Genomic DNA, 113955 nt, shown 5'->3' on the forward strand with positions numbered 1-113955 from the left:
TAGTCATCCTGCGTTAGCGGACAGGTTAGGTGAAGCGATAGCGCAGGCTCCTAAGGGAGAGGGAGCGGGGATGATTAATGAAGGGGCAGCAAAGGGTTATTTAGGGATACCAGGAGCTCCTCAGATTAATTTAATAGTTGGTTTTTTTTGGGCCATATGGGTAGGTTGGATATTTTCTACAGTAGGAGCATTTGGTGGGATAATGGCAGGAGTTGGTCATATTACGGTGTATGGTTTAGGCAACTATGCCTCTACCTTTAAGAAGACATCTCCAGTATTAAATAAGGTATTAACGGACTCAATTAGGGTATCTAACCAATGGTTGGTAGGTACGAGTGCAGCAATATCATCATTTAATTATTGGAAGATGGGCAGACTTGTATTGCCGTTGGGATTAGCGTTAGCCATTGGATCTATTAGTGGTAGTTATTTGGTACCAGTAATTACAGCTGGTAAGATTTCTTTAAAGCAATATATTGGATATTTTGGATTATTTGTGTTGTTTTTGGGGTGTTATTTATTTTACGAGACCACTCCAGCAGGTCAGGCTAAGAAGAAGAAGGCCAAAGAGGCAGCCAAAGCATTTCAGGAGAGTGTGAAGAAGCAAAAAGAAGGTGCTCAGATAGATGAGAGTGAGTTAGGAGTAAAGGTAAGGTCATTTAGTTTAACCAGAGTAGTATTTACATTTTATGGAGTAGAATTTTCTTTTAATCCATTGATTCCAGTAGTTGGTGGATTTTTTATTGCTGCAATAGCTTCCTTTTTGGGAGTAGGTGGTGGATTTTTATTAGTACCATTTTTGACTAGTGTTGCAGGTTTGCCCATGTATTTGGTTGCAGGAACTTCAGCATTAGCAGTATTGATAGGTATGATTACAAGTATATTTTCTTATATGTTTGTTAAAGGTACTCCTGTATTTTGGCCTTTAATAGGAGTGGAATTGTTAGGAATAATAGTAGGATCAGTGATTGGTCCAAGGACTTCCAAATATATTCCAGACATTTGGTTGAAGAGATTGTTTGTAGTGTTGGCTTTTTATGTAGGTATTCGCTACACAACCAAAGGATTCTTAGGATATAGCATACTGCCTCCCTTCTAAAAACCTCTACTTATCCACTTCTTTTACCTTTACACAGCGAGAGTTCTCTCTCGCTGTGTTTTTTCTTCTACTATTAAATGACTTAAACTTAATTTATTGGTAGTTCTTTCTTGATTTTTTGTTCAAGGCAAAATAACCAAAAGAGGTTTAGGTTATTTTTATGAGTTTAAAATACCAATTATTTATAGAAGGAGAGTAAGTAATGCCAGACAGAGAATTGCCCAAAGGTTATGAACCAAAGCAAGTAGAAGATAAGTGGATTTCTTTTTGGGAAGAAGAAAGAACATTTTCTCCAAAAGTAGAAGAAGTTAAAAAGCCCTATTCAATAGTTATTCCTCCTCCTAATGTTACAGGTACTTTGCATATGGGGCATGCTTTAAATATTACCTTACAAGATATTTTGTGTCGGTTTCATCGTCAAATAGGTTATGATGTGCTTTGGGTTCCAGGTACAGATCATGCAGGTATTGCTACTCAAAATGTGGTAGAAAAGGCTTTAGCCAAAGAAGGAAAAACTAGACAAGATTTGGGTAGAGATAAGTTTATAGATAGAGTGTGGGAGTGGAAAGAGGAATATGGGGGGAAAATTTTAAATCAGGTACGCAAATTGGGAGCATCTGTTGATTGGACGCGACTTAGGTTTACTATGGATGAAGGCTTGTCCAAAGCTGTGCGAGAGGTTTTTGTGCAGTTATATGAAGAAGGACTTATTTATAAGGGAGATTATATAATTAATTGGTGCCCAAGATGCCATACTGCTTTAGCTGATTTGGAGGTAGAGTATTCTGACGTAGATGGTGGGTTATATTATTTACGTTACCCTTTAAAAGATGACTCAGGAGAAGTTATTATTGCCACCACTAGACCTGAGACAATGCTTGGAGACACAGCTGTGGCTGTAAACCCTAAAGATGAGCGTTATAGTCATCTTATTGGTAAAAAAGTAGTTTTACCATTGGTAAATAGAGAGATTCCTATTATTGGTGATGCTTATGTGGATATGGAGTTCGGAACAGGTTGCCTTAAGGTAACTCCAGCTCATGATGTTAATGATTTTGAGTTGGGAAGAAAACATAAGTTAGAAAGTGTAAAGGTAATAGATGATTGGGGGAAAATGACAGAGGATGCTGGCGAATTTGCAGGTTTGGATAGATTTGAGTGTAGAAAGAAAATCGTAGACGTGTTAAAACAAAAAGGTTTTTTAGTAAAACAAGAGCCATATAAACACAGTGTGGGACATTGTTATAGATGTAATACAGTTATAGAGCCATATGTCTCTAAGCAATGGTTTGTTAAAGTAGGTCCTTTGGCTAAGAGAGCAAGAGATGCAGTAGCAGAAGGGAAAACTAAGATTTATCCAGAGCAGTGGACAAAAACATATTTTGAATGGTTAGATAATATAAGAGATTGGTGTATTTCTCGCCAAATTTGGTGGGGGCATAGAATACCTGCTTGGACTTGTGAAGAATGTGGAAAGTTAAGTGTATCAAGGCAAGATTTAACTAGCTGTCCTAATTGCGGAAGTGAAAAAATTTGGCAAGAAGAAGATGTATTAGACACATGGTTTTCTTCTGCTTTATGGCCATTTTCCACTTTAGGTTGGCCTGAGAAAACAAAAGAATTAGAGATCTTTTATCCCACTTCTGCTCTAGTTACTGGATTTGATATTTTGTTTTTTTGGGTAGCTAGAATGATGATGATGGGACTCCATTTTATGAAGGATGTTCCTTTTAAAGACGTTTATATTCACGCTTTAGTTCGAGATGCCAAAGGACAAAAGATGAGTAAATCTAAAGGGAATGTAATTGATCCTTTGGTAATAATAGAAAAATATGGAACAGATGCTTTGCGTTTTACCTTAACAGCATTTGCTGCCATGGGCAGAGATATTAAACTTAGTGAGGAACGGATTGAAGGTTATAGACATTTTATAAATAAAATATGGAATGCTGCAAGGTTTGCCTTAATGAATTTAGAAGATAATTGTGATTATGACTTAGAAATGGTGGTTGGATTACCTCATGAGTGGATATTACATCGTTTAGAAGAAGTGAAACAAAAGGTAAAAGACTCTATTTTAAGTTATAATTTTAATGAAGCAGCTCAAAGCTTATATCAGTTTGTTTGGCATGAATTCTGTGATTGGTACTTAGAATTAATTAAACCAGCTTTGTATGGAGAGCAAAAAGAGAAAAAGAATATCGCCCAAACTTGTTTAAGGCAGGTTTTGGGAGAGATTTTAATTTTATTACATCCGATTATTCCATTTGTAACCCAAGAGATATGGACTTATCTTCCTGGAGTTAAGCAAAAAAATTTGGCTAAACTAGGTTTTCCTCCCTTTAGGCCTGAATTTGTTAAACCAGAAGTCCAAACTCAAATGGAGTTTTTGCAAGGAGTTATTTCTGGGGTTAGAAATATAAAAGCAGAACTTGGTATTTCTTTGGGTACAAAACTTTCTTTATGGGGACGAGTAAAAGAGAAAAATGATTTAGACTTTTTGCTTAGTCATCAGCAATACATAGAAACTTTAGCTAGATTAAATGATGTCCATTTGGATACCGATTTAAAAGAACCTGAGGGAGCTGCTGTTTTTGTAGTTAAGGGGTATGAGTTTTTTGTGCCTGTAAAAGATGTGGTAGATATAGAAGCAGAGTTGAAGCGATTGGCAAAAGAATTAAATAAAATTCAAAAAGACCTTAATATTGTAGAAAAAAAACTAAGTAATGACTCTTTTTTGAATAAAGCTCCTAAAGCGGTTGTAGAAAAAGAAAAGGCAAAAAAAGCAGAGTTAGAAGATAAAAAAGTAAAGCTAGAATTTTTATATGACAAATTAAAGAGGTTAAAATAGTTAGAGTTTAGAAAAATTTTAAAAAGTGGGTTAAATTAAATGAAGGATAAAGATAAAAAAAGAGAAGGACAAAAAGGCAAAGTATATCTTATTGGAGCAGGACCTGGAGATCCAGGTTTGCTTACCTTACGGGCTAAAGAAGTTTTAGAGCAAGCAGATGTAGTAGTATACGATTATTTAGCTAGTGAAGAACTTTTAACTTATTGTCCTCAAGCTGAGATTATTTATGTAGGGAAAAAGGGCGGTGATCATACTTTACCTCAAGATAAAATAAATGAGCTTTTAATTCAAAAAGCCTTGGCAGGAAAAATTGTTGCCAGATTAAAAGGTGGAGATCCATATGTCTTTGGCAGAGGCGGAGAAGAAGCTGAAGAAATTGTAGAACACGGGCTTGATTTTGAGGTAATTCCTGGGGTTACTTCTGCTGTAGCTGCACCAGCGTATGCTGGTATCCCTCTTACCCATAGACGCTATACCTCCTCTGTATCTTTTATTACAGGACATGAAGATCCTAAAAAGAAAGAAAGTGCTATAGATTGGGAAGCTTTGGTTAGAAGTAGAAGTACCCTTGTTTTTTTTATGGGAGTTAAGAATTTGCCCAATATTGTTGAGAACTTACTTGCTGCAGGCATGGATAAAGACATGCCAGTTGCTTTGGTGCATTGGGGAACTACCTGTAGACAAAAGACTATGGTTTCTGCTCTAGGCTCAGTAGTAAAAGAAGCTAAAGAAAAAAATTTTCGTCCCCCATCCTTAATTATAGTTGGAAGAGTGGTTGAATTAAAACCTGTTTTGGATTGGTTTGAAAAAAGACCATTACTTGGGAAAAAAATAGTAATTACTCGCGCAAGAGAACAGGCTAGTGCTCTTAAAGCAAGGCTTCGAGAGTTGGGCGCATGTGTTTTAGAGTGTCCTACTATTAAAATTGTTCCTTTAAAAGATTATACAGAAGTACATGAAACTTTGGCTAATTTAGAGTTCTTTGATTGGTTGATATTTACTTCTGTAAATGGGGTTAAATTTTTTTGGAAAGTACTTAGAGAAGCTCATTTAGATGCCAGAGCTCTTGGGGGCTTGCAAGTAGCTGCCATTGGCCCAGCTACTAAAGAGGCTCTGATTCAGAAAGGAATCTATCCTGACTTTGTCCCAGATAAGTATGTAGCAGAAGAAGTAGTGGATGGTCTTTTAAAATTGGGCATAAAAAATAAACATATTCTTATCCCGCGAGCAAAAGAAGCAAGAGAAGTTTTGCCCAATGAACTTCAGAAAGCAGGTGCAAGGATAAAAGTGTTGCCTGTGTATGAAACAGTGTTGGCAGAAGATAAAAAACAAGAGCTCTTGGATTCTTTAAAAAGACAAGAAATAGATTTGGTTACCTTTACAAGTTCCTCAACAGTGAGGAATTTTTTTCATTTAATTGGTAAGGATAATAAAGAAGAAGATTTGCTTAGGCAAATAAAATTTGCTTCTATTGGTCCTATTACTTCTAAAACCCTACAAGAATATGGGTACAACCCATCTATTGAGGCTCAAGAGTATACTATAGATGGATTAGTTAAAGCCATTGTAAATAACTTTATATAGATTAAAAGGAGAATGTATGCTTCCTATTGCTGTTTTAATTTCTGGTAGTGGTTCAAATTTGCAATCTATTATTGATAAAATAGAAAGTGGTGCTTTGCAGGCTGAGATTAAGGTAGTTATTTCCAATAATCCAAAAGCCTATGGTCTTGAAAGAGCCAAAAAACATGGATTAAAGAGAACTGTAATAGAACACACTAAGTTTTCTTCTAGAGAAGATTTTGAAAAGAGATTGGTATCTGAAATAGAAGATGCAGGGGCTAAAGTAGTAATTTTAGCTGGTTTTATGCGAATTTTATCTCCTTATTTTGTAAGGAGCTTTGCTCAGCGTATTTTAAATATTCATCCAGCAATACTTCCAAGTTTCCCTGGATTACATGGTCAAAAGCAAGCAGCTCAGTATGGAGTAAAAGTCTCAGGATGTACTGTGCATTTTGTAGATGAAAAGATGGATCATGGTCCAATAATAATTCAGGCGGTTGTTCCAGCTCTGCCAGAAGATGATGGTAATACTTTAGGAGAACGAATTTTAAAATGGGAGCATAGAATATATCCTCAGGCAATTTCTTGGTTGGCTGAGAAGAGAATAGAGATTTGTGGCCGAAAAGTAAAAGTGAAAAATGCACAACCTTGTTTTTTAGGTCCTTTTAATGAACCAGGTTTGGTAAGTCCTGGCCTAGAAGATAAATTCTTTTAGTATATTGCCTTTGGTCTTTACAATTTATTTTAGCCCTCTGAAAATTCTGTAGAGTCTATTTTAACCTAAACAAGAGTCTTTTTAAGTTTATAAAAACAATAATTATTACTAAAATATATCTAGTTATTTCAGTAGGTTGAGTTTAAGTATCTTAAATAGTTAGTTTTATTTTACTTGCCCAAAAGGTATTTTTTTGGTTAATATAAAGTAAATTGATGTGAAGCTTATTTTTAAAATGAGAGGGTTTAAAGCGTGCATTATAGACCAGAGTTAAAAGGTTTTTTACCTTTTAGCTTAATTGATTGGCCTGGAAAGGTTTCCTCAGTATTATTTTTTTCGGGTTGTAATTTTGCCTGTCCTACTTGTCATAACTTTGAGCTTGCCAAGGGTGGTCAGAATTTACCTTCCTTATCTTGGAATGAGATTTATTCTAGTTTGAGAGCAAAGAAAAAGTGGTTAGATGGAGTGGTATTGACTGGTGGAGAGGTTACTTTACTTCCTTATTTAGGAGAGATGTGTTTTGAATTAAAAAAAATAGGCTATGGGGTAAAGGTTGATAGTAACGGTTTTAGACCTGAGATTATAGAAGAGCTTTTGACAAAAGAGCTTGTAGATTTATTTGCAGTAGATGTAAAAGGACCATGGGAAAAGTATTCTAAGCTTGTAGGAAAGAATATTGACCCTGCGGAAATTGCTTTTAAGATGAAAAAGATTTTTAGTTTAGCAAGCAAAAATCATGATAAATTTTTATTTCGTTTAACCAAAGTGCCTTTGCTTGAGGAAAAGGATATAGAAATAGTAAAGAAATATTTACCTAAAGGCTTTGAGTTGATTCTACAAGAATATAAAGAACCGTCTGAAAAAAATCTGATTTTTAAATAAAAATAGTGAGCAAAAATTTAGAGGAGGATTTAAAATGCCCAAGCAAATTAGGAAACGAGATGGAAGATTGGAAACATGGTCTGTAGATAAAATTGCAGGAGCTATTTTAAAGGCTCTTAAAGCAAGTCAAATAAAAGATCCGCTTTTAGCAAAAAGGTTAGCTTTAAAGGTCGAAGCTAAACTCACAAATATTGAAGTGCCAGATCAAGAGCAAGTTCAAGATATGGTAGAGCTTGTGCTGATGGAGAACCGACTTTATGATGTAGCTAGAAAGTATATTATTTATAGAGAAAAAAGACGAGAGATTCGGGAACAGAAAAAAAGTTTTTTAGATGTATGTAAGATTATTGATGAATATATGGATAAAACAGATTGGAGAGTTAATGAAAATGCTAATTTATCTCATTCCTTCCAGGGCTTGATGCTTCATCTGTCAGGGTCTGTTCAGGCTAGGTATGCATTAGAGAAATATCCTCAAGAAATTAGAGAAGCTCATAATTTAGGATACTTTCACATTCATGACCTTTCTTTTGGCTTAGCAGGTTATTGCGCTGGTTGGAGCTTAAAAGATCTTCTTTTAGAAGGCTTTAATTTAGAAGGAAGATGTTCTGCTGGACCTGCTAAACATTTTGATTCTGCTTTAGGCCAGATGGTAAATTTTTTGGGCACTCTTCAGAATGAGTGGGCAGGAGCTCAAGCGTTTAATAATGTAGATACATATTTAGCTCCTTTTATTGCTTATGATAAATTGACTTATGATGAGGTAAAGCAAGCGATTCAGAAATTTGTTTTTAATTTGAACACCACTTCTAGATGGGGTGGACAATCTCCATTCACTAATTTGACCTTTGATCTTGTCCCACCTCCCCATATTGCTAAAGAAGCAATTATTATTGGTGGAAAACCTCAAGATAGCACTTATGGTGAGTTTGTAAAAGAAATGGAATGGATAAATAAAGCCTTTTTAGAGGTAATGTTGGAAGGAGACTATCATGGTCGCATTTTTAGTTTTCCAATTCCTACCTATAACGTAACCAAGGATTTTCCTTGGGAAAGTGAGGTGGGGGAATTGATTTTAAAGCTTACTGGTAAATATGGTGCACCCTATTTTCAAAATTTTATTAATTCAGATTTGAAGCCAGAAGATGTTCGTTCCATGTGTTGTAGATTACAAATGGATTTAAGAGAATTAAGAAAAAGAACAGGAGGTCTTTTTGGAGCAGGCGATCTTACTGGTTCTATTGGAGTAGTTACTTTAAATTTACCTAAGTTAGCTTATTTATCCCAAAATGAGGAAGATTTCCTAAGTTTAATTACAGAGTATGCAGAATTAGCTAAAGAATCTTTAGAGTTTAAAAGAAAACTTATTGCAGACAATTTAGAAAAAAATATGTTTCCTTTTACTAAGAGATATTTAAAACTAGGATATAAAAATCATTTTAGTACAATCGGATTAGTAGGAGGACATGAGGCCTGTATGAACTTGCTGGGTAAAGGTATTGAGACAGAGGAAGGAACACGGTTAATGATAAGAGTGCTTGAACATTTAAGAGATCTGACTAGAAAATTTCAAGAAGAAACAGAAAATCTTTATAATTTAGAGGCAACTCCTGCTGAAGGTACTAGTTATCGTTTAGCTAAGATTGATAAATCTTTGTATGCTAATATCTTTACTTCTGGAAATGGAGTTCCTTATTATACTAATTCCACCAATTTACCTGTTGATTTTACGCAAGATATTTTTGAAGCTTTAGATCATCAAGATAAACTACAGCCTTTATATACAGGAGGAACAGTGTTTCATACCTACTTAGGTGAAGCAGTTTATGATAAAGATGCGTTGTGTAATTTTATTATAAAGGCTTTGTCTAATACTAAACTTCCTTATCTTTCTATTACTCCTACATTTTCTGTGTGCAAGAATGATGGTTATTTAGAGGGAGAGCATTTTGTTTGTCCTAAATGTGGAGAAGAGGCAGAAGTTTATACTAGAGTGGTTGGCTATTATCGCCCTGTTAAACAGTGGAATATGGGAAAACAAGCTGAATACAATTCTCGTAAGTTATTTGGAATTAGTTAGAGTAGCGTTAACTTTTGTAGAGTGAGCTAAAATAAGATTGACAATTGTATCTAAATGATTAATTTGGTTGAGCTATCGGGATGTGGCGCAGTCTGGGAGCGCACTTGAATGGGGTTCAAGGGGTCGGAGGTTCAAATCCTCTCATCCCGACCAGTGAAGTTAAAAGGGGATACACCTTCTTGGTGTATCCCCTTTTTGTTTGTCAAGGGTGTTAAAAAGTTAAAAACCTAGGTCTTATAAATATATTTTTTTGATTTTGGGAATATCAGAGATTGTGTTTTCTAAAATAACACTTTAGTTTAGGTCTTTCCATTTTTCCACTCTTTAAATTCGGGATATATTGGTGAAGCTTATCAGGGGAGATGGTAGCAACCCTGTTAATATGACCTGTTAATATGAAGTTAAAAGGTATTTCTGATGATATTATCTCTAATTTTAACCTAATCACTTGTCCTTTCCTTCAACCATACCACTTTTGAACGATTAAGATAGATTATATTTTCTTCTGTAAAAAGAGGAAAAAATTGTTTTGTCATGTTTAAATAATCTAAAACTCTAAGTGTATGTTCTAAGGATTCCAACATAATATATCCGCATAAAACATTACCTGAGTTTAAATAAACTTTGACTTGCCTTAATTTAGTTGTAGAAGAAGTTAAAATATAATCATCAAACTCTAAGGACAAGTCGTCTTTACTAAGTTTAACCTGTAATAAATGATTTTTATTTATTAAAAAAATATCATTATTTTTAGCTTTTACAGGCAAAAATAACGAATTTCCATTGAGGATATCTATTACTCTCTCTGATTTTTCATATAAAAAACTATATCTAGATACAAAAACATCAACAAACCAAACTTCTTTATTAGAAAAGACAAGACATACTCCTCTACGCAATTTATTTACTTTTAAACTATTCATAGTATGAACCTTATTTAAAATATTTTTTTGCTAATTTTTGAAAAGCATTGGTTAAATATATTAAAAATAAAACTTTTTTTCGATAAAAGGATCGTTTTTTTAGATGAAAGCACATTTTTTGTCTCGTGTTTCATATATCATAAAGTATGAGAAGTAAAATGTATGACTGACTATAGTTATTTTTTATTACTAAAATTATACTGATATATATTATATGTTAAAATATCAGTACTCACTAGTGTGGCAGTCTGGTAATATAAAGGATTTGTGTAATTTTTTTACAGTAGAAAATAAGGTATCCCGTTTTACGATAAGTACAGAAAAATATCGTGGAAGGATAAAAGGCTAGTTAATACAATTAATAAAGACTCTGGACTATATCCAGAGTCTTTTAATTTTTAAAGCCATTTTAAGACTTGTTCTGTAAAATAGCTTATAATAAGATTTGCTCCAGCTCTTTTAATTGAGATCAAACTTTCTAAAACCACATTTTTTTCATCTATCCAACCATTTAAGCTTGCAGCCTTAATTTGGGCATATTCTCCACTTACCTGATAGGCTGCTAGAGGACAAAATAAAGAATCTTTAAGTCTTTGCAAAATATCTAAGTAAGGTAGAGCTGGTTTGACCATGATAATATCAGCACCTTCTGTAAAATCTGCCTTAGCTTCTAATATGGCTTCATTACTATTAGCTGGATTCATTTGATATGATTTTCTATCTCCAAATTGGGGTGTACTTTCAGCTGCTTCTCTAAAAGGACCGTAAAAAGAAGATGCGTATTTTACAGCATAGGACATAATTGGAGTTTCAATAAATCCATGCTTGTCTAAAATTTCTCGAATGGCTTTGACTCTTCCATCCATCATATCAGATGGGGCTACAATATCTGCCCCAGCCTTTACGTGGGAGAGTGCTGTTTTAGCTAAAAGTTTCAAAGTAGGATCATTTTGGACATGCCTATCTTCAATAATACCACAATGTCCGTGAGAAGTGTATTCACATAGACATACATCTGTTATTACTACTAAATCAGGAAATTTTCTTTTTAATTTATGGACAGCTTGTTGAACAATTCCTTTGGGATTATAAGCCTCTGAAGCTATTTCATCTTTTTTTTCTGGAATACCAAATAAGATTACAGATTTTAAACCATTATCTACTGCTTTTGTCACTTTTTCTTCTAATTTAAACAAAGAAAGTTGAAATTGCCCAGGCATTGACGTAATTTCTTTGCTAAAATTTTTATCGCTTGTTTCTACTACAAAGTAAGGTTGAACTAAATCTTCTGGTCTGAGCCAAGTTTCTTGAACAATATCTCTTAGGGATTGCGTTTTTCTAAGTCTTCTCCCTCTAAAAAAAGTCATTTTTTCCTCCTTTTCACTAGTCCACTGATAAATATATCTTAGAGAATTACTACCACCGAAGATTTAAATATGGCTCCCACCCAGGATTTAAATATTTTTTAAAATCTAGTCCAATTTTTTTTAAAGGGAAAAAGTTGTTTTCTAAGTAAATGGCATAGGTATAAAATAAGTTTAATGGGAGAGATGTATTAGATAAAAATTGATTTTTTGGCTCTAAAATCAGTTGCGTTGTTTTTCTTTTATCTATTACTAAAACTTTTTTAGGAAAAAATTTTGTATTATCTAATTCTTTATTTAGTTCTTGAAACAATACTTTATTTATAGTAATAAAATCCTCTTTCCATAATCTTACTCCCATACCTGGTAGAGTCTCATTGCAGAGAAATGAAATCTTTTTGTTTTTAAATAATTGGTAAATATCTTTTTGTTTAGCGTCCTTATTTAAAAGATATACTTTGATATTTAAATGTTCTAAAAAATTTTTTGTTTTATTTAGAACATTTTTATTTCGTTCTATTCCATATAAATAAATTTGGTCAAATTTATTTCTTTTGGCTAAAATGTATTGTAACAATAATAGTATTCCTGAACCAGATCCAATATCAATACCTAAAAATTGAGAAGTATGTGTTAGTGAACAAAGAAGAATATCTTTTGCTATATGAGCTGTTTTGCAAATGTCAGCTATCATTGCAAGAGAGAAACTTAGAGAAAGTAATTTTTTTCTTAATTTTTGTTTATTTGATAAAACCTTACACCCTTGTCTTCTAAAAATAAATTGCTCAAATAATAGAGATATTTTTTCTAAAGTCAGTGTCTCTTTGATTTTGTATGGATATATATAAACATAAAATAATTTTATTATAAAATTTATAATATCAACTTCGTCAATATTTTTTTCATTACACAGTCGATGAAAAATATCTAAAAAAGATTCTCTTTGAAAATAATATTGTTTAATTATTTGGCCGTTGAGTTTTTTGTCTTCTAAAAGTAAAAGACATTTTTGCGAAAGAGAAAGGTCAAAGAAAGGTAGTTTTAGCATAATGATTATATATTCTTTCCTTTTAAATAAAATTATAAAATTATTTCGTCAAGTTTGTTTGCGTTTGTTTTGGAAAATTAAACATAGAAATATAATGCTATTTAACTACATGTTTAATTGAATATAAATGGAGATCAAGAAAAGGTAAGAGATTAAACAGTATCTTTGGTAGTTAGTGTGGTAGATAATTGACACATTATCTGAATTCATCTACATATTTTGTTAAGTTTAAAAGAGGAGGATAAGATATGGCAAAAAGGTGGGTGTTTTGGTTAGGTTTTTTCTTCATGCTGGGAATTTCTTTTAATTCTTTTGCCATGACGCATGAAGATTTGATCCCTTTTTTAGTAGATTTGCCAGGATATGTTGGAGATGAGCCAGATGGTTTTACAGGGGTGATGGGAACAACTACAGCTTCTAGGGAATATTTTAAAGGAGGAAATGAAAAAAAACGATTTGCAGTGGCGATTTTTTTAGGAGCTGTCCCAGCTTCTACTCATCAAATGTTTAACAATGCAAAAGGTTCTAATGGATATTTTTATCAAACAAAAGTAAAGGGATTTAAGGCCTCAGTATGTAGAGGAGTAGACTGTTCTCCTTGTGGAGGTATTTTAGTGCATCTTAGTAAGAATTGTGCTATTGTAGTGAATTATGAGTATATTCCTGAAAAAGAAGCTTTATCCTTAATTAAACATTTTGATTTAAAGGCTATTTATAAAGCTACTAAACATGCAAAAGTTCCTTCAGGCGGAATGATGATGCCCAAAGGAGGCGGTATGATGCCTGGAGGTGGTATGGAAGAAGATTCTGGAGATATAGGATATTAAAAAATTTTTAAGGAGGGGAAAGATGCTAAGACAAGTTAGGGGGATTGGAGCTATAATTTTTAGCTTGGTTATTGGATTGGTTTTAAGTGGTTGTATGGAGAAATTTGTAGAGCCTAAAGCCAAAACAGTAAATAAAATGGAAGAACTTTTGCCGCCTTATAATGGGCCAAAAGCAAAAGTAGCAGTTGCTAAGTTTGAGTGGAAAGTAGGAGAAGGAGGAACTAAGACTACTATTAGTAGCTCTATGTTTGGCAATATTTCTATTAAAGAGACTCCAGAGCAATCAGGCTATGCCAAGGCTTTAAGAGATATGTTAACTACAGCAATGGTACAGAGTAAGCGTTTTAAGGTGTTGGAGAGACAAAATTTAGATGTTTTGGCAAAGGAAATAAATCTTCAGAAAAAAGGTTGGACAGATAAAAGTGGAGTAAAAAAAGGTCATTTTAAAGGAGCTGATTTGCTTATAGTGGCTGCAGTAACAGGTTGGGATCCTGGAACTTCTGGTAGTAGTGGAGGTTTGTTTGGTGACTATGGAAAGATTTTTAGTTCTTTAAAAGGAAGTTTTAAGAAGTCTTCTTTAGCTATGGATATACGTATTATTGATACTAAAACTTCTGAAATTTTAGCTGCTACTACTGTACGGGGTGAGGCAAAAGATGTAAATGTTACAGGAGCATTAAGTGTGTTAACTGGTGGAGGTAGTTTGGGTGGAAATTTAGGTAGCTTTGCTAATACTCCAATGGAAAAGGCTATTCGTACTTGTATTTATGAAGCAGTTAAATTTTTATGTGAAAATACTCCTAAAAAATATTTTCGTTATAGATAACAAACAAAATAATAACTTTTATAAAAAGCCCTCTCTAAGAGAGGGCTTTTTTATTTTAAGGAGCAAAATAAAGATTGCTTGACATTTTACAACTGGGCATAGAAAAAATTTTTTTATTTTTCTAATGTTCAAAATACCAATCTACAGCATCTTTAAATCCACGAGCAAAACCAAGTTCCAGCTCTTTGTCTCCGAGTTTTTTATTCCATGACGCAGGATCAATTGCTAAATCTCTTATATCTCCACTTGTCCATCCGTCTTGAGCAAAAGATTTAGTTAATTCTTCTTTTGTGAAGTTTTGATATTTAAAATTAAGTTCCTTGTTGATTTTCCAAGAGTTATAAGCAAAGGATTTAATATCTGATGGATGTTGGTAGAGAACAGCAGCCATTTGTCTGGCAAAATTGTGAGCTTGGAGTTGAATCTCTTTGTAATCATCAAGCATGAGCGAAAATCCAGCATTTGACCAAACAGATACTTGTAACCCAACCCAAGCACCTACCATGTAATCTGTGATCATGGTTATATCTTGAGAAACTACGGTTTCTACAGCTCCTTTTTCTCCAGAGTCAAGATAGGACATAACTTTATAATTATATGGATCTATTTCAAACCATGCTGTTCTATATTTGTTATTTACTTGAAGAGGTATAGAGGGGAAAAGAATGTAATTTTGAGTGTTTTTAAAGTGATTTAAAATTTTATAAGGATATTTTTTTTGTTTTAGAATTTCTATAAATTCTGAGATACTATTTTGAGGAATCAAAATTAATTGACTTTGTTTTGGTAGGCAAGACAATAGATTTAATGCACTTAATCCTTTAGGAACTGCTTTTGCTTCTAAAGAGGTATAAAATAACCCAGCTAAAATATTAAATGTATGTATTTTATTTTCTTGGCCATATATCTTGGGATAGGGTTGGACTAAATCTAGAGACGTATTAACTTGTCCATTTTCATTTAGTTTGGCAGTAACCACAAGTATTCTAGGATGGTTTGCTCTCGACAAGTAAAGTCCAAGTTTATTTGTTAGATTAAGTTCATATTTAGTTTGAGCTCCTATAAAACGATAAATAATTCCTCGCCCTAGCCATTTAAGGCTAGAGATTATATTTGGCTTCTTAGTAGAACTATGTTTTTTATGCCAATATTTATTTAATTTTTGAATACTTTCTTGGGGTAGGTCTGGTGAATTTATTCCCAATACAAAAAATAAATGATTTAAAGATGTTTTGGGGTCAAGGTAACGAGTAGTTGTATAAGTAGAGTTTGGAAGGGAAATATTGATGGTTATGCTTACAGGTTGGTATTCTGATAAAATTAAACTTTGTTGGCCGATTTTTCTACCTAAAGGAGAATCTAAAATTGCTTTAATAACTTTTCCTTTGTTTGGTTCTATGGTTTCTATAAAGCCTAGATCAAGACAGTCTAAACTGGTATCTTTTAAATTAATATCTTGGTTTAACAGAATAAATTGCTGAAGATCATTTTGTTCTCCACTTCCTAAAGCGTCTGTAATATCTTTTAAAGATTGTTGTTCACTGCTCAAACATGACTTTGCTTCAACAAGTATTTCTATATTTACATTTGGTATATCAGATGAGATATCTTTTTTTGTATTTTTGATAAAGGAAGAAATCTTTTTCTCTTCTTTAAAAAATGGGAAGATTAGAGAGTGTTTACCATTTTTATCTATATATTCTACAATAGGAACACTGTATTCTTCTGATAAGGAGATATTAGTATTAGCTATTTTGCGTAGGCTCTGTTTTCCTTTATTGGAGAGCAATGCTTTTTTTCTAATTGTTTCTATACCTTTTTTATTTAAAATAAGCTCAGCCATATACGCTGCTTCATTTTCAGTATACCATTTTTGAGTAAAAACAGCCTCAGGAGAAAATACTATTTGCCACGGAGATTTCTGAGAAGGCACAAATTTTAATTCCCGTAGAGTGGATTTTAACTTATCTAAGGAGTCTATTTGTTTCCATGTTTCTCCGCCTGCTAATAGTTGCGAGGGAGGAGAGATGTTTGTCCCTTGGGGAGCTGTTCCATCTAAAGTTGTGGCTGAACAAGGAGCTTGTTTCCCTGGTTTTATAAAGTTTTGGGCATGACGTTTTTGGGTTATATTTTCTATAAGTTCAGATAATTTTGTATCAAAATCTTCATTGTCTTTAGAGTAATTGGTATAAGTGGTAAGAAGATTACGTTCTTTAAATTTAGACGGCTGTGTAATTTGTTGTTTAAGATTCCCAAATATGGGAGAAGTTATAACCCAATCTTTAGGGAATGTTTTTGGGGGTAAATCAAAGAAGATAAATCCACGTCTTTTTTGACTCCTAAATACCAAACTATTTGAGGTAAGTCCTAAAAGGTATTCTGGGAACTCTGAGGGGAAAATATCTCCAATTTTCGAGCCACTCATATTTTGTCCAAAGCTTGCTAACCCTTTGCTTTCAGTATGTTTTTGTTTTTTTATTTTTATACCAAGTTTACTTAACCGTTTTTTAGCACTAGGTGTTAATTTTAAACTTAACACATTTTCAAATGTAGTTGTGGCATTTAAATTATTTTTAAGACTTATATCCAAAAGTAATCCTGAAGAAAATTCTTTGAAACTGTTTAATAGATATATGTTATTGATAAATAAGGTAGCACTTTTGTTGTTTATTTTTAATTGATAAGATGGTTTAGTTGAAGAATGTTTGGGAGTTAAAGGTAGAATTACAGGCCCTCCTTTTAAATCTATAACTAAACTTGCAGGTAACTTAGCTAAACCTTTAGGGATTTCAAATAATAAACGCAAACGATTATAAGAACCAGGAGTAATAAGCCTGGAAGTATATAATCCGTAGGGAATAGTTTGCGTCAATGGATGTAGTTTAAAGAAAAAATCGCCATTGTTAGTAGAGATAGATAGGAATAGTCTTTTCTTGGGATTAATGGCTAGATGAGCTTGTATTTTAGAAGTTAACACACAATCTAATATGCGGAATACATTCCCCTTTGAGGCTGTAATATTTTGGATTTTTGTTTTGTCTATACTCCCCTTAATATGAATGGAAAAAGTTGTGGATAATTTTCCCTTAACTTTATGAGGAAGTTTTTTGATTTGTTCTTTGGTTTGTTTAATTATTCCACTTATGGGCAAATCTATGTGGCCATAGGCAGTATCGTAAAAGTGGAGAGAGCTTTGCTCCATAAAATTATCTGGAACTATAAAGATAAATGTACCTTTAATTAGCTTTTGTGGAGAGAGATAAATACTATTATCATCAGGTAAGATAAGAGGCGTATTAGCTAAATAGGTAGCTTTAGAAAGAGGAATATTTTGTTGATTATTCCAACGTAAGAAAAAGTGAAGTTTAGCATTTGGTATTAAGTAGTCTGGTTTTTTAAAAACAGTCTTTCCTGCTTGTCTATTATTCCCAGACATCCAAGATGCAGGATAAGAAGAACCATTAGGATATATTATTACTTTTTGAGCAGGTAAGATGTTTTTTAGGGTTGTTATAAAGGCCAAAAATCGTTTTCCTGGAGGTGGAGTAAGACCATTTAGCTTAGAGAAAAAAATAGCTTCTTTTAAAGTAATTTCAACTGCTTTGTTTTTAGAGGAGATGTTTAAAGGGATGCGTTTGCTTACAAGTGCTTCTTTTCCTATAAGAGCATTTCCTGTAATAAATTTAGCTACTTTGCCAGTGTAGGGGGCTAGTTGCTCTCCTTTTTCCCAGATAATTCCTTCAAGGGATCTTTGTTCGTTGTTGGTTTTAGTTTGGACGGTCTCTACTAAAGTCCCATCAGAAAGTAAATATACCTTTCCCAATTTTGTAGTATGTTTATAAGTAAGTCTTACAAACTGTTTATTATTTGGAGATAAAGAATTTATATTTTGGTTAAGTTTTTTTAAAGTTTTATCTAAGGAAGTGGTTGTAGGAGCAACAATTGATTCTCCTGCTGAAAGTTTTGCAGTTTTAGCAAACACATTATCTTTATCTTTGTCTAACATACCTATCCAAAGACTCTTAATGCGATCATCTTTAATTTTTTGTAGAATAAGATTTAGTTCTGCTTGTTTAGAAGTTTCTACTTTAAGTGCTGCATCAGTGATATAAATTAAGTATTTTTGATTAGAGGTAACAGAGTGTAAAAAAGTATAAGCTGCCCTAATAGATTCTAATATATTTGTGCCACCAAGTTCTTTCATTTCAGAAAGACCTCTTAAAAGAGCAGCTTTGTTATCTGTTAAGACTTGTTTTACTACTACATAATCACTAAAGATAAAAAGTTGCATTAAGGTTTTTGAAGGAATATTTTGGATAAAGTTTTTTAAAATTTGTTTGACTTTTTCTAAGCGATAATTACATCCATCGCACTCCTCTGGAGACATATTCATTGATCCACTATTATCTACTACCAAAGCAAATACAGGCTTTTCTGTAGAAACTTGAACAGGCCTTTTATATGTTAATCTCCATTGATGACCGAGATTTGCTTTAATTTTTCTAAAAACCTGAGATAGTGCTTTTTTATTTAGGGCCTTATAGTAGTTTCCTCCACTAAGAGATGCTAACCTAGATAAGGTTTCAACGTCAGGGTTTTTCCCAAATCCAATACAGAATAAGGGTAAATGGGCTGCTCTTACCATATCCCAGATTTCTGTTTTAGTGGTTTTACTACCAGGTCCACTGTCATTATAATTAGAATCTTTGCCATCTGTAAAAATAATAAGAGCTGGTCTGTTGGCTTTAGATAATTCTTTTAAACCTAAGCTAATAGCATCATATAAAGCAGTTGCTCCATTAGCTTTGACTTGTGATAAAGAATCTAAGATTTGTTTAGGTGTTCCTTTTTTTAATATTTTTGGGCTGTTATCAAAATCTATTAAAGTAATGTTGGCATTTGAAGGCAAAGAATGTAAGAAATCTGAGGTTGCTTTAAGGGCGTCTTTAATAGATTTTTTCATTGAACCAGAAGAATCTAATAAGATCACAATGTCTAAAGGAGTTTTTATCCTTTCTAAACTAAGAGCTTTTCCATAAGATGAACCTTCCTGAATCTGAAATTCTTTTAAGGTTGGCTTAATATTTTTTTCCTTTAAATTAAATAGGGCAAAGTCTAGATATGCTTTTTTCTTCCCAATAGAAGTTTTTAATATTTTTAATTTTTCTTGGTGGTTATTGAATGAAATTTCTCCAGTTGTAAGAGGCCATTTAACAATAGTTAAATGGCCAGGAAACACTGGAATTAAATGTGCTTCTAACGAATTTAAAGTACTTTGTTCTGTTTTAGAAAGAGGATGGCTCCTTAATGTCCATCGACCTGCAGGAAGCCAAAAGAGTGCATTTCCTTTTGAGGTAGTGTCTGCCTTTACTGGTATAGTGGATAAATAAGGATACTGGATATCTACATAATCTAAGCCTTCATCAGGGACAGCTGTTACTTTTTTATTAGTAATGTTTTTTATAAGAATACCTCCTACTTTGTCACCTAAAGCAATAGGTGTTAACTTTGCTTCTTGTTGAGAAATAATTCTTAATTTAGCTTTATCTGTTTGGGCATCTTCTAACTCAACTTTCCACAAATAAAGTCCTGGATCTTGGGGAATGTTATATAAAATATATTTTTTAGATCTTTCAGAATCGCATTGTTTAGAATAAAAAATATGTTTTTTAAATTTTCCTTTATAAATTTTTAATTCACAAGAAATATTAACAACAGTTTTTGCAGGTAGATCTAAAGTTAAACTTAAGAAGCTATCTTTGTTATGTTTTATATAGAAATATTGTGTTTTATTTTCTTTTATTTCTATTTCTAATGGAGTATTAGGAATTAAGATATATTGAGATAAAACAGTTATGTTAGAATTTTGTTTGTCAAATCTTAGCCAAAGAGTAGATTTTTTATTTATATCTTTATATGCATTAATTTCTTCAGGGGATTCTTGAATTTTGAAATTTAGGTTTTTTAGGTTGTCTAAGATTTTTGATGCAGATATATGCGTAGTACATTTTTTTATTTGTCCATATATTTCTTTATTAAAAAATATGTCAGAATCTGTTATAGATTTTGTGTTTTGGGGACAGAACTGATTTAGTTCTGGAAAGTAAAAGTATGAATTTGCTTGAGATAATGAGATCATGGATATAAAGAATAATAAAATAAAAATTAGAGTTTTCATGATAATGTTCCTTGTTTTTAAAAAGTCTTCTAATTATAAGCCTTAATCTAAGCATCAGAAAAGTCAAAAAATAATTTTATTTTTTGAAAGAACATTTTATTTAAATTGCAAATAGGATATTTTATTTATACTAAATTTATTAGATAATTTTCCCTTAGTCTTGACTTGGATTAAATTAGATTTAAGGAATTTAGATAAATTTTATTAATTAGAGGTGTGGAGAATGAGAGGGTTTTTGTTTGGCCTAATTTTAGGGGTAGCATTATTTTGTGGTCAGGTTAGTTTTGCCAAAACTGTGGTGGTAGTAAGTATTGAACCGCAAGTTTATTTTGTACAAAAGATAGGAGGATCTGGTTTTCAGGTAGAGGTTATGGTTCCTCCTGGAGCAGAGCCCCATGCGTATGAGCCACGTCCAAGACAGATGCAGATGATAACAAAAGCTAAGGCTTACTTGGCCATAGGAGTCCCTTTTGAAAAAGTATGGTTAAAACGGTTTAAACAACAAAATCCTCAGTTAAGAATTTTTTATTTAGATAAAGGTATAAAAAAATATCCACTTGAGGAACAAGTTGTGTTTGTACAAAAGAGAGATTCTTCTATAAAGGGAGAGCTAGATCCACATATTTGGTTAGGCTTAGATGAGGCAAAGCAAATAGCTAAAAATACCTTTAATGCTTTGGCTAAAATTTTTCCTGATCAAAAGGCAGTTTTTAAAAAAAATTTAGAACAGTTTTTGGTTCATTTAGATCAGTTAAAAAAGGATTTTAATCAAAAGTTACGATTATTAAAAGGTAAGACTTTTTTGGTATTTCACCCTTCGTGGGGGTATTTTGCAAGATGTTTTGGCTTAAAACAAATGGCAATTGAAGTAAAAGGTAGAGAACCTAGTGCAAGAGAAATGGCTGAAATTATTAAATTGGCGCGAGAAAAAAAGATTGCTGTTATTTTCATCCAGCCTCAATTTGCCAGAAAAAAAGCAGAAGTCATTGCCAAACAATTAGGAGCAAGAGTTGTGAGTTTAGATCCCTTAGCTAGAAATTGGGAAAAAAATCTTTTAAAAGTTGTAGATTCTCTTTTATTAAAATAGTTACTGTCTGTAAAAGACAGATTTTGGGGAGAGTCAATTGTGAAAAAAATAGTGATAGAATTAAAAAATGTAAGTTTTGCTTATAGGGAACAAATAGTTTTAGAAAATGTGAACTTAAGAGTAAGACAAAAAGAATTTTGGGCAATACTTGGTCCTAATGGTGGAGGTAAAACAACTTTGCTTAAAATCATTTTAGGTTTATTAAAACCTTTACAAGGGGAAGTAAAAGTATTTGGCAAACCTCCTGCTAAGGTACGAGAGTTTATAGGTTATGTCCCTCAACATGGGGTGCGCAACACTTTGCTTCCTCTAAGTGTCTTTGAGTTGGTTGCCATGGGTTATCAAAAGAATAAAAGTATTGGCTTTTTTTATAATCATAAGTGTAAACATAAAGTTTATAATGCCTTGGATAGAGTTGGATTAGTTTCTTTAGCCCATAGAAATGTTTTAGAACTATCTGGGGGAGAACTGCAACGTGCCTTAGTGGCAAGAGCTTTAGTAAATAGTCCTAAATTGCTTATTTTTGATGAACCTACTGCAAATGTAGATCCTCAAGGAAAGGTTTGTTTATATGAGCTTTTGGGGCAATTAAAACAGGATATGACTATTTTAGTAGTTACTCATGATTTGGTTGTATCTTCATCCTCTGTGGATTGCTTAGCAGCAGTGAATAAAAAAATTGTGGTGAGCAAAACAGGAGAATTAGATAAGACAATGTTAGATTTGATATATGGAATACATGGTGAACTGTGCCCTTTAAACAAGGCTGTTTCAAATCCTCCTGGGACTTTTTTAAAACCCTAAAAGAGGTGGATATGGTAGAAATGCTTGGTTTTGAATTTATGCGGAATGCTTTTTTAGCCGCTTTTTTGGCAAGTCTAGCCTGTGGTCTTATTGGCCCACTGGTTGTGGCTAATAGACAAGTGTTTTTAGCAGGGGGAATGGCTCATGCCGCTTATGGAGGCGTAGGGTTGGCCCTTTTTTTGAGTTTGCCTGTTCTCCCTGTGGTCTGGCTTTTTACTCTTGTTATGAGTGTGTTTTTTGCTTTAATTAACTTAAAACAAAAAGAAATGACCGAAGCTCTTGTTGGATTAATTTGGTCTGGAGGTATGGCTTTTGGTATATTATTATTAGATTTTAGTTCAGGATATAATGTTGATCTTATGAGCTATCTTTTTGGAAGCATTTTGACTGTAAGTAAAGTTGATATTACTTTAATGTCCATTTTGAATTTAATTATTGGATTTATAATTTGGGTAAAATATAAAGACTTTTTAGTTTTAATTTTTGATTTTGAATATGCAAAATCTTTAGGGTTGAAAGTTAACTATCTTTATATTCTTTTAGTAGTGTTAATATCCTTTGTTGTTGTTTTACTTATACAAGTTGTTGGTTTAATTTTGGTTGTTGCATTGCTTACAATCCCTGCGTATTTAGCTAGGAGATGGAGCTCAAATTTAGCAATGATGATGTTTTTTTCATTTTTATGTGCCTTGTTTTTTTCACTAATAGGTATAGTTTTGAGTTATTATTTAAATTTAACTTCTGGTGCTAGTATCATTGCAGTAGCTGTAATATGCTTTTCTTTTTTCACTTTAAAAGATCTTTTTAGTGGTGTTTTAAGAAATAAAAAAGTTTAGAATATACTTTAAAGAAATAAATACTACACAAAAGCATAAAATAGACTTAATTATTTTGGTAGGAACATATTTTTGTGTTTTTGCCCCAAGATACATTCCAAGAATACCACCTACTCCAAAAAGAAATCCCAACGACCAATCAGGGGAGACGCTTAAATGAGGGTAATATTGTCCTAGTATTTGATAGATTATAACACCAGCTAGAGAGCTTATAAAGGTAGAAAGTAAAGTTGCGCCAGCAATGGCATAAATGGGTAATTTAAAGTAAGCTACTAGAAAAGGTACTAAAAGGGCGCCACCACCAATACCATATATCCCTCCAATGATTCCGATACAGAGGCTTAAAAAGAATATTGGTAGAGTAGGAAAAGTAAATAGTTTATCGTTAAATATAAAAGTTGAACGGAATAGGGAAAAAGTTGTTTTTTTTAAGACAAAGCTGTTTGTTTTAGGAGGAGATTTAGTTACATACAAAATATCTTTTAAAAGTTTTATTCCTATATAAAGCAAAACTAAGCCTGCAAAGAATTTAAATTTTTTAGGATCTGGAAAGTATTTTAATCTCATCCAACTACCCACTAATATGCCAGGGACACTTCCTGCTGTAATTATAGCTGCAAGGGAGTAGAGCATTCTTTTTTCTTTTATATAGCGTAGGACTCCACTTGGTATAGCGATAAGATTAAAAAGTTGATTAGTAGCGCTTACTGAAGGAGAAGTATAGTGAAGGATGCTTATTTGAAAAGGAAGGAGAATAAAAGCTCCTGAAACTCCGCTCATAGAAGTAAAAAACGACACAATAAAAGAAATTAGAGGTGGTAGAAATATATTGGTACTTACTCCTGAGACTTGGAAAGTAATTTCAAAAAATTCTAACATTGGTTAAAATGAGTTTAAATAATGTTGTAATCGCTTTAGTCCTTGTTTTAAATTGTCAAGAGAATTGGCATAGGAGAATCTTAGATATCCTTCTCCCCTAGGCCCAAAATCTATTCCAGGTGTTATTCCTACATGGGCTTTTTTCAATATATCTTGAGCTAATTTAAGAGAGCTACCAGCAAATTTTTTTGTAAGATGCGAAGCATTTACAAAGACATAAAAGGCTCCTTGTGGTTCTACTGGCAAGTTGAATCCTAATTTCTTAAGCTCTTTTAAAATAAATTTGCGTCGTTTAGAAAATGTTTTAACCATATTTTGAACATATTCTTCACTAGAAGTTAAGGCAGCTATACCTGCAAGTTGAGCCAAAGAATTGGCACAGATAAAGAAATTTTGGGCCATTTTGCGTAAAAAGGGGATAAAAGGTCGTGGAGCTATAATATAGCCTAGCCTTAGTCCAGTCATAGCAAATAATTTAGAAAATCCATTTAAGACAAAGGCATTGTTCGTAAATTCAAGAATGGAGTGTTCTTTAGTATCATATACAAGACCGTGGTATATCTCGTCTGAAATAATAAAAAAATTTTTTTCTTCAGCAAGATCTGCTAATTGTTTGAGATTAGAAGAAGAGAGGAGTATTCCTGTAGGGTTGGCAGGAGAATTTATTAACATAACTTTAGTTCTAGAAGTAAGGTGTTTTTTGACTAGTTCTATTTCAATTTTATATCCAGATTGTTCAAAAATAGGTATACGTATAGGTTTGGCGTTTAGAGCTTGGATAAAGTTTGGATAACAGGCATAACAAGGATCTGTAATTATAACTTCATCACCTGGATTCAGAAGTAAATTTAAGGTCATTAAGAGTGCAGGAGATGTCCCTTGAGTTATAAAAAATTGGTCAGGATGAATGTTTAATTTATATTTTTTAAGGTAATATTCAGATAAAGCTTCGCGTAAAGGTAGCATCCCTTGACTGTGAGTATAATGGGTAAAATCTTGGTTGACACCTCTTAAGATTGCTTGTTTTACTTCTGGAGAAGGAGGAAAATCTGGTTCTCCTATTTCTAGGTGAATGACGGATGTTCCTTGTTGTTCCATTGTTTGAGCTGTTTCCAGAATATCCATGACAATAAAAGAAGTTAGTTTAGAAATATGTTTAGGTACAGGCATAATTTATTCCTTGGTATAGGGTTGTTTATTTTATTGATTTGATTTTTTAAATTGTTCTAGCAACCCTTACTAAAGGGGTTGGAGTATTTTTTTAAAAATATATGGTTATAAATGATTCCTATTAGGTAAAGTAGCTTATATTTTTTTATTTAGAAATTCAAATAAAAAGGGAAAAGGTATGCGGGTAATTGATTTAGGAATTATTTCTTATAAACAATGTTTAGAATTACAATTAAAAACTTTAGCAGAAGTTCAGGCAGGGCAAGAGGATACGTTATTTGTGTTAGAACATTTTCCAGTTATTACTTTTGGTAGAAATGGTGGGGAAGAAAATTTACTTTTTAATAAAAAAGAGCTTCGAAATAAAGGAGTTGAATTAGTAAAGTCTTCTAGGGGCGGGAATATTACATGCCATTTCCCTGGTCAAGTGGTGGTCTATCCTATTTTTAGACTTGGAAAGAGAAAAGGAGGTGTAAAAAAATTTTTTTTTGATTTAGAAGAAGTTGTGATTCAGGTTTTAAAGGGATATAGTATAGAGGCAAATAGGATAGAAGGTCTTAGTGGGGTTTTTGTTAAAGAGAAAAAGATATGTTCTATTGGTATTGGAGTAAAACGCTGGATTTCTTATCATGGATTAGCTTTGAATGTTTATTCAGATTTAAGTTTATTTAAATTTATAAACCCTTGTGGTTTAAATAGAGAAATGACTGCAATTCACTTAGAAAGTGAAAAAAAACCTACAATAAAAGAAGTAAAAAAGGATTTAGTTTATGTCTTCAACACGTTATTTACGTAAACCAGAATGGTTAAAAGTTAAGTTGCCTACTAGTAAATGTTTTTCTCAAACTAGGAAATTGCTTGCTGATCTAAATTTAAATACTGTGTGTCAAGGTGCACGTTGTCCGAATATTTTTGAATGTTTTTCTAAAAAAACAGCAACATTTTTAATTTTAGGAAAATTTTGTACTAGAAATTGTGCTTTTTGTAATATTGAACATAATAAACCAGAGCCTGTAGATTTAGAAGAACCTGTTAGAGTTGTAGAAGCAGTTAAAAGATTGCAATTAGAATATGTAGTAATTACGTCTGTAACCAGAGACGATTTGCCAGATGGAGGGGCAAGCCAATTCAAAAAAGTTATAGAACTTTTAAAACAGAATTTAAATGTTAGAGTAGAGGTGTTAATCCCTGATTTTAAAGGTAGTTATGAGGCATTAAAAATAGTTTTAGATGCAAAACCTAATGTCTTAAACCACAATGTAGAAACTGTTCCTAGTTTATATAGAAAAATTAGACCTCAAGCTGATTTTGAACAGAGCTTGTTATTGCTAAAAAGAACAAAAGATTATAACTCTCAAATAAAAACAAAAAGCGGTCTTATGTTAGGTTTAGGAGAAACAAAGACAGAAGTGATAGAAGTGCTAGAAAAGTTGGTGGAAGTTAGGTGTGATATGGTTACTTTAGGACAATATTTGCAGCCATCAAGGAATCATTATCCTGTAAAGCGTTATGTGCATCCAGATGAATTCTTTGAATTTAAAGAAAGAGGAGAACAGATGGGATTAAAAGTGTTCTCAGGGCCTTTTGTAAGAAGTAGTTATCATGCTGCTGACTGGGTTTAAAGATTTAATGTTTGGATTAATAAAAGTATTTTATAGTAGATAACTTGATGATGTTTAAAGCTGGATGAGTAAAAAAGAGGTTGAAAAAGTATGCAAAAGTTACCCATAGGTTTGCAGAGTTTTAAGGCTTTGCGTGAAGATAACTATCTTTATGTGGATAAGACGTTTTATATTAAAGAGTTAGTAGATAGGGGGAAGTATTATTTTTTGTCTCGTCCTCGTCGTTTTGGCAAGAGTTTGTTTTTAGATACGTTAAGGCAGGCATTTTTAGGACGTAAGAAATTATTTGAAGGTCTTTATTTATATGAGAGATGGGATTGGGAGAAAAAGTATCCTGTTATTCACATTAGTTTTGGCGCAGGAGTAATGAGGAATTTGGATGAGCTAAGAGATACTATGGAGTCTTTTTTAATAGATTGGAAAAATGCTTTTTCTATTATTTATGAAAAAAAGAGCATTAAAGAAAAATTTAAAGAGGCAATTCAAAAGGCAGCTGAGAAATATAACAACCAAGTAGTAGTGTTAATAGATGAATATGACAAGCCAATTTTAGACAATATAACAGAATTAAATAAGGCAAAAGAAATAAGAGAGGAATTAAAGAATTTTTATTCAGTGTTAAAAGACAGTGATGAGTATTTAAAGTTTGTTTTTATAACAGGGGTGACCAAGTTTTCAAAGGTATCTATTTTTAGTGGATTAAATAATTTAGATGATATTACGTTAGAAAGAAATTATGCGACTATTTGTGGTTATACGCAAAGTGAATTAGAGAAAAATTTTGCAGATAGATTAAAAGGAGTTGATTTATCTGAGGTAAGGAGATGGTATAATGGCTATAGTTGGGGAGGAGAAAAGGTTTATAATCCTTTTGATATATTGCTTTTTCTTAGTAAGAAACAATTTCAGAATTATTGGTTTGAGACAGGGACACCTACGTTTTTGATAAAGATGTTAGATGAGAATAAATATTATATTCCAAGGATAGAAGAGATAAAAGCAGGAGGAGAAATTATAAGCAGTTTTGAGTTAGAAGCGTTAAAAATAGAGACTTTGTTATATCAAACAGGTTATTTAACAATTGAAAAGATAGAAGAGATATTGCCTTATGAATATGAATATCATTTAACCTATCCTAATTTAGAAGTAAAAAAAGCATTTACTGACAGTTTGCTTACTTTTTTTAGCAATGATTTGGTTAAAAAATCAGAGAATAAGATTAGTTTAGTAAAGAAATTAAGGGCAAAAGATTTCGAGGGATTAAGAGAAGTTTTTTATTCTTTTTTTGCGTCTATTCCTAATGATTGGTATCGTAAGAATCAGTTATCAGGCTATGAAGGATTTTATGCATCTATATTTTATTGTTATTTTACTGCGTTAGGCTTGGAAGTAAAAGCCGAAGACGCAACTAATCAGGGTCGTTTAGACATGGCAGTATTTTTTGAGGGGAGTTGTTATATTTTTGAGTTTAAGGTAGTGGAGTTGATAAAAGACGAGAATTCAGCATTAACTCAAATAAAGACAAAAGGTTATGCAGATAAATACAAATCTCAATATGATGAAATTTATCTGATAGGTGTAGAATTTAGCAAAGAAGAAAAAAATATCGTGGGCTATGAAGTGGAAAAGTTTTAAATAAAAAAGATTTTGTTGAGAAAAGGAGAAAAGAAAGTGGATGTTTTAATAGATAGGGATTTATGTATTGGATGTGAAGCGTGTGTGGAGATATGTCCGAATGTTTTTGAAATAAATTATTCTGAGAAAAAAGCGTATGTTATAAATCCTGAAGGAGCATCTTTACAAGAACTTAAAGATGCAGTGGAATCGTGCCCTGTAAAATGTATTTTTCTAGAAGATTTGTAAGTTTTTTAATTTTATATTAATTTTAGCTTAACCTTATTTAGTTTGAGTCCTCTCTCAATTCTTTTTTATACACCAAGAGATTATTTTTAGTAATTTTCTCTTTAGAATTGACTTTTTGAGATATTTTCCTTTATCTCTCTAAAAAAAGCCTATGTTTAATTTTTTAATAGTTTTAAAGTTTATTTAGCCTGGAAAATTAGTTTTTTGATGCTTAAGTATGTATAGAAAGATATTGTTCAAGGAAAGATAACTGATACCTAGAGGGTAGAGGCATGAAAAAGATATATTTTATATTTTGTTTATTTTTTTGTGTGTTCTTTTGTCGTCCTGGTCTAGGTATAGAAGTAAAAGATATTATCCAAAGAGGAGAATTAAGACACCTTGCTGTTCCTTATGCGAATTTTAATTTAGGAGATAATACTGGTTTTTGCCTAGACTTAATTAGAGCTTTTGCCAAAGACCTAGGAGTGAAATATAAGTATGTTCCTTCTTCTTGGGAAACAATTTTGGATGATTTGGTAGGTAGAAAAATATTGTTTGCTAATAAACAGGTAATAATCGGAGATGTTGTTCAAATAAGAGGAGATATAATTGCCACAGGATTTACTATTTTAGATTGGAGAAAAGAGGTGGTTTTGTTTTCTGAACCAACTTTTCCCACTCAAGTATGGTTGGTAGGTAAATTTGATTCTGATTTAAAACCTATCAAGCCTTCAGGAAACGAAGAATATGATATCCAAAGAACCCTTACTTTGGTAAAAGGAAGAAGGGTTTTAGGTAAGAGAGGAACGTGTTTAGATCCTAGTCTTTATAAATTATCTCAAAAAGGTGCTATTTGTGAAGATTTTGCAGGAAATGTTAATGATATTGCAGGAGTAGTATTAAAAGGAGATGTAGAATTAGCTATTTTAGATGTTCCAGATGTTTTAGTAGCTTTAAGAAAGTGGCCTGGTCAGCTTAAAGTGTTAGGTCCTATTTCTAAACGTCAATATATGGGATGTGCTTTTAATAAGCATTCTATTGAACTCAGGAATAGATTTAATTCTTTTTTACATAGAATAAAAGAGAGGGGGTTATATTTAGAATTGGTAAAAAAATATTTTCCTGATGCTATTTATTACTTTGCTGATTTTTTTAAGTTTTAATTAATTGAAATAATGTTATGAATATAAAAAGTTTGTTTTTTTGGTATAAAGTAATATTTGCTGTTATATGTTTTATAACAGTCTATGTGATTTGGGTCATGCAAGATACTTTGCAAGTTCAAAAATTGCAAAGAGAGATGACAAAACGTTTATTTTTGGGTCAAATGGATAATAAGATAGAGACAATTTCTCTTTTTCTACAAGAAAGAAGAAGAGATTTAAAACGTCTTAGTAAGGATGAGAGAATAAAAGCATTTTTTATTAATAGAAATTTAGGTATGTCTATGCAATATGGACTAAGAGCTTCCTATTTACAAATGATTGATACATTAAAACAAATGACAAGTAGAGATACTTTATCTTTTAAAGCTTTAAGTATTCGAGACAAAGATGGAAGCTTATTGGCTAGTGCAGGATTTATTCCTGCAAGCCTGCTTAGAATAGATGCTCATGCGGTTTTTAAAGAAGGATACTCTTTTTCTAATATTTTAAGATTGCAAAATAAAGGTTATATTAGAATTGTAGAAAATATTAAAGTGGGAAATAATAATGTAGCTATTTTAATTGGATATCTTGACTTGAAGCAAATATTTGAAGGTCTGTTGGATTTTAAAAGAGAACAAGTTATAGATATAATTTCTTTGATACAAGGAAACAATGTCTTATATTCCCTTAATTTTTTTAATTTTAATGGTGAATTAGATATTGGTGGTCTTTTAAATACATATTTTATGCAAGGTAATGATATTTTTATTAATAAAAAGGGGGAATTTATTGCTGTTAAAAAAATAGTTGGAACACCATTTAAGCTTGCTTTTTTTTGTAAGTCTAAATGTTTAAAACCAGAGATAACATTTAAAGTTTTTATTGGAATTATAGCTTTATTGTCTTTATTTTTAATTATATGTGTATGGATTGTTTCTTTAGGGCGTTTAAAGAAATTTTCCATGGAAACTAATAGAATAAAGAATCTTTTAGATTCTATCTTAAATAGTATTCAAGATGGGATTTTTGCTATTGATAAAGATTATACTATTTTGTTTGCTAATAAAATAATAGAGGGTTGGATATCTTTAGATTCTTTAGTTGGTAGAAAATGTTATAAGGTATTTTTTAATTTTGACCAACCGTGTAGTTTTTGCCCATCTAGAAGGTGTATGTCTTATATGGAGCCAGTAATGGCTTCTATGCAGGGTTTTGCAAATAGTAATTCATGGATCGAAGTATATAATTTCCCTTTTTATGAAGATGGTAAAGAACTGTCAGGAGCGGTTGTTTATGTTAAAGATATTACTCAAAAGAAACTGACAGAAGCAGAGTTAAAAAGGTCGAAAGAGCACTTAGAGAGAGTTGTGCAAAAACTTAAAGAGGCAGTAAGAAAAACTCATGAATTAGCTAAAGAGGCTAAACAGGCTAATAAGGCTAAAAGTATATTTTTATCTAATGTTAGCCATGAAATTAGGACTCCTTTAAATGCAATTTTAGGTCTTACTCAACTTCTTTTAGAGTATGAAGATTTTTCCGCTGAACAGAAAGAACATTTGTTAACTATTAAAAAGAGTGGTGAGCTTTTGTTAAAAATAATTAATGATATTTTGGAAATATCTAAAATAGAGTCTGGGAAGCTTAATGTATGTGTAGAACGGTTTAACCTTAAAGAAGTTTTAAATAAAATCGAGAGTATTTTTAGAGTTCAAGCAGAGCAACGAGGCCTAAATTTTAATATAGTGATAGATGATTTTCTACTAAACATAGATTTAGAAGGAGATGAGCAGAAGTTTGTTCAAGTTTTGGTAAACTTAGTGAGTAATGCCATTAAATTTACTTCTTCTGGAGATGTAGAAATTAGAATTAGGATACAAGAAAAGCATGAAAAGAATTTAATTTTGCGAGTAGAGGTAAAAGATAGTGGTCCAGGTATAGCAGAAAAAGATCTAGAGTCTATTTTTAGGCCTTTTGAACAGACTAAAGTTGGTAAAAATATTGGGGGAGGGACTGGGTTAGGTTTAACTTTAAGTAAACATTATATAGAGCTATTAGGGGGACGTATTGGAGTAGAAAGCGAATTAGGGAAAGGTAGTATTTTTTGGTTTGAGTTGCCATTTAACTATTTTACTCAGCTTAATCTTAAACAAAAAGAAATTTCCTCTATCTCCAAGCAAAAATTAAATCTTAAGATTTTAGCTGTAGATGATGATGACATTAATCGTATGATTTTGAAAGAGATGTTAGAACGAGAAGGGGCTACGGTTTTAGAAGCAAGTAATGGAGAGCAAGCTATTGAGAAATGTTTTCAAGAAAAACCCGATATTGTATTAATGGATATTAGAATGCCTAAAATGGATGGTTTAGAGGCTACAAAAAAAATAAGAGAAGTGTTTTCTTCTAAAGAGGTAAAAGTAGTTGCTTTAACTGCTAGTGCTTTTGAAGAGGATAAAAAAAGGATTTTAGAAACAGGGGTAGATGAATATTTGCGCAAGCCATTTGAAAGAGAAGATTTACTAAGGGTTATTTATCGTCTTATATCTAACAAAGAATCTTAAAGATTCAAGTATTATTAAAAACAATAAAGAGTCTAGTTGCTTAGCAAAAGAGAAAAAGTTATTTTATTCTAGTTTGACTTTTACCCTTCCTATTTTTAATAATTTATCTAGGTGAATTTTTGTGAGAAAAATTTTAAAATGGGAGATGAGTTGTAGTTTAAGACATTGGAGGAAATTACAAATATAGAAACAATAGCTGTTGGGAAATTTATTCGCGAGTTAAAACGATTAGAAAAAAATTATGGAAAGGGACGATGGCGACAATTAAAAGGAATTGCTAAGATAAAATTAAGAGATGGACAAGTGTGTGTAGCTGAGCTTCATTGGTATGAAGCTCATGGTATAGGTAAAAAAGAATTTAAAATTAAATATATATTAAAGGTGTTGAAAAATGCTTAAATTTTTAATTTGTGTTAAGAATAAGAACTATGAAACGTCTTTAGAAAAATGGAAAATTTATCCAGTAGTAAAAGAAGAAGAAATGGAAGGATATGTGAGAATTATAGATGAAAGCGGGGAGGATTATTTGTATCCAAAAGAATATTTTTTGCCCACAGAATTGCCTGCGATTGTGTCGGAAAAAGTAAAAAAAGAATATTTAGACCAAGTATAAAACATTTATACTGGATAGGAGGGAGATTTGAGATTACGTGTTCTAATAATTTTATTTTTTATTTTTGTAAGTCAGGGAGTATTTGCCCAACCAGATATATTAGATAAGATGCAAGCAAAGTATGAACAAATAAATTCTTTTCAGGCTGAATTTTATCAAACGCTTACAAATGCTGCTACCAAAGAACAAGAAGTACGAAAAGGAATAATTTATTATCAAAAACCCGGTCTTATTTTGTGGGAGGTTTTAAGTCCTGATCCAGAAAAATTGGTGGTGGGAGAGAAATTTGTTTGGGACTATTTTCCTGAAGAAAATACAGTTTATAAGTATAGACGAGAGCAAATTTTAACCTCTAAAACAATGCTCAAATTTATCTCAGGAAAGGCAAATGTTAAAGAAGATTTTGTGCCAGAGTTTCAGGGAAAGCAAAAAGATGGTCTTAAGTTTAAACTTGTACCTAAAAAACCAGAGCCAAGTTTGGTTTTAGCTTATGTTTGGATTGATAAAGATAGTTATCTTTTAAATAGAGTTATGCTTATTGATTTTTTTGGAAATGGTAATGAACTTTCTATTGTTAATACCAAAATTAACCAGGAGTTTAATCCAAATCTATTTAGATTTAAAGTAAAAAAGGATATGGAGGTGATTGATAATACTAGTAACTCTTAAAGGGAGGAAAGAATGGTTATTGTTGTAAAAGATTGTAGAGAATGCCCTTTTTGTACTAAGTTAGATGATAATAAAAAGCTATGTAATATAACTTTTCCACCGTATAGGGAAATAAAAGGAAATAATCTTCCTTCTTGGTGTCCTTTAAAAAAGGAACAAGTAATTGTACGCAATTTTGAATAATTATCTTAGTTATTTTTATGGAGGATTTAATCCAACGTTACTGTAAAGAGTATTTATTTCTTTTTTATTCAAGAGTCGGTGTCTACCTGGCTTTAAATTTTTTAATTTTATAGGACCTACTTGAACTCTTTTTAATTGTAAAATTGTAAGGTCTAAGTCTCTGCACATTCTTCTAATTTGTCGATTTAATCCTTGTTTAATTATTATTTCAACTAAAGTAAAAGATTTATTTTCTTTTATGATTTTTGTTTTTGCAGGGAATACATATTCACCTTCCAACAGAGTCATGCCTTGTTCCATTTTTTTTAATTTTTCTTTTATACTTTTTCCTCTCAAACGAACTAAATATATTTTTTCAACTTTGTATTTAGGATGAGTAACACGATAACACAACTCTCCATCTGTGGTTAGTAATAATAGTCCTTCAGAAAAGTAATCTAAACGACCTATAGGAATGGGTCGTTGTTGTTTGATTTTTGGAGGAAGCAGATCATAGATAGTTGTTCTGTTTTGTGGGTCAAAAAGAGAAGTGATTACGTGAATTGGTTTGTTCAAAACTAAAGTAAAAGGCTTTGGGTTTATTTTTATGATATGATTTTGTATTTCTACAATATCTTGTTCTGGATTTACTTGAAAATATGGTTTTGTAATAATTTGTTTGTTTACCTTGACCTGGCCATTGAAGATTAGTTGGTCAGCCTTTCTTCGAGATGTGAATCCTGCTTGAGAGATATATTTATTTAATCGCACAATGGATTCCCTGATATGATTTAATTTGAATTTTTAGGATAGATTTTAAGATAAAGGTCTCCTTGCCATGGTCCAAATTTGCGTCCTAATTTTTTTAATCTAATAGGTTGTCCTATTTTATAATTTAGAGGAATAGTGATTTCTACTTGGGTTTTAGAGGAAAATTTTTGATTTATTGTAATTTTGATTTTTGTACCAGCTTTTATTTGCGAAGGTGCTAAATAAATAGTTTGTTCGTGGTTTAATTGGTTTATCCACCAAGACTTAATTATTTCTTTAAAATACGCTAAACTTTTTGTGGGAGAAGTTTTTTGAGTTTGGGCTTGAGCAAAAATATCCTCAAATACTTTCCGAGCAAAGGGATCTTCTAGTATTTCTTTTAAAATTTCTTCTTGCGATTTATTAAATGTTTGGCGTCCTGATGAGGCATTTTTAAATTCTGTTTTGTTTGCCGTTTGCTTTGGAGATTTTTTCGGAGAAGTAGATTGTTTTTGCTTATGAGGAGAAGAAGGTTTGTGTTTTAAATAGTTTTTTAGATATACATAGGCTTGGTTTATTTCTTGAAATTTCAAAGTGGCCTTTGGATTTGAAGGGTTTAAGTCAGGATGATACTTAAAAGCCAACCGCCTGTACGCAGCCTTTACGTCTTGAAGGGATGCGTCTGGTTTTAGTTGAAGAATTGTGAAATAATGAGCTATATCTTTCATTTTTTAAAGTAAATCTTTTATTTGAAGGGCGGTAGGGCCTTTTTTTTCTTCACAAATTAAGTTATTTTCTTTGAGATAAGAGATGCCATATTTTTTAAATTTTTCAAAAGAAACATTTTTGTTAATTCCAGGGCAATAAGTTTTGGCCATTTCAAAGGCATTTTCATCAACTAGGTTCCCTCTAAAAAAAGGCCAGGCAGCACATACTTTTGGTTTTACTGGATGAATACCACATCCTTTTTTAGGATCAAAGAAAATACAAACATTGTTTTTTGTTTTTATTACATCTTTGTCTTGGTTTTTTTCTAAATATTTTTTTTGAAATTGTTCTATGGAAAGATTTAAAAATGATGAAATTTTATTTTGTTCTTCTAAACTTACAACTATTCCTCCTTTTCCTTCACAACAATGTCCGCACTTTTGACAATAAAATATTTCTTTATCCATTTTTTACCTTTATTTATGTGTAGTTTTAAAAAAATAGCAATTTTTTAAATAAATTTTTTAGTTTAATTACTAAGATTACTACAAACAGAACATTTTTTATTATAGATATTCTTCCAATTTACTCCAATTTTGAACATCTTGTGTCTATATATACATCGTAATTACAATGTTAAAAATGTCAAATATATTCTTGGGTGAGGTATAATTATATTTTAGAGTAAAATTTATTAGTGTTTAATGTTCCTTTGGAGTCAAATTAGAGTTTAAATTTTTTTAACTATTAGCAAAAAATTTATTCATTTTTTAAAAATGAGCATCTTAACCAAAAATATAATTTTTCACTTTCAAAACTTGTCGCTTGTGTTAAAAAAAACTATGTTGAATTTAAATTTTTAGCAAGGAGCAGTCATGTCTCGGTTAACCCTTAAACAAGCTCTTGAGCTTTGGCAAGAACAAGACCTTTTTAATTTGGGGAAAATGGCTCATAAAAAAAGGTTTGAGCTTCATCCAGAACCAGTAGTTAGTTATATTGTAGATAGGAATATAAATTATACCAATATTTGTGTTTCTGGATGTAAATTCTGTGCTTTTTATGCCCCTCCTAATTCAAAGAAAGGATATGTTTTAAGTTTTGATGAATTAGCTAAGAAAGTAGAAGAAACTGTTTCCTTAGGTGGTTATCAGATTTTGTTGCAAGGTGGAATGAATCCTGATTTGGATTTAGATTTTTATAAGAATATGTTATTGTTTTTAAAAAAACGTTTCCCAAGTGTTTGGATTCATGGTTTTTCCCCTCCAGAGATAAGTTTTTTGGCTCAAAAAGAAAATATATCTATAAAAGAAGTGTTGCTTCATTTAAAAGAGGCTGGTTTGGATTCTATTCCTGGTGGAGGAGCAGAGATTTTAGTAGATAGAGTTCGGAAAAAAGTTTCTCCTCGTAAGTGCGATGCTAGCACGTGGCTAAAAGTTATGGAAGATGCTCATTCCCTTGGGTTTAAGACTACTGCCACTATGATGTTTGGTCATGTAGAGACTTTTGAAGAACGTTTAGAACATCTGCAAAGAATTCGGGAATTGCAAGACAAAACAGGCGGCTTTACTGCTTTCATTCCTTGGACCTTTCAGCCTAAAAATACTTTAATTGATGTCCCTGAAGTATCTTCAGTAGAATATCTAAGATTTTTAGCCCTTAGTCGATTATTTTTGGACAATGTTCCTAATATTCAAGCATCTTGGGTTACTCAGGGGCCAAAAGTTGGACAAATGGCTCTTTTTTGGGGAGCAAATGATTTTGGCTCTACCATGATTGAAGAAAATGTTGTCAAGGCTACAGGAGTTTGTTTTAGGCTGCCAGAGGAAAAATTGCGGGAAATTATTGCAGGAGCTGGATTTGTACCTAAAAAGAGAAGTATGGATTATACTCTTTTAGAATAAATAGAAAGGGAGTATTTTTTATGTTTAAAGAATTAACTAAAGAAGAAATTGCCTTTCGTCTTCAAAAGTTGCGGAATAAGTGGGAACAATTAAGTTTTCCAACAAAGGATATTTTTATTTTTTCTCGTACGCTTATTTATTATTTTACTGGAACATGGGCCAATGGTCTTTTGTATTTACCATTAGTTGGTGAACCCATTTTGTTTTGTAGAAAGGGACTTGGCAGGGCTAAAAAGGAAGCAAAAATTTCTTCTGTGGTATCTTTTCGTTCATATTCGCAAGTAGAGGGAATTCTAAAAGACTTTGGATATAAATTAAAGACACCGATTGGTGTAGAAAAAAGAGGTCTTACTTGGGAATTGGCTGAGCTTTGGCAGAATAAACTAAAAAATTTTGAAATGATTAACGCAGATTATCTTTTAGCCAAGACTAGAAGCGTTAAAACTCGTTATGAGCTAGAGCTATTAAGAGAAGCTGGGAATAGGCATTGGTTGGGATTAAGAGAACATCTTCCTTTAAAAATCAGACCTAAAATGACAGAATATGAAATAAGTGTGGAGTTGTGGAAGGTATTTTTCGAGTTAGAACATGCAGGACTTATGAGAATGCAGGCATGTGGAGAAGAAATTTTTTTAGGACATATTGCAGCAGGAGATAGTGGTATTTATGGAAGTGCCTTTAATGGTCCACTTTGTTTGAGAGGTGTCCATCCGTTAGTTCCACAAATGGGCTCTCCTAATAAAGTTTGGGAAGAAAATGAGCCTTTAACTATAGATGTTGGATTTTGTTATCAAGGTTATCATACAGATAAAACTCAAGTGTATTTTTCAAAAAATTATAAGCCTGCGCGGGAGGTCTTAGATGCTCAAAAGTGTTGTGAGGAAATTCAAGAACAGGCAAGGGAAATGTTAAAACCAGGGGTGTTGCCAGAAGAGATTTATGTAAAAGCAGTAGAATTTGCCAAGAAAAAAGGTTTTGAACAGGGCTTTATGGGGTTAAAGGAAGATAAGGTTAATTTTTTGGGACATGGAATAGGGCTTTTTATTGATGAGTATCCGCCTTTGGCCAAAAAAATTAAAGATCCACTTGAAGAAAACATGGTAATTGCCCTTGAGCCTAAAATAGGTTTACCTTCTATTGGTATGGTAGGGGTGGAAAATACTTTTTTAGTAACTTCTAACGGCGGAGAATGTATAACAGGTAAAGAGTTTTCGCCTATTTGGATTTGATACTAAAAAGAGAGGCTTATAAAATAAGCCTCTCTTTTATATACTTTATTTAACCAGCAAAGGCCTTTTCAAAGTTTGGTACTACTTGTTTTTTACGGCTCATTACTCCATCTAACCATACAGAACGACCTTCAACAGCTTTGCCAAAAGCTTTTTCTACTACAGATGCGTCATCAGAAACTACCAATAACTCAGTTCCTTCTTTCATAATATCTGTGAGCATGAGGAAAATAGAATGAGCACCCTTTTCTTCTTTGACTTTTTTCATCTCTTCATAAAGGTCATCTTTGACAGGATCCAAGATGGATAGATCAACTACTTCTAGTTGTCCAATACCAACCTTGTTCCCACTCATATCAAAATCTTTGTAGTCGCGGAATAGTAAATCTCTAATAGGTGTGCCTTCTACTGCAGATTTTACTTTAAACATTTCCATGCCAAGGGCTTGTAAATCGTCAACACCTGCAATTTTAGCTAAGGCTTCTGCAGCTTCTTTATCTTTATCTGTGCAAGTAGCGGATTTGAAGATAACAGTATCACTTAAGATAGCACAGAGCATAATCCCTGCAATATTTTTAGGAATTTCAACTCCAAAAAAGTCATACATAGATTTGATTACAGTACAGGTACATCCTACAGGCCAAATCCAACATTCTAAAGGATTGGGAGTAGTTACATCACCTAATTTGTGATGGTCTATAATGCCTAAAATTTCACCTTCTTTTAGGTCATCTAAACTCTGGGCTAAATCAGAATGGTCTACTAAAATGAGTTGTTTACCTTTGGCAGAATCAATAAATTCTGGGGCATCAACGCCAAATTTTTCTAAAACAAATTTACTTTCTGGATTTAATTCGCCTTGCATAGCTGGTTTGGCTTCTACACCAAGTTTGGATTTAAGATCAGCTACAGCAATGGCAGCACAGACAGAGTCTGTATCAGGGTTTTTGTGTCCATAAACATAAACAGCCATGAGAAACCTCCTCAATTTTTTTACTTTCTTTTTAAAGAGCTTGTTCAAAATAGCACAAAGTTTTTGCCTTGCCAAGAAAAAAGTCATCTTCTCTTATGATAAGAAAATATTGCCAGTAAGCTTTTATATAAGTAGATTGATATTGTTTGTTATTTAAACTGATTAGGGTCTAGATTATATTTTTTTATTCTATGCCAGAGACTTCGTTCTTTTATTCCCAAGATTTTAGCTGCTTTTCTTTGAATCCCTTTAGTTTGATATAGTGCATTTAAAATAAGATGTTTTTCTATTTCCTGTAGTTTTTGGTCAAGATTTAAAGGTGTAGTTAGGTTTATAGGAGTAGAAATAGTTTCTTTATTTATAAATGGTAGGCTCTCAGGAGAGATTATATTATTGGAAGAAGAAAGGGCAGCTCTTTCTAGGACATTGAATAGTTCTCTTATATTTCCTGGCCATGAATAATTTAATAGATGGGCAAGGGTTTCAGGAAGTAGTTTTTTTTCAGGAAAATGTTTTTTTAAAAAGAATTCAGCTAAAATAGGAATGTCTTCTTTACGTTTTCTTAATGGTGGAAGATGTATAGGAAAAACATTTAACCTGAAAAATAAATCTTCTCTAAAAGTTCCTTTTTTAATCATTTGTTCTAAAGATTTGTTCGTGGCTGCAATAATACGAATATCTATTTTTTTAGGATGTTTACCTCCAAGTCTTTCTACTCTTTTGTCTTCTAGTACTCGTAATAACTTGCCTTGAAGCTCTAAAGGTAAGTCTCCTATTTCATCTAAAAAAAGTGTTCCTTTATGAGCAAGCTCAAATTTACCTGGTTTACTTTTTATTGCTCCTGTAAAAGCACCTTTTTCATATCCAAACAGTTCACTCTCTATTAAATCTTTTGGCAGAGCAGCACAGTTTATTTTAATCAATGGCCCATTATGTCGAGCACTTAGTTTATGCAAATGTTCAGCAATTAACTCTTTGCCTGTACCACTTTCTCCTAAGATGAGAACTGTGGAATCTGTAGGAGCCACAGTTAATACTTGTTGAAGAACTTGGCGCATTACTTTGCTCTGACAGATAATATCTGGAAAGAATTTTTTAGTTTCTACTAAAGAAATAGCCTTTGTCACTACGCCATAGGCATGATTAAAAATTGGCTCATATTTTAAATCTTGCTTGATACGTTCTACCTCTTTTTTTTCTTTAGAGATAAAGGGAGAAACTTTTTCCACAAATTCATCTATTGGTTTTAATAATAGTTTTATAAGAGATAAGGTCAAAAAAAACATTACTAAAAACACAACAAAAGCAGCTGCAAGCTTAAAGGATACATGATATTTTTGAATATAGATGCTGATGATAAAAAATAAAAATCCTATTCCGCCAACAATAAAAGAAATTAAAATTTCAGGTGATATAAAGATTTTTTTTCTAAGGAATTTCTTCATAATTATCTAGCAGCCATTTTAGTGAGATCCCACATTGGCATAAATATAGCTAAGGCAAAAAATCCCACAACTGCAGCTAAACCTACTATTAAAATAGGTCCAATATTAGTTGACATCTTTTGAACAGCATATTCTACTTCTTCATCATAGTGTTTCGATATTTCACTTAGCATTTCATCAAGATTCCCTGTTTCCTCTCCAACAGCAATCATAGAAATCACCATTGGGGTAAAAAATTTAGCAGATTTTAAAGGTCCAGAAATGCCTCTTCCTTCTTTTAATTTTTCTCTTATATTCTCAAACTGTTGAGAAATAGCGGCATTTCCTATAGTATCTGATAATATATCAATAGATTTTAATACACCTATACCACTTGCTTGGAGAATTGCAAAAATACTAGAAAATCTAGACATAGCTGCTTTTTGAAATACAGGGCCAATGATTGGAGTTTTTAAGAGAATGGTATCCCGCACTATTTTGCCCTGTTTTGTTTTAAAATATAATGCTAAACTTACTATCGTACCAATAAGAAAAAGTAGGCATAAATACCAATAAGTAATTAAAAAATGATATAGATTCAGTGCCATAACTGTAGGAAGAGGAAGTTGAATACCTGCGTTTTTAAAGATAAGAACAAATTTTGGAATTACAAAGGTAAGTAAAAAGAAAAATGCTCCAGTTAAGGCTATTAACACAATCATAGGGTATTGTAATGCTGATTTAATATCTTGTTTTACTTTATATTCATGGTCTAAAAGATAGCATAATCTATTCATTACTTCTACTAAAGAACCGCTAGTTTCACCTGCTCGTATCATTGCACAGTATAAACGGGAGAAGGTCTTAGGATGTTTAGAGAAAGCTTGGTATAGGGTTTTTCCTTCTTGGATATCTTTTTTCATTTCTATAATAATTTCTTGGAGTTTTATATTTTCTACTTGATTTTCTAAAATGGATAAGATTTCTACTATAGACAACCCAGCCTTAAACATGGTTCTAAATTGTTTTGTAAATATGATTAGTTCTGGGGTTTTTAAGGGAAATAATTTGCTTTTTAAGCTTTTCCAGATAGAATTTTTGGATATAGAATCAAAATTTTCTTCTATTTTTTGAGGGTATAAGTCTTTTTCAAGCAAAATGCTTTCAGCATTTTCTTTAGAGTTTGCTTGGATTACTCCTTCTATTAATTCCCCGTCTTCTGTAATTGCCGTATATTTATATTCCATATGCTTATTATACCTATTTCTTAGCTCAATACAACTTTAATTGCTTCTTCTGGGATAGTAATTCCTTTCTTTATTTTTTCTAATACATCTTCTTTTAAGGTTCTTAATTTTTTATTGTTGATTAAAATTTGTCTTAAAGTTTTAGATGGAGTATTTTTTAGAATGAGTTCTTGTACTTCATCATCATTTATAAGAATTTCATAGACTCCAACTCTACCTGAAAATCCCGTGTAGTGACATTGGGGACACCCTTTCCCCCTTTTGTATTCTATGTCTACTTTATTTAATCCAAGGTAATGGATTATTTTTTTATCAGGAGTGTATTTTTCTTGACAGTAAGGACATACTTTTCTCACCAATCTTTGGGCAATTGAGAGCATTAAAGAAGAAGCAACCATAAAAGGCTCTATTCCCATATCTATAAATCTGGTGATAGAACTAGCAGCATCATTAGTGTGAAGAGTACTTAGTAACTTGTGCCCGGTTAGAGCTGCTTGAATTGCAATTCGGGCAGTTTCTAGGTCTCTAATTTCTCCAACCATAATTACATCAGGATCTTGGCGTAAAATAGAGCGTAATCCAGTGGCAAAAGTCATCCCTGCTTTTTTATTTAGCTGGACTTGTCTAATATTATTCATCCTGTATTCTACTGGATCTTCTAGAGTGATTATATTAATTTCTGGTTGGTTTATCATATTTAAAATAGCATATAAGGTAGTAGATTTTCCACTTCCTGTTGGTCCTGTTGCTAGAATCATTCCATAAGGATTTTGAATAATTTTTTCTATCTTAAGTCTGTCCTCTATATCCATTCCCATTTCTTCAAGGGAATATATTTTTCTGCCCATATCTAGAAGACGGAGGACAAGATTTTCTCCATAAATAGTTGGTAGAGATGAAACTCTTACATTTATTTCTTTATTTTCTATTTTTATAGTAAAACGTCCATCTTGGGGAATGCGGGTGTTTGCTATGTCCATGTTAGCAAGGATTTTTATTCTAGAGGCTATGGCTAGAAACATTTTTTTAGGTGGAGCTGGACGTTCATATAATGTACCATCTATACGGAAACGTAATTGTATTCGTTCTTTTTCAGGACTTAAATGTATATCACTTGCGTGTTCTCTTACTGCTTGAGTTAAAATAGAATTTACTAATCTTATAACAGGAGCTTCTTTAGCTAAACCTGTAAGATTAGATATTTCTAAATCATCTGAGGTATCTAGATCATCTGGAGAGCTTATTTCTAAATTATCTATTTCCTCAATCACCTCACTTAGGTTTTGTTTTCCACCATATAAGGTGCTTAGGAGTTGTTCAATTTGAGATGGAGTACAAACAACAGGGTCAATTTCTTTATTAGTGTATAATTCCACAGAATCAACTGCTTCTATATCAAGAGGGTCTTCCATCCCCAGAACTAAAATTCTTCCTTTATCCTCAAGAGGAACGACTCTATGTTCTGAGGCAATTTCAAAGGGTAGAGTTTTAGATAAATTAGGATCCAAAGGATATTTGTCAGGAGTGAAGATTGGTAAATTTAATTGTTTACTTAATACATTTGCTAAATCTGTTTCTTTTAAAAAACCTTCATTAATAAGATATTGTCCTAATTTTTGGGAGGGTGGTTTATTTTCAAGGGCAAGTTTTAATTGTTTAGGAGAGATTAAAGACTCGGCGAGTAACAATTCTCCCAATTTTTTTTTAGTTTTCATTTTCCAATCCTTTAAAGTTAGTAATTGGAATAGAAGGGCTGGCTTTTTGGGTAGGAATAATGTATTTATGAAAAATATTTTTGCCTATTTTAAAGTAGTTAATACTAGACGATTTCCACATAATTAGAATGCAAGCCAGAGTTATAAAGAGAGCTATAATTAAATATACAAAAAACTTATTTTTTCGATTCGGGGTAGCAATTTTTTCTCTTTTTAATACAGTTTTTACTTGTTTTCTTTTTACCTTAGGTTCAGAGGATATAGCGGCTTGTAATAAACTTTTATGAGCTATATGTACAAGTTTCCTAGGGAAACCTTTAGATGCTTTATAAAGAGTAAAAATAGCAGGCCAAGAAAATAGTTCTTTAGAGGTAAAAATATCTGCTCCAGCTGCTCTTAATCTAAAAATAAGAAAATTTTTTACTTCCCAAAGATATAATGGACGCAATTTTAAAATAATATGAATTCTATCAAAAAAATTAGGCATTCTTTTTATTGTCAAAAAAAACTCTTCTTGCGCAAATATAATGACTTGTAAAAGTTTGTTTTCATTTGTTTCAAAATTTAGAAATTCGCGTATGCACTCTAAAATACAAGGTCTTAGTTTTTGCCCTTCATCTATTAAGAGAATAGGAACTTGTTGTTTGTGTGCAAATTCTAATATAGAATTTTTAATATGTTCCTTTAATTCTTTATTTGAAAATGAATTGGGAGGAGTCTTAGAGTAAAATAATGTATATATATTTTTTAAAAAATCTCTTTCATTATCAAAATCTGGATCTAAAATAAGATAAAATATATAGTCTTTTTCTTCGTAAAATAAATTTAAAAGACGTCGACAAAGTGTCGTTTTTCCTGTTCCGACATGACCTAAAACTACACTTAGTCCTCTTTTTAAACGTATAGATAGTTCTAATTGTTGTAGGCAGTACTTATGGGTTTTTGATTCATATAAAAAATTTGGATCAGGAGTGTTAGTAAAAGGTTCTTTTTTTAGGTTAAAAACTGAATAATACATATTATTGTTCTAAATTGTAAAATAGTCTTTTATGATTTATGCATGCTTCTTTATTGTGTAAGGCACATCCTTTTTCAAAAAATTTTAAAGCTTTTCTCTTATATCCTAATTTTTCTAATATTTTTCCTTTTATATTATAGGAAGTAGCCATTTTAGGTTCTAACAGGATTGCTTTATTGCATAGTTTAATGGCTTTAGCCATTTTGTTTTTGTGAAAATAACAAATAGCCTGATATAAATAGGCTTTTGCTAATCCTGGGTCTAGACTACTGGCAATACTGGCGGTTCTTAAGGCTTCATCCCAGTTTTTTTCTTTTAAAAGTTGTGTACTTTTTTTAAGCCACTTTTTTGCTTCAGGGTTATTCGTTGATTTTAGATGCTCTAAAATATCTTCTGGAGTTAGACGGTCTTCAAATATATCTTTTGCTACTTTTTCTTTTTTTTGGAGAATAGTAGGTGTGATAAATATAAGAATTTCTTCAAATTTTTTGCTTTTATTATTACCTTTAAACAAATACCCTAGTCCAGGAATATCTTTAAGCCCTGGAATACCTGAAATAGCTTCTTGCACTGTCTGTTTGCTGAGCCCAGAAATTACTATTGTTTCTCCATTTCTTACTACTAGAGACGTTTGAGTTTCTTTCTTAGAAATAGTAGGGTTCCCATCTACGGTTTTAGAAAAATCAACCTCATCTTTCTTTACTTTTATTTCCATTTTTAAATATTCATCATTTATTACATGAGGAGTCATTTCTAATCTTAAAACAGCGTCTTCAAATTTAACCTCTTTTTCTCCGTCTGAGTAGGTTACATAAGGTATTTTTTCCCCGTTTTCTGTAAAAGCCATATGATTATCCATTGTGGTAAGAGATGGACTAGATAAAATATGTATTTGTCCTTCTTCTTCCAAAGCTGATAGTTGGATTTCAAGTAGGTTGGCAGAAGGATTTCCTACTAAAATATTTAGGCCTGCACCCAGTGTTTCCATAGAAGAACCGGTTACTCCTTTTGTAGGAAAGTTAAAACCAAAACCAGCACCACTTCTCCCTGTTCCAAAAGAATTTCCAGAGTTTCCTATAGGACCGGTGAGCTGGAGTTGGTCTTTATTGTTAAGGCTTGTATTCCATTTACCACCCCATTGAATGCCCAAATCCCTAGCTACATTTCTTGTAGCTTCTACAATATAGGCCTTTAAGTGAATTTGATCTGTAGGTTTGTCTAATGTATTGATTAATTTAACAATTTTCTCCAAATCTGTTGCTCCTGCTTGAATAATGAGAGAGTTGGTATGCTGGTCTACAACTATGTTTCCTCTAGGTTGTCCTTTTTTATCTTTGGTTAGAAGTTGAGATAGTATCTTTTGTAAACTGTTTGCATCTGCAAAATTTATTTTAATTACTTTAGTAAGCAAAGGAGCTAGTTGTCTTTTTGCTTCTAATTGCTCCTCTTGTTTAGTTTTTATTTCTTCTATTGCTAACTCATTGGCGAAGTCTTCTTTAGACATTACCCTAATGATACTGCCTTCCCATACATACGTTAATCCATTAGACTTTAACAACGCTTTAAAAGCTTTTGCCCACGGAACTCTATTAATATTCACATCTACTTTTCCGCTAATATTGGAATTTGTTATTATATTTTGGTTTGCTGCTTTGGCCAGAGCGTGGATGATGACCTTTATGTCAGTTGCCTTCATTTTTAAAGATACTGGCATAGTTGGCAGTTTATTTTTTGTAGTTGGTATTTTTTTCTGTCTAGGCTTTGTTAAGCCTTCATCTATATCCACTTCCTTTAAACTAGGGCTTGGAGAGTTACCAAGACTTTGCTTGGCTAGCTGTTTCCACTTTTCGAAAAAGGGATCTTTTTCTACTGTTTTTGAACTACAGGCACTGAGGCTGAAAATGGTTATTAAGCCAACAATAAAAATAAAGTATTTGTAGATGTTTTTTCTCATCATATTCATATCCATTTTATCTTACTGTTATTTCATCAATAAAAGGAATAGTTATTATATTATTTTTACCAGATCCTTTTAATATTACCTTTGTTTTTGATATTTTTAAAACTTTAAAATTACCAATATCTAAACGTTCTCCCTCTGTATATTCTTTACCATTTATAACAGCATACTTTTTGTCTCCTATAAATACATATCCACTATATTCAAATTTTATTTGTTGTTTAGTAAAAACCTTCATGTTTTTATTTAAAGATGTATAAAGAAATGGGTCTTTAACTTTAGATATAACAAGAAATAATATATCTTTCTCTAGAGGAGTTAAGTTAACACTCATATTAAGCTTTATTTGTCTTTTCAGATTTTCAATGTCTATTTTATTTTGAATAGATACTCTAGGAGTTGTGTTTTCATATAAAAAAACATATATTCCATAAATTATGGTTATAAATGCTAAAATTAAAATAATTTTTTCTCTTTTGCTCATAACTTACTTATCTTAAATTTATATCTAATTTTAATGATATTTGTAAAGTTTCATAGTTGTTATTTAATGATATTTGGTTAATTTTACTAACATATCCTTTTTTGAGAAGAAATAATAACCAGTCTAAAAATGTTTTAAACTTGCCCTGAAGTAAAATCTTAATGGATAAGTGGTTAGGTGAGTTGATGTTTTTAAACTCAGGCAAAAAAGAAATTAAGTTTAGATGATATTGAGTTAGGCTTTGCTCAACAATGATCTTAAAGTGCGGCAGAGTTGTAGAATGGGGTATTATTTTTATTGGAGGAACGCTTTGGCTTTTTAATCTTAATTTCGTGTATATAGGGAGAAGTTTTTGTTGTAATTTTATTGTGGCTGATAATTTTCTATTTGTAGATTTTAGTTGAGATATTTTTTTTTGACTTGGCATAATAAAAAATATCCACAAGATAGATAACAATCCTATAAAAATAAAGATGCTTACCAAATGTTTTTTAATTTCAAAAGAGGTGTTTTCAAGTATTGAATTTTTCATCATTATCTAATTTTTAGACTTATTTCAAAAATTTTTCGAGTATATTTATTTGTTGCCTCTAATTCTTGGTTTTGTAAAGATACTTCAGAGAAAAATTTTGATTTTTTTAACGTTAAAATATAATTTGCTATATTAAGAGAAGAATTGGTTGTATTTCCAGTAATACCTTTAATACTAATCCAAGAATCTTTTGTATTTATTGTTAAAGAAGTTAATTTAATATTTTTAGGAGTTAAAAGCGCTACTTCTTTTAAAAGCGCTACTGGCTTTAATAAAGTAATAGATTTTTTGGCATTTTCGTTATCTTTTTTTATTTTATTTGCAAGCTTTAATATGATTTCTTGATTAATTTTTGGGGAGAAAGTTGTAATTTGTTTTTTTAAAATAGAAATATTTTGAACTTCTGTTTTAATTTTATTTTGAAGTACAATATAATATCCAAACATAATAAGAGAAATTAATATAAATGATAGGGAAATGATAGAGGATATTTTTTTTTGTATTTTTATTTTTTCTTTTTGTTTTTTGTTAATTAAAAAATTTATACTATTTACTCCATTAGAATTAGCTAAGGTTGCGCCGATAACAGGAGAAAAATTCATCTCTTCTTTTGGTGATAAATTAAAAATTCCTTCTACTGAGATTAACTTGTTTTTGATAGGAGTAAGAAAGCTAGCCTGAATATCGAGATTAGAATATATTTCTTCCAAAATAAAATTTGGCAAATTTGAGATACCAGCTATATATATTTGCTTTACCTCTTCTTTTTTTATTGTAGAAGTATAATATTGTATTGTCCTTCGGATTTGTAAAACTAATCTACGCAAGGCAGGAGCAATAGCATTTTTAATGATGTCTTTATCTAACTGATAAAGTGGATGCTTCTTATTAAGCTCTTCTGTTAAAAGTTTTTTTAAAGTGCACAATATATCTTCAGAACTAGTTTTTTCAATTAATTTGATTAGGGGTGGTTGGGTTTTGATATAGGTGAGTAGTTCTTCTGCCAAGCTTAATAAGCCTGTTTTTATTTCTCTATTAAAAAGCACTAAACCTTTATTGTAAATATTTATTCTTGACCAGTCAGTTCCTATAAAAATGTAAGCAATGTTTTTATGGGCATGATTAAAAATATTTGCTAATGCAAACTGATATGTTGTTATTCCAATATTTTTTAAGTTTACCTCTTTTGCTAATTGTTTTACCTCTTTAACTTTTTTTTTATCTGCTAAATATGCCCATACCCCTAATTTTTTATTTTCTAGATCATGGTCAATTATTTTATAATCATAAAGCCAAACATTTATATTTACTTTTGCTTCTTTTTTTATTGCAGAGAGAATGGTTTGTTCTAGCATATTGTTGGGGACTTTAGGAATATGTAAATAAAATGTTTTAACATATTTAGATGGAATAAGAAACCAATAAAAAGCATTTGGATAGGTAGATTTTATTTTTTTTATAACTACTTTAAACCATTTTATAAAATCAGGGTGTGTTTTGGTAATATTTTTAGGATAGGCTATTTTTTCTATAATTTTCAAGCGAGATATGTTTTCATAAGCTTCTGAGGCGGCAAAAACTAAGTAATGTTCTCTTAAATCTAAGCCTATTATGGTCTTATTTTTTTTTATATTAAACTTAAATTTTTCTAAAGAATTGATAGAATTTTCTTTAGAGGGAATTCTAATTTGTTCAAGTAGTTTTTGGGTTGCAGCTATTTCATCTTTTTTCATAATGATATTAATAATTACTAATAAAAACTATCTACTTTTTAAGCCAATTTACCTTGATTGTAAAGTATTTATTGCTTCTAACTCCTCAAAAATAGAGGATATTTTTTATTAAAATTGATAAGAATATAAATCATGAAAATTTGTCAAATTTCAAAATAAGATCTTAGTAAACTGTTCCAAAAGCAATATTTTGTATATTTGTTTCAGAATCTGCTCCTAAGGCAATAGCGAAGTCAAAAAAACTTACAAATTCCTGAAACCAATATCCTGGTAAATACCCAAAGCAATGTAAAGCGATTTCTGGCCTCTCAAATTCGTTTTGAGGATAAAACGAGTCTCCCTCTGGGGAAATAAAGTCGCTAACTCTTATGGTAATCCCATCTGAAAGTAAAGATGCGCCAGAGTAAGGATTTATCACCCAGTAGCTCTGGCTAGGTGTAGGTTGAGGGTTGATAGAAACAGGTACATTATCTACTAAGGTAAAAAAGTCTTTATCTTGCTCCCATTTACTTAAATCCCATAAGGGCCATAAGATTTTTCCTTTGCTGATTTTAGAAAAAGTGGGATTATAAGCTAGTCTATTGGTATTATTATAAAGTTTATCTCCAATATGGGGCTCTGAAGGATCAAGGGATGCGTCTCCATAAAATATTTTAATATCATTTACTTTTTGGCCATTTATTCTTTTTTCTTCTACTCTAACAAATAAAGAAGATAGATCTTCTAAGATTCCGCTAGAGACCCAACTTGAGCCAATCATTTTAGCATCTGCATGTATGTCTTTGTAAGCAATCCATTGAAAGTTGCCGTTTTCCCGTTTCCATAAGACAATAAGCAATTTTTTCGCCTGATTAGGTGGTTTTAATCCCATTGGGATTCCGTCAGAAAAATTTGATCTACGGTTGTATATTATAAAAGATGCTCCGTATCCTTCATAATCATAAGCAGCTTTATGCCATCGAAAACATATTCCGGTAGCGGCGTAATTTAAATGATGCCCCCACCCTATTTTTACCTGAGCAGTATAGGTTAATAATTTTTCATGCTCTTTCCAATAATTTTCTATTTCTGAATTAGGCTTAAAAAGAAGAAAATATCTATTTTTTCTCCATGGCCATGGATTGGGGTCTATAAAGCTTACTACCTTGTCTGTTTGTCCGTGGCTAGTGCCTATAGAGGTAGTAACATCTACATATTGTGAGCCTCCAATAGTGTTCCAGTTAGATAAATCTTGAAATGTATCTTGTCCTCCTGGTTCATCACTTAAAGGGATTGTTTGAGTACTACCTTCTTCAGATAGGTTTAAGTTAGTAATAGGAATAAAGTATGAGATTTTTTTACTTATTTTAAGAGGAGATCCTATAGTTCCTTTTGATTCAATTTTTAGGGTTGGCTTTAAAATAATTGGAGTAAATGGTGTAATATGGATAATAAATGGTTTTTTATCTTCGCTACGAATGTTTGTAAGTAATACAGAGCCTTGTTTTTTAAAATGATAAAAATAATTTTTTCCATTTATTTCAATCAGTCCATTTCTATCTGGAAAACAAGAAAGCTCTCTGGAGTCACCTGCTATAGTTAAGGTGCTTCCATCTCTTATGGTTTGCGGAAAGCTTGGATAAAAAACCATACAAACTATATCACCTATATTTTCTTCTACCTTGCGATTAGTTCTTATTCTAATGGTGTGTTCGTTAAGCTTACGTGGATTTCTATAGGTGTAAAAGGAGTTTTTTATTTTTATCGTTCCTCTGCTAGGAAGATTTAAATTTTGGGGCAATGTCCCTGGGACCGTTAAAAATAATCTTCTTCCTTGTATTCTTTGGATACGATAAAAGTAAGGATATATATATAAAGTAAAGGAGCCGTCTTTTTTTAGGTAAAAAGAGGTTTCATTTAGATTTTCTAGCCTATTGAGTTTTTCTTCAAGTGTTGTTGCGTTTAGAAATTCACTTGCTAAAAACCTGTATCCAGATTCCGCCAGGTACCCTGCTTTTTCTCCTAAAAAAGAACTTGGCTGTCCCAATAAAGAAGTTGTAGAAAGGACATACATGCCTGCGGCCATTAATATGGCTATGGCCATTACAGCTGTTATGAATAATAAAATAGAACCTTGTTCTTTAGTATTTTTCATCATCTTGGTCCATTATAGGTGTCATTAAACCAGGGATTTATACTAAAAGTTATTTCTATTTCTGGCGATGTGTCTAGCTTAATATTAACTTTAATTTGGGCTAAATCCGAAATAGAATCAGTAGTTTGCCAGCTAGATCCATCAGATTTTTCAGGTTTAAGGGAAAAACTTTTTACTCTATCTAAAAGAATATATCCTTTGGCTTCAGAAGGATATTCATTTGTATTATTTAGTTTTAACTCAGTTCCTACTAATCCAAGCGCATAGGTATATCGTCTTGTGTCTCGTGTATAAATGATGCTATTTGTAGTATAAGATATTATAGAGTCCAAATTCTTTAATTCCAGAAATATCCTCGATACAGCTATATTTAACTTTAAAGAATATTCAGTATTTTGTTTTGTATTGACATATTTATTTACAACTTCTATAAGTCCAAAAGAAGAAAATAGTGCAACAATTCCTATGATTATAAGTACTAACACTATTTCTAATAGAGTAAATCCTTTTTTATTTTTCATTTGGTAAAAATATTTACGATGATTAAATCATCTTTTTTTAATTCTACTTTAAGGATTCTTTTACTAATAAGGTCTTTTATTTCTTGATGGTTATTGTCAAAGAGTATGTAATATGAAGAAGTATTTATTTTTGGATCTATTTGTTTTACAATTATATTGATTTCATTTTTAAAGCTATCAAGGTCTAAGTATCCTGTTTTAAGTTTATTTCTATATTTAGCGTTGACTGTCTCCATAGCGTTTATCAGAGTAGCTTCTTTTTTTAGTAGAATAAGTGGTTGCACGCTATTTAGAGGATGAGAACTGGTAAGAGTAAATAAAATAGCGCCTAGGATCCCCGCTATAACAAGCGTAAGGATTAGTTCTATTAAAGAGAATCCTTTAATTTTATATAAATTTTTTTTTAAGTTCATCTACGGTATAAATCCTGTTTCAGGGGTAAGGTAAAAATAATACTTTTTACTTAATGAAATTTTACCCCCTATGGGTGAATTTAGGTCTAAATCTGCAAAGGGCCTTCCCCAGTTGTCAAATATAATAGTATGGTATGTAGTTAAGAATTTGACGCCAACTTTTTCATGTTCTTGCCCAGGTAGGAGCAAAATATCCGTGCTATCTATTTGTTTGTTGTTGTTTAAATCACAAAATAAAAAATACTCGCCTGGCTGAAACCTAACTCCACATAAAAAATCACTATTTAGACTTTTTAACTCTGCATATCTGACGTGATTTTTTATAATATCCAGAGTGATATTATCCTCTGGACTTAATATCACTCTGGATACAGAAACTGCTATTAAAATACCTATTATTATAAGAGATGCTAATATCTCTAGTAAAGTAAACCCGTTGGCCATAATAGTGTTGTTATTGTCCTGGATTTGTAAATGTTCCATTTACATCTTCATTATCAGGAGTTGTTACCACAATATTTATAACATTATTATTTGCTGAACAAGTTAATGTATAGCCATTATAACCATCACGTTGTACATTATTGTCACAGATACTTTGAGGATTAGGAGCTGTTGTTAAAGTATTCCATGTAGCATTCACGTCTCCATTATTTTGAAGTAGTGCTTCAGAATATTTCATACTTAATGCAGATTGGGCTGAAGCCACTAAACCTTGAGCAGCCTTGATACGAGCTTCTTTTTGAAGATTAACAAATCTTGGAACTGCTACTGCTGCCAAAATACCTAAAATGACCAATACAGCAATAATTTCAATCAAGGTAAAACCAGCCTGTCTAGAATGTTGTCTTTTTTTCTCCATAAAAACCTCCTTAAAATTTAAAATTTTTCTAAAAATTAAATAATGCAATTAGTGTGCCTATGGTAAGAATTTAATTGGCTTTATTTGTGTAAGCCAAAACCCGTCTAACTTAAAAAGAGTAAAATTTAGTCTGCTAAGCCTATATGAGCCTAATAATAATCTGGATAGCTAGACGACAGAGCAGATATTACTCTACATTTATTGTAGTCTAGTCTACAAAAATTGTAGATTAATAAATTTTATTTAATCAAAGGTTCGGTAGTTGACCTTTTTGAGGGGATGGGAGTATATAATTGTCTTTGTGTCCTTAAAACACTAAGCATTGTCTTTACTGTTTATTTAAAGGAGAGGTTATCAAAATGAGTATTCTAATTAAAGATGTTTTTCTAGAGGAAAAAAAAGTTGATATTTTAATTCAAGGTGAAATTATTCAAAAAATTGACTCTCAAATAGAGTGTAAAGTCAAGAAGGTTATAGATGGACAAAAGAAAGTAGCTTTGCCTACTTTTTTTAATGTCCATACTCATGCTGCTATGACTTTGCTTCGGGGTTATGCAGATGACCTAGAATTACATTCTTGGCTAAATGATTATATTTGGCCATTTGAACGAAAGCTCACTTATGAGGATGTTTATGTTGGCACTAAACTAGCTTGTTTAGAAATGATAAAAACAGGCACTACCTTTTTTTGTGATATGTATTGGCATCCTTTGGCAGCTAAACAAGCAGTGGAGGAAATGGGGTTAAGAGCAGCTATTTCTACTGTCTTTGTAGATTTTGGAGATAATAAAAAAGCTAGTGAGTTTAAAAAAAGAACAGAGAAGTTTTTTACTGACAATAAAGATTCTGATTTAGTTCAATTTATCTTAGGGCCTCATGCTATTTATACTGTTTCAAAAGAATCTCTTATTTGGTTAAAAGATTTTGCTATAGAACATGATATTTTGATTCATATACATTTAGCAGAGACAAAGAAAGAAGTGGAAGATTGTGTTAACGAGCATGGTCTTACGCCTGTTAACTACTTAGATTCAATTGGTTTTTTTGATGCTAAAGTGTTAGCCGCGCATGGAGTTTGGGTAGGTTCAGAGGAAATTGAAATTTTAAAAAGAAAGAATGTTTGTATTGCTCATGTGCCTCTTTCTAATATGAAACTTGCTTCAGGGATTTGTTCTTTTTATAAAATGTATAAAAATGGAATTTTAGCAGGTTTGGGCACAGATGGTTGTGCTTCTAATAATAACTTAGATATGTTTGAAGAAATGAAGTTTACTTCTCTTTTAGCTAAGGTAAATTCAATGGATCCTACCATTTTTAAAGCTAAAGAAATTTTTGATATTGCTACTTCTAATGGAGCTGATATATTTAATTTTAGAGCAGGCAGAATAAAAGAAGGTTTTTTGGCTGATTTAATGTTAGTAGATTTGGAAAATTTTTTAATGGTTCCTAACCACAATCTTTATTCCAATTTAGTTTATTCAGCTCAAGGTAGATGTGTAGATACAGTAATTTGCAATGGTAAAGTTCTTATGGAAAATAAAGTTGTTCCAGGAGAAAAAGAGATAATTGCTGAGGCAAAAGAGAGTGTGGCTAAAATTTTAGAAAGATTAAAGAAAAGTTAATATAAAAATGGAGAAATTAAAAAATGATTTTAGTGTATACAGGAAATGGAAAGGGAAAGACAAGTGCAGCAGTTGGGCAAGCTATAAGAGCTTATGGCCATGGATATAAAGTAGCTTTTTCTCAATTTTTAAAGCGAGATGCGCAAGCAGGGGAACAAGTGGTTTTAAGAAAACTTTTAGATAAAAACTTTTTGGCAGGAGGGATAGGTTTTTTTAGAAATAATTCAAATTTTGACTTACATCGCAAAAAAGCTCTTTTAACTTTAGATTGGATTTGGACAAAAATAAAAAGTAATTTTTTTTTAGTTGTGGCAGATGAAATTTTATATGCTTTGGGATTAAAATTGCTTTTAGAAGAAGAAATTAAGAATACTTTATTCTTAGCTAAAGATTGTGGAGTACATTTAGTGTTGACAGGTAGAGGCCTACCTAAGTTTATAGAGCAGGAAGCAGATTTAATTTCTGAAATAAAAGAGATTAAACACCCTTATTCAAAAGGCATAACTGCCAACAAAGGTATCGAATTTTAAAATATATCAAGTTTGGTAATGACTAGATAGTCTTAACTTTCAAATATTTTTAATTACAATGTGTTAGGCAAATACTCCTGCTATTTGAGTTTGACAGTTTTTACATTTTCCTTGTTCTAGATTGTATTCTTGTATTTGGAACCCATATCTTTTTATTACTACTTTCTGACAATTAGGACAAAAGGTACTTTCAGTATGGTGTCCTGGAAGATTGCCAATGTAGACATATTCTAAACCAGTTTCTTTACCTATTTCATATGCCTTTTCTAAGGTGGAGAGAGGAGTGGGAGGATTTGAAAGTTTATAGCTTGGATGATAACGAGAAATATGCCAAGGAACATCTTTACCTAAATGTTTTTTAATAAACGATGCAATTTGTTGGAGTTCTTTATTTGAATCATTTAATTTTGGAATAATTAAGGTAGTGATTTCCAACCACCATCCCATTTTTTTTATGGTTTCCAAGTTTTTTAAAATAGGTTTTAGATGGGCATCACAATACTTTCTATAAAACTCTTCCTGAAATGATTTTAGATCAATGTTTGCCGCATCAATGTAATTTTTGAGTTCTTGTAAACAGGGTTGACTTTGAAAACCATTACTCACTATAATATTTTTAAGATTTTTTTCTTTGCTTAAACGAGCTGTTTCTAAAACTAGTTCTAAAAAGATAGTGGGTTCTGAATAAGTATAAGAAATACTTTTTGCCTGATATTTGATAGCCATTTCAATTAATTCTTGAGAAGATATGTTTTGCCCTACAATAGCTTGTTTTAATTTGGGCGCCTGAGATAAGGCATGATTTTGGCAAAACACACAATCAAAATTACATCCCATAGTGCCTATAGAAAGTGTGGTGGTACCAGGTAGAAAATGGAAGAGAGGTTTTTTTTCTACAGGATCTAAGTGGATTGCAGCGATTTTATCTTTAACAAGAGTATATAATCTTCCTTTATGGTTTATTCTAACCCCGCATTTTCCTGTTTGTTCTGGCTTTAAGTAACAAAAATGAGAGCATAGCTCACATTGTATATCCTGTCCTTTAATGGGTTTCCAAAGTATTGCAGGTTGCATATTAATTACCCCTTTTTTAGAATTATTTGTTTAAGTATTCTGTTTTGATAAGCTTTTCAAGACTTATATTTTTAGAGGAGTATAAACTTTTTAAGCAAAAAAAAATTTCAATAATAATCCCTAATTTTTGTTATTGATATTTTATTTTTTTTTATTTATCTTTTAAATACTTGTGTCTTTTTGTAAAGGAGAGAATTAGGTTGCAAATATATACTCAAAATTTCTCTAAAGGTAATATGTATTCAAAACTTTCTAGGGTTAATAAACGTTTTGGTATTATCTTATTTTTTCTTTGTTTTGTTTTAGGATTTATTGTGTATTTGGGATATGATAATTCAGAGATAAAAGCGAGTGTTAGTTCTTCAAAAGTTCGGTCATATTTTCCATTCAAGAATATATTCAGACCTAAAATAAATATTCAAGAAGCAACAATTCAACCAGGAGATACTATTGTAGAAATTTTATCAGAATATTTATCTTCTTTTGAGATATATTCTCTTCTGCATAAGGCAGAGAAAATTTATCCATTAAATAAAATAGTAGTTGGGCATAAATATAAACTTATTTTTGTGCAGGACAGATTAAGAGCGTTAGAATATGAAATAGATGATAAAAATGTGCTTGGTGTAGTTATTAGTAGTCAAGGAGAATATAAAGTATATGTTAAAAAAATTCATTATAATATAAAAAAAGTTTTAGTTGCAGGACAAATTGAAGGGAGTTTATTTGAGGCTGTTCAAAGCTGTGGAGAAAAGTCGTCTTTGGCTATTAATTTAGCAAATATATTTGGCTGGGATATTGATTTTTTAAGAGATATTAGGACTGGAGATAGGTTTTATGTATTAGTAGAAAAAAGATTCAGGCATGGAGAGTTTGTGGGTTATGGTCATATTTTAGCTGCAAGATTTGTTAACAAGGGTAAAAGTTTTTATGCTTTTTTATATAAAGGGAAAGATGGTAGGTATGATTATTTTGATCTTGAAGGCAAATCGTTACGTAAAACTTTTTTAAAAGCACCTTTGTCTTTTACTCGTATTTCTTCTGGGTATAGTCTACATAGATATCATCCTATTTTACATGTTATTCGTCCTCACCGAGGAATTGATTATGCTGCACCTTTAGGAACACCTATTAAAACAGTGGCAGATGGTATTATAATTGCAAAGGGTAGAACTAAGGCAGCTGGAAACTATGTAAAGATTAGACATAAAAATGGCTATGAGACAATTTATAACCATATGTGTAGATTTGCAAAAGGGATACGCAAAGGGAAAAGAGTATATCAAGGACAGGTTATTGGATATGTAGGACAAACAGGTTATGCTACTGGGCCACATTTGGATTTTAGAATGAAGAGATATGGTAGATTTATTAATCCTCTTAAAGTAAAATCAGACTTTGCTTATCCTATTCCTAAGAAAGAAATTAGTGATTATAAACTTTACATTTCCCAATATCTATCTATTTTATCACCACAATATGCCAAATCCACCTCAAATAATGAAATTACTCCTTAAACTCTTTCTATAAAAAGCTTGGAGTAAAGAGTATTAGCAAATAGAATCATTATATATGATATATTAGAAAGCGTATTTTTTTAAAAATAGTTATAGCATCATATCAACAATAGAATAAATAAAGTCTAAACAAGAGCAAAATCTAGTTAAAATGATTTTGAAAATTTTTTTGTTTTTGTGAATAGTGTCTTTTCTAATCACAAGTTAAATAATTAATAAATTAGCAAAGTTAGCAGATTGAATTAAATATTTTTATTTATTGTGATTAAAAAAACAAATAAAAAATAAAAAACTAGGTTGACTTTTTTTATAATAATGAGTGATTATAACTCCTAAACTAAGGCCGTAAGTTTGGCCTTCCTAATTTGAACTAAGGAGGAGGATATGGCTCGCTTAAGCAGAAGAGGCTTTTTGGCCTGTTTGGGAGCAGCTGGTAGCAGCGTTGCCTTGCCCAAAAAGGCCTCGGCTTGGAAATCGAGGGCTCCTTCAGACCCTTTTGGCTGTTTGGTTGATGTAACAAGATGTATTGGTTGTAGAAAATGTGAACAAGCCTGTAATGAGGTAAATCATCTTCCTAAACCAGATAAAAGTTTTGAAGATAAAACAGTTTTTGATGAGAAACGTCGTCCTAATGCGGAAGAGTTTACTGTAGTTAATAGATATTTTACTGGTAGGTTGCAAGATAAAGAAGGCAATCTTTTACCTACATATGTGAAAGTTCAGTGCATGCATTGTCAAGATCCTGCGTGTGCTTCTGCTTGTATTACTGGAGCTTTAAGCAAAAAGGAAAACGGTGCAGTGTATTATGATGTAAAAAAATGTATTGGTTGTAGATACTGTATGGTAGCTTGTCCTTTTGAGATTCCTGCTTATGAATATTTTGATCCTTTAACTCCTAGGGTAAGAAAATGTACATTTTGTTTTGAGAGAATTTCTAAAGAAGGAGGAAAACCAGGATGTGCTTCTGTTTGTCCTACTGAAGCATTGACTTTTGGTAAGAGGAGCGAATTATTAGCCTTAGCTAAAAAAAGAATTAAAGAAAATCCAGGACGATATATAGATCATATTTATGGTGAGTATGAAGCAGGAGGAACGTGTTGGCTTTATATTTCTGGTGAACCTATGGAAAATCTTGGCCTTCCTCCAGTTCCCAATAGACCTTTGCCAAAACTTACAGAAACCATTCAGTCTGGTTTATTTAGTTATTTGTGGTCACCAATAGTTTTATTTGGGGTTTTAGGTGGAATTATGGCTGCAAAAAAACGCAAGGAGGAAGGTCATGAAGAATAAACCTCGTCCTCTAGATGTGCCTTTTTGGACTCCTGGTATAATTGTAGCGTTTATTTTAATGCTAGCTGGGATAGTATCTTTATTAGCTAGGTATACAGGAGGTTTAGGTTATGTTACTAATCTAACTAATAGTTATCCTTGGGGAATTTGGATAGGAATAGATGTGGCTTCTGGTGTTGCTTTGGCTGCTGGAGGATTTACCACTGCATTTTTAGCTCATATTTTAGGAAAAGAGTTTTACGAACCAGTTACTAGGCCAGCTTTGCTTACAGCAGCGTTGGGATATACTTTTGTTGCCCTGGGAGTTTTTGTGGATATTGGGCGGTCTTGGGCTATTTGGAAGCCTATTGTGTTTCAGAATCATACTTCTGCTTTGTTTGAAGTTGCTATGTGTGTAATGACTTATTTAAGTGTGCTTTGGATAGAATTTATTCCTATAGTAGCAGAGCGATATGGAGATAAATGTTCTCTTTTAAGAGCATTGAATAATTCGTTAAATAAATTTATGTGGATATTTATTATTTTAGGAGTTGTGCTTTCCTGTATGCACCAGTCTAGTTTAGGTACTCTTTTACTAATTGCACCAACAAAGCTTTCTTATTTATGGTATACGCCGATACTGCCATTATTGTTTTTAACCTCTGCGTTTGCAGTAGGTTATCCCATGGTAGTAGTAGAAACTACTATTGCTACAACATCTCTTAAGCTTTCTTCTGAAATGGATGTCTTAAGTCGCTTATCTAAAATAGTTATACTGTTGTTAGGTATATATATGGCTCTAAAATTGGGAGATTTGATCTACAGGGGTGTTTTTTTCGACATGTTTAAAGGAACAGGGCAAAGTAATGCCCTTTTAGTTGAGGTTTTATTTGGTGTGGTAATCCCTTGGTTTATGTTGTTATTCTCTAAGGTACGCAATTCTAGAAGACTGTTATTTAGTGCTAATTTGCTGATAGTGTTAGGCGTGCTTTTAAATAGGGTAAATGTTTTTATTACAGGCTTTAAACCTTATTTTGCTCGCACAGCGTATTATCCTTCTGTTGGAGAGATTTTGGTAACAGTTGGTTTTGTAGCGGCTATTTTCTTTTTATATAGGTTATTTGTAACATTGTTTCCTGTAATTTCTGCTCCAAAGCTAGGAGGTCAAAGATGAGAAAATATGGATTTACCCTGTTTGGGGGGGTAATAATAGTAATGTTGATGACTTCGCTCTGTTTTGGAGCGACAAGTTCAGCACCAGCTAAGATCAGAAAAGATTACCATCCAAAACCAGCAGGTTGGGTGGCAAAAGATCATGTAGAGGCCTTAAAAAGGGCTGCCAAAAAGTATCCTTTTGTGGAAAAGGTTTTTAAAGAAGATTTAATTTTGCGAGAACAGCGTTTTCATAAAAAAGGAATAGGATTAAAGGATTTAAAACATACTTATATGATACTGAATAGTAAATTAGTAAATACTTATGAAGATAAGTATGGTCCTGTAAAATTTATGCACGGCACCCATGCTAGAACAGTAAAAGGTAATTGTGCTATTTGTCATCATTATAGTCCTGCTGATGCTCCTGATAAAATTTTGCCTTGTAGGTCTTGTCATAAACAGGCTTTTAATTCAAAGTATCCAGAACGATTAGGGTTAAAGGCAGCTTATCATCAAAGATGTATAGGCTGTCATAAAAATATGAAACGCGGCCCTATTGGTTGTAAAACCTGTCATTTAAAAAATGTCCCAGATCATAAAAAAATTGTGAAATTACCTAAAAATCCTACTCCATTTCAGGTTACCAAGGAGTGTTTAAGGTGTCATGAAGATGCAGGTAGAGAGATGTTAACTACAGCGCATTGGTTATGGAGAGGACCATCTCCTTATACTGTAAATCACAGGAAATGTATTCATCATGGTAAGGGCACAGATGTGCTCAACAATGACTGAATATCCATTATCAGCAACGAGGCTCGTTGCACAAGTTGTCATGCTGGATATGGTTGGAAAGATTCTACTTTTGATTTTAAAGATATGAGTAAGATAGATTGTCTTATTTGTCATGATAGGACAGGTAGTTATAAAAAAGCTCCTCCTAAGGCAGGCATGCCAGATCCAAAAGTTGATTTAGTGTATGTTGCTCAAAATGTAGGGCAACCTACGCGTAAAAATTGTGGATATTGTCATTTTAGTGGAGGTGGAGGTGATGCAGTAAAGCATGCTGATTTAAATTCCGCACTGTTTTGGCCTAAGAGAACTTGTGATGTTCATATGGGGGGATATGGATTTGAATGTATAGACTGTCATCGAACACGACAGCATAAGATCTCAGGACGAAGTATGTCTGCGCCTGTGGCAGAAGGTGGATTTAGCTGTGAAGATTGTCACTCCAAAAATCCGCATTATGGTAATAACCTTTTGGATCATCATTTAAATAAACATTGTGAGACTATTGCATGTAATACATGTCATTCTCCGGTTTATTCTAAATGTGTACCTACTAAAGTGTGGTGGGATTGGTCTACTGCAGGAAATAAAAAACGAGGAGTTGAAAAAGGTAAATATGGAAAACCAGTTTATCATTTTAAAAAGGGAAGCTTTAGATGGAAAGAGTCTGCTAAACCAGAGTATGCTTGGTTTAATGGATATGTAAAGCGTATGTTTTTTGGCGATAAAATAGATCCTCGGGCTAAAGGTTTTACAGATAATGATAATTTGACTTTTGAGCAAAAGCAAAAGCTTGTATTCACTAATATTATTCAACCTGTAGGATCAATAAATGATCCTAACTCTAAAATTACGCCCTTTAAGGTAATGCGGGGTATTCAAGGTGCAGATGCAGAATATAGATATTTGCTTGTTCCTCATTTGTTCCCTTATAATAAGGAAGATAAAACAGCATATTGGAAGTCTTTTGATTGGCATAAGAGTTTTGCTGAAGGTATGAAAAAAGCTGGCTTAAAGTATAGCGGTAAATATATTTGGGTGGGCACAAAAATGTATTGGCGAATAGAGCATGAAGTAATGCCAAAAGAGTTTGCTCTTTCTTGTGTCCAGTGTCATGAGAGTTTAAAAGGTGAGCGCACTTGTGATAGATGCCATCAGGATAATAGAAATGTTGATTTTAAAAAATTAGCTTTTAAGGGAACAGATTTTAAATATATGCATATGCAAGGAAGAGATGTAAAGGATCTTATAGGTCAAACTGATTATATTAATTTTAAGGCTCTTGGCTATAAAGGAGATCCTATTATTTATGGAGGAAGGTTCAAAAAGTTGCCTTTGGGATATAAAAAATAGGCATGTATAAACTACTTACAGCAAGGGGAAAGTTATACTTTCCCCTTGTTTCTTAAACAAGAAGTAAAATCAGATTGATTATAGTTTATTTGGGTTGAATGAGATTTTGAATTTCTTCTAATAGTTTTTTAAGAGAATAAGGTTTCTGAAGAAAAGTAAAACCTTTTTGTTTAATAATAGGTAAGTGTTTTTTATAATCGGTATAACCACTATTTAAAATAATTTTTACTTTGGAATTTAGCTTAATTAATTCTTGTACCAAGTCTAGTCCGTTTTGGTCAGGAAGAAGCATATCGCTGATAATAAGGTCAAAGTCGTTGTTTTGTTTTTTAAAAATTTCTTTAGCTTGATTAGCGTTTAAGGCTGAATGCACTTTGTATCCTTGCTCTATTAAAGATAGTTCTATAATTTCTAGAATATCCTTATCATCCTCTACTATCAATATTTTGGATTTAGGATTGGGCTCTTTAAATTGGACATTTTCACTTTTAGTTTTAGTATGTTGTTTTTTTTCAAAAAAAGCAGGTATGTATATTTTAAAAGTCGTTCCTCTGGGTTTATTAGTTTCAACTTCAATGTATCCTTTATGTTCTTTTATTATTTTATACACTACAGATAATCCAAGTCCTGTTCCTCCTTTTTTGGTGGTAAAAAAGGGCTCAAAGATATGTGCTAGATCTTTTTGTTTAATTCCTTTACCTGTATCAGAGATTGATAGACAAATATATTTTGTTGTTGATTTGTTTTTAAAATTAGATATATTTTGTGTAGTTATTGTAATTTGTCCTTTACTATAAATAGCATCCTTTGCATTTAATATAAGATTTAAAATCACTTGTTCTAACTTAGGTTTATCTCCTTTAATAATCCAAATTTTTTCTTCAAGATTGGTAGTAATTGTGATTTCTGAAGGTATGCTGTGTTTTAGAATATCTATAAAATCCAAAATCACTTCATTAATATTTAGATTAATAAGACGCAGATGTTGTTTTTTGCTTAGAATTAGTAGCTCGTTGACTAAGTTTTTAGATTTGGTGAGTACACTTACCATTTTTAACAAATATGGATAAACAGGACTATTTTTGCCTAGTTTGGATAAAGATAGATCTAGATACCCTTGAATAGATAAGAGCATATTATTAAAATCATGGGCAATCCCACCTGCTAATATACCAATAGATTTAACTTTATGAAGGTGAATTATCTGTTCATGCAATTTTTTCTCTTCAGTAATGTCTTTTTTTATTCCTACAAAATTAGAAATATTATTGTTTTTATCTTGTATAGGAACTATAATTGCATCTTCATAATAGATTTCGCCATTTTTCTTTTTATTTACAAATTCACCTTTCCATATTTTTCCAGAATATATAGTTTCCCATAGGTTTTTGTAAAATTTATTACTATGTTGCCCACTTTTTAGTATAGATGGTCTTTTTCCTAAGACTTCTTTTTTTTCATATCCTGTTAATTTAGAGAAAGTTGTATTTACATATTTTATATGACCTTTATTATCTGTAATAACAATACTTTCTCCAGCTTCTTCTATTGCTTTAGCCATAATTGTGAGGTTATGTTGAACTTGATCTTTCTCTTTAATAATTTGCTTTAATTTGGATATAAATTCTCTATTTTGAAAAATGCGTAAAAAAAAGAATTCATACAGTAAAATCAATAAGACAAAGATAATAAACAAAGTGTTTCTATAGTGAAATATGGGATTTAAATTGAACAACTTGCATAAAAGCCACTCTTTTTTAGGCATAGAGATAGATAAAAGTTGCCATAGTTGACCACTAGGGTCTTGGAGAACATCTTTTTTGATTTGTTTGTATCCTGCTGAGGGTAAATAGCGGTTAAGTCCAAATATCTGGGCATTTATTAATTTAGAAGATAAAAAGTGTTTATGAGAATAGAGAAAAGTTTTATCAAGATTTTTAGGACCAAATAATATAGCTCCTGACTTATGCATAAAAAATATTTGTTCTTGCTCTACTAATGACTTGAACATAGTTTTAAAGTCAAACTTTAAAACTAAAACTCCTTTTATAATATTGTTATCGATAATAGGACGAGCAAAAAATATACCTTCTTTTTTACTTTTTAAGCCAAGAGCATAAAATATATTTGCTTTGCCGTTAACTGCTAGTTTGAAATATGGCCTGGAAGAAGAATCGAATCCTTCAAAAGAAGGCTGTGAACTAGATACAATAATTCCATTTTTATTTATAATCCAAATATAATCGGCATTAGTGAGATAGCACATTACTTTAAGAATTTTTTTAGTATTGATTAGGTCCATTTTTTGGATAGATGGGATTATGGATATAATTTTGGCCATTTGTTGACCATATATTTCTTTATTCTGAAGCCCTTGTAAAATAAGTTTTAGTTTTGAATTAGCCTTAATAATTTTTTTTAGTTTATATTGATGTTCTAAATTAGATATTCCAAAATATGCTAAAACAGAAATAATTAGTAAAATTATAGAATATATTAAAAAAGTATTTAATTTGTTTTTGAATTTATATGATTTTTTAATAAAATAATATATGATTAGATGTAAAATTATAAGCTCTGAAATTGGAAGTAGTACAAAAGAAAAGATTATTTCAAGAGAATTGATTAAGATAACCACAGCAAACAGATACGCACAAGGTATGTCTTGTTTTTTATTTACTTTAATAAGATAAATTAAAGAAACTGCATTTATAATGCAAAATAATTCTATAATATTATGAATATAAGGCAGTATATTAGTAAATTTACAGAATATGAATATATGTAAGACAGTATGGATTATTTTTAATATTCCTGTAACATATACTATTATGGCAACTTTTTTCCAAAATCTAATATCTTCCAATGATCCAAGATTTATTTTTAAATATAGTAAACCTCCAAAAAGAAAAATATAAGCAGAGGTAATTAAGTTTATAAATTGAATGGAATAATCAATCATTGTACAAGCTCGTCTATAAGACCAAAAAATATATTGGGTATTTTTAATTTAAGGGTGTTAATTCGTGTTTGATTAATAATTATTTTATATCCCTTGGCATTTTCTATTTTTAAGTTTTTTATGGGGTAATGTTGTAATATTTTAATAGCTAATTGACCTGCTTGGTAGCCCATTGCATAGGGATCTGCACATACCCCACCAAAAAATCCTACTTTGGCAAAACCTATATTAACACCTAAATCAATTTTTTTAATATTTTGGATAAGAAAAGAGCTTATTTGCGGTAGGGTCAAATTATTCTTTTGAGGAGGGTTCCTAACAGAAATTGCCAAAGGAAAATAGGCTTTAATTTTAGGGGAGTTATTGATTTCGAATACTGCTTTTTTTAGTTCTTGGAAAGTAGTAACAGGGAAAATGATAATTTTGTTTTTGTATTTAGTTTTATTTAACTCTCTTAGGATTTGTTTTTTCCCTATTTGTCCCATGTAATTTGTAGAGTAAAGTAAAGCGACGTAAAAAGGTTTTTTTACAATAAACTCGATAAGTTCTAACTGTTGTTTAATAAATATATGTTCACATACACCAGTCACATTTTTTATAGGTGTTTTATGTAAAATAAAGTTAAATTTTTTATTATATTCTTCTATTGGTTTATTGACTCCTGAAAAGACTATAAAAGGATTTTTATTATTTAATGTAGTTAGAAAGTTTTGAAGTATTACTTCAAATGCTAAATCATCTAAAGTAATAATTAATTTAGGGTTTATTTGTTTGATCAGCTGGACTGCTTTATACACTTTTTTCTTTATTTCTTTAGTAGGCAGTATCCTAGAGTTTAAAAAATAAGAATATATTTTGATCTTATTTTCATTATTTTGAATACATTGTATCACACCTTTATATTCAGGATAAGATAATGGATCTTTAAACCTATAGCTGGAAAGAATAAATATTGGTATTTCTTTTGAGAAACAATAATTATATGTAGTAATATAAAAAAGAAGAATTAAGATAAAAATAATATTTTTTTTATTCATTTCATTTATTTTTTATATAATTATGAATAATTTTTTCTATTATTTTAGTTGTTGAATATCCTTCTAATAATTTTATATTCAAGACTTTCCCGCCTTTCTTTAATACTACATCTCTGCCAACAATTTTTTCAACAGGCCAGTCTCCTCCTTTTACTAATATATCTGGTTGTATCTTAGAAATAAGTTTGTGTGGAGTATCTTCCTGAAAAATAATGATAAAGTCTACACAAGAAAGAGCAGACAATACCCGTGCTCGGTCTTTTTCTGAGTTAATAGGTCTTTTAGGTCCTTTAATACGTCTTATAGAGGAGTCAGAGTTTAGTCCTATTACTAGAATATCACCAAGCTGTTTGGCTTTGGTAAGATAGTCTACATGGCCAGGATGTAAGATGTCAAAGCAGCCATTAGTAAATACAATGGTTTTATGTTTGAATTTTTTTTTAAGATTTAAAAATTCGTTTAAACCAATTAGTTTGTCCATACTTTTGTTCTCCAAAATGATATAAAACTAAAAATAAGACAAAGAAAAGTGTCCCCCAAATATATCCACCCAAAATATCAAGAGGATAGTGTTTGCCTAGATAGATTCTAGAATAACCAACTGCTAATGGTATTGGCCACAGTATTTTTTTTAATTTTTTAAATCTAAAACTCAAAAGAAGATAGGCCAACCACGAGTTAGCAGCATGAGCAGATGGAAAAGAGGTTCCCCTTTTTTTTGTAGGAATAAAATTTGCGCTTCTTGTTTGCCAATGATTATCTTCAAAAAAGTGGCATCCCTTTAAAGCATTTAAGGGTCTAATTCGTGCAAGTTTTTTTTTAGGTAGATTGGCGCTCCAATCACATAATCCTATTAATAGGCATGCTATTAAAATATAAAATATTTTATTTTTTTGGTGCGTTAGGAGAAGATAAAAGAGGTAGCTAAGAATAATACTCCCCCAAACCAAATTATTAGAAATAATAGGCATTAACCAATCAAAAAAAGGATTTTTTAGGTAATGGTTTATAATCAAAAATATTTTTAAATCTAATGTTGGAGTATAGAAATAGAGATTCCACATTATTTTTCTTTAGATATTAACTTCTTTAACTTGGTTATAAGGTTAATTTAATAGGTTTTATTTTTAGGTAAAGGCCAAAAACCATTGTATTCATAACAAATAATGATACTGACTACTTGCCCTGGTTTGTTTTTATGTGTTGAATGAAAAATAATTGGACGTAGTACACGTTTAAACATTTTTTTTAAAAGGGGAGGTATATTTTTTTCTATTCCTTTTGTAACAAAAATAGCATCCCAGCCAATTTTATTTTTTGGTGAGAGCCAAATGTCATATTGATTTTGTTTGCGTCCAAAATTAACGCAGAATGCCCTTTGCTGTCCAGGCACGTAAAATGAAAGCTCCGAGGTGATACCATAAGAATCACTTATAATAAATACTTTGTTAGGATTTTTGAACTGAGTTTGTTTTAATTGTTTTATATAATGACCTATTTGTTCATATCCTCTCATTCGCTGTAAGACATCTAATTTACCTGGCATAGGTATAAAAACAATACTATGGAATAAAATAAAAGTGATTGCTCCACAGGTAAAAACAATTTTTTGCCATTTTAACTTTAGTTGAAGAAAGCTAATTGCTAAAATTATTAAGGCAGGAACATAACTTAGAGCAGGCCAATTAGCCTCTACTTTGGTATGAAAGCTTAAGGCAGTAAATGCTAACCAAATTGGCCAAAAAAAAGTTTTACAGAAAGTATATTCTTGGGGTTTTAGGAATATTTGAGTGTTGTTATTAAACCAAGCCTTAAATAGAAGAAAGAAGTACCAAGGAGTTAGAACTCCTATTTGAGAAGCTAAAAATTCTGGAAAATGCCAGGGTCTGAAAAATTCTTTGGCCTTATTTCCAGCAAGGCTTCCTCTGTAGAGAACATGTTTTATACCAACAAAGTTATATTTAATATTCCAAATTAAAATAGGCAAAAGTCCTATTGTTCCGCCCAAGAGCAATGTTAAGGTAAGTTTAAGAGTTTGTTTTTTTTGATATTTAAAGCAGACAAATAGAGAAAGAGGTATGAAAATGAGCATAGTATATTTAGCCAAAGTCCCTAAGATAAGGCTGATTAGAATACCTATTAAATATTTATTTTTAGGTGTTTGAAGATAAAAATAAAGAAAAAATAGGGCAAAAGAATAACAGAGTACCAAAAGATTATCTGTAGTCATAAGAATGCCAGTGACTAAGAATAAAGGAGTGGTGGTGGCAATAATTAAAGCAATTAGGGGGAGATATGAGGTGGAATGTGTTTTTTGAGAGCAGATTTTTTTTAGGCCAAAATAGATAAGAGACTGCAAAATTGTTAAATTAAGACAAGCTCCAAATCTAATTCCTAATTCTGTAGGACCAAAAATTTTTGTCCAAAACCAGATAAAATAGGCAATAAGTGGACCTTTAGAATAATAAGACCAATCTAAACTTCTAGACCAATCCCAGTATTGTGCTTCATCATAGTAGAGATTTATTTGTCCGCTTAAGATAATTCCTAATCGAAGAAGAAAAGAAAATAGGATAATACCAACGGCTAGAAGGTCAAAATTAATTTTTTTTGGGGAAAAAATAAATTTATAATCTTGCATAAAGTCTATAAATTTTAAGAAATAAGCAGAGAAAAAGTCAATATAAAAACAAAGAGAAATCAGGGTATCTTGTTTATTTCAAACCAATCTTAAAGTTAAAGGATTTGCAGAAAATTTGTGCTATTTTCTTCTAGTTGAGCCCAAAAATTATCATTTAGGTTATTTAAAATACGATATTTTTCTTGTTCTGGCAAAAATAGAGGATAATCTGAACCAAATAAAATTTTTTCTTTATCATGCTTGTTTAGTATTTTTTTTAATATATTTTTAGGAATAAAAGGCAAAGTGCTAGAAGTATCCAGAAATATATCTTTGCCTATAATATAATGGAGGGCGTATTCCCAATGTAGATAACCTCCTAAATGAGCTACAATAATCTTTAGCCTGGGAAAGTTTTTTAAAACCTGAACAAGTTTTTGAGGTGAAGAAAAGTTTTTTTCTGGCGGCAATTGATCTCCTATATGGATTAGGATCCAAAATTTTGAACCTATTTCTTCCCAAATGGGAAATAATTTTTTGCTTGCCAGATCAAAGCCTTGAAAATCTGGATGGATTTTTAATCCTTTTATTTGGTGTTTAGCCAGTCTGGCTAATTCTTTTTGCCAATCTTTATATTCTGGATGAATTGTACCAAATGGAATCAATGTTTTATAATTTTTTAAAGAGATAGCCCAATTATTAGCAGGAATAACCTGATTAGGATTTGTGGCTGCGCACAATACTACTGCCTTATTGAATTTCCCCTTTTTTAAGTGTTGGTATAGATCTTCTTTTAAACCTGTTCCTTGGGGACTTATATTATAATGTTCTTTTAAGGCCAAACATACTTTTTGAGCTATTTTAGGATGAAATAGATGAGTATGAACATCTAGCATCTTAGGTAATAGTACATGCTTGTTTTAACCATGAAGGTACAGCAATTGGCTTTCCTTTTTTATCAACGCAAGGATGAACAGTATAACCTAAAGCAAGAACAATAGATTTTTCGTAGTTAGTTATTTCATAGATAAATTTAAATGAAGCTCTTTTCCATTCAGAGATGGCTGCACGGATATAGATAATTTCGTCAAAATGAGCTGGTTTGTAATATCGACAATGTGCCTCTCGTACAGGCAAAAATACACCCTTAGCTTCTATTTCACTGTAGGTTAAGCCTTGTTGGCTTATATAGGTATTTCTAGCTATTTCAAACCATTTTAAATAATTGGCATAATAAACTACACCCATTGCATCTGTTTCACCGTAAAATACTTTATGTTTATGCCAGACTTCTGGCTGAGGGAAGTTTTCACTGAGTTTAGGCATTGGCTTGCTCCAAAACAAAGTTTAGAAAATTTTCTCCTTTTCTGATAAAAAGAGGAGATTGTTGGGCACTTTTTTCACTAAACGTTTTTTGTCCTTTATCCTTAAATTTTTTTTGAGAATTGTAGATTAAAAAGGGTACTGGATCTGCTATGTGAGTTCTTAAAGTGATGGGGGTAAAATGATCACACAGGATTACCACAGTAAAGGATTGGTTTAAATTTTTTAAAAGGGGGCCTAAAATATATTTATCAAATTTTTCTATAGCCTGAATCTTGTCCCTAATGCTTCCAATATGTCCTGCTTCATCAGGACCTTCTAGATGTAAAAAAAGAAAATCTCCTGTTTTTAAAAAGTTTATGGCAGCTTCTAGCTTGCCTTGATAGTTTGTATTTACAAGTCCAGTAGCACCTTTCACCTCAATCACTTCTAGGTTTGCTGCCTGTCCTAGTCCTTTGATCAAATCAACTGCTGAGATTACAGCTCCTTTTAAGCCTGTTTTTTGAGTGAAATCTGGTAATGTTAGTGGTTTTCCTTGTCCCCAAGGCCAGAGAGAATTGGCCTTAGGCCAGATTGGGTTATGGTTTAATAATTTAAAAGCATCTTTTAGAAAATTGTATAAGGGAGGATATTGTTTATAAGTCTTTATATCTTGCGAGATGTTTTGACTTAAAATGTCATGAGGAGGCCTTGGGGATAAGTTAGAAATTTTTTGGTATCCTTGGGGTTGAATTAAAAGATGTCTATATTGAACGCCAGGGATTAGTTTAAACTCTGAAGATGAGAGTTTGGAGTTTAACCAGCCAATTAATTTTTTTGCTGTATTTGTATCTATATGACCAGCACTGTAATCTAACATTTTCCCTTGAGAGGAGAAATCAGTTATTTCTACTAAATTACAGCGCCATATTAGATCATTTTTTTGGGTAATAATGTTTTGTGCTGCAGCTTCAATAGGACCCCTGCCAGTATGATATTTAACTGGATCATAACCTAATAGAGCCATATTCGCTACATCAGACCCAGGGGGGAATCCTTGGGGTATGGTTTGACATCTGCCTATTAAAGAATGAGGAGCTAAACTGTCTAGATAAGAAGTATTGGCAGCTTCTAAAGGAGTTTTATTGTTTAACTCTGGTAGAGGAAAATCACCCATTCCATCTTCAATAAGAAAAATAATCTTCATCTTGTTTTGTTCCTTATTTTAGTGAATAATTGGATAGTGAACTGTTGGTTGAAGCACAAAATCAAAGCGGTTAATCTCATTTATTGCTTTTTCTACATCTCCTAACCTGGCTCTATGGGTTAAAAATACAATAGGTACTCCTTTCTTTTTATTTTGAGCTTTTTGGATGGCTTGGGCAATGCTAATGTTATGTTCGCCCATAATACCTGAAAGAGCAGACAATACTCCTGGTTTATCTAAAACTTGGAATCTAAAGTAATGTTCACACACTACAGATACATTATCTAAAATGTTTGCATCTTTAAAAGGAGATTCTATAAAGCCTGTATTGTTAGGGGCATAGTTGTTTTTTATTAAAGAGATTATATCTGCCAATACAGCACTTCCTGTTGGTAAATCTCCAGCTCCTTGACCATAGAGCATAATTGGTCCTACAGCATTGCCTTGGACTAAAATAGCATTAAAAGGTCCGTCTACTTTGGCTAGAATATGTTTTTGGGGTAAAAGAGCAGGAAAAACTCCTGCTTGTAAATGACCTGACTTTTCTTTGACCTGAGCAATTAACTTAAATACATAACCTAATTCTTTAGCAAAGGAAATATCTTGGGTTTCTATATTTTCAATTCCTTTTACCCATAGTTTTTCAAGAGGATATACTACTCCATGGGCAAGAAAAATTAAGATAGTTAGTTTGTGAGCAGCATCAATGCCTTTTATATCGAGGGACGGATCTGCTTCTGCATATCCTTTTTCTTGAGCTTGGTTTAAGGCTTCAGAAAAGGTGAGTTCATTTTGGCTCATTTCTGTTAAAATATAATTAGCAGTGCCATTTAAAATACCAGTAATGGCTTTTATTTTGTTTCCAGAAAGACTTTCTTTAAGAGTTTGAATAATAGGGATACCACCGCCCACACTAGCTTCAAAATAAAGCCCTACGTTTTGTGTTTCTGCAAGTTTTAACAAATCTTTTCCTTTCATAGAAAGCAAGGCTTTATTTGCTGTTACAACAGATTTTCCTAGTTTTAGGGCTTTGGTAATTAGTTGATATGGTAAATCTATTCCTCCTATCAATTCTACCAAAATATCCCAATCATTATCTTGAAATAGAGCCTCAGGAGTATCTACAAATATGGTATTAGGGTGAGGAATAAGGGTTCTTGGTTTGTTTAGATTTTTTACTAATATTTTGGAGATAACAATTTCTTTTCCTGTTCGTTTTTTTATCCATTCTTTATTTTCTTTTAAAATTTTTGCTAGACCTGTACCTACAGTGCCAAATCCAGCTAGAGCAATTTTAACCACATTTTTCACTTATCTTTAGCCTCCTAATACCTTTTTTATTCCTCTGATTGCCTGATTAATTCTGTGTCTGTTTTCTACTAAAGCAAAGCGGACATGATCGTCTCCATAGGAACCAAAACCAAGGCCTGGAGCCACTGCTACTTTTGCTTCTGATAATAATAATTTAGAAAATTCTACTGAACCTAAGTGTTTAAATTCTTGAGGAATCTTAGCCCAGATGAACATGGTTGCTTTTGGTTTTGGTATTTCCCAACCAATTCTGGCTAAACCTTCTATAAGAGCATCTCTTCTGTCTTCATATACCTTAGTGATTTCTTGGACACATTCTTGGGGACCGTTAAGAGCAATAATAGAGGCTATTTGGATGGGCTGGAAAATACCATAGTCCAAATAACTTTTTATTCTAGTCAAAGCATGAATCATTTTGGGATTACCAACACAAAAACCTACTCTCCATCCTGCCATAGAATAACTTTTAGACATAGAAAAGAATTCAACACCAACGTCTTTTGCCCCTTTTGCTTGCAAAAAACTTGGGGCTTTGTATCCATCGAAACAAAGATCTGCATAGGCAAGGTCATGAATTACATACATCTTATGTTCTTTGGCAAAATCTACAATTTTTTGAAAAAAATCTAAATCAACAGTAGCTGTAGTAGGATTATGTGGATAACAGATGATAAGTAGTTTTGGTTGGGGCCAAGTTTGTTTGGTGGCTGTAAGAAGGTCTTCAAAAAAATCTCTATCAAGATCTATAGGAATGCGTCTTACGTCAGCTCCTGCAATAATAGCAGAATACGGATGAATTGGATAAGTCGGATCAGGAGCAAAAACTACTTCACCCGGACTAAGCATTGCTAAGGCCAGATGAGCTAACCCTTCTTTTGCGCCCATGGTTACTACTGCCTCGCTTTCAGGGTCAATATCTACATCGTATCTACGTTTATACCAACTGCAAATTGCTTTTCGTAAATTAGGAATGCCTTTAGAGGCAGAATAACGATGATTTACTCCCTTTTGGGCTGCTTCTACTAATTTATCTACAATATGCTTAGGCGTTGGGATATCTGGATTACCCATGCCAAGATCAACAATGTCTTCTCCTTGTCTTCGCATTTGCATTTTTAAATCATTTACTACTGCAAAGACATATGGGGGTAATCTATGCATTCTTGGAAATTCACTCATACTGGCCTCCATATTTTTTTGGTCGTAATTGGCATTATAGAAGGGGTTAGTCTAATGTCAAATAGTTATTTTTTTATTGACTCTAAATATACTTTTAGTTAAAAGAATCCTTCTTTCGGAGAGGTGGCCGAGTTGGCTGAAGGCGCTCGCCTGCTAAGCGAGTGTAGGGGCTAAAACCTCTACCGAGGGTTCAAATCCCTCCCTCTCCGCCATGTTTTCTATTTTATTTTCCTGTCTAGGGTTGTATTATTGGGAAAAGTGCTTATTATATTATTTTGATAATGCGGAGGGATGGCCGAGTTGGTCGAAGGCGGCGGTCTTGAAAACCGCAGACCCTTAACGGGGTCCGGGAGTTCGAATCTCTCTCCCTCCGCCATTTCATTTTATGCTAATTTCATTTGATCAAAAACATATCTGGCATCCATACACATCTGCTTTAAATCCTCTTCCTGTTTATGGTGTTAAAAAAGCTTCTGGAGTGTATTTAGAACTAGAAGATGGGAAAAAATTAATAGATGGTATGTCTTCGTGGTGGGCTGCAATCCACGGATATAACCATCCGGTTTTAAATCAGGCCATTTATGAACAAGTAGAAAAGATGGCTCATGTAATGTTTGGTGGAATTACCCATGAGCCTGCTATTCAATTAGCTTCTTTATTGTTAAATTTAGTTCCTTCTAATTTAAAGTGGATCTTTTTTGCAGATTCTGGTTCTGTTAGTGTGGAAGTGGCCTTAAAAATGGTTTTACAATATTGGCATGCTAAAGGTGAAAAACGTACTAAGTTTTTAACTATTTCCAAAGGTTATCATGGCGATACTTTTGGAGCTATGTCTGTCTGTGATCCCATAACAGGGATGCATTCTATTTTTAATAAATTTTTGCCTAAAAATATTTTTGCTCCTGCTCCTCAAAATGGCGATTTTAATTCAAAAGATTTTGAAAATTTTTTAAAGATTTTAGAAAAATACGAGTCAGAAGTGGCTGGGGTTATTTTAGAGCCTGTTGTTCAAGGAGCAGGGGGAATGCGGATATATTCCCCTGTTTTTTTGCAGAAAGTAGCTTCTTTATGCAAGAGTAAAGGTATACTGCTTATTCTAGATGAAATTGCTACAGGATTTGGCCGCACAGGGAAAATGTTTGCTTTAGAATATGCAGGCGTAGAACCAGATATTTTGTGTTTAGGTAAGGCTTTAACAGGTGGGTATATGACTTTGGCTGCTACTTTGTGTACAGAAGAAGTAGCTAAGACTATTTGCTCTGCCCCTCCTTTTGTTTTTATGCATGGTCCTACTTTTATGGCAAATCCTTTAGCTTGTAATGTTGCCTTGGCAAGTTGTAAACTTTTGTTGCAGTATGATTGGCAAAAAAAAGTAAGAAAAATTCAGAATCAACTGGAAAGAGAATTATTATCTTTAAAAGAATTAAATCAAGTAAGAGATGTGCGAGTATTGGGAGCAATAGGAGTAGTGGAATTAGTAGATAAAGTAGATGTTGCTAAAGCTCAAAAAAGATTTGTAGAGTTTGGAGTTTGGATTAGGCCTTTTTTAAATTTAATTTATATTATGCCTCCTTATATTATTTCTTCCTCAGAACTCCATACTCTTACTACAGCTATTAAAAAGATAGTAGAAGAAAAGAGTTATGCATAAAGTTTTTATTACAGGAACAGATACAGGAGTGGGGAAGACATTTATTTCATCTTTGCTTGTAAAAAAATTTAATGCTTATTATTTTAAACCGATTCAAACAGGATCAAGGGAAGAACTGGATTCTAAAACGGTCCAATACTTAACAGGATTAGAGGATAAATACTTTTTATCAGCAACTTATTTATTTAAAGAACCTGTTTCCCCTCATCTTGCAGCTAAGATAGAAAATAGAGAAATAGATATAAAAGATATTTATTGTCCTAATGAAACACCTTTAATTGTAGAGGGGGCAGGTGGGGTTTTTGTACCATTAAATAAAAAATTTTTTATGTTAGATTTAATGAAACATTTAGATTTACCTATTCTTGTTGTAGCAAGAAGCACTCTAGGAACTATTAATCACACTCTTTTGACTATAAAAGCTTTGAAAAGAAAAAATTTAGATGTATTAGGTGTTATTTTGAATGGTCCTTTAAACCAAGAAAATAAAATAGCCATTGAGTATTATGGGAAAGTAAAAGTTCTGGCTGAAATTCCTTGGTTAGAAGTAATAACCCCCTCTGTTTTAGATAGTTTAGTAAATGAGATAGATATTGATTTATAAAAAATGTATTTTTAAAATAAATTGATACACTGAGAGTTAAATTAGATGTTTACAGAAAAAGATGCTTTAAATTTAGCTGAAAAGGCCTTAAAAAATAAATTGCTACAAACAGACTTAGAACGTTTAGCAAATTTAGACGGAGCAGATATTATTTCTCTTTTAGCAGGAAGCTCTTTTTTAACAAGGAATTTTTTCTCCTCAATTCAACTTTGTTCTATTGTAAATGCTAGGTCTGGTAAATGTAGCGAAGACTGTGCTTTTTGTGCTCAATCAAAGTTTTATTCTACTAATACTCCTGTATATCCTTTTAAATCTCCTTCAGAATTAATTTGTCTTGGAAATAATTTAGCTAAAACACCAGTAAAACGTTATTCCTTGGTGACATCAGGGAAGGGTTTAGAACCTAAAGAAATAGAAAAGGTGATAGATGTTTTAGGGGCTTTAAAAAATAAAATAAAATTGTGTGCTTCTCTAGGGATTTTGTCTTTAAAAGATTTAACAAGTCTTAAAAAAGCAGGGCTTAATCGCTATCATCATAATTTAGAAACAAGTGCTAGTTTTTTCCCTAAAATATGCTCTACGCATACCTATGAGGAGAGAATTTTAACCATAAAGAGGGCAAAAGAAGTTGGTCTTAGTGTGTGTAGTGGTGGAGTATTTGGCTTAGGAGAATCTATATCCCAGGTTATTGAGTTAGCTTTAACTTTAAAAGACTTAAAGGTTGATGCAATCCCATTAAATTTTTTAATTCCTATTCCAGGAACCCCTTTAGAAAAAGCAAATTTTTTAACACCTCTTTATTGTTTAAAAATTATTGCTATTTTTCGATATATTCTACCAGATAAAGAAATTATTGTTTGTGGTGGAAGAAAACAGAACTTTGGTTCTCTCCACCCTTTGGTGTTTTTGGCAGGAGCTAGTGGTATAATGACAGGTAATTATTTAACCAAATCTGGTTTTTCTTTAGATGAAGATCTAAATATTTTAAAATCACTTCAATTCCACATATAAAGTATCTTATATGTTGTGTAAACACCTTCTTTTTTTTTGAAGTTAGATTCATAAAAATAGCAAAATTCTTCAAATTTTTTTCTACTATACCCTTTTTTGCTTTTAGTATAATTAGTCCCAGTATATTTTAGATTCTTTAATAGATCTATGACAGATTTAAAAAATATTTTTTTTTCTTCTAATTCAAAAAAAAACTTGATGTTATTTTTTTGTAATTTATCAATATATGTTGAATGGGTTTTTAATGGAAAGACAGATGCGAAACCAATTTTTTGTGATGCTTGTTTTAATTCTTGTAATGTTCCATCAACAAATATAGCTAAAGAAAATTTAGCTAAAGGCTTTAAAACAGATAAATTTTTTAATATAGAGTCAGCTCCATGTTCATACCATTGCATTGTAGAAGAGCTGATTAATAAATCAAATTGTTGATTTTTAAAAGGAGGGTGTTCTCCGTCTGCTACTATTTTTGTGGCTTTAGAAGGACATAGGGCAAGCATTTTTTTTGAAATGTCTAAAGTGATCAGCTGATTAAAGCTGAGATAGTTTACTAATAGAGATGTTAGAATACCTCCTCCTGCTCCAATTTCTAGAATGGAAGGGAAGAATTTTTTAGATACTTTTTGAAGACACTTTTTAGCAACATATTTTTGGATAATAGCTTTTTTAGTATAATAAGAAGATCCTTTATTAAAAAAAGTTGCAATTTGTTGTTTCATAGATAACCTTTAAAATTGATTTTTCTGGGATATAGTGTTGTGTATTTTTGAATATAAAGATATTATTTTTATATATATCTAAATTTTTAACTAAACTTTCTATTTCTTTTAGAGGAACGATTTGATCGCACTCTCCATGTAGTATATAAATATTATCATGTTCTGTTTTCAAATTTTGCAATGGTATTTTAGATTCTATTAAAAAATTAAGCCCTTTTATAAGACTATCAACAATTACTTCGCTGTTTATATTTATTTGATAGTTTATATTTAATCCTGTTTTTATAAGAAAATTGTTAACTGTTTTTTGGGGTTTTTTCTGTAACTTTTTTTGCATAATATTTAATATTTTAGGATTCCAAAAATTAGTAAAATTTAGAAAAGGAGAAATGAGAAATATATATTTAGCTTTGCATAAGGATATATTTTTTAAAATAAGGTGTGCTCCAGTGGACCAACCTATTAAGATATTAAAGTTTGTTGTACTTAAAAGTTTTTTTATTTGATCTGGTGATTTATCTATAAATGGAACAATAAAATTATATTTGCCAAATATAGGAAAGAGAGTTTTAAACCCTGCCCAGCCAGAAATAAATGTTAGCATTTAGCTAAAAACTCCTTTAGATTCTTAAAAGATTGTTTTATTTTTAAAATATCTTGGTCTTGTAAGTCTGCTCTTAAACTTATTCGAAGTCTAGAGGTATTAGGTGGAACAGCAGGTGGTCTTATAGCAGGGATAAAGATATCTTGTTCTAAGAGAAAATCTTTTGCCTTTAGAGTTAGGACTGGGTCTTTTAGGATAATAGGTATTATCTGGGAACAACTGTTACCAGTGTCAAAGTTTAAGTTGTTAAGATAATCCTTTATATCTTTAGCAAGAGTTAATAGCTTTTTACTGTTATTAGGATGTTTTTTAATAAAATTAATTGCAGCTAGGGTGCTTCCTGCAATTACAGGAGAGATAGCTGTGGAGAAAATAAAGGATCTGGCTTTATTAATTAAAAGAGATATGATGTTTTTGTTAGCGCAAACGTATCCACCTTGAGTTCCAAGGGCTTTGCTAAAGGTTCCCATTTGAATATCTATTTCTTTTTGTACCTTAAATTCATGAGCAAGTCCTCTTCCTTGTCCAAAAATTCCAGTGGCATGGGCCTCATCTATAATGAACAAGAAATTATATTTTTTCTTTAGATAAACTAAATCATTAAGAGGGGCGATATCTCCATCCATGCTAAAGATGCTGTCTGTTACTAAAATTTTTTTAGGGTAAGCAGTATATTTTTTTAAAAGATAGTCTAAATGTTCTATGTCTAAATGTTTATAACGAATTAGCTTTGCTTGAGAAAGGAGGATGCCATCTATAATACTGGCGTGATTTAATTTATCACTAAATACAAGGGTGTTTTTATCAGCTAATGCTGAGAAGATACCAATATTAGTTGTATAGCCAGAGGAAAATACAAGACAGGCTTCAGTGTGTTTAAATTTTGCCAAGGTGTTCTCTAGGTTAAAGGTTAGTTCACTGTGCCCTGAAATTAGAGGAGAGGCCCCCGCCCCAATGCCATATTTTTGTAAAAGAGTAATAGTTTCTTTTATAAGTGAAGGGTTATTAGCTAATCCTAGATAATTGTTTGAGGCTAAATTTAGAACTTTTTTTGTCTTAAACGTTAGATATAAATCAGCACCATTGATGAAAGTTAAGCAGGTGCGAAACAGGTTGGCTTTTTTTTGTTTTTTAAGTAAAGTTTTTATATGCTCATTCCATGAAAATTTCATAACTAAGTGGGGCCAAAAATGAAGGTGTATTCTACTGAATTTCCTGGTTTATTTATTTTAGAACCTCAAATTTTTCAAGATAAAAGGGGTTTTTTTGTTGAGACCTATAATGCTAAGGTGTTTGTTAAGTTAGGCTTGAATTATACTTTTGTCCAGGATAATCATGCCTTTTCAAAGATTAAAGGAGTGTTAAGAGGATTGCATTATCAGATTCCACCTATGGCTCAGGCAAAATTGGTTAGAGTCGCTAGAGGACGGGTATTTGATGTTGTTTTGGACTTACGTAAAGGATCTCCAACATTTGGCAAGACGTTTTCTATTGAGCTTTCTGCAGAAGAGGGTAAACAGTTGCTTATTCCCAGAGGTTTTGCTCATGGTTACTTGGTTTTAGAAGATAATACTGACTTCATCTATAAGGTGGACAATTTTTACTCCAAGGAGCATGAAAGAGGCGTATATTATGACGATCCGCAGTTAAATATCAACTGGCCAATGAAAGATGTTATTTTATCAGAAAAAGATAAAAAACAACCGTTTTTTAATGATTTAGAAATTGTTTTTGACTTTTAAAAATATTTTTTAGTATGTTTATTTATTCATAAGTCTTATTAACTAAAATTAATTTTAAATTTTCAATAATTACTATATATATGGTGGTAAAATGAAAAAACTTCCAATAGGCATTCAAACGTTTAGTAAATTAAGAGAGCAAGGTTGTGTATATGTAGATAAGACCAATTTTGCTTTAAGATTAATTCAAGAAGGAGAATATTATTTTTTGTCTCGTCCTAGAAGGTTTGGTAAAAGTTTATTTTTAGATACTTTAGCAGAAATATTTTTAGGAAATAAAAAATTATTTAAGGGTCTTTATATTTATGATAAATATGATTTTAAACCTCATCCTGTTATAAAAATAAGTTTTGGTAGTGGAGATTATATAACTGAAGAAATAATTTTTAATGAAATAGATAGGATATTTGAACGAAATGAAAAAGAACTGAAAGTAACTTCTTTACATAAAAAAGATATTAGAGGTCGTTTTGAAGAATTAATAGTTAAAGTATCTGAAAAGTATAAAAATAAAGTAGTGATTTTAATAGATGAGTATGATAAGCCTATTTTAGATAATATCCTTAATAAGGAATTAGCAATTAAAGCAAGAAGTATATTAAAGAATTTGTATGGAGTAATAAAAGATAGTGATAGATATATAAAATTTGTCTTTATTACAGGTGTGAGTAAATTTTCTAAATTAAATTTATTTAGTGGTTTAAACAACCTAAGAGATATTACAGTAATAAAAGAATATGGAGAAATTTGTGGATATACTCATAATGACTTAGAAAATGTATTTTTTGAACATTTAAAAAACGTAAATTTGGAAAAGGTAAAAAAGTGGTATAATGGTTATAATTATTTTGGAGAAAAAATATATAACCCCTATGATATATTACTTTTTATAGCTAATGGATATGAGTTTAGAAACTATTGGTGGAGTACAGGAAATCCATCGTTTTTAATAGATAAATTAAAGGAAACAAATTATTATTTGCCAAAGTTAGATAATGCCTTGATTTCAGAAGAGGGTTTAGATATTTTCGATGTAGAATATATAGATATTTTAGCTCTTTTATGGCAAACAGGGTATTTAACGTTTAAGGATAAAATAATAGATAAGTTCGGTCGTATAACTTATAGATTGTGTATTCCTAATTTAGAAATTCAATTTTCATTGCATGAATTATTTATAGATTATTTGACTAATCAGAGATATGAAAAAAGATTGTACGAAGAGAATCTTTTGATTGCTTTAGATAATAGAGATTTTGAGAAATTTAAGGAGATACTTCAGTCTATATTTTCTTCAATTCCTTATGAAAATTATGTAAATAATGTACTATCTAGATATGAAGGATATTATAGTAGTGTTATTTATGTTTATTTAAAGGCTCTTGGATATGATGTAGTCGCAGAAGATACTACAAATAAAGGAAGAATAGATATTACAATAAAAACAGATACAATGATAGTTATTATAGAGTTTAAAGTAGATAGTAAAGAAGATGCAATAGAACAAATATTAAAAAAGAAGTATTATGAAAAATATAAATCAGAAGGTAAGGAGATATATTTAGTGGGAATAAAGTTTGATAGTAGAGAAAGGAATATTGTAGAGTTAAAGAGTAAAAAATATAACCAAGAATAGATTTTTTTGGAAATTTTTAAAAAGGGAAAAACTATGAAAAAGAAAGATTTTTATGCTCTTATTTTGGCAGGTGGATCAGGGAGCAGGCTGTGGCCCCTTTCTCGTGCGCTTATGCCCAAACAGCTTTTGAGTTTAAATGGAGAAAGAAGCCTTTTACAGCAGACAGTTTTAAGGGCATTAAAGGCATTTTCTCCATCTAATATTGTAATTATTACTAATGAGGAACATATTTTTGAGGTTAAAAATCAAATTAAAGATATTTGTAATGAAGATAAGATAGGTGTGGTAGCTGAGCCAATGGGCAGGAATACTTTGCCCGCTGTTTTGGTTGGTTTAGATTCAAGTAAAAAACCAGAGGAAAGTGTTTTTGCTGTTTTTCCATCTGATCATCAAGTAGAAGATGAGGATGCTTGGGTAGAAGATTTATTTATTGGTTATGATTTGGCGAAAAAAGGTTGGTTAGTGACATTTGGTATTAAGCCCCATAAGCCAGAGACAGGTTATGGATATATTAAGGTGGGGCCATCCTTAAAAGAAGAAGGATTTAAAGTAGAGCGTTTTGTAGAGAAGCCAACTTTGGAAAAGGCAAAGAAGTTTCTTTCTGATGGTAGATATTATTGGAATAGTGGAATGTTTGTATTTGAAGGTAAACTGTTTTTGCAAGAAATAGAAAAACAACAGCCAGAGTTATGGAGTTTTTGGGAGAGAAGAAAAGAAAGCCCTCTTTTAGCAAATTATTCTAAATTTCCAGATATTTCTATTGATTATGGGATTATGGAAGGTGCTCAAAATGTAGCAGTTGTTCCTGCTAGTTTTGGGTGGGATGACTTAGGAAGTTGGGAGGCTATTTATAGATTGGGAGATAAAGATGAGCAAGGCTGTGTTATTCGTGGAGATGTATTAGCCTTGGAATGTGAGAATAGTTTGCTTTTTTCTTATGGAAGTAAGTTAGCAGCAGTTGGACTTAAAGATTTAATCGTTGTCCAAACCAGAGATGCAACCTTAGTTATTCCTAAAAGTCAGGTGCAAAAGGTAAAAGATGTTGTTAAGGCTTTAAAACAAAAGGATAAGCACTTAGTAGAGGCTCATCTTACAGTGCGTCGTCCTTGGGGAAGCTATACTATTTTGGAAGAAGGAGAGTTTTATAAAATAAAGCGTATAGAAGTAAAACCAGGGGCTAAGCTTAGTTTACAAATGCATTATCATAGAAGTGAACATTGGGTGGTAGTAAAAGGTACGGCTGAAGTAATAGTAGAAGATAAGGTTGTTTTACTTACAGAAAATCAATCTATAGATATTCCTAAGGGCTGTAAACATAGATTAAGTAATCCTGGGAAAGTTCCTGTTGAAATTATAGAAATTCAGTCAGGTCCATATTTAGAGGAAGACGATATTGTTCGTTTTGAAGATATATATGGTCGAAAAAAATAAAAAGAGGTTAAATTTCTCTTGAATTTCTTGAAAAATTTACTAAAAAGGCATGTGAATTTTTTCTTAAACTTCCTTGACACAATTTGGCCTCCTTACATAAGGTGAGCCAAATTTAGTTTGTTTAGTTGGGTTGCTTGAAGGTTTGCTCAAAAAATTAGCGGTAGGGAGGGTATTAAAGTGGCAAAAGGCAAAAGTTGTGTGGTGCTTCCCTTTGTGGTCGGTTTTGTGGGGGCACTGATTGTGGGATGGTGGCTGTTTCCCAAGATGCTCTATAGTGAAAAGGTTCAGCCCATTCGCTTCAGTCACAAGGTTCATGTGGAAGATCAGGGAATGGCCTGTGATGAATGTCATCTATTTCGGGAGGATGGTTCTTTTGCAGGTATTCCAACCACAGAGAAATGTGCAGAATGTCATTCTGAGGTAATGGGAGAAGATCCAGCAGAAGCTAAATTTGTAGAGGAATATGTGAATAAAGAAAAGGAAGTTCCTTGGCTTATCTATCAGAAACAGCCCGACAATGTGTTCTTTTCCCATATTGCGCATCAGGATTTTGATTGTACAACGTGTCATCCTGATGTGGGAAATAGTGACACACCTCCAGTGTATTATGAGAATAAAATTACAGGTTATAGTAAACAGACAATGAAGATGTGGCAGTGTGAAAGGTGTCATGCCCAGAAAGGGGCCAGTAATGCCTGCTATGTTTGTCATAAATAAATGAGGGGTGAGAAAATGGGACTTGATCGAAGAGGATTTATTACCTTTTTGGTAGGTGGTGCAGTAGGCACTTTGTGTACGCCTATTCCCTGGAAAACATTAGATGATGTGTCCATTTGGTCACAAAATTGGCCATGGATTCCAAAGCTTAAATACGGTGAAAGGAGCCAAGTGGCTTCTGTGTGTAAGTTATGTGGTGCTGGGTGTGGTCTTTCAATTCATAAAGTAGGTAAAAGGCCAGTAACTGCCCAAGGTAATGTAGAACATCCTTTGAGCCAAGGCGGTGTGTGTCCTCTTGGTTCTTGTGCAGTTAGGCTTTTATATCGTCCTGCAAGGGTAAAAGGACCGGTAAAAAATAATGGAGGAAAGTTAGAGCCTATTTCTTGGGACGAAGCTAGAAGACTTTTAGACGAGAAGCTTCGCGGCGGAAAAGTAGCTTGCATTAGTGGAGATGAGAATGGTTCTGCCAGTGAGCTTTTAGCTGGCTTTTTAGCTTTACTTGGCAGTGATGATTTTTACTTTATGCCAAGTGATGGCCAAGTAAGTAGTATTGCCTGGAAGATGATGGGTGGTAAAGGACAACTTGGTTTTGATATAGAAAATTCTGATTATGTGCTTGTTTTGGGTGCAGACATACTTTCTAGTTGTGGTCCAGTAGTAAGAAATCAAAAAGCATTTGCTTCTAAAAAAGGCAAATATGTCTATGCAGGGCCAGTACAAACAGGTACAGCTGCTGCAGTGGATAAGTGGATACCAACTTATCCTGGTCAAGAAGGAACTTTAGCCCTTGGTATAGCTTACTATTTGCTTAAGATGGGCAAGGCTGCATCTCTTTCTTCTTTTGCTAGAGTAAGAGATTTTATTCTTTCCAAATATACTCCAGTAGCAGTGGAAGCAAAAACAGGTGTGCGAGCTTCTGAACTTAAAAAGCTTGCTCAAGAATTAGTGAGAGCCAAGGCTCCTTGTGTGGTAATTGGTTCTGATTTTGGTCAGGGTAGTGGCAGTTTTGAATGGGCTGCCTGTATTTTGGTTAACTTTTTGTTGGGTAATTTTAATCAAAAAGGTGGGTTAGTAGCTTTACCCGAAAATAAGGTAATAAAAAGTGCTCCACTTAGAAGCGAGTTAAACCAAAAAGTACTTCCTGAATTTTTAGCAAATGTTGCTGGTGGTTCAAAAAAAGTGGATGCTCTTTTAGTGTATGAAGCTAATCCTGTGTATGCGTTGCCTCAGGCCTCTCAAGTAGCAGAAGCTTTTGATAAGATTCCTTTTAAGGTAAGTTTTAGCACTTTTTTGGATGAGACTGCTTTAAAGTGTGATCTTATTCTGCCAAATCCTCACTTTTTAGAAAGACATGATGATGCTTATACTCCATTTGGAGTAGGTAAAGAGATTTATAGTGCTTCTGCTCCTGTAATTAAGCCTGTAGTTAATGCTAAACCAACAGCAGATTTTATTTTGGAATTGGCAAAAGCTATGGGGTTTGATTTAGGATTTGAGACTTTTGAGGAAGTTTTACAAGCTAAAGCAGAATCATTGGGCGCAGACTATGATAGTTTAATAGAAGGTAGTGCATACACTTCTAATAAATGGATCGATCAAGATAGTTTAAGTTTGCCAGTGAAAGTTTTAGAAAATGGTCTTATGCCAGAGGGAGAAGGAGTCTTTTTAGCTCCAGTAGCTAGAAATTATTTAGGAAATATTAAACAGGCTTTAACTCCTTCAGAAGTTATTTTGGTTAAAGAATATGAATTAAATGGCAAAGATCTCTATGTTCAAGTAAATAGCGCTACTGCAAGAAAACTTGGCTTAAAACAAAATGATAGAGTAAAGTTGCAAGGCAGTGGAAGAGAGTGTGTTGCCAGAGTAAATATAACAGAGACAGTTATGGATGATGTCATAGCTGCACCTTTGGGCTTTGGCCATGAAGCCTGGGATGAGTATGTGCGCGGAAAAGGTGATAATGTGTTTAAGGTGTTGACAATAGCAGAGGAAAAGGGCTCTGGCCTAAAAGTATGGAACAGGTCCCAGGTAAAAGTAGTCAGGGCTTAAAATTGGAAAGAGGGGTGAGTTATGGAACATATAGAATTTAAAGTAAAATGGGGAATGGTCATCAATATAGATAAGTGTACAGGTTGTGGGGCCTGTATGGTTGCGTGCCAGGCAGAAAATAATATAGCGCCTATGGTAGACGGGTCTGATAAAACTATGACTTTAAATTGGATAGTGGTTTATGAACTAAGTAATGGCAAGCCTTTTCCTGAGCATGAAGTTGCTTATCTTCCAAGGCCCTGCATGCAGTGTGGAAAACCATCTTGTTCTACTGTATGTCCTGTAGTGGCTACAAAAAAGGATGAAGAAGGGGGAATTGTTAGCCAGATTTATCCTAGGTGTATTGGATGTAGATACTGTATGGCAGCATGTCCTTACCATGCTAGATATTTTAATTGGTATGATCCAAAATGGCCAAAAGGCATGGAAAAAACACTAAATATTTCTGCTTCTCCTCGTCCAAGAGGTGTGGTGGAAAAATGTACTTTTTGTCATCATCGTTTTATGGAAGCAAAAGAGAAGGCTCGGTATGAAGGTAAAGATCCTATGAAATTACCAGAAGATGCTTATATCCCTGCATGTGCAGAAATTTGTCCAACAGGGGCTATTACTTTTGGTGATCTCAATAATCCAGAGCATAAAGTGGCAAAATTGGCTAAAAGTAAATATGCTTTTAGATTATTAGAACGTTTGGGCACAGAACCTCAGGTCTATTATTACAGTGAAAGAGAATGGGTTCGTCGCTTGGCTGATAATTATCTGCCAAACGAAAAAACAAAGGGAGAATAAGCCATGATAGATAGAGAATGGTTGCCAGAAGGCGTGGAGCGTTGCTCTTTAGGAAAGTTTTTGGTGTGGATGGCCATATTGGCTGCTATTTTTGGATGGGGCCTTTATGCCATGTTTCGTATTTTTGCTCATGGCCTCATTGAAACCAATTTAGATAATTATTTTGGATTTGGGTTGTGGATTACTTTTGATTTGGCTGTAATTGCTCTTGGAGCAGGTGCATTTTTCTCTGGTTTTTTAAAATATATTGTGGGCATTGAAGAATTAAAAAATATTATTAACTTGGCAGTTATTGTAGGATTTATCTGTTATTCTGGTGCGATGTTGGTTTTAACTTTGGATATTGGTCAACCACTAAGAGCATGGTTTGGATATTGGCACCCTAATGTCCACTCTATGCTTACAGAAGTTATTTTTTGTATTACTTGTTATTGTACAGTTCTTATTATTGAATATATTCCTATTATTTTAGAGAATAGAAAGTTAAATCAGATCCCTTTTATTCACAAATTAGCCCATAATTTTCATGTTTTTATGCCTCTTTTTGCAGGTATAGGAACTTTTCTTTCTTGTTTCCACCAAGGTTCCTTAGGTGGAATGTATGGAGTTTTGTTTGGCCGTCCATTTGCTTATAGAGAGGGATTTTTTATTTGGCCTTGGACTTTCTTCTTGTTTGTTGCTTCTGCTATTGCTTCTGGTCCTGCTTTTACTATGCTTATTGCCGCACTTATGGAAAAAATTACAGGAAGAAAGTTAGTTTCTTATGAAACTAAAGCTTTAATGGGTAAAATTGCTGGTTCTTTGCTTTGTTTTTATCTCTTTTTCAAATTCATTGATACTTGGTATTGGGCAACTGATACTTTACCTAAAATGGGACTGACTTTTGATCAGGTGTTTAATAGTGAGGCTGGTTTTGGCAAATGGCTGCTGTGGACTGAGTTGGGAATATGTGGTGTTATTCCAGCTATTTTATTGATAGTTCCAAAGTTTAGAAATATTCCTTTTTTACTTTATACTGCTGCTATTTTAGATTGTATTGGGGTTGTTATTAACAGATTCGTTTTCACAGTACAGACCTGTGCTATGCCTGTAATGCCTTTTGATAAATGGTATTCTTATACTCCAAACTGGGCAGAGTGGGCTACCTCTATTGAGATTATAGCTTATGGAGCTATTTTATTAAGCCTTTCTTACCGCTATTTGCCTGTATTTCCTCAAGAAAAAGAGTTAAATAAATAAAATAACTTGGAAGGGGGCTTGAAAGAGCCCCCTTTTATTTTTTTATGGAATACGTTTTAAATCCGATTGGGTTTGTAATTTCAGAGTTAAAGGATGTCTTTTCTGCTCCAAGACAGGCTCAAGATAATTTAAAACCTGCAAAGATTTTTATTTATCCTAATTTTCGGCCTGCTCTTGATAATTTATTTAAAAAACAAAAAGTTTTAGTATTTACTTGGTTACACCTTGCAAAGCGAGATGTTCTTAAAGTGCATCCAGGAGGAAACTCAAAGATTCCCTTACATGGCGTGTTTGCTACCAGATCTCCCCATCGTCCCAATCCTATAGGCGTACATGAAGTAACAATTTTACGAATAGAAGAAGATGGAATAATTGTACATCCAATAGAAGCAATAGATGGTACTCCTGTGTTAGATCTAAAGCCTTGTTTGCCAAAAGAGGATAATGAGGCCAATAGTATTTTTTTCCCTTTAGAACTAATAAAAGAAACGCAAAAAATTGGGCACTTGGGTTGGCAAAGAGGTTTATTTGCTGGCTATAGTGGAAATATAAGTTGTAAATCTGGACAAAGAATACTTATTACTAACACTAATACCTGGAAAGCAAACCTTAAGTATAATGATTTTACTGTGTTTGATTTAAAAACCAAAGAGATATTAAATGCAGGTAAACCGTCTTCAGAAGCTAAAATGCATTTGTTGATATATGAGAATCAACCCCAAGCTAAGGCGGTTTTACACACTCATCCTCCTTTTTTAAATGCCTTATTTTTAAATCAAAAAAATTTATTTGACTTGTCTTTATTTGAATCTAAAATGTTTGCTTCTTCTTTTACTACAATTTCTCCTTATTCTCCAGGAAGTTTAAAATTGGCTTTAGCAGTAGCCAAAGCTAGTCGGAAATATCAAATTATTTATTTACAGCAACATGGGCTTGTTGTGTGGGGTAAAGATTTGAAACAAGTTTTGGCCCTGAGTGAAGAAATAGAAGCCTTAGCTAAAATTAAACTCAATTGTTGTTAGTACTTTTCTTCAATAACATTAACCCAATTGTTAAAATTAAAACCAGAAAAGTTAAAACAGCAGTTTCTATCATAGCCATATAGAATTCTTGTTCTGTTGGATGTGTTTCTACTAAATTTAAAGTTAAGGCCAAAATACGTCTGATACTGGCAATTAATCCAATAATTAAAAATGGCTCTGGTTTTATAATGTGTTCCTGATATGAAATAACCACTGTATGGGCTACTTCTAAAATCATAAGAGCAAAGAAAACTTTATTTAAAATTACTGCTGTTGTATAAGCAAAATCTTTAGTAAATAATAATGATTTTAAATTATAAAATAGTTGACAAACAAATGCTCCGCCTAGAATTATTAAAAGTATTCCTATTGTGAGATGTAGTAAGTCTGAACCTGCTTCAAAAAAACGCTTTGAGATATTTATTTTAATAGACATATCTACCCTCCTTTTTAAGGATAGATATTTATTTGTAAATTTTAAAAAAGGATTTTGGGACAGGATATTGATTTTTTTAGGTAAAACAAATAAATAAAATAAGTTCAATTTTTTTTATGTCAAGATAGACAATATATGCTCCTAATCTATTTTATTAAAATTTTTAGAGTTTCTTTATCTTAAAAATAAAAAAATAAACTGGAGATTTTAAAATTTGAGCATTTAATCTACAATCTGGCATAGGTATTGTGAAGAATATGAAATAAGCCTGGACAGAAACAATAGAGAGTTGGTAGAAGTTTAATTTATAACTATTACTAAAAGATTTTTTATGCGTATTTTAAATTTGGAAGGAACTTATTTTTTGAATGAGTTTAAAAAAGCTGGGCATCATGTCTTATCCATAGGATATGATGATATTTGTGATTTAAAGTTAGAAAAATTTCTAATGCCTTTAGAATTGATAAACTTTCTAAAGGCAAAAAATTTTTTTCCAGATATAGTTGTTTGGAACGATGTCTGTAAACCCCCAGCAATATTAGGCTTTGAGTTATTGCCATGTTTGACTATTGGATTTTCCATAGATCAATATTGTAATCCATGGCATGTTCCATTTTCTGCGTGTTTTGACTTATTTTTAGTAGCTCAAAAAGATTATCTTTCTATTTTTAAGCAAAATAATGAATATACACAAATCGAATGGCTACCACTATTTTTTGATCCCAAAAGGGCTTTTGATAGTGGGGGAAAAAGAGATATTCCAATTAGCTTTGTAGGAACTTTAGATGGTGTATATAATAGAAATCGACGAAGTTTTTTAGAAGCTTGTCAAAAGAAACTTCCTTTAGTTATCTTACAAGGAAATTATCAACCTATATACTCACGAAGTAAAATAGTCTTAAATCAAAGTGCTGCAGGTGAATTGAACTTTAGGATTTTTGAAGCAGCAGCTTGCGGGGCTGTGGTTTTAACAGAAGATGTGGAGAATGGTTTGAGAGATTTATTTGAAATAGAAAAAGAGATTGTAGTATATAAACGAGATAATGTAAAAAGTGCAGTAAAAAAAGCTAAAGAAATACTCAAATCTGACCGATTAGAAAAAATTGCCTTGGCTGGTAAAGAAAAAGTATATAAATATCATCAGGTTAAAAATAGAGTAGAATTTATCTTGACAAAAGCAAAAAATCTTTTGTCTTTAAAAGCTTATAAAAAACGACTTTGTTATAAACAAAAAGTATTACAGGAATTAGCAAAAGTTTTTTATTTTTTGAGTTTAGATGAAGAAATAAATATTCCAATCACAGTTAGAAAAGATTATTTTGTTTTGGCAAAGAAAATAGAGAGTATGCAGAAGTTATAATTTTTAGGTTTTTAAGTAAGTCTTTATGATTTTATATTTGTGAATAATTTAGGAATTACTTTATGTTAAATGGGTTAGAAGCTAAAATTATTTTTACTGAACAGTGTTTTGAAGAAGCCTATAAAAAATACAAAAATATTTTTGTTGCCTGGACCGGAGGCAAAGACTCAACAGTTGCGTTATTTTTGTGGAAGCGTTTTTTAGAGCAAAAAAATCCAAATGAAAAGGTGAAAGCTTTAAATATAGATACAGGTTTAAAATTCCCTGAAATAATAGAATTTAGAGATAAGTGGGCAAAGGAATGGAATATAGATTTGTTAATCGTTCGTCCTAAAGTAAATCTTTTACATTATGATATTGCTAAAGACAAAGTAAAGTGTTGTCGGGATTTAAAAATTTTACCCTTGCAAGAGGCAATTAAGGAAAAACAAATAGAAGTACTTATTACTGGAATTAGAGGTGACGAACATCCTGATAGAGAGAAAAGACAGTGTTTTGAAAAGAGAAACTCTCCTTCTTATATGCAATTGAATCCTCTTTTAGAATGGAAAGAGATAGATATTTGGACATTTACTTATAAAGAAAAATTGCCCTACTGTTCTTTGTATGATAAAGGTTATCGGTCTTTGGGGTGTATGCCCTGCACTTCTCTCACCTTTGATTCAGAAGAAAGATCTGGTAGAGATAAAGAAAAAGAAAGTAAACTTTCTATCTTAACAAGTTTAGGATATTTTTAATTAAACTAGGCTTATAACTTAATATTAAATTCTCCTTTCTTATAAATAGTAATGGTCTTGCCATTTTTTAACTTGCCTTCTACTATTTTATCTTCTGTGTTCACAAGATCCCAATGTAATCCAGAGTCGTTAAAGCCCAATTCTTGTTTAAGTTCTGGAGTAAGTTCTTTAGGATTTCCAGCATAAGTGTCAGCATATGAAGCGCCTAAGGCTATATGACAATTGCCAAATTCTCCTCCAAAGTTTTCATCATAAAGGGTATTGGCCATAAACTTAGATATTTTGGAAAAACGTTTATCAGTAAGAGAAAATTCACCTACATAGCTAGCACCCTTATCCAAAGCAATTTGTTTGCGAACAAATTCTTCTCCTTGTTTGGCTTTAGCTTCTATTACTTTTCCTTTCTCAAATTTTAACCATACATCTTTAACCAGATTTCCGTTTCTATACGAAGGCTGATTGGCAAAATAAATACCATGTGTAAACCTCAAATCTGGAGATAAAAATATTTCAAAACTTGGAATGTTGTGCCCAGATATTCCAATCCATTTTCTTTTTTCTCCTGGATAAACATAGAGATCTGTATGTTTAGATTTTATATGCAAATATTCTATATCAAGGCTGTTTAACCAATCTTGTATTTTTTTGTTTTTTTGATAAATGTCTTCCCATTTTTGAACAGGGTTTTCAGAGTTCAGATAAACAGCTTCTATTATTTGTTGTTTATAACTAGCAATGTCTAAATTCGCTTTATTGGCTAACTCCTGAGTAGGATAAAGACAAAGAGTCCATCCAAATTCTTGATTATTTTCGCGCTCTTCTAATATTTCGCGAAGGTATTTTTTGCTTAAAGTAAATAAACCTATTTTAGCAGGATCAATATTTTCTAAATGAGTTAAAGACTCTGGTGCTAAAAGAGAAATAAGTCCATTTAAATTGGAATATAATTCTTTATCTCCTGGGGTTTTAAATTTTATTTGTTCTTCATTAGCATAAGAAAAAAATGTTTTTTCTATTTCAGGAGGCCAAGTTATACGTAAAACAGGATTTAGTCTCATTTCTAAAATTTGTTTTACCAGAATATTTGCCAAAGGAAGTGCTTGGTTATCTGTTTTAATAAGAATAACCTCTCCAGGTTTATACTGTTTTATACGGGCTTTTTTTAACCCCCAAAGCAAAACTTTGGCATATTTTTCTAATTCTTGTTGATTAAACATTATGACTCCTTGGAAGTTAAATTTTTACTCATAGCATTTAGAATTTTAGCTAATTTATCATATAAAGTTACACCTATGTATTCAAATCTTAGGCTATCTCCTTTTAATCCAAAGGCACTTAGAGTACCTTTTACCATTTTTACCCTTCTGTCTTCTAGGTAATTTCCCCACATATGGTGGCAATTTTTAGGTGGACACCCTCCGATAAGAATGCCATCAGCTTTATTCTGGGTTAAAATTTCTATAGCCAAATCTATATTAAAAGACGCAGAACACCTAATCCTAATAGTTCTAACATTTAAGGGAATTTCAAAACCCTTAGGCCCCATTAAATCTGCTGCTCCATATGCGCACCAATAGCATAAAAAGGCCAGTATTCTAGGTTTATTGGGTTGAGCATGGGAAAATGCCTTGTCTACCATTTCCAAAATCTGGGCATCTTCTAAATTTTTTAAAGTAATTGCTTTAGAAGGGCAAGTGCTAACACATAAGCCACATCCTTTACAGAAATGAGAAGCAATAGAGAAATATGGATAGGTATCTTCTCGGATAATAGCACTGTGCGGGCACATAGGCACACATAAACCACAATGAGAGCATTTTTCTGGATCAATATAAGAGACATGTTTTTGAGATTTTCCTTTTAAGGCACTGTAGGCATTAAAAGCAGCTTTAGCTCCAGAATCTATACTGTCTTGAACATCTTTTGGTCCTTTGGAAGCACCTGCTAAAAAGATTCGTTCTACCAATGATTCTCCAGGACGAACTACCTTTGGTTGGAATTCAATAGGGTAGTTGAATTCATCAGTTTGTAGGCCTAATTGTCTCATTAAATTCACCTCGCCTGGCAAAAGAGGCTCTGCTAAAACCACTAAATCTGCTTCAAAATCTCCGTCATTTGTTTTTACTTCTAACCAATCATCTCCTGTAATTTCTTTTACTTCTGTTTGAATAAATTCAACTCCCCTTTCTTGAGCTACTTTTAAGTAGTGTTCACCATTCCTGCCCATAGGTCTTAGGTTTTTATAAAGTACTGTTACTTCTGTACCCATAAAAAATGATGCCATTCTAAAAGCATGTTTTAAGGTAATAGTGCAGCAAAGTTTAGAGCAATAACCAACATCGTCTTTCTGACAAAGTACAAAGACGACGCTAATAGGTGGTTTCCCAAAAAAACGATGGGCAACCAGTCTTTCAAATTGAGTAAGAGTGATGACCTTAGGATTGCTTGGATTTAAGTGTTTATATTTATTTAGTTCTGCGGGCTGAAAACCAGTTGCAAGTACAATGCTGCCAATGGTTTTATCTATAAATTTGGTTTTTGCGTCTAAATTAATTGCTGAAGTAGGGCATACTTCTACGCACTTGCCACATTTTGAGCAAATAGAATCGTCAATCGCGTACGTATCTGGGAAAAGAAGAAAATGACCTTTGCCAATTGCTTTTTTAGGTTTTAGGCCAAGTTCAAAAGGGTTAGGCCCTTCTTCTGGACATATATCAGCACATTTACCACAGGCAATACAGAGTTGAGGGTCTACATATTCTGGCTTTTTAACTAAATTTATTTGAAAATTTACATCTTTTTTTTCTACATCTGCAATTTCTGTTTCAGTAAGAACTTCAACCTTTTCAGAAAATAAAGCGTCTCTTGCAAGCACAGGTAGCACACATTCACTAGTACAAAAACTTGAAGATCCTTCACTTTGCCATAAAAAAGGTATTTGTCCTGTGATGCCTCCTAAATGACTTTTTTTCTCAATAATAGTGCTTTTAACCCCAAGCTCTGCTAAGGTTAAAGCAGTGCTTAAGCCAGCAACACCACCGCCTACTATTAGGACTTCTTGAGCTAAATTTTGGGTTTCTAAGGCAGGAATATTCTTTATAAGTTTAGCATGAGCCATAATTAACATATCTAAGGCTTTGGCTGTAATGTCCTTAGAAGATTCTGTTTTGTGGACCCAAACACAATGCTCTCTGATATTGGCTGTTTCAAAAAAAGCCTTGTTTATTTCAAGATAATCTAAAATTTGACTTAATTTGTCTTCTGTAAAGGTTAGAGAAGAACGCTCAGAGCAACCAATAAATAGTAAACGATTAAACTTGCCTTTTAAACTTTTCCAAAATTCTTTTTTTTGTTTGCAAATAAGTGGTTCAATTAAAGTATAGTTGACATAAGTAAGATTTTCGGCCTGCTTTTGTAAAAAATTAAAATCTATTTTTTCCTCTAAAGTTGACCCACATGTGCAAAAAATGATTCCAATTTTAATGGTTTTGTTACTCATAGGATATCTCCTTTTTAGACCATAAAATAAAAATTAGTTACTCCTAATCCTTAAACTTGGCAATGCTTGTGCATAATTTCTCAAGATTTTTTGCATTAGAGAATTGATAAAAAAAATTAAAAAAATAATGTGTTTTGACAAAAAAATTAAACAATATTGACATAATTTTATGTTTTTACTATTTGTTAAAATAATTTTTAACTATAACTTCAATAAATATGAAGTTAAAATCAACTCAAGGAGTATTTTAGTGAGGCTAAAATTAGTTTTTTATTCTTTAAAAAGGATTCAAATTCCTTTACACTACAATTATTTATTACAAGGTATTATCTATAATAATTTGTCAAGCAAGTTATCTAGCTGGTTGCATAATAATGGCTGGTATTATGGTAAAAGAAGGTATAGTTTGTTTACTTTTTCAAAATTATTTGGGCAAAATGTAAAGATATTTCAACAAAAAATAAAAAAAATATCTTTTAAAGGAGAGATATGGTTTAAAGTTTCTAGCGTGTCAGAAGATTTTTTGCAAGATATTGCAGAATCTATAATCAAAAGGGGAGGGATTCACATAGGTTCTTATTTTTTAGAACTTAAAAGCATAGAGATGGAGCATTTATTTAAGAGAAAAGATAAGAAAAGTTCATTATTGGTTAGAAGCATTTCTCCTATGGTTGCTTATTCTACAGTTAAAATTAATGGCAGAGCAAAAACTCACTACTTTGCTCCCAAAGAGGATGATTTTGTAAGATCATTAAAAAATAGCTTAGAAAGAAAAGCTAAAGCATTTTATAAAGATGAGAAACTACCTGAAATTTCAATAAATGGGTTTAAATTAAGAAAAGTTTTTAAGAATATAAAGTTGTACTACATGCACCCCAAACAGCCAAAGCCGTGGTTTATCTTGGGCTGGGATTGTTTGTGGGAGCTTTCTTTGCCTTCAGAATATTTGTTTCTAGCAATGGCCACAGGCCTTGGCAGCCGAACTAGCCAAGGTTTTGGAATGGTAGAAGAAGTGAATTAAAGGGATAGGAGTTGGTTATGGAAAAGATAATAAATGTTAACTTTAATACGTTAACTCCTCTTTGGACAGGTGATGCATGGGGAAAATGTGATGAATTAAAACTTACGGGAATTATAGGTTCTCTTCGCTGGTGGTTTGAAGCATTGGTTAGAGGAATGGGATATAATGCATGTGATTCTACGAGAGATAAATGTCAAGTGGAAGTAAAAAATCCTGAAGATGTTTTGAAAATTCATGAAAAAATTTGTCCAGTTTGTTATTTGTTTGGTACTACGGGGTGGAAAAGCAGGTTTTCGGTTAGTGTGATTAAAGATGAGAGTATTTTATCAAAACCCTATCATGGAAGGATTGTTGTAAATATTAATGGAGGTAAAAGCTGGTATTATGATTCAGGATTAATGGGAGAAGTAACTCTTAAATTTCAGTATGATGAAACTATATTAAAAGAAACTTTTTCTTCAATATTAAGGATTCTTTTATATCTCATTTCAGAATATGGAATGCTCGGAGCTAAAACATCTATGGGATATGGGATTGTTAAATTCAAAATAAATGATAATGATATATCTGTTACAGAAGATGATTGGGAAAACTTTAAAGATTATTTGAATTTTTTTGACAAAACTGAGAATTTAAAAGAGGACGAGAAGAAAAGACAAAAGGAATTGCCTAATATACAAGATTTCTTTTTTGTAAAATTCAAGGTATCAGGAATAATTGATAATGTGATTAACAATGTTAAAGAGTTTTTTAGCTATCAGGACGGGATTATTGAAACAGATACAATAAATAAATGGAAAGATAAAAATTGGTGTATAACTTCGCCGGTTGTTAGGAAATCGATACGGAAAGAGATAAAAAAGAAATTTAAAGGCAATAATGCTCTTCGTCATTTTTTGATGGGAAAAGTGGCTGGTAAAAATACTAAATTTTCTGCAATTCAAGTTTCCCATGTTTATAAAAATAATAATAGGCTTGAGTCTAGAATTTACGGATGGTTGCCTAATATTTGGCCTATCAAGGGCAAAGTAGATGGTATTATAGAGTTATTAACTGAATTATTCGAAAATAGCCCGCCATGGAATTCTAATTTACCTTCTACAATTCGGGACAATATTTGTTGGGATGAGTCAGGTCTTAAAAAGGTAAATTCTAATATTGAATCTCTTTTTATTAAAGAAGAAAAAGAAAAATAATCAAGGAGATGTACAATGAAATGTGATTATTTTGCTTTTGTTTTTGAAAGACATCAGCAAAAGATAGATGAGATTTTTGGCAAAGCAAAAGGTAATAAAGATATAAAATTACAAAATTTTATTGAAGTAATAGAGAAAAAGCCAAGACAAAGATCAGTGAATATTGATAATTTATCCGAATTGGCAAAAGAACCTATAAAAACTCACCTTTTATTTAAGAAGCTTGAAGAAGGTAAAGATTCTTCGTGGAAGTCAATTCTATCCGATTTTTATACTTATAGGTTAGATGATTTCAATAAAGTTATGGAAGATAGGGAAAAGCAATTTTCTTTTTTAGACTATACAGAAAATTTTGGTTTTTCGAAAAAATTAGCCTTCACACTCACTCTTTCTTCTCCCTTCTTTACCGCTTCTGAAAACAAATTTTACAGTATCCAAAATCCCATTGCCAAAGAAAAACCAACAGGACTACCACTATTAAAGGGAAGTTCCTTAAAAGGTGCATTGAGACAAGCAGCTATTTATGTTATTGAAAGTGGATTATTGGAAAAAAATTACGGAGATAAATTTAATGATGATTTGGATAAAACAGATGAGGAGATTGAAAAAATTGAGACAGAAGATAAAGACAGATTCTTTTTTGAAAAAAGAGCCCAACTTGTAAGACTCTTTGGCAATGAAAAGGATGTAAAATGGTTTACTTTTAAATCACTTCTTGCAACCGGCGGGATAAGGGATGTTAGCAAAACAAAAGAAATTTTGGAGAAAATTTCATTTGCCTTTAAGAATTATCTTAAAAACAGGAAGATAACAGATAATGAAGGCAACTCAAAAGGAAGACTCATATTTGAAGATTTGCATTTTAAAAGGGTTACTCTTGATGTAATTACCCCGCTTGACAGAAAGAAAAGAACACCTGCTCATGGTCCTATATTTTATGAGGTGGTGCCGGGAGGTGAAACTGCAACAGGTAAGATTATCTGGTTTCCTTTTGATTTGATTGCAAAAGAAGTTTCTAAAGAGGATGTAGATAACGCATGGGAAGATGATAAAAAGCTTATAGAAAATGCTTTCAAAAAACTTTCTGAAAAAGGAATCGGGGCAAAAACAAAAGATGGTTGGGGAAGATTTGAATGGGAGGAAATATAATGGGATTGAAAGAGTTAATAGAAAAAAGAAATGATATATTGTTTGCGGAAATAGGGGCTTTGATTCATGATCTGGGAAAGTTGAGTAAGGAGTTTGTGGAAAGTAAGACTGAAGATGGAAATTATAACTGGTTTAGGCATGAAGAAATTCTGAAAAACAATAATACTTACAATTCTTTTTTACCGAATAAATTGAAACAAATATTTGAATATAAAAAAGATAATCAACCTTATTATAAAGAATTAAAAGATTCAATAGATAATATTCCTACTCATGTAAATGGGAAAACACTTTCTATTGCAGAGTTTCTTCTTAAACAATTTATTTCAAAACATCATTCGGGTAATTCTCTATTTCCTGTTAATTTTTTATCAAGTGATAGTAAAAGTAAAGGGGCAGACAGTGTCGATTCTGCCATCGACAAAATGGTTTCTGAAGAATATGAATATGTTTTACAATCAAAAACTCATACCTACATTTCCACTGCTTTTGGTTATGAATTTCAAAAAATTGACTTGGATTTGTCTGATATAGCTGAAAATTCTTTAACCACAATAAGAGAAAATTATGCAAATAAACTTACTGAGATTTTAGAAAATTTAAAAAATAATTCCAAAGTCGAAAATTGGATTGAAAAACGCGATGAACTTTTAGCGGAGACCAAAAAAGCATTCCTCAATGCACTTGGAGAAACTCGCCGTCCTGCAAATGATGTGACTTTGTGGGATCATTCTTTTTCCGTAGCATCTCTTTACAAAGCAGCACTTGCAGAAGTGGTAATAAATGAATGGAAAGAACCTAAAGAAATTAAATGGAAACTTTTGTCAATAAGATTTAACGGTGATGAATTTTATTATACGGCTCCTAAAATTGCAGATGTACTGGGCAGGAAAGTTCTTGTCGAAAAAATATTGGATAAAATAAAAACTCTTCTTGAAGTGGTTGTACCCATTGGAAATGAGATTTACCGGGATGAAAACGGTTCTGTTTTTCTTGTGCCTGAGAGTGCAAAAGACGAAATATTTGAAATTAGTGATATATGGGAAAAAATCAAAGATATTGAGTTTAAGGGCGTGGCGTTAAATTTCAAAGGTGAATGGGAGAAAAAGTGTTTAGAAGAAATAATAGATGATGCTCCACAAAATTTAAAAAAATTCATTGAAAAAATTTCATCTTTTATGTCTGCTGGGATTTTTATACCTGAAATCGAATTATCAAAACCATCTCGCGGGGCATTAAATCTTGGAAAAGAGATTTCTGAAGAAAGAAAATATAATACTGATCTTGAAGAATTAAAACAAAAATGGACAAAAAAAGAAAATAATTATGAAAAATGTACTGTTTGCGGATTAAAACCAGTACCATTTTCCAATGAAGAAAAAGAAAATTTGGATAAAAAAATATTAAGAGAAGGCTGGCAAAATTTAAGCGAAGAAGAAAAAAATCAATATAAGGCTTATGAAAGAAAAATTTGTATTGATTGTCTGAAATTTTCTTTTAATAGGGTGGAAGAATGGCGTAAAAATCATTTTGAGACCTCCATTTGGCTTGATGAAATTGCAGATGAAAATAATCGCATAGCTCTTGTTTATTTGAGTTTTGATCTGGAGAAATGGCTTAGTGGTGAAATGCTTAATACTTTTTTAAGTAAGCCAATTAAAGTATTAAAAGAAGCAGGATTATCATTTGATAATTATGAAGATATAATTCAGCATATTATAGAAAATTTTAATAATAAAGATGAAATCTGGAATGTTTTGGAGCCTTATTCAAAGGATAAAACAGGAAAAGAAATTTTTGATGATATTGTAAAGAGTAGAGATGAAAACTGGAGAAAAACTTATAAAACAAATGGTGGAGATGTTGATGAAAACGATACTGAAACAAAAGTAAAAATTCTCTTCCTCAATCTTATCCGCAAGCACCCATCCTTTGCCCGTTTAAGAAGAACCTGGGAAACAACAAAAAGTTTTGGAATAGATATTTTTGAGAAGGCAAAAAGTAAATTAAAAACAAGAAAAAGAATGATAATAACTTTTGATTTCAATGGTAATTTGCAAATTGCCCACACTTATTGGTTTAAAGATAAAAGTGGAAAGGACTGCGAACTTGTTGTTATAGAAAAGCAAAATAAAGCGGCTGTAATTTCAGATTCTGAAAACATTGAAGTTCCAGATGATAAAAAACTTGAACTCTATAATGAAAATTTTAAAAACCACATAACAACAATTTCAAATGTAACTATTCAAGAAAAAAAAGAATATTTTCCACTTATTCCCTATCTGTTTGAACCATCAAAAACACTCTTTTTTATGCCGTTAAAAGAAGTATGGGAGATTATTCAATTAATAAAGAAAGAATATGAAGTACAGTTTAATAAAGTTCAAAACAGGCTTCCCATAAATATTGGCTTTGTTGCATTTCATAAAAAAACGCCTATGTATGCTGTTCTGGATGCTGCAAAAAGAATGTATTCAAGGAATAGTGATAAAGAAGTGTTTGAGATTTATACTGTCGATGAAATTGATGCTCAAAAAAATTGCAGATTATACGGTGGAAGGATTGGGAATAAAGTAAAAGAGATAAAATTTAAAAATGCTTATGAATACCATTTCTCATATTCAACCGGAGATCCAGAAAAAGAAGATTTATTTCATCCGTATTTTATTATGGAAAACAGCAATGGCTGGAAAACTTATGTGGAAGGAGATTGGAAAACAATAAAACATGTGAAAGATTTGCATGAAGGGGATGAAGTTTCTTTTTATCCTTCCTGTTTTGATTTTTTGTGGCTTGATACGAATACAAGAAAACTTGATGTAGGAGAAAGTAGGATACACTGGCTTTTTAAAGAATTTTCTCCCAAACCATATAATATTAAGGATATTGAGAGTTTTGAAGAATTAAGAATACTTCTTTTGGAAAAACTAAAATTAACAGCATCTCAGCTTTTGAATGTGTACGGATTATTGATTTCAAAACTTGAAGAATGGCAGTTGCCGAATAAGAAATTGCCGATAGATGATAATGTGTTTGAAGATTTCATTAAAAATGCAATTCTTTCAATTCCTTTACGGTTGAAAATCGCTAGCAATACTGAAAAAGGAAAAATCACACGAGATGATTTTGAATTTTTAAAGGCTACAATTATGAACGGAATGTTTTTTGATTTTATTGATATGTGGCACACTATATTAAAACGCAAATTTAAGGAGGACGAGTAATGGCTGATACATTTTTACCTTTTAAGACAAAAAAATATCTCGCAATTGCAAAAGAGCCTGTTTATGTGGGAACCGGCGGTTATAGAATAGGAAGAGTTGATAATACTATTGTCCGTGATCCTGCAACTAATCTGCCCAAAATTCCCGGCTCTACGATTTCAGGGAATGCAAGGTATTATTCGTGGCTTGCTTATAAATCCGAAGGGATGAATTTGAATCTTGGGTGTTCAAAAGGAAAGAAAACCAATGATGAAAATGCTTGCGGTGCTTGTCCGGTTTGTCTTTCTTACGGTTTTATAAATGATAAAAGTGCACAATCCGGTCTTGCATATTTTTCGGATGCAAGAATTTTGTTTTTTCCTGTTTCAACAATGATAGGAACCGTTTGGGTAACATCGGATGAGATTGTGAAGGAATTTATTGATACTATCGGTTCCAATGGAATAGAAATTACTGAAAATCAATTTATTTGTTCAAATAAAATGACTGAATTGCCTAAAAGTAATGAAATGAAAGAAATATTAAATTTTGGCTGGATAATGCTTGAAAAGAAAGAAAATAAAGATATTAGTGGTTGGAAATTGAAAGGTGATAATAACTCTGAAGAAGTTTCGAATTTAAAAGATGTTTTTGATGAAATAAAAAATAAAGTGTGTGTTGTTTCTACAAAAGTTTTTCACCACATTGTAAATTCAAACCTTGAAACAAGAACTTCTGTTTCGATAAATCCTGTTACAGGCGCAGCAGAAGGCGGAGCATTGTTTACCTATGAGGCATTACCAAGAGGAACGGTTTTTATTCTTGATGTTACTTATGAAAATCCGAAAAATTATGGAAAAGATAATCCAATGGAAGAAGTGATTGGCACAGTTGAAAAAGGATTTGAGCTTTTCTCATCACTCGGAATAGGTGGGATGGGAACGAGAGGATTTGGGAAGATTGAGATAAAAAAGGATAAGTTTTTAAGTGAAAAAGATTATTGGGAAAGTGTAAAAGAGTATTTGAAGAAATTACAACAAAAGTCATCTAATCTTAAAGATAAAATAAATAAACAGATTGGAGAAATTAAGACTGGAGTTAATGGAGATACAAAGGAAAAAGAAAATGACATAAAAAAAGATTGCAAAAAATTGGATGCTTTGGTTTGTGTATTAAAATTATGGAAAGTACATCTTGAATCTCAAAAAGAAATTTTGAAGAAAAAGATTGATACTTTTGAGGAAATATCCAGTACAATTTCAAGTATAACTATAGAAATTCCCGAAGGTTGTAGAGAGGAGGAAAGTAATGAGCAGTAAAATAAATCTTGATAAAATCTGTGCTGAATTTGGAATGGATTTGTTAAATAAAAATATAGCTGATAGTTTAACTTTTGAAAAAAGAAAGAAGAAAGTTAAAAGTTTTGAAACAGAAATTACGAAAGCTCTTGGAATTATTGTAGAAGATGGTCCTTTTGCTTTTTTAATATGGTTAGAGTCGCAAAAAGATGATCCGCATATTGCTATGATGTCTATTACTAAAGAACTTTTACTTAAACTAAAGTTAATAGAAGATAGTAATATTGATATTGAGAAGAAATTTTTAAAATTAAGTGAAGATCTAACCAAAACTCTGTTCGTAAAAACGATACTTGAAAAAATGCTGATTTACGCAAGATACAAAGCAAAGGCAATGCAACATGAGTAAAGGAGATAAAAATGTCGGAAGGCAATAACATTTTTCAAATAAAATTAAAAGCTTTATCTCCTATCTCAATTACAAAAAGAGAATTCGGGGTCCTGTATGAAACTTATCATTATATTCCTGCATGGACAATGTGGAATTCTCTTGTGAAGTTATATGCAATTAAAGATGGAAGTATTGATTATGAAAATGCAAAAAAAATCTTTGAGGAGATAAGGCTATCCAATTTTTACATAATTGAAGATAATGATATATTGGTAAATTTACAAGATGAGAAAAGAAGAGAATATATTAGCTCGGATTTAAAAAATGCCATAGATGTTTTAACAAATACTTCTTTGGATAAAGCTTTATATGAGAGAGAATATATAAAACCGGGTAGAGACTTTGTAGGGTGGATTAAACCAACAAGAGAAAATGTGATTAAATTTCTTAATGAATTAAAAGGTAAAATTTTCTTTATCGGTGCTGATAAAAATACTGGATTCGGGAAAGTTCGGTTTATGGATATTAAAACGGGTAATACTTCTTTTTTAAATGGAAAAAATGCAAAAAAGGTGATCGATTTTATAGACCACCCAAAAAATAACTATCATCTTTTTCCTGTTGAATCAAATAGGGATGAATTTTTTCCATTTATTGTAAGAGAGTGGGATGGAGACAAAGGAAATGGAATGAAAATAACTTACCATGCAAAGGCAATAGGGGATTAATGACCACTACCAACGAAATAATCATCTACCAACACAAAGACAAAAAAATAGAAGTCTCCCTGCGGGAAGAGACGATATGGCTATCTCTTAATCAAATTGCGGAATTTTTTGATGTTCAAAAGGTAGCGATTTCAAAACACATTAAAAACATATATGACTCTGGAGAGCTTCAAAGGGAGTCAACTGTTTCCATTTTGGAAACAGTTCAAATTGAAGGTAAGAGAAAAGTTAAAAGAAAAATAACTTATTACAACCTGGATGTCATAATCTCCGTAGGATATAGGGTTAACTCCCAAAAAGCCACAATGTTTCGTATATGGCAACAAATGTTTTAAAAAATTACCTTGTAAAAGGATATGCGGTTAATGAAAATAAGATTACAAAGGAAAAACTCAGAGAGCTTTAAAAAACAATAAAATTCATCAAATAAATGTCTTTTGTAAACTCATAACTTATAATTGTCTTAAATTTAGCGTAGAAATTATACTTAGTAATATATAGAAGAAAAGATGTATATGCGAGTAAATTTTAATTTGAAAAAGTAGTATAGCATAGTACAGCTGGATATAATAACTTATGTTTAGGTAGTTTGTAATATAATAAATGGATGTGGAAGGAGTTTGCAATGATTGAAGGAGTTTACAAAATAGGTGTTTTGCAAGAAAAAAGAGATTTTTTGCAAGAATTTATTGAGGATCCAGGTAATAACATTAAACATGTATTTAAAATTGTTGTTGATATAAGCAATGAAACTAATCCTGAATATAAAGGCATTAAATATGAAGAATATGATTCTTCAAAAAAGTTAAAATATTTTTATAAAAGAGGTTCTGCCAATGGACCTGATAAGACTCCAACTTCCAAAATTACTCAAATAGAAAAAACTTTTAATAACAAAGTTAAGAAAGTTTTTAAAAAATATTTAAAAAGTAACAACAGGTTTTTAAGTGAAAAAGAAAAAAATGTTATTTCTAACCTTCAAAATTTAATAGAAAAGAATTGTGATAAGATTTTAGAAGATTTGAAAAATTTTTCATCTAAAAATGGATTTTTAAAAAAACAAGATGAAATTAAAGATCCGTCGCTTATTACATTTGTTTTTTTTAAAAATGGAAATGTTAGTTATGTTGGAGAGTTAGATTTATTTGTTAATGTATTTAAAAATAATGAAAATGAAGCATACAAGTCTTTTTACAATAAATCCAATATAGAAAGTAGAGCAAGTGAAAGATATTGTTATATATGTGGACAGGTGGCTAGTGAGGTATGGGGTTTTGTAAATACTTATAATTTTTATACAGCAGATAAAGAAAATTACATTGCTGGAGGTTTTAATCGGGAGTATATGTGGAAAAATTATCCTGTATGTTCAGAATGTGCAAAGGTTTTGGAAAGAGGGAAAAAGTATATCAATGAAAATCTTTCATATAAGTTTTGTGGTTTTAATTATTTGCTTATTCCTGAGCTTGTTATTGATAATAAAGGGTTATTAAAAGAAATTTTATTTAGGACCTTAAAAAAATACACAGACTTTTCTTTGGCTGAAAGTAAATCTGCATTAATAGAGAAAGTTGAGAAAAGGACATTAAGAGAGCTTGCTAAAGTAAGTAATCACGTTAATTTTAATTTTTTATTTTACGAAAAATCCAATTCTGCTTTTAAGATTTTGCTTTATTTGAGGGAAATAGCTCCTACAAGACTTAAGTTTTTAATTGAAGCAAAGGACAAAGTGGATAATTTTGAAAGAAAAATTGATATTTTTAAAGAAATAAAAAAGAAGGGTACTATAAACTTTAATTTTAGTTTTAATTTCATAAGAGAATTTTTCCCGAATTCTAAAAGGGATGGAAGATTTGATAATTATTTTCTTGCAATATTAAATAATATTTTTATTGGAAAAAATATTTCAATGGATTTTCTTGTTGGAAGGTTCATGGAAAAAATCAGAACAGAATTTTTAAATGACAACTGGATCGAACCGTGGGTTTTAAAATCCTATAAGATATTTATTTATTTGGAACAAATTAATGTGTTAGATAGAAGGAGGCAGGAAATGAAAAATTATCAAAATAATTATGAGGATTTTTTTCAAGAAAATCCTTTGTTTGATGATGAGGTAAAAAAGGCTTTATTTTTGGAAGGCGTTTTGGCACAGAAGTTGTTAAATATACAATATCAAGAAAGACAAGCTACACCTTTTAGAAGCAGACTTAATGGATTAAAAATTGATGAAAAGGTGGCAAAAAGATTATTGCCAGAAATAATTAATAAATTAGAAGAGTATAACAAAAATTATTATAGAGAACTTGAAGAAACTATTGGAGAATATCTAATAAAATCTGATTTTAAAAAATACTCTATTGATGAGATGAGTTATTATTTTACTCTTGGTATGATATTGGCCAAATATTTTAGTTTTGATAAAGAAGAAAATAAGGAACAATAGTAAGGAGGAAAATTATGTGTATTGAAAAAAGAAGTGAAATTTTATTTTGCTATGATGTAACCGACGCAAATCCCAATGGTGATCCTTTGGATGAAAATAAACCAAGAATTGATGAAGAAACAAAAATTAATATTGTCACAGATGTAAGATTAAAAAGAACAGTTAGAGATTATCTTTATGAATATAAGGGATACAATGGACAAAATGGTAAGGATATTTTTGTAAGGGAAATTATATATGATAAGGAAGGCCATATTCAAGATGCTAAGTTAAGAATTGAAGATTTTATGTTAGATGAAAAAGGGGAAAAAATTTCGAAATCTGATTTAAAAAAATATTTCAATAAAGATAAATTAGGTGATGGAGAATATTTGCAAAAGATGATTGAGATTATAACTCCAAATCTATTAAAAAATTGTATAGATGTAAGACTTTTTGGTGCCACTATACCAGTTGAATATAAAAATAGCAATACAGGAAAGGGTTCAATAACTTTTACAGGACCTGTTCAATTTAAAATGGGACGCTCCCTCCATAAAGTTGAATTAAAACACATAAAAGGAACAGGGGCCTTTGCTTCTAAAGCAGGAGCAAGTCAAGCAACATTTAGAGAGGAATATGTGTTGCCTTATTCTTTTATTTGTTTTCATGGAATAATAAACGAAGTTGCAGCTAAACATACTAATTTAACAGAAGAAGATGTAAAAGAATTATTGGAAGCTATGTGGAACGGAACCAAGAATCTTATTAGTCGCTCCAAATTTGGTCAAATGCCGAGGTTTTTATTAAAAGTTACATATAAAGAATCAGGTTTTTTCATTGGAGATTTAGATAAAAAGATAAAGCTTACTGGATATGAGAATGATTTTAGTATAAGAAGCATAAAGGACTTTAAATTGGATATTGAAGAATTGAAAAAGTCATTTGCACTCAATAAAGATAAAATAGATAGTATAGAATATAAAATAGATGAAAATTTGTCAGTTGTTGGTGATATTCCTAATGATTGGGAGATATTAGAAGTTTAAAATATAAAAGAGGATTAGATATGAAAATAGTTGTTTTTGATATATGGGGAGATTTAGGGCACTTTCGAGTGCCCTATACCACAAGTTCTCCTTTAACCTTTCCTATTCCTCCTAAAACTGCACTTTATGGAATTGTTGGTGCTGTATTAGGATATGACAAAAAAAATTATTTAGAAAAGTTTCAAAATAGGAAATGGAAATTTGCTATAGGAATAAAAAATAAAATATCTACAATAAGAATAGCTGAAAATGTTATTAATACAAAAGTTGTTAAAATGTTTGCCCGTATGCCAAGGGGAAAATCGTGTAGAACTCAAATTAATTTTGAATTTTTAAAAAATCCATATTTTAGAATATATGTTACATCTTTAGATAACAATGAGTTGAATAAATTAAAAATTTTATTAAAAGAGCATAAAACACAATATACTATATCCCTTGGAATTTCTGAATGTTTGGCGAATTTTAGGTTTGTTGGTTCCTTTGAAGCAGAAAAAAAACAACTGGATGAATTTATTGAGATCAACTCTATTATTCCTTTAAAATATTTAAAAAATTCCTATCAAATAAATTTTTTAAAAGAAAACAGAAAGTATTTAAGAATACATATGCCAATGGAAATGAAATCAAATAGGGAATTAATAGAAAGCGAGGATTTTATTTTAGAAGCATATGGAAAAACTATAAATGTCAAACTTGAAAGTTATTTAAGAATAGAAGAATTAAATGAAAATATTGTAATATTTTAATTGCTATGAATTGTTTATCTCATCCGAACAAAAATCTTATAACACATCTTAGTAATGTTAAAAAAATAGGACTTACTCTTTTTGGTAATAAAGATAAAGTGGTTTTCGGATTGCCTGATAACTTGGAGAAGGTTCTTGAAATAGCACTTTTTTATCATGATTTTGGAAAATCTACAAAATTTTTTCAAGATTATCTCAACGCCTCTATAATCAATGAAAAATATGAAGGAAACTCAGAGTTAACTCAACATGCTTTAATATCTGCCTGCCTTGCTGCATATAAAATAAGTAACACATTAGAAAAAATAGACAATTCCTTACTTTTTAGTTTGCTTGTTTTCCTCGCTATAAGAAAACATCATGGAAATTTTGAAAATCTTGATGAAATGTTGGTTATAAGTGAGACTAAGTGGCGATCTCTTGAAGAACAATGGAATAATGTTCTCGAAGAATTTAAAAAAGAAATTGATAATATTCCATTTGAAGATCTTAAGGATTTTATTGAAGATTTGTTGTGGGATAAAGATTCAGAAATTGGAAAACTAGATAATTATTTCTTACTTAACTTTTTATTTTCAATTTTAATTTACTCCGACAAAACCGAGGTTGTACTTGGTCCGAAGATTGATACTGTAAAATTCCCAGACAAGATTTTCAACTCTGTTAATAATTATAAAAATCAAATATTCAAAAACTCCGAAAAAACAGAATTAAACAGATTAAGAGAAGATGCTTACAATATATCATTAGTAAATTTGTTAAAGCAACATAAAAATGGAAATATATTTTCTTTAAATTTACCAACGGGTGCAGGTAAAACATTAACAGTTTTAAATCTTGCATTTAATTTATTGAAGAACGATAAAAGTTTACAAAGGATTATATATGCATTGCCATTTACCTCTATTGTAGATCAAACAGAAAAAGTGCTTAAAGATATATTCAATAAAAACGGATTAAATTCAGATGATTATTTAATTGTCCATCATCATCTTGCAGAGGCAAAAATAAAACTTGATGAGAATTATATTGAAGGAGATAAAGCTGAATTTTTGATAGAAAATTGGGATAAACCTTTTGTTTTAACAACCTTTTGGCAACTTTTTAACTCAATAATCACAAATAAAAATTCTCAATTAAGAAAATTTCATAATCTCGCAAATTCAATAATTATACTGGATGAAGTTCAAACAATACCTTACAAATACTGGATTCTTACAAATGAAGTTTTTAAAAAAATGTGTGAAATATTTAATATTAAAATAATTTTTCTCACTGCAACAATGCCGTTAATTTTTAGTGAAGAAAAAAACGAGATAATTCCTTTAATCCCTAAAGATAAAAGAAGTGAATATTTTTCAAAATTTTCAAGATATAGAATTGAAATTGTAAATCATTTAAATGAAATAAATATCGATGAACTATTTGAAATAGCTAAAAAAGATATTAAAAAGAATATAAATAAGAGTTTTCTTTTTGTATTTAACACTATTAATACAAGCATTGAATTTTATAACAAAATAAAATCTGAATTTTCAGATAAAAAATTAATTTATCTTTCAAGTAATATATTGCCAATAGAAAGACAAAAAAGAATTGCTAAAATAAAAAATAATTCAAAAGATAAAATTATTGTTTCAACCCAGGTAATTGAAGCAGGTGTTGATATTGATTTGGATATTGTTTATCGTGATTTTGCACCTCTTGATTCAATTATACAGAGTTCAGGAAGATGTAATAGAAATAGTAAAAAAGAAATAGGTGTTGTTAAAGTCTTTAAATTAAGGAATTGCCGAGGAAAATATGACTACAGCTACATTTATAGTGGTTTGTCTGTCAATGCAACGGATTTAGTATTTAAAAACAAAGATAAAGTAGATGAGAGTAAGGTATTAGAACTCATAAATGAATATTACTGTAAAATAAAAGAAAATAGCTCAACCAATTTTAGTAATGAAATATTAATTGCAATGAAAAATCTGAATTACGAAGAGGTTAGCAATAAATTCAAACTAATTGATGAAATTCCTTCTTTTTCAATGTTTTTTGAAATTGATGAGAGAGCTAAAAAGCTTTTAAAAATATTTAAAGAAATTATGAATATTAATGATAGATATGAGAGAAAAAGTGAGTTTTTAAAAATAAAATCCGATTTTTATCGTTATGTATTGTCTGTAAAATTATCTGAAAAAACAAAAAGTTATCATTCTTCTTTTGATGCTATAGGTGAGTTAAGAATTGTTTCTAAAGATTTGTGTGAAAGCGTTTATGATGTAGATACTGGATTGAAATATGAGTGGAGTGTTTTTTTATGAGATATTTTCCTCCCTCAATCTTTAATGCCTACAATATATGTAAGCGTCAAGCCTGGCTTATGGCAAGACATCTTAATGCAGATCAATATAATGATTTTTTAGCAATAGGTCGTTTGATAGATGAGACAACTTACAAACGAGAGAAAAAAAAGATTTATCTTGCAGACTTAGAAGCAATGCTTGATATGGTAAGTAAAAAAGATGGTATTTATTATATTGCAGAGATAAAAAAATCATCTAAAACACTTGAAAGTGGTATATTGCAATTAAAGTATTACCTTTATTTGCTTAAATTGAAAAAAGGAATTGTAGCAAAGGGTCTAATAAAAATTCCAAAGGAAAGGATAAGTCGTGAAGTAATTTTAACAGAAGAGGATGAGGAAAAAATATATAATGTTCTTTTGGAAATGAATAAGGTTTTAAATTTTGAAAGGCCTCCAAAATTTGATAAAATTTTGAAAATTTGTTTTAAATGTGCTCATCTTGAATTTTGCTGGAGTTGATTAAAAGAGTAAAAAATTCCAATTATAAGATGGGGTATGAAATAAAAGAATAAATTAGAGTCCTTAATCAAAATTGGAGTTTTGTTGGAGTTAATTTGTAAAACCAATTAGAAGTATATCTTGTTCTGTCAGTGAGCTATGAAAAAAAGACTTTATATTTTAAGTAATGGTGAATTAAAAAGAAAACAAAATACTCTTTATTTTGAAACAGACGAAGGGAAAAAATTTATTCCTGTGGAAGGTGTAAGCGATCTATTTATTTTTGGAGAAGTAACGCTTAATAAAAAATTTCTTGATTTTTTAACAAAAACAAAAATTCTTATCCATTTTTTTAATTATTATGGATATTACATTGGAACTTATTATCCCAGAGAATATTATAATAGTGGGCTTATGATTTTAAAGCAAGCAGAATATTATTTAGATTTTGAGAAAAGAATGAATCTAGCTAAAAAATTTGTTCAAGGGGCTGTTTCTAATTTAACTAAAGTCTTAACTTATTATAATTTAAGAGGAATTGATCTTAATGAATATTTGAATATCATTAATAATCTTGTTTGTAAGATAGATGAATGTCAATATACTGAAGAATTAATGGCAATAGAAGGCAATATAAGAGAACAGTACTATAAAACATTTGACAATATTATAAATTCTTCAGATTTTTCTTTTGAAACAAGAAGCAAAAGACCACCTACAAATAAATTAAATGCGCTTATAAGTTTTGGAAACACTTTGCTTTATGTTGAAGTACTTTCAGAAATATATAGGACTCATTTAGATCCTAGAATTGGATATTTGCATACTACAAATAATCGTAGGTTTACATTAAATTTAGATGTGGCAGAGATATTTAAACCAATAATAGTAGATAGAGTGATATTTAGTCTTTTAAATAAGAAAATTATTAAAAAATCTCACTTTAAAGAAGATCTTGGGGGAATATATTTAAAAGATAATGGAAGAAAAAAATTTTTAGAGAAATGGGAAGAGCGTTTAACGTCTACAATAAAGCATAGAGGATTAAAGAGAAATGTATCGTATAGACGTCTTATAAGATTAGAACTATACAAATTAGAAAAACATTTTCTTGGGGATGAGGAGTATAAACCTTTTGTAGCCAGATGGTAATAATATAAATTTGGTAGGATTTGGAGAATTTTCAATGTATGTAATTATGGTTTATGACATAGAAGTAAATAGAGTTGGAAAAGTGTTAAAAATAGGAAGGAAATATTTAACATGGGTACAAAATTCAGTCTTGGAAGGGGAATTAACGAACTCACAATTTCAAAGCCTTTTGATAGAGTTAAAAGATATATTAGATGAAGAAAAGGACTCTGTTGTATTTTATCTTTTTAGGACGAAGGCTTACTTTAAGCGTCAAGTAGTAGGTATAGATAAAAATGAACCTTCTCAGTTTTTATAGCAGACAACTTATTAGATGCTTAAGGTATATAGTATTTGTTTTAAAGTCGTCGATATTGAGTAATGTAAAAAAGATAGGGGTACGACGACATTATATTTAAGGTATAACATATTGTATTTTTTATAGATTTTTTTTATTTTTTTTAAAAGTTGGTTCTGTTTGTTGACAAGTGAGGAGGGGTATGATTATTTTATTTTAATTATTTTTATGGCTTCTCAGAGTAACTACAAGGAATTGAGACTAATTCTTATGAGTTGATAAACTATCTTTTAATAAACTTCTCAGAGTAACTACAAGGAATTGAAACTATTCTCTAATAATAGGAACTAATTTTCCAAATACTCTTCTCAGAGTAACTACAAGGAATTGAAACCCAGCCCTAGCTGTTCCTTCAAACAATGCTTGCATTCTTCTCAGAGTAACTACAAGGAATTGAAACCAAATAAGGCTAATTATTTTAATAATTTAATTTAGAACTTCTCAGAGTAACTACAAGGAATTGAAACTCCATCGTTTCATGATAGTCTGCACTTTTCTCCTTCCTTCTCAGAGTAACTACAAGGAATTGAAACCCTTTTGGGTCTACAAGAATAGGATTACCATTACCACTTCTCAGAGTAACTACAAGGAATTGAAACCAATTTCCTTATCTTCTCCACTACAATTTCTATCTACTTCTCAGAGTAACTACAAGGAATTGAAACTTTTGTATTGTTTAGATATGGAAGATTTGTAGATAGCTTCTCAGAGTAACTACAAGGAATTGAAACACAGAAGAGCAACAAAAGAAGTTAGCAAGTCAACAACTTCTCAGAGTAACTACAAGGAATTGAAACTAAGTAGTAGGATATGTAACTGTATCAGAAAATAAAACTTCTCAGAGTAACTACAAGGAATTGAAACCAAATAAGGCTAATTATTTTAATAATTTAATTTAGACTTCTCAGAGTAACTACAAGGAATTGAAACTATA

The 113955-nt window shown here is 31.5% G+C and carries 98 protein-coding genes, 3 tRNA genes and 1 CRISPR repeat array; of the genes, 61 read left to right on the plus strand and 40 right to left on the minus strand.

The window, feature by feature from the left end; genetic code table 11:
* The 7 genes from BLP60_RS05930 to BLP60_RS05960 all read left to right on the plus strand — a co-directional run.
* A partial coding sequence (locus tag BLP60_RS05930) for a sulfite exporter TauE/SafE family protein (protein ID WP_092065416.1) occupies positions 1 to 1099 on the plus strand: 1099 nt, incomplete at its 5' end.
* A 202-nt stretch (positions 1100 to 1301) separates the two neighbouring features.
* Positions 1302 to 3950, plus strand: coding sequence for a valine--tRNA ligase (locus BLP60_RS05935; protein ID WP_092064929.1), 2649 nt, complete (start codon positions 1302 to 1304; stop codon positions 3948 to 3950).
* Between the two features lie 39 nt (positions 3951 to 3989).
* Entirely contained in the window at positions 3990 to 5534 is a 1545-nt protein-coding gene (gene cobA, locus BLP60_RS05940; protein WP_092064932.1) for a uroporphyrinogen-III C-methyltransferase, read from the plus strand.
* Positions 5535 to 5550: 16 nt separating this feature from the next.
* Positions 5551 to 6228, plus strand: a complete 678-nt coding sequence (gene purN / locus BLP60_RS05945; protein WP_092064935.1) for a phosphoribosylglycinamide formyltransferase — start codon at positions 5551 to 5553, stop codon at positions 6226 to 6228.
* Positions 6229 to 6480: 252 nt separating this feature from the next.
* Positions 6481 to 7110, plus strand: coding sequence for an anaerobic ribonucleoside-triphosphate reductase activating protein (locus tag BLP60_RS05950; protein ID WP_092064938.1), 630 nt, complete (start codon positions 6481 to 6483; stop codon positions 7108 to 7110).
* Positions 7111 to 7144: 34 nt separating this feature from the next.
* Positions 7145 to 9190 carry a ribonucleoside triphosphate reductase gene (locus BLP60_RS05955; RefSeq protein ID WP_092064941.1) on the plus strand — a complete coding sequence of 682 codons (2046 nt, stop codon included), beginning with the start codon at positions 7145 to 7147 and terminating at the stop codon, positions 9188 to 9190.
* Between the two features lie 76 nt (positions 9191 to 9266).
* Positions 9267 to 9343, plus strand: a tRNA-Pro gene (locus BLP60_RS05960).
* Between the two features lie 287 nt (positions 9344 to 9630).
* Here BLP60_RS05960 and BLP60_RS05965 read toward each other — a convergent pair.
* The 3 genes from BLP60_RS05965 to BLP60_RS05975 all read right to left on the minus strand — a co-directional run bounded on the left by BLP60_RS05965 (position 9631) and on the right by BLP60_RS05975 (position 12525).
* Positions 9631 to 10113, minus strand: coding sequence for a hypothetical protein (locus BLP60_RS05965; RefSeq protein ID WP_092064944.1), 483 nt, complete (start codon positions 10111 to 10113; stop codon positions 9631 to 9633).
* A 398-nt stretch (positions 10114 to 10511) separates the two neighbouring features.
* Positions 10512 to 11480, minus strand: a complete 969-nt coding sequence (gene hemB, locus BLP60_RS05970; protein WP_092064947.1) for a porphobilinogen synthase — start codon at positions 11478 to 11480, stop codon at positions 10512 to 10514.
* Positions 11481 to 11529: 49 nt separating this feature from the next.
* Positions 11530 to 12525: a hypothetical protein gene (locus tag BLP60_RS05975; protein ID WP_092064950.1), complete on the minus strand. Its 996-nt coding sequence runs from the start codon at positions 12523 to 12525 to the stop codon at positions 11530 to 11532.
* Positions 12526 to 12773: 248 nt separating this feature from the next.
* Between BLP60_RS05975 and BLP60_RS05980 the strand changes: the two genes are divergently transcribed.
* Positions 12774 to 13352, plus strand: a complete 579-nt coding sequence (locus BLP60_RS05980; protein WP_092064953.1) for a hypothetical protein — start codon at positions 12774 to 12776, stop codon at positions 13350 to 13352.
* 22 nt (positions 13353 to 13374) lie between these two features.
* Complete coding sequence (locus BLP60_RS05985; protein ID WP_092064956.1) at positions 13375 to 14178, plus strand: CsgG/HfaB family protein; 804 nt, start codon at positions 13375 to 13377, stop codon at positions 14176 to 14178.
* Between the two features lie 121 nt (positions 14179 to 14299).
* On the opposite strand, the gene BLP60_RS05990 is transcribed toward BLP60_RS05985, so the two are convergent.
* Positions 14300 to 20356 (minus strand): vWA domain-containing protein, encoded by a 6057-nt coding sequence (locus tag BLP60_RS05990; RefSeq protein WP_092064959.1) that lies wholly within the window; start codon positions 20354 to 20356, stop codon positions 14300 to 14302.
* Positions 20357 to 20579: 223 nt separating this feature from the next.
* Between BLP60_RS05990 and BLP60_RS05995 the strand changes: the two genes are divergently transcribed.
* Genes BLP60_RS05995 through BLP60_RS06005 form a run of 3 tightly spaced genes read left to right on the plus strand, consistent with a single transcriptional unit; the run spans position 20580 to position 23083 of the window.
* Complete coding sequence (locus tag BLP60_RS05995) at positions 20580 to 21443, plus strand: metal ABC transporter solute-binding protein, Zn/Mn family (protein WP_092064962.1); 864 nt, start codon at positions 20580 to 20582, stop codon at positions 21441 to 21443.
* 39 nt (positions 21444 to 21482) lie between these two features.
* A complete protein-coding gene (locus BLP60_RS06000; protein WP_159427693.1) occupies positions 21483 to 22247 on the plus strand; it encodes a metal ABC transporter ATP-binding protein in 765 nt (254 codons plus the stop codon).
* 11 nt (positions 22248 to 22258) lie between these two features.
* Positions 22259 to 23083, plus strand: a complete 825-nt coding sequence (locus tag BLP60_RS06005) for a metal ABC transporter permease (RefSeq protein WP_092064968.1) — start codon at positions 22259 to 22261, stop codon at positions 23081 to 23083.
* Here BLP60_RS06005 and BLP60_RS06010 read toward each other — a convergent pair.
* Together BLP60_RS06010 and BLP60_RS06015 are read right to left on the minus strand one after the other, a co-directional pair.
* A complete protein-coding gene (locus BLP60_RS06010; RefSeq protein ID WP_092064971.1) occupies positions 23063 to 23962 on the minus strand; it encodes a sulfite exporter TauE/SafE family protein in 900 nt (299 codons plus the stop codon). The two genes, BLP60_RS06005 and BLP60_RS06010, sit on opposite strands and share 21 nt — an antisense overlap.
* 3 nt (positions 23963 to 23965) lie before the next feature.
* On the minus strand, positions 23966 to 25132 hold the full coding sequence (locus tag BLP60_RS06015) for a pyridoxal phosphate-dependent aminotransferase (RefSeq protein WP_092064974.1): 1167 nt from the start codon (positions 25130 to 25132) through the stop codon (positions 23966 to 23968).
* 178 nt (positions 25133 to 25310) lie between these two features.
* On the opposite strand from BLP60_RS06015, the gene lipB reads away from it, so the two are divergent.
* From lipB to BLP60_RS10585, 10 genes are all read left to right on the plus strand, one after another.
* Positions 25311 to 25928 carry a lipoyl(octanoyl) transferase LipB gene (gene lipB, locus BLP60_RS06020; protein WP_092064977.1) on the plus strand — a complete coding sequence of 206 codons (618 nt, stop codon included), beginning with the start codon at positions 25311 to 25313 and terminating at the stop codon, positions 25926 to 25928.
* The gene (lipA, locus tag BLP60_RS06025) at positions 25903 to 26754 is read left to right on the plus strand and encodes a lipoyl synthase (protein WP_092064980.1); all 852 of its coding nucleotides are present in this window, start codon (positions 25903 to 25905) and stop codon (positions 26752 to 26754) included. The genes lipB and lipA overlap by 26 nt, the downstream gene beginning before the upstream one ends.
* Positions 26755 to 26844: 90 nt before the next feature.
* Positions 26845 to 28389: an ATP-binding protein gene (locus BLP60_RS06030; protein ID WP_092064982.1), complete on the plus strand. Its 1545-nt coding sequence runs from the start codon at positions 26845 to 26847 to the stop codon at positions 28387 to 28389.
* A 36-nt stretch (positions 28390 to 28425) separates the two neighbouring features.
* Positions 28426 to 28617, plus strand: a complete 192-nt coding sequence (locus BLP60_RS06035) for a ferredoxin (protein ID WP_092064985.1) — start codon at positions 28426 to 28428, stop codon at positions 28615 to 28617.
* A 272-nt stretch (positions 28618 to 28889) separates the two neighbouring features.
* Positions 28890 to 29762, plus strand: coding sequence for a transporter substrate-binding domain-containing protein (locus BLP60_RS06040; RefSeq protein ID WP_092064988.1), 873 nt, complete (start codon positions 28890 to 28892; stop codon positions 29760 to 29762).
* Between the two features lie 17 nt (positions 29763 to 29779).
* Positions 29780 to 32305, plus strand: a complete 2526-nt coding sequence (locus BLP60_RS06045) for a PAS domain-containing hybrid sensor histidine kinase/response regulator (protein WP_092064991.1) — start codon at positions 29780 to 29782, stop codon at positions 32303 to 32305.
* A gap of 165 nt (positions 32306 to 32470) precedes the next feature.
* Entirely contained in the window at positions 32471 to 32704 is a 234-nt protein-coding gene (locus BLP60_RS06050) for a hypothetical protein (protein ID WP_200779111.1), read from the plus strand.
* A complete protein-coding gene (locus tag BLP60_RS06055; protein WP_092064994.1) occupies positions 32697 to 32918 on the plus strand; it encodes a hypothetical protein in 222 nt (73 codons plus the stop codon). Before BLP60_RS06050 ends, BLP60_RS06055 begins: the two co-directional genes overlap by 8 nt.
* 27 nt (positions 32919 to 32945) lie before the next feature.
* Positions 32946 to 33587: an outer membrane lipoprotein periplasmic chaperone LolA gene (lolA, locus tag BLP60_RS06060; RefSeq protein ID WP_092064997.1), complete on the plus strand. Its 642-nt coding sequence runs from the start codon at positions 32946 to 32948 to the stop codon at positions 33585 to 33587.
* A 12-nt stretch (positions 33588 to 33599) separates the two neighbouring features.
* A complete protein-coding gene (locus tag BLP60_RS10585) occupies positions 33600 to 33770 on the plus strand; it encodes a hypothetical protein (RefSeq protein WP_159427694.1) in 171 nt (56 codons plus the stop codon).
* 15 nt (positions 33771 to 33785) lie between these two features.
* Here the strand turns inward: BLP60_RS10585 and BLP60_RS06065 are convergent, their stop codons facing one another.
* Genes BLP60_RS06065 through BLP60_RS06075 form a run of 3 tightly spaced genes read right to left on the minus strand, consistent with a single transcriptional unit; the run spans position 33786 to position 35674 of the window.
* Entirely contained in the window at positions 33786 to 34520 is a 735-nt protein-coding gene (locus tag BLP60_RS06065; protein ID WP_234970963.1) for a pseudouridine synthase, read from the minus strand.
* 20 nt (positions 34521 to 34540) lie between these two features.
* Positions 34541 to 35227, minus strand: a complete 687-nt coding sequence (locus BLP60_RS06070) for a J domain-containing protein (RefSeq protein WP_092065002.1) — start codon at positions 35225 to 35227, stop codon at positions 34541 to 34543.
* Between the two features lie 3 nt (positions 35228 to 35230).
* Positions 35231 to 35674 (minus strand): YkgJ family cysteine cluster protein, encoded by a 444-nt coding sequence (locus tag BLP60_RS06075; RefSeq protein ID WP_092065005.1) that lies wholly within the window; start codon positions 35672 to 35674, stop codon positions 35231 to 35233.
* 408 nt (positions 35675 to 36082) lie between these two features.
* Between BLP60_RS06075 and mqnC the strand changes: the two genes are divergently transcribed.
* Both mqnC and BLP60_RS06085 read left to right on the plus strand, forming a co-directional pair.
* A complete protein-coding gene (mqnC, locus tag BLP60_RS06080) occupies positions 36083 to 37108 on the plus strand; it encodes a cyclic dehypoxanthinyl futalosine synthase (protein ID WP_092065008.1) in 1026 nt (341 codons plus the stop codon).
* 20 nt (positions 37109 to 37128) lie between these two features.
* On the plus strand, positions 37129 to 38337 hold the full coding sequence (locus BLP60_RS06085; protein WP_092065011.1) for a M24 family metallopeptidase: 1209 nt from the start codon (positions 37129 to 37131) through the stop codon (positions 38335 to 38337).
* Between the two features lie 49 nt (positions 38338 to 38386).
* Here the strand turns inward: BLP60_RS06085 and BLP60_RS06090 are convergent, their stop codons facing one another.
* The 14 genes from BLP60_RS06090 to BLP60_RS06155 all read right to left on the minus strand — a co-directional run bounded on the left by BLP60_RS06090 (position 38387) and on the right by BLP60_RS06155 (position 53353).
* Entirely contained in the window at positions 38387 to 39310 is a 924-nt protein-coding gene (locus BLP60_RS06090; RefSeq protein WP_092065014.1) for a manganese-dependent inorganic pyrophosphatase, read from the minus strand.
* 149 nt (positions 39311 to 39459) lie between these two features.
* A complete protein-coding gene (locus tag BLP60_RS06095) occupies positions 39460 to 40755 on the minus strand; it encodes a sigma-54 interaction domain-containing protein (protein ID WP_234970964.1) in 1296 nt (431 codons plus the stop codon).
* Between the two features lie 2 nt (positions 40756 to 40757).
* The gene (locus BLP60_RS06100) at positions 40758 to 41981 is read right to left on the minus strand and encodes a type II secretion system F family protein (protein WP_092065018.1); all 1224 of its coding nucleotides are present in this window, start codon (positions 41979 to 41981) and stop codon (positions 40758 to 40760) included.
* A gap of 20 nt (positions 41982 to 42001) precedes the next feature.
* A complete protein-coding gene (locus tag BLP60_RS06105; protein ID WP_092065021.1) occupies positions 42002 to 43696 on the minus strand; it encodes a GspE/PulE family protein in 1695 nt (564 codons plus the stop codon).
* Positions 43686 to 44714 carry an ExeA family protein gene (locus tag BLP60_RS06110; RefSeq protein ID WP_092065024.1) on the minus strand — a complete coding sequence of 343 codons (1029 nt, stop codon included), beginning with the start codon at positions 44712 to 44714 and terminating at the stop codon, positions 43686 to 43688. The genes BLP60_RS06105 and BLP60_RS06110 overlap by 11 nt, the downstream gene beginning before the upstream one ends.
* A gap of 1 nt (position 44715) precedes the next feature.
* The gene (gene pilQ / locus BLP60_RS06115; RefSeq protein ID WP_092065027.1) at positions 44716 to 46683 is read right to left on the minus strand and encodes a type IV pilus secretin PilQ; all 1968 of its coding nucleotides are present in this window, start codon (positions 46681 to 46683) and stop codon (positions 44716 to 44718) included.
* 1 nt (position 46684) lies between these two features.
* Positions 46685 to 47158, minus strand: a complete 474-nt coding sequence (locus BLP60_RS06120) for a hypothetical protein (protein ID WP_092065030.1) — start codon at positions 47156 to 47158, stop codon at positions 46685 to 46687.
* Between the two features lie 7 nt (positions 47159 to 47165).
* Entirely contained in the window at positions 47166 to 47690 is a 525-nt protein-coding gene (locus BLP60_RS06125) for a hypothetical protein (protein WP_092065032.1), read from the minus strand.
* A gap of 2 nt (positions 47691 to 47692) precedes the next feature.
* The gene (locus tag BLP60_RS06130) at positions 47693 to 49423 is read right to left on the minus strand and encodes a PilN domain-containing protein (protein WP_092065035.1); all 1731 of its coding nucleotides are present in this window, start codon (positions 49421 to 49423) and stop codon (positions 47693 to 47695) included.
* A gap of 163 nt (positions 49424 to 49586) precedes the next feature.
* Complete coding sequence (locus BLP60_RS06135; protein ID WP_159427695.1) at positions 49587 to 51560, minus strand: hypothetical protein; 1974 nt, start codon at positions 51558 to 51560, stop codon at positions 49587 to 49589.
* Positions 51557 to 52078 carry a prepilin-type N-terminal cleavage/methylation domain-containing protein gene (locus BLP60_RS06140; protein ID WP_092065041.1) on the minus strand — a complete coding sequence of 174 codons (522 nt, stop codon included), beginning with the start codon at positions 52076 to 52078 and terminating at the stop codon, positions 51557 to 51559. Before BLP60_RS06140 ends, BLP60_RS06135 begins: the two co-directional genes overlap by 4 nt.
* A complete protein-coding gene (locus tag BLP60_RS06145; protein WP_092065044.1) occupies positions 52075 to 52491 on the minus strand; it encodes a type II secretion system protein in 417 nt (138 codons plus the stop codon). The genes BLP60_RS06140 and BLP60_RS06145 overlap by 4 nt, the downstream gene beginning before the upstream one ends.
* On the minus strand, positions 52492 to 52974 hold the full coding sequence (locus BLP60_RS06150; RefSeq protein WP_092065047.1) for a type II secretion system protein: 483 nt from the start codon (positions 52972 to 52974) through the stop codon (positions 52492 to 52494). It abuts the gene before it with no gap.
* A complete protein-coding gene (locus tag BLP60_RS06155; RefSeq protein ID WP_092065050.1) occupies positions 52946 to 53353 on the minus strand; it encodes a type II secretion system protein in 408 nt (135 codons plus the stop codon). Before BLP60_RS06155 ends, BLP60_RS06150 begins: the two co-directional genes overlap by 29 nt.
* Before the next feature lie 359 nt (positions 53354 to 53712).
* Between BLP60_RS06155 and BLP60_RS06160 the strand changes: the two genes are divergently transcribed.
* Together BLP60_RS06160 and BLP60_RS06165 are read left to right on the plus strand one after the other, a co-directional pair.
* Complete coding sequence (locus BLP60_RS06160; RefSeq protein ID WP_092065053.1) at positions 53713 to 54975, plus strand: amidohydrolase; 1263 nt, start codon at positions 53713 to 53715, stop codon at positions 54973 to 54975.
* Between the two features lie 23 nt (positions 54976 to 54998).
* Positions 54999 to 55505 carry a cob(I)yrinic acid a,c-diamide adenosyltransferase gene (locus tag BLP60_RS06165; protein WP_092065056.1) on the plus strand — a complete coding sequence of 169 codons (507 nt, stop codon included), beginning with the start codon at positions 54999 to 55001 and terminating at the stop codon, positions 55503 to 55505.
* A gap of 63 nt (positions 55506 to 55568) precedes the next feature.
* On the opposite strand, the gene amrS is transcribed toward BLP60_RS06165, so the two are convergent.
* Complete coding sequence (amrS, locus tag BLP60_RS06170; RefSeq protein ID WP_092065059.1) at positions 55569 to 56579, minus strand: AmmeMemoRadiSam system radical SAM enzyme; 1011 nt, start codon at positions 56577 to 56579, stop codon at positions 55569 to 55571.
* 200 nt (positions 56580 to 56779) lie between these two features.
* Here amrS and BLP60_RS06175 point away from each other — a divergent pair, with 200 nt between their 5' ends.
* The 5 genes from BLP60_RS06175 (at position 56780) to BLP60_RS10790 (ending at position 62662) form a co-directional block, all read left to right on the plus strand.
* Positions 56780 to 58096, plus strand: coding sequence for a peptidoglycan DD-metalloendopeptidase family protein (locus BLP60_RS06175; RefSeq protein ID WP_092065062.1), 1317 nt, complete (start codon positions 56780 to 56782; stop codon positions 58094 to 58096).
* Positions 58097 to 58480: 384 nt separating this feature from the next.
* Positions 58481 to 59386: a 4Fe-4S dicluster domain-containing protein gene (locus BLP60_RS06180; RefSeq protein ID WP_092065065.1), complete on the plus strand. Its 906-nt coding sequence runs from the start codon at positions 58481 to 58483 to the stop codon at positions 59384 to 59386.
* Complete coding sequence (gene nrfD, locus BLP60_RS06185) at positions 59376 to 60539, plus strand: NrfD/PsrC family molybdoenzyme membrane anchor subunit (protein WP_092065068.1); 1164 nt, start codon at positions 59376 to 59378, stop codon at positions 60537 to 60539. Before BLP60_RS06180 ends, nrfD begins: the two co-directional genes overlap by 11 nt.
* The gene (locus tag BLP60_RS10785; protein ID WP_234970965.1) at positions 60536 to 61312 is read left to right on the plus strand and encodes a cytochrome c3 family protein; all 777 of its coding nucleotides are present in this window, start codon (positions 60536 to 60538) and stop codon (positions 61310 to 61312) included. The genes nrfD and BLP60_RS10785 overlap by 4 nt, the downstream gene beginning before the upstream one ends.
* Before the next feature lie 9 nt (positions 61313 to 61321).
* On the plus strand, positions 61322 to 62662 hold the full coding sequence (locus tag BLP60_RS10790) for a tetrathionate reductase family octaheme c-type cytochrome (protein ID WP_234970966.1): 1341 nt from the start codon (positions 61322 to 61324) through the stop codon (positions 62660 to 62662).
* 85 nt (positions 62663 to 62747) lie between these two features.
* Here BLP60_RS10790 and BLP60_RS06195 read toward each other — a convergent pair whose 3' ends face one another.
* The 10 genes from BLP60_RS06195 to alaC form a co-directional block, all read right to left on the minus strand.
* The gene (locus BLP60_RS06195) at positions 62748 to 65624 is read right to left on the minus strand and encodes an ATP-binding protein (protein ID WP_092065071.1); all 2877 of its coding nucleotides are present in this window, start codon (positions 65622 to 65624) and stop codon (positions 62748 to 62750) included.
* The gene (locus BLP60_RS06200; RefSeq protein WP_092065074.1) at positions 65621 to 66661 is read right to left on the minus strand and encodes an ABC transporter substrate-binding protein; all 1041 of its coding nucleotides are present in this window, start codon (positions 66659 to 66661) and stop codon (positions 65621 to 65623) included. Before BLP60_RS06200 ends, BLP60_RS06195 begins: the two co-directional genes overlap by 4 nt.
* A gap of 1 nt (position 66662) precedes the next feature.
* A complete protein-coding gene (gene rfaE2, locus BLP60_RS06205) occupies positions 66663 to 67142 on the minus strand; it encodes a D-glycero-beta-D-manno-heptose 1-phosphate adenylyltransferase (protein ID WP_092065077.1) in 480 nt (159 codons plus the stop codon).
* The gene (locus BLP60_RS06210) at positions 67102 to 67725 is read right to left on the minus strand and encodes a phosphatase PAP2 family protein (protein WP_092065079.1); all 624 of its coding nucleotides are present in this window, start codon (positions 67723 to 67725) and stop codon (positions 67102 to 67104) included. The genes rfaE2 and BLP60_RS06210 overlap by 41 nt, the downstream gene beginning before the upstream one ends.
* Before the next feature lie 47 nt (positions 67726 to 67772).
* Entirely contained in the window at positions 67773 to 69302 is a 1530-nt protein-coding gene (locus BLP60_RS06215; protein ID WP_092065082.1) for a glycosyltransferase family 39 protein, read from the minus strand.
* Positions 69303 to 69397: 95 nt separating this feature from the next.
* A complete protein-coding gene (locus tag BLP60_RS06220; protein WP_092065085.1) occupies positions 69398 to 70177 on the minus strand; it encodes an amidohydrolase family protein in 780 nt (259 codons plus the stop codon).
* 1 nt (position 70178) lies between these two features.
* A complete protein-coding gene (locus tag BLP60_RS06225; RefSeq protein WP_092065088.1) occupies positions 70179 to 70607 on the minus strand; it encodes an acyl-CoA thioesterase in 429 nt (142 codons plus the stop codon).
* The gene (locus BLP60_RS06230) at positions 70600 to 71790 is read right to left on the minus strand and encodes a cofactor-independent phosphoglycerate mutase (RefSeq protein WP_092065091.1); all 1191 of its coding nucleotides are present in this window, start codon (positions 71788 to 71790) and stop codon (positions 70600 to 70602) included. The genes BLP60_RS06225 and BLP60_RS06230 overlap by 8 nt, the downstream gene beginning before the upstream one ends.
* A gap of 18 nt (positions 71791 to 71808) precedes the next feature.
* A complete protein-coding gene (locus BLP60_RS06235; RefSeq protein ID WP_092065093.1) occupies positions 71809 to 73101 on the minus strand; it encodes a homoserine dehydrogenase in 1293 nt (430 codons plus the stop codon).
* 6 nt (positions 73102 to 73107) lie between these two features.
* Positions 73108 to 74280, minus strand: coding sequence for an alanine transaminase (alaC, locus tag BLP60_RS06240; protein ID WP_092065097.1), 1173 nt, complete (start codon positions 74278 to 74280; stop codon positions 73108 to 73110).
* A gap of 117 nt (positions 74281 to 74397) precedes the next feature.
* On the opposite strand from alaC, the gene BLP60_RS06245 reads away from it, so the two are divergent.
* From BLP60_RS06245 to bioB, 5 genes are all read left to right on the plus strand, one after another.
* A tRNA-Ser gene (locus BLP60_RS06245) sits at positions 74398 to 74492 on the plus strand.
* Between the two features lie 73 nt (positions 74493 to 74565).
* A tRNA-Ser gene (locus BLP60_RS06250) sits at positions 74566 to 74656 on the plus strand.
* Between the two features lie 9 nt (positions 74657 to 74665).
* A complete protein-coding gene (gene bioA / locus BLP60_RS06255) occupies positions 74666 to 75931 on the plus strand; it encodes an adenosylmethionine--8-amino-7-oxononanoate transaminase (protein ID WP_092065100.1) in 1266 nt (421 codons plus the stop codon).
* Complete coding sequence (gene bioD, locus BLP60_RS06260; protein WP_092065103.1) at positions 75924 to 76535, plus strand: dethiobiotin synthase; 612 nt, start codon at positions 75924 to 75926, stop codon at positions 76533 to 76535. The genes bioA and bioD overlap by 8 nt, the downstream gene beginning before the upstream one ends.
* Before the next feature lie 45 nt (positions 76536 to 76580).
* A complete protein-coding gene (gene bioB, locus BLP60_RS06265) occupies positions 76581 to 77546 on the plus strand; it encodes a biotin synthase BioB (RefSeq protein ID WP_092065106.1) in 966 nt (321 codons plus the stop codon).
* Here the strand turns inward: bioB and BLP60_RS06270 are convergent.
* Genes BLP60_RS06270 through BLP60_RS06280 form a run of 3 tightly spaced genes read right to left on the minus strand, consistent with a single transcriptional unit; the run spans position 77531 to position 80041 of the window.
* Positions 77531 to 78265, minus strand: a complete 735-nt coding sequence (locus BLP60_RS06270) for a methyltransferase domain-containing protein (protein ID WP_092065109.1) — start codon at positions 78263 to 78265, stop codon at positions 77531 to 77533. The two genes, bioB and BLP60_RS06270, sit on opposite strands and share 16 nt — an antisense overlap.
* Positions 78237 to 78869: a hypothetical protein gene (locus BLP60_RS06275; RefSeq protein ID WP_092065113.1), complete on the minus strand. Its 633-nt coding sequence runs from the start codon at positions 78867 to 78869 to the stop codon at positions 78237 to 78239. Before BLP60_RS06275 ends, BLP60_RS06270 begins: the two co-directional genes overlap by 29 nt.
* Complete coding sequence (locus BLP60_RS06280) at positions 78863 to 80041, minus strand: aminotransferase class I/II-fold pyridoxal phosphate-dependent enzyme (RefSeq protein WP_092065116.1); 1179 nt, start codon at positions 80039 to 80041, stop codon at positions 78863 to 78865. The genes BLP60_RS06275 and BLP60_RS06280 overlap by 7 nt, the downstream gene beginning before the upstream one ends.
* Positions 80042 to 80059: 18 nt before the next feature.
* On the opposite strand from BLP60_RS06280, the gene rfbC reads away from it, so the two are divergent.
* The 8 genes from rfbC (at position 80060) to tsaA (ending at position 89494) form a co-directional block, all read left to right on the plus strand.
* Positions 80060 to 80611: a dTDP-4-dehydrorhamnose 3,5-epimerase gene (gene rfbC / locus BLP60_RS06285; protein ID WP_092065119.1), complete on the plus strand. Its 552-nt coding sequence runs from the start codon at positions 80060 to 80062 to the stop codon at positions 80609 to 80611.
* Positions 80612 to 80702: 91 nt separating this feature from the next.
* A complete protein-coding gene (locus BLP60_RS06290) occupies positions 80703 to 82247 on the plus strand; it encodes an ATP-binding protein (RefSeq protein ID WP_092065122.1) in 1545 nt (514 codons plus the stop codon).
* Positions 82248 to 82280: 33 nt separating this feature from the next.
* A complete protein-coding gene (locus BLP60_RS06295; protein ID WP_092065125.1) occupies positions 82281 to 83678 on the plus strand; it encodes a mannose-1-phosphate guanylyltransferase/mannose-6-phosphate isomerase in 1398 nt (465 codons plus the stop codon).
* A gap of 177 nt (positions 83679 to 83855) precedes the next feature.
* Positions 83856 to 84395, plus strand: coding sequence for a menaquinone reductase multiheme cytochrome c subunit QrcA (qrcA, locus tag BLP60_RS06300; protein WP_092065128.1), 540 nt, complete (start codon positions 83856 to 83858; stop codon positions 84393 to 84395).
* A gap of 15 nt (positions 84396 to 84410) precedes the next feature.
* Entirely contained in the window at positions 84411 to 86444 is a 2034-nt protein-coding gene (gene qrcB, locus BLP60_RS06305) for a menaquinone reductase molybdopterin-binding-like subunit QrcB (protein ID WP_159427696.1), read from the plus strand.
* Between the two features lie 21 nt (positions 86445 to 86465).
* Entirely contained in the window at positions 86466 to 87233 is a 768-nt protein-coding gene (gene qrcC, locus BLP60_RS06310; RefSeq protein WP_092065134.1) for a menaquinone reductase iron-sulfur cluster-binding subunit QrcC, read from the plus strand.
* Positions 87234 to 87236: 3 nt separating this feature from the next.
* Entirely contained in the window at positions 87237 to 88472 is a 1236-nt protein-coding gene (gene qrcD, locus BLP60_RS06315; RefSeq protein ID WP_092065137.1) for a menaquinone reductase integral membrane subunit QrcD, read from the plus strand.
* A gap of 44 nt (positions 88473 to 88516) precedes the next feature.
* Positions 88517 to 89494 (plus strand): tRNA (N6-threonylcarbamoyladenosine(37)-N6)-methyltransferase TrmO, encoded by a 978-nt coding sequence (gene tsaA / locus BLP60_RS10590; RefSeq protein ID WP_159427697.1) that lies wholly within the window; start codon positions 88517 to 88519, stop codon positions 89492 to 89494.
* On the opposite strand, the gene BLP60_RS06325 is transcribed toward tsaA, so the two are convergent.
* On the minus strand, positions 89481 to 89930 hold the full coding sequence (locus BLP60_RS06325; RefSeq protein WP_092065140.1) for a phosphate-starvation-inducible PsiE family protein: 450 nt from the start codon (positions 89928 to 89930) through the stop codon (positions 89481 to 89483). The genes tsaA and BLP60_RS06325 overlap by 14 nt on opposite strands.
* A gap of 331 nt (positions 89931 to 90261) precedes the next feature.
* Between BLP60_RS06325 and BLP60_RS06330 the strand changes: the two genes are divergently transcribed.
* A complete protein-coding gene (locus BLP60_RS06330; RefSeq protein WP_092065143.1) occupies positions 90262 to 91290 on the plus strand; it encodes a glycosyltransferase family protein in 1029 nt (342 codons plus the stop codon).
* A 62-nt stretch (positions 91291 to 91352) separates the two neighbouring features.
* Positions 91353 to 92027 (plus strand): phosphoadenosine phosphosulfate reductase family protein, encoded by a 675-nt coding sequence (locus BLP60_RS06335; RefSeq protein WP_092065146.1) that lies wholly within the window; start codon positions 91353 to 91355, stop codon positions 92025 to 92027.
* Between the two features lie 11 nt (positions 92028 to 92038).
* On the opposite strand, the gene BLP60_RS06340 is transcribed toward BLP60_RS06335, so the two are convergent.
* Together BLP60_RS06340 and BLP60_RS06345 are read right to left on the minus strand one after the other, a co-directional pair.
* Positions 92039 to 93244, minus strand: a complete 1206-nt coding sequence (locus tag BLP60_RS06340; RefSeq protein WP_092065149.1) for an aminopeptidase — start codon at positions 93242 to 93244, stop codon at positions 92039 to 92041.
* Positions 93244 to 95526 (minus strand): FAD-dependent oxidoreductase, encoded by a 2283-nt coding sequence (locus BLP60_RS06345; RefSeq protein ID WP_200779113.1) that lies wholly within the window; start codon positions 95524 to 95526, stop codon positions 93244 to 93246. The genes BLP60_RS06340 and BLP60_RS06345 overlap by 1 nt, the downstream gene beginning before the upstream one ends.
* A gap of 250 nt (positions 95527 to 95776) precedes the next feature.
* Between BLP60_RS06345 and cas6 the strand changes: the two genes are divergently transcribed.
* From cas6 to cas2, 15 genes are all read left to right on the plus strand, one after another.
* A complete protein-coding gene (gene cas6, locus BLP60_RS06350; RefSeq protein ID WP_159427698.1) occupies positions 95777 to 96547 on the plus strand; it encodes a CRISPR-associated endoribonuclease Cas6 in 771 nt (256 codons plus the stop codon).
* A 17-nt stretch (positions 96548 to 96564) separates the two neighbouring features.
* Positions 96565 to 97743 carry a type III-B CRISPR module RAMP protein Cmr1 gene (gene cmr1 / locus BLP60_RS06355; protein ID WP_092065155.1) on the plus strand — a complete coding sequence of 393 codons (1179 nt, stop codon included), beginning with the start codon at positions 96565 to 96567 and terminating at the stop codon, positions 97741 to 97743.
* A 15-nt stretch (positions 97744 to 97758) separates the two neighbouring features.
* The gene (locus BLP60_RS06360) at positions 97759 to 98892 is read left to right on the plus strand and encodes an RAMP superfamily CRISPR-associated protein (RefSeq protein WP_092065158.1); all 1134 of its coding nucleotides are present in this window, start codon (positions 97759 to 97761) and stop codon (positions 98890 to 98892) included.
* Positions 98892 to 102116 carry a CRISPR-associated protein Csx11 gene (locus BLP60_RS06365; protein WP_159427699.1) on the plus strand — a complete coding sequence of 1075 codons (3225 nt, stop codon included), beginning with the start codon at positions 98892 to 98894 and terminating at the stop codon, positions 102114 to 102116. Before BLP60_RS06360 ends, BLP60_RS06365 begins: the two co-directional genes overlap by 1 nt.
* Complete coding sequence (gene cmr4 / locus BLP60_RS06370; RefSeq protein WP_092065164.1) at positions 102116 to 103414, plus strand: type III-B CRISPR module RAMP protein Cmr4; 1299 nt, start codon at positions 102116 to 102118, stop codon at positions 103412 to 103414. Before BLP60_RS06365 ends, cmr4 begins: the two co-directional genes overlap by 1 nt.
* Entirely contained in the window at positions 103404 to 103802 is a 399-nt protein-coding gene (locus BLP60_RS06375; protein ID WP_092065167.1) for a hypothetical protein, read from the plus strand. The genes cmr4 and BLP60_RS06375 overlap by 11 nt, the downstream gene beginning before the upstream one ends.
* Before the next feature lie 11 nt (positions 103803 to 103813).
* A complete protein-coding gene (locus BLP60_RS06380; protein ID WP_092065170.1) occupies positions 103814 to 104512 on the plus strand; it encodes an RAMP superfamily CRISPR-associated protein in 699 nt (232 codons plus the stop codon).
* On the plus strand, positions 104512 to 104847 hold the full coding sequence (gene rhuM, locus BLP60_RS06385; protein WP_200779114.1) for a RhuM family protein: 336 nt from the start codon (positions 104512 to 104514) through the stop codon (positions 104845 to 104847). Before BLP60_RS06380 ends, rhuM begins: the two co-directional genes overlap by 1 nt.
* Positions 104848 to 105137: 290 nt before the next feature.
* Positions 105138 to 106958, plus strand: coding sequence for a TIGR02556 family CRISPR-associated protein (locus BLP60_RS06390; RefSeq protein ID WP_159427700.1), 1821 nt, complete (start codon positions 105138 to 105140; stop codon positions 106956 to 106958).
* Between the two features lie 14 nt (positions 106959 to 106972).
* A complete protein-coding gene (gene cas7b / locus BLP60_RS06395) occupies positions 106973 to 107986 on the plus strand; it encodes a type I-B CRISPR-associated protein Cas7/Csh2 (protein ID WP_092065175.1) in 1014 nt (337 codons plus the stop codon).
* Positions 107987 to 108006: 20 nt separating this feature from the next.
* Positions 108007 to 108735, plus strand: coding sequence for a type I-B CRISPR-associated protein Cas5b (gene cas5b, locus BLP60_RS06400; RefSeq protein ID WP_092065178.1), 729 nt, complete (start codon positions 108007 to 108009; stop codon positions 108733 to 108735).
* Between the two features lie 5 nt (positions 108736 to 108740).
* Entirely contained in the window at positions 108741 to 111050 is a 2310-nt protein-coding gene (locus BLP60_RS06405) for a CRISPR-associated helicase/endonuclease Cas3 (protein ID WP_092065181.1), read from the plus strand.
* Positions 111047 to 111553 (plus strand): CRISPR-associated protein Cas4, encoded by a 507-nt coding sequence (gene cas4, locus BLP60_RS06410; RefSeq protein WP_092065184.1) that lies wholly within the window; start codon positions 111047 to 111049, stop codon positions 111551 to 111553. Before BLP60_RS06405 ends, cas4 begins: the two co-directional genes overlap by 4 nt.
* A 138-nt stretch (positions 111554 to 111691) precedes the next feature.
* Entirely contained in the window at positions 111692 to 112684 is a 993-nt protein-coding gene (cas1b, locus tag BLP60_RS06415) for a type I-B CRISPR-associated endonuclease Cas1b (RefSeq protein ID WP_092065187.1), read from the plus strand.
* Between the two features lie 34 nt (positions 112685 to 112718).
* Positions 112719 to 112982: a CRISPR-associated endonuclease Cas2 gene (cas2, locus tag BLP60_RS06420; RefSeq protein WP_092065190.1), complete on the plus strand. Its 264-nt coding sequence runs from the start codon at positions 112719 to 112721 to the stop codon at positions 112980 to 112982.
* 211 nt (positions 112983 to 113193) lie between these two features.
* Positions 113194 to 113951: direct repeats of the CRISPR family, unit length 30 nt; unit sequence CTTCTCAGAGTAACTACAAGGAATTGAAAC.
* The last annotated feature ends 4 nt before the right edge of the window (positions 113952 to 113955 follow it).

Origin of the sequence: Desulfonauticus submarinus, assembly GCF_900104045.1 — a bacterium.
In the GTDB taxonomy this organism is placed as follows: domain Bacteria; phylum Desulfobacterota; class Desulfovibrionia; order Desulfovibrionales; family Desulfonatronovibrionaceae; genus Desulfonauticus; species Desulfonauticus submarinus.

What these genes read in the sequence shown, in the direction of transcription:
- BLP60_RS06055 (WP_092064994.1), top strand. Translation starts at nt 32,697, where the DNA reads ATGCTTAAATTTTTAATTTGTGTTAAGAATAAGAACTATGAAACGTCT.
- BLP60_RS06210 (WP_092065079.1), bottom strand. Translation starts at nt 67,725, where the DNA reads ATGTGGAATCTCTATTTCTATACTCCAACATTAGATTTAAAAATATTT.
- bioD (WP_092065103.1), top strand. Translation starts at nt 75,924, where the DNA reads ATGCATAAAGTTTTTATTACAGGAACAGATACAGGAGTGGGGAAGACA.
- BLP60_RS06140 (WP_092065041.1), bottom strand. Translation starts at nt 52,078, where the DNA reads ATGAAAAATAAAAAAGGATTTACTCTATTAGAAATAGTGTTAGTACTT.
- BLP60_RS06040 (WP_092064988.1), top strand. Translation starts at nt 28,890, where the DNA reads ATGAAAAAGATATATTTTATATTTTGTTTATTTTTTTGTGTGTTCTTT.
- cas1b (WP_092065187.1), top strand. Translation starts at nt 111,692, where the DNA reads ATGAAAAAAAGACTTTATATTTTAAGTAATGGTGAATTAAAAAGAAAA.
- cas4 (WP_092065184.1), top strand. Translation starts at nt 111,047, where the DNA reads ATGAGATATTTTCCTCCCTCAATCTTTAATGCCTACAATATATGTAAG.
- BLP60_RS06130 (WP_092065035.1), bottom strand. Translation starts at nt 49,423, where the DNA reads ATGAAAAAAGATGAAATAGCTGCAACCCAAAAACTACTTGAACAAATT.
- BLP60_RS05975 (WP_092064950.1), bottom strand. Translation starts at nt 12,525, where the DNA reads ATGCTAAAACTACCTTTCTTTGACCTTTCTCTTTCGCAAAAATGTCTT.
- mqnC (WP_092065008.1), top strand. Translation starts at nt 36,083, where the DNA reads ATGTCTCGGTTAACCCTTAAACAAGCTCTTGAGCTTTGGCAAGAACAA.
- BLP60_RS05990 (WP_092064959.1), bottom strand. Translation starts at nt 20,356, where the DNA reads ATGAAAACTCTAATTTTTATTTTATTATTCTTTATATCCATGATCTCA.
- BLP60_RS06090 (WP_092065014.1), bottom strand. Translation starts at nt 39,310, where the DNA reads ATGGCTGTTTATGTTTATGGACACAAAAACCCTGATACAGACTCTGTC.
- BLP60_RS06165 (WP_092065056.1), top strand. Translation starts at nt 54,999, where the DNA reads ATGATTTTAGTGTATACAGGAAATGGAAAGGGAAAGACAAGTGCAGCA.
- BLP60_RS06045 (WP_092064991.1), top strand. Translation starts at nt 29,780, where the DNA reads ATGAATATAAAAAGTTTGTTTTTTTGGTATAAAGTAATATTTGCTGTT.
- BLP60_RS05995 (WP_092064962.1), top strand. Translation starts at nt 20,580, where the DNA reads ATGAGAGGGTTTTTGTTTGGCCTAATTTTAGGGGTAGCATTATTTTGT.
- lipA (WP_092064980.1), top strand. Translation starts at nt 25,903, where the DNA reads ATGTCTTCAACACGTTATTTACGTAAACCAGAATGGTTAAAAGTTAAG.
- BLP60_RS06125 (WP_092065032.1), bottom strand. Translation starts at nt 47,690, where the DNA reads ATGAAAAATTCAATACTTGAAAACACCTCTTTTGAAATTAAAAAACAT.
- BLP60_RS06100 (WP_092065018.1), bottom strand. Translation starts at nt 41,981, where the DNA reads ATGGAATATAAATATACGGCAATTACAGAAGACGGGGAATTAATAGAA.
- BLP60_RS10585 (WP_159427694.1), top strand. Translation starts at nt 33,600, where the DNA reads ATGGTTATTGTTGTAAAAGATTGTAGAGAATGCCCTTTTTGTACTAAG.
- lipB (WP_092064977.1), top strand. Translation starts at nt 25,311, where the DNA reads ATGCGGGTAATTGATTTAGGAATTATTTCTTATAAACAATGTTTAGAA.
- hemB (WP_092064947.1), bottom strand. Translation starts at nt 11,480, where the DNA reads ATGACTTTTTTTAGAGGGAGAAGACTTAGAAAAACGCAATCCCTAAGA.
- BLP60_RS06030 (WP_092064982.1), top strand. Translation starts at nt 26,845, where the DNA reads ATGCAAAAGTTACCCATAGGTTTGCAGAGTTTTAAGGCTTTGCGTGAA.
- BLP60_RS06010 (WP_092064971.1), bottom strand. Translation starts at nt 23,962, where the DNA reads ATGTTAGAATTTTTTGAAATTACTTTCCAAGTCTCAGGAGTAAGTACC.
- BLP60_RS06325 (WP_092065140.1), bottom strand. Translation starts at nt 89,930, where the DNA reads ATGTCTATTAAAATAAATATCTCAAAGCGTTTTTTTGAAGCAGGTTCA.
- BLP60_RS06225 (WP_092065088.1), bottom strand. Translation starts at nt 70,607, where the DNA reads ATGCCTAAACTCAGTGAAAACTTCCCTCAGCCAGAAGTCTGGCATAAA.
- BLP60_RS06270 (WP_092065109.1), bottom strand. Translation starts at nt 78,265, where the DNA reads ATGAAACAACAAATTGCAACTTTTTTTAATAAAGGATCTTCTTATTAT.
- BLP60_RS06160 (WP_092065053.1), top strand. Translation starts at nt 53,713, where the DNA reads ATGAGTATTCTAATTAAAGATGTTTTTCTAGAGGAAAAAAAAGTTGAT.
- alaC (WP_092065097.1), bottom strand. Translation starts at nt 74,280, where the DNA reads ATGAGTGAATTTCCAAGAATGCATAGATTACCCCCATATGTCTTTGCA.
- bioA (WP_092065100.1), top strand. Translation starts at nt 74,666, where the DNA reads ATGCTAATTTCATTTGATCAAAAACATATCTGGCATCCATACACATCT.
- cas5b (WP_092065178.1), top strand. Translation starts at nt 108,007, where the DNA reads ATGAAAATAGTTGTTTTTGATATATGGGGAGATTTAGGGCACTTTCGA.
- BLP60_RS06155 (WP_092065050.1), bottom strand. Translation starts at nt 53,353, where the DNA reads ATGGAGAAAAAAAGACAACATTCTAGACAGGCTGGTTTTACCTTGATT.
- BLP60_RS06365 (WP_159427699.1), top strand. Translation starts at nt 98,892, where the DNA reads ATGGGATTGAAAGAGTTAATAGAAAAAAGAAATGATATATTGTTTGCG.
- bioB (WP_092065106.1), top strand. Translation starts at nt 76,581, where the DNA reads ATGTTTACAGAAAAAGATGCTTTAAATTTAGCTGAAAAGGCCTTAAAA.
- rfaE2 (WP_092065077.1), bottom strand. Translation starts at nt 67,142, where the DNA reads ATGGACAAACTAATTGGTTTAAACGAATTTTTAAATCTTAAAAAAAAA.
- BLP60_RS10785 (WP_234970965.1), top strand. Translation starts at nt 60,536, where the DNA reads ATGAGAAAATATGGATTTACCCTGTTTGGGGGGGTAATAATAGTAATG.
- BLP60_RS06195 (WP_092065071.1), bottom strand. Translation starts at nt 65,624, where the DNA reads ATGATTGATTATTCCATTCAATTTATAAACTTAATTACCTCTGCTTAT.
- cas2 (WP_092065190.1), top strand. Translation starts at nt 112,719, where the DNA reads ATGTATGTAATTATGGTTTATGACATAGAAGTAAATAGAGTTGGAAAA.
- rhuM (WP_200779114.1), top strand. Translation starts at nt 104,512, where the DNA reads ATGACCACTACCAACGAAATAATCATCTACCAACACAAAGACAAAAAA.
- rfbC (WP_092065119.1), top strand. Translation starts at nt 80,060, where the DNA reads ATGAAGGTGTATTCTACTGAATTTCCTGGTTTATTTATTTTAGAACCT.
- BLP60_RS06220 (WP_092065085.1), bottom strand. Translation starts at nt 70,177, where the DNA reads ATGCTAGATGTTCATACTCATCTATTTCATCCTAAAATAGCTCAAAAA.
- BLP60_RS05985 (WP_092064956.1), top strand. Translation starts at nt 13,375, where the DNA reads ATGCTAAGACAAGTTAGGGGGATTGGAGCTATAATTTTTAGCTTGGTT.
- BLP60_RS06180 (WP_092065065.1), top strand. Translation starts at nt 58,481, where the DNA reads ATGGCTCGCTTAAGCAGAAGAGGCTTTTTGGCCTGTTTGGGAGCAGCT.
- qrcC (WP_092065134.1), top strand. Translation starts at nt 86,466, where the DNA reads ATGGAACATATAGAATTTAAAGTAAAATGGGGAATGGTCATCAATATA.
- BLP60_RS06105 (WP_092065021.1), bottom strand. Translation starts at nt 43,696, where the DNA reads ATGAAAACTAAAAAAAAATTGGGAGAATTGTTACTCGCCGAGTCTTTA.
- BLP60_RS06215 (WP_092065082.1), bottom strand. Translation starts at nt 69,302, where the DNA reads ATGCAAGATTATAAATTTATTTTTTCCCCAAAAAAAATTAATTTTGAC.
- BLP60_RS05935 (WP_092064929.1), top strand. Translation starts at nt 1,302, where the DNA reads ATGCCAGACAGAGAATTGCCCAAAGGTTATGAACCAAAGCAAGTAGAA.
- BLP60_RS06135 (WP_159427695.1), bottom strand. Translation starts at nt 51,560, where the DNA reads ATGATGAAAAATACTAAAGAACAAGGTTCTATTTTATTATTCATAACA.
- BLP60_RS06335 (WP_092065146.1), top strand. Translation starts at nt 91,353, where the DNA reads ATGTTAAATGGGTTAGAAGCTAAAATTATTTTTACTGAACAGTGTTTT.
- BLP60_RS06085 (WP_092065011.1), top strand. Translation starts at nt 37,129, where the DNA reads ATGTTTAAAGAATTAACTAAAGAAGAAATTGCCTTTCGTCTTCAAAAG.
- BLP60_RS06340 (WP_092065149.1), bottom strand. Translation starts at nt 93,244, where the DNA reads ATGTTTAATCAACAAGAATTAGAAAAATATGCCAAAGTTTTGCTTTGG.
- qrcB (WP_159427696.1), top strand. Translation starts at nt 84,411, where the DNA reads ATGGGACTTGATCGAAGAGGATTTATTACCTTTTTGGTAGGTGGTGCA.
- cas7b (WP_092065175.1), top strand. Translation starts at nt 106,973, where the DNA reads ATGTGTATTGAAAAAAGAAGTGAAATTTTATTTTGCTATGATGTAACC.
- BLP60_RS06295 (WP_092065125.1), top strand. Translation starts at nt 82,281, where the DNA reads ATGAAAAAGAAAGATTTTTATGCTCTTATTTTGGCAGGTGGATCAGGG.
- BLP60_RS06375 (WP_092065167.1), top strand. Translation starts at nt 103,404, where the DNA reads ATGAGCAGTAAAATAAATCTTGATAAAATCTGTGCTGAATTTGGAATG.
- BLP60_RS06150 (WP_092065047.1), bottom strand. Translation starts at nt 52,974, where the DNA reads ATGGAACATTTACAAATCCAGGACAATAACAACACTATTATGGCCAAC.
- BLP60_RS06280 (WP_092065116.1), bottom strand. Translation starts at nt 80,041, where the DNA reads ATGAAATTTTCATGGAATGAGCATATAAAAACTTTACTTAAAAAACAA.
- pilQ (WP_092065027.1), bottom strand. Translation starts at nt 46,683, where the DNA reads ATGGATATGAATATGATGAGAAAAAACATCTACAAATACTTTATTTTT.
- BLP60_RS06200 (WP_092065074.1), bottom strand. Translation starts at nt 66,661, where the DNA reads ATGAATAAAAAAAATATTATTTTTATCTTAATTCTTCTTTTTTATATT.
- BLP60_RS05965 (WP_092064944.1), bottom strand. Translation starts at nt 10,113, where the DNA reads ATGAATAGTTTAAAAGTAAATAAATTGCGTAGAGGAGTATGTCTTGTC.
- tsaA (WP_159427697.1), top strand. Translation starts at nt 88,517, where the DNA reads ATGGAATACGTTTTAAATCCGATTGGGTTTGTAATTTCAGAGTTAAAG.
- BLP60_RS06005 (WP_092064968.1), top strand. Translation starts at nt 22,259, where the DNA reads ATGGTAGAAATGCTTGGTTTTGAATTTATGCGGAATGCTTTTTTAGCC.
- BLP60_RS06290 (WP_092065122.1), top strand. Translation starts at nt 80,703, where the DNA reads ATGAAAAAACTTCCAATAGGCATTCAAACGTTTAGTAAATTAAGAGAG.
- BLP60_RS06390 (WP_159427700.1), top strand. Translation starts at nt 105,138, where the DNA reads ATGATTGAAGGAGTTTACAAAATAGGTGTTTTGCAAGAAAAAAGAGAT.
- BLP60_RS06345 (WP_200779113.1), bottom strand. Translation starts at nt 95,526, where the DNA reads ATGAGTAACAAAACCATTAAAATTGGAATCATTTTTTGCACATGTGGG.
- BLP60_RS06230 (WP_092065091.1), bottom strand. Translation starts at nt 71,790, where the DNA reads ATGAAGATTATTTTTCTTATTGAAGATGGAATGGGTGATTTTCCTCTA.
- BLP60_RS05980 (WP_092064953.1), top strand. Translation starts at nt 12,774, where the DNA reads ATGGCAAAAAGGTGGGTGTTTTGGTTAGGTTTTTTCTTCATGCTGGGA.
- qrcD (WP_092065137.1), top strand. Translation starts at nt 87,237, where the DNA reads ATGATAGATAGAGAATGGTTGCCAGAAGGCGTGGAGCGTTGCTCTTTA.
- cobA (WP_092064932.1), top strand. Translation starts at nt 3,990, where the DNA reads ATGAAGGATAAAGATAAAAAAAGAGAAGGACAAAAAGGCAAAGTATAT.
- BLP60_RS06145 (WP_092065044.1), bottom strand. Translation starts at nt 52,491, where the DNA reads ATGAACTTAAAAAAAAATTTATATAAAATTAAAGGATTCTCTTTAATA.
- BLP60_RS06015 (WP_092064974.1), bottom strand. Translation starts at nt 25,132, where the DNA reads ATGCCTGTACCTAAACATATTTCTAAACTAACTTCTTTTATTGTCATG.
- cmr1 (WP_092065155.1), top strand. Translation starts at nt 96,565, where the DNA reads ATGGAAAAGATAATAAATGTTAACTTTAATACGTTAACTCCTCTTTGG.
- BLP60_RS06330 (WP_092065143.1), top strand. Translation starts at nt 90,262, where the DNA reads ATGCGTATTTTAAATTTGGAAGGAACTTATTTTTTGAATGAGTTTAAA.
- cmr4 (WP_092065164.1), top strand. Translation starts at nt 102,116, where the DNA reads ATGGCTGATACATTTTTACCTTTTAAGACAAAAAAATATCTCGCAATT.
- BLP60_RS06075 (WP_092065005.1), bottom strand. Translation starts at nt 35,674, where the DNA reads ATGGATAAAGAAATATTTTATTGTCAAAAGTGCGGACATTGTTGTGAA.
- BLP60_RS06095 (WP_234970964.1), bottom strand. Translation starts at nt 40,755, where the DNA reads ATGAAGAAATTCCTTAGAAAAAAAATCTTTATATCACCTGAAATTTTA.
- BLP60_RS06405 (WP_092065181.1), top strand. Translation starts at nt 108,741, where the DNA reads ATGAATTGTTTATCTCATCCGAACAAAAATCTTATAACACATCTTAGT.
- BLP60_RS06110 (WP_092065024.1), bottom strand. Translation starts at nt 44,714, where the DNA reads ATGTATTATTCAGTTTTTAACCTAAAAAAAGAACCTTTTACTAACACT.
- purN (WP_092064935.1), top strand. Translation starts at nt 5,551, where the DNA reads ATGCTTCCTATTGCTGTTTTAATTTCTGGTAGTGGTTCAAATTTGCAA.
- BLP60_RS06070 (WP_092065002.1), bottom strand. Translation starts at nt 35,227, where the DNA reads ATGAAAGATATAGCTCATTATTTCACAATTCTTCAACTAAAACCAGAC.
- BLP60_RS06275 (WP_092065113.1), bottom strand. Translation starts at nt 78,869, where the DNA reads ATGCTAACATTTATTTCTGGCTGGGCAGGGTTTAAAACTCTCTTTCCT.
- BLP60_RS05955 (WP_092064941.1), top strand. Translation starts at nt 7,145, where the DNA reads ATGCCCAAGCAAATTAGGAAACGAGATGGAAGATTGGAAACATGGTCT.
- nrfD (WP_092065068.1), top strand. Translation starts at nt 59,376, where the DNA reads ATGAAGAATAAACCTCGTCCTCTAGATGTGCCTTTTTGGACTCCTGGT.
- amrS (WP_092065059.1), bottom strand. Translation starts at nt 56,579, where the DNA reads ATGCAACCTGCAATACTTTGGAAACCCATTAAAGGACAGGATATACAA.
- BLP60_RS06120 (WP_092065030.1), bottom strand. Translation starts at nt 47,158, where the DNA reads ATGAGCAAAAGAGAAAAAATTATTTTAATTTTAGCATTTATAACCATA.
- BLP60_RS06380 (WP_092065170.1), top strand. Translation starts at nt 103,814, where the DNA reads ATGTCGGAAGGCAATAACATTTTTCAAATAAAATTAAAAGCTTTATCT.
- BLP60_RS06360 (WP_092065158.1), top strand. Translation starts at nt 97,759, where the DNA reads ATGAAATGTGATTATTTTGCTTTTGTTTTTGAAAGACATCAGCAAAAG.